We start from the raw sequence: 115,343 nt of genomic DNA, 5'->3' as shown, positions 1-115,343 counted from the left end.
GACTGATGTCCACGCCGGCCACACCCGGAAGATCGAACACGATGTAACGCAACGGTTGCTTCGAGCTTCCATCGATCACGCGCTGCAGTGCTGCGAAATCGCTGCGTCCTTCCTTGTCCAGAACCACCAGCTCGCCATCCAGGCGCGCATCGCGCACCGGCAGCGCCAGCACGGCCTGCGCGACCTCGGGAAAATCGGCCGTCCAGTCCAGGCCGTTGCGCGAGCGGAGTTTCACCTCGCCATTGTGCAGATCGGCCAGCAGACGATAGCCGTCCCACTTGATCTCGTGCAGCCAGCGCTCGCCGTCGGGGGCACTGTCGCGATGATCGGTCAACTGCGGTTTGAACCCAAGGGGAAAGGGCGTATCACGTGCGCCGTGCAGTTGCAGCGCGCGTGCATGCCAACGCGCATCGGCCTTGCGCGTGGTCGTGCGTGCGACGGGTGCAGCACGCGCCGCCTTCGCTGTGGAACGCTTCTTCGCCGCAGATGCTCGTTTCGGCGTGGGTGCCGTCAGCAGGTCATCCGCCTCCGCGTCGCGCGCTTCGCCGTCGTCGCGCTTCATCAGCAGCCACTGCACCTGGCGGCCTTTCATCGCGGTCCGCACCAGCTTCCAGCCACCGGCCAGACGTTGCCCGTGCAGCACGAAGTCGATCTTTCCAGCCGCCAGCGCCTGCAGTGGATCGCCTTCACAGGCCCAGGTGCCGTGATCGAAGACATCCACGTGGCCAGCGCCATAGTGGCCTTCAGGAATGTCTCCTTCGAAACCGGCGTAGGACAACGGGTGATCTTCCACCTCCACGGCCAGCCGCTTCTCACCAACGCGCAGCGAAGGCCCCTTGGGCACAGCCCAGCTCTTCAGTACGCCGTCCATTTCAAGGCGGAAGTCATAGTGACGCGAGCTTGCGTGATGCAGCTGGATGACGAAGGTCGGCCGCCGCTTCGGATCGCCGCGTGCGGGCGTGTCGTCAGGCTCCGGCGTCTGCCCGGCGCCACCACCCAGTCTGCGCTTGCGCCGGTACTGGTGCAGCGACATGGTTCAACCTGCCTTGCGCCGCGTGGTCTTCTTTATGTTTATGGCCCTTTTGGCGGCCTTCTTCGCAGCCTTCTTCGCCGGTGCCTTGCGCATTGCCGGCTTCTTCGCCGGCGTGCGCTTGTTGGCGTCCAGGCTCTTCTGAAGCAACGCCATGAAATCCACCACATTGGTGGTGGCATCTTCACGTGGTGCGGGCTCGTCTTCCACCCGGGTAGTGCCGCCCTTGGATTTGATGCGCTTGTTCAGTACCAGCTGCAGACGCTCGCGGAACTCATCGTGATAATCCGAAGGATCCCAGTCACCGGCCATTGACTCGATCAGCTGTTCGGCCATCGCCGTTTCCTTGCTGGTGATGCGATAGTCGGACAGTTTTCCGGTGGGCAGCTTGTAGTCCTCGGGATCCACCAGCTCCTGCGGATAGCGCAGGATCATCAACACCAGCGCGTCCTCATGCGGCATCACCGCGCACAGGTATTCGCGCGTGCGCACCACCACCCGCGCGATGCCCACCTTGCCGGTACTGCGCAGCGTTTCGCGCAGCAGCACATAGCCCTTTTCGGCCTTCTTGCCGGGCACCAGCAGATACGGTTTCTCGTAGTAGCGTGGGTCGATCTGCGCCGCATCCACGAACGATTCCACCTCCACCGCTTCGTGGCTTTCCGGCGCCGCCGAACGGATATCACCTTCCTCCAGCACGACATAACTGCCCTTGTCGTACTCATAGGCTTTGACGATGTCCTTCCAGGGCACTTCCTCACCGGTGTCGGCGTTGACCCGTTCGAAACGGATCGGCTTGCGATCGCGGGAGTCGAGCATGCGGAACTGCAGATCGACCTTGCGTTCGCCGGACATCAGTGACACCGGCACGTTGAGCAGGCCAAACGACAACGTGCCGGTCCAGATCGGGCGGGCCATGGGCGCACCTTTGGCGGGGCAGGGTGCCCAGCGTGGGCCGGAGGGCGTAAACCAGCCGTGTCCGTGCCGTGCACGTGGGTTCTACGGAAAGCGGTAGTGCCGGCCGCTGGCCGGCTGAGGCTCGCGGCCTGAAGTTTCCTGGGGTTGCCGGCCAGCGGCCGGCACTACTGCAGCAACGGCCTCACCGCCGCCGCCGGAATATGGTCCAGTGCGCGCCAGGCGTCCTCCACCACCGGCCTCGCCTGCGACCAGCTCAACCGCGACTGCCCGCGCATCTGCTCCCAATGCTCGGCCAGTTCCTCGCAGGTATCGGCGGCATCACCGCGCGGCCAGTCGGCAGCGTGGGTAGTCAGCGCGAAGGCATACACCGGGCACAGATCGCGCCAGTTGCGGTGGCTCTGGCCTCGGCGCTCTTCGTAGTCACTGAGCATGTACTGCAGGTAGTCCTGCGCCACCGCCTGCGGATCTTCCTGGCGGCGCGTGCGGCGCTGCGCGGTGCGCTGGCCGAGCGGATCGAGCAGGGCGTTGAACACGGACGGTGCGGGTCGTTCAAGACGGGGCATGGCCGGCTCCTGCAGCGGGGGCGGGTGGGCAGGAATACGCGCGGTGCCGTTACCGGGGGGTGAGCGAGATGTTCATGACGCCAGGTTCGCGGCGGCTTTACCTGCAGGGCGGTGTAGTGGGAGCCCCCGAGTGCAGGTACCAGACCATGAGCCGAGAGACCTCACGAGACCCGCTGCGCGAAAACCACCCGCCCATTCCCGGCGAGCAGCGCGGCAAGCGCGATGCCGACAATGCCGACTACCGCGGCACCGGTGCACCGTTCTTCGATGCCGAGCATGCCGGAGAGCATCTGCCGGTGAAGCACGAGTCTGAACAGGCCGCGCTGGACCGCAAGGACGGCGGCGACCGCCATCGTGGCGGCCAGGAAAGCCCGCTCAAGCGGCGTGAGCGCAAGCAGCGCGCCAGCGACAACCAGGATGAGGCGCTGGAGGAGACCTTCCCGGCCAGCGACCCGACCTCGCCGTTCGTGCCGGCCAAGGCCCCCGACTGACGGTAGTGCCGGCCGCTGGCCGGCAACCTCCTGACGTCCTGCACGGCGCGATTCTGGCCAGGGCCCCCGACTGACCGGTAGTGCCGGCCGCTGGCCGGCAACCTCCTGGCGCCCTGCACGGCGCGATGCCGGCCACGGCCTCCGATTTACGGGTAGTGCCGGCCGCTGGCCGGCAACCTCCTGACGTCCTGCACGGCGCGATGCCGGCCAGCGGCCGGCACTACCACTTCAACGCCACGACCACTGCAGGCCGACGTTGGCCCGCCGTCCCGGTCCCGGCTCGTAGAAGCGGCCATTGCCGTCATTGACGATCACCGAGCCGATGTAGGCCTGGTCCAGCACGTTCTCCAACCGTGCGAAGGCCCGCAGCTCGCCACCCGGCAGGTTCCAGCGACGCCCGCCTTCCAGATGCAGCAGGGCGAAACCGGGCGCACGTTCGGTCGCCACGTCGTTGACCACGGTATCGCTACTGGCGGACGCCTCCAGCGCCCATTGCCAGTCGGCGGGGGTCCACTGCAGCCTGGCGAATGCCTGCTGCTGCGGCACACCGGGCAGGCGGCTGCCCGCGGCGACCACGCTGTTCGAGGTCAGGTACGGCGAGCGCACCTGCGCCTGCAGCCATGTCCATGCCAGCTGCAGTTCCAGCTGCTCGGCCAGCGGCTGTCGGTACTGCAGTTCCACACCCTGGCGGCGGGTGCGGCCGATGTTGCGATAGGTGCTGCGCCCACCAGAGTTGCTCGCAACTGCCAGCTCATCGTCGGTATCTGCGCGGAACAGGCTGATATCAAGCTGGGTTCCGTCCTGTGCGTGCCATTTGCTGCCTATCTCCAGATTGCGGCTGCGCGCGGCCGCCAGATCCAGTGCCAATCCCGCGTGGCCGTCGGCGCGATACCCCAGCTCATTGAAGGTAGGCGTCTCGAAGCCCCGGCCCACGGCGGCGTGCAGCCGCCACTGCGGGCTGGCCTCGAAGCTGACACCTGCCACCGGCGTGGTTGCCTGATAGCGACGGTGGCCGCTGTCGTCCGGATTGCGCCCGGTGATGTAGCGGTCATTCGATTCGAATCGCACGGCGCTGTGGCGCAGCCCGGCCAGCAACGACCAGCGCGGGCTCCACTGCCACCAGGCCTGGGCGAACTGGTCCACGTTCTGCACGACGTCGATCTGGTCACGACGCAGGCGCCCACGCACGCCCAGGGTGCTGCCGATGAAGTTCTCGTAGCCGGTGCGATGCTGGCGCTGGCGGTCGGCGCTGAGCCCGGCCACAAGATCCAGCGGTCGGCCGGCGAGGTCGCCGTGCCAGCCCCAGCGCGCGTCCAGTCCGCCGTAGCCCGCGTCCAGATCGATCACGCCGCCCGCATGCAACGGGTTGGCCTGTGCGGTCGGCGGAATCGGCAGGTACTGGGTGACCTCACGCTGCCCGGCATAGCCCATCAGCTGCCAGCGCTGGGTGTCGGTTTCCCGGGTCCAACGCAACCCAGCCTGCTGCTGGCGCACCGATTTGCGGGTGTTGTACTGGTGAGCCACTGCCGTGGCCTGGCGCGGATCGGCCGCCACCTGGGAACGGCTCAGGCCCAGCGGATCCTGCGCATCGGGGGCATCGAGCGCGTTGAGCAGCAGCTCGAGCCGTCCACCGCCCAGATCACCACCAATACGTGCGTTGAGCGATTCACGGCGCGCGCGGCTATGGTCCCGCCAGCCATCGGTGCGGAAGTGATTGGCGGCGATGTTGTAGTCCAGCGCTTGGCCGGCACCCTTCAGTTGCGCGCCGACACTGAGCGTGTTGTCGGCGCCGGCGTTCACGCGCAGCCGCCACGGGTCGCCGGCCTGGCCCTGCGCGCTCCAGACCTGCAGCACGCCGCCGGAGGAATTGCCGTACAGCGCCGAGAACGGCCCGCGCAGCACCTCGATGCGTTCGGCGCCCAACAAGCTGGCGTGCGACAGCTGGCCCTGGCCATCGGGCATGGTCGCCGGCACCCCGTCGATCAGCACCCGCACCCCGCGCACACCGAAGGTCGAGCGCGCACCGAAGCCACGGATCGACAGCTGCGTATCCTGAGCGAAGTTCTGCCGGTCGCGTGCCAGTAGTCCCGGTACGCCGGCCAACGCCTCGGACAGCTGCGCGCCGGTGCCCGCGCGGCTGGCGTCGATCCAGACGGTGTCCAGGCTGGCCGGCAGCGCGAACGGGTCGATACCCGGCACCCGCGCCACCTGCACCTGCACGGCGGGCAGGGCGGTGGGCGCAGGCTCGGCCATGGCCGCCAGTGGCGACAGCAGCAGGGCGGACAGCGGCAGGCAACGGCGTCGTGCGGCAGGATTCATGATTCAGGTTGATGGATCGGGCGGCAACGCACGCCATGGTACGGGGCCGCGGATGACGATGGCGGCGGCCAGCCCCGGCAGGCTTTGTTACGATGGGCTGTTTCCGGCCGAAAAGCCGCAGACCGCGTGGCGCAATTCCTCCCCCTTTCCGTCTACCGAACGAGTACCGCCGTGTCCTTCTTTGCAAACGTGGAACTGGTCCCAGGCGACCCGATCCTGGGCCTGACCGAGGCGTACAACGCCGACAGCCGCCCGACCAAGGTCAACCTGGGTGTGGGCATCTACTACGACGAGAGCGGCCGCATTCCGCTACTGCGCGCCGTCAAGCAGATCGAGCAGCAGCTCGCCGCTGAAGCCAAACCGCGCGGCTACCTGCCGATCGATGGCCTGCCGGCGTACACGCAGGCCACGCGCGAGCTGGTGTTCGGCAAGGACTCGCCGCTGCTGGCCGCCGGCCGCGTCACCACCGCACAGACCGTCGGTGGCAGCGGTGCGCTGCGTGTCGGCGCCGATGTGCTGAAGAAGCTGCTGCCGCACGCCACCGTTGCACTGAGCAACCCGAGCTGGGAAAACCACCGCGCCGTGTTCAGCGCGGCCGGCTTCGAAGTGGTGGATTACACCTACTTCGACCCGACCACCCACGGCGTCAACTTCGACGGCCTGCTGGCCGACCTGGGCAAGCTGGAAGCCGGCACCGTGGTGCTGCTGCATGCCTGCTGCCACAACCCCACCGGCGCTGACCTCACGGTCACCCAGTGGAAGCAGGTCGCGCAGCTGCTGAAGGAAAAGCAGCTGTTCCCCTTCATCGACATGGCCTACCAGGGCTTCGACAAGGGCATCGAGCAGGACGGCGCCGCCGTGCGCATCATCGCCGAAGCCGGCATCGACAGCTTCATCGTCGCCAATTCGTACTCCAAGTCGTTCTCGCTGTACGGCGAGCGCGTGGGTGCGCTGTCGATGGTGGCGCCGACCGCCGCTGACGCCAAGGCCGTGCAGTCGCAGGTCAAGCGCGTGATCCGCACCATCTACTCCAGCCCGTCCACCCACGGTGCCGCGCTGGTGGCCGGCGTGCTGACCAACCCGGAACTGCGCGCGATGTGGGAGCAGGAGCTGACCGAGATGCGCGAGCGTATCCACGCACTGCGCCAGGGCCTGGTGGAGAAGCTGGCCGCTGCCGGTGCCCCGCAGTTCGGCTTCATCAACGAACAGGCCGGCATGTTCTCCTACTCCGGCCTGAGCCGTGAGCAGGTCGAGCGTCTGCGCGACGAGTTCGGCATCTACGCCGTCGGCACCGGCCGCATCTGCGTGGCCGCGCTGAACCAGAACAACCTGGAATACGTCGCCAAGGCCGTGGCCACCGTCGCCAAGGGCTGAAACAACGCTCCAGTGGTTTGAAGACAAAGGCGCCGAAAGGCGCCTTTGTTTTTTGCTTTTGCTCTTGCCTTTGCCATCCCCACCGCGCTCGCGGCGAACCCTGAAGCGCGTGGGAGGGGGAGGTGATGCAGGACCGTTGGCGCCATGGGCCCGAGGCATGCCTCGGGCGGGTTGGGCAGGACGCACCACCCCGGTCTTGCCGTGTGCGCAGGACAGCGCACACGAGCAAGGCGCCATCGAGCTTACATGGACGTACTTGCAGCGTGTCCTGCATCGCCTCCCCCTTCCACGCGCCTCGACAAAAGGAAGGCGCCACGAGCGCAACGCATCTGGAAACGATTACGCCTTCCCGCGCTCACGCACGGCCCCGCCATACGGGCGACAATAGGCGTTTTCCCGCTGCCGAGACCTGCCCGACCATGTCCCGTACTTCGTTGACCCGCTTCCTGATCCAGGAACAGCACGCCGGCCGCATCAATGCCGACCTGCGCCAGCTGATCGCGGTCGTCGCCCGCGCCTGCACCAGCATCTCCATCGCCGTCAGCAAGGGCGCCCTCGGTGGCGTGCTCGGCGACGCCGGTACCGGCAACGTGCAGGGCGAAGCGCAGAAGAAGCTGGATGTGATCAGCAACGAGATCCTGCTCGAAGCCAACGCCTGGGGCGGCCACCTCGCCGCCTGCGCCTCGGAGGAAATGGACCACAGCCAGCCGGTGCCGGACATTTATCCGCGCGGTGATTTCCTGCTGCTGTTCGATCCCCTCGATGGCAGCTCCAACATCGACGTCAACGTCTCCGTCGGCACCATCTTCTCGGTGCTGCGCTGCCCGACCAACGTCGAACTGCCGGGCGATGATGCCTTCCTGCAGCCGGGCAGCAAGCAGATCGCCGCCGGCTACTGCATCTACGGGCCCAGCACCCAGCTGGTGCTGACCGTCGGCCACGGTACCCATGCCTTCACCCTGGACCGCGAGAAGGGCGAGTTCGTGCTGACCGCCGAGAACATGCAGATTCCGGCGGCCACCCAGGAATTCGCCATCAACATGTCCAACCAGCGTCACTGGGAAGCGCCGATGCAGGCCTATGTTGGTGATCTGCTGGCGGGCAAGGAAGGCGCGCGCGGCAAGAACTTCAACATGCGCTGGATCGCCAGCATGGTCGCCGACGTGCATCGCATCCTGACCCGCGGCGGCATCTTCATCTACCCGTGGGACAAGAAGGATCCGTCCAAGGCCGGCAAGCTGCGCCTGATGTACGAAGCCAACCCGATGGGCCTGCTGGTCGAACAGGCCGGTGGCGCTGCCTGGACCGGCCGCGAGCGCATCCTCGACATCCAGCCCGACCAGCTGCACCAGCGCGTGCCGGTGTTCCTGGGTTCGCGCGAGGAAGTGGCTGAAGCCGTGCGCTACCACCACGCGCACGACGACGCGCAGGGCTGACGGCCTATCGCCTGACAGCGGTCATGGCAGTTCGGTGACATGACCGTGGGGTGACACCGAGGGCGGCAAACGGCACCATCAAGCCGTTGCCGCCTAAGGAATGCACGCATGCACGAGCAGGGCCCGGTCGATTTCATCGAAGTCATCCACAACGCCGTCCCCAGCGAGGTCTGCGCGGCCATCGTTGAGCGCCTGCGCGCTACGCGTGGCCTGCAGCCCGGTGCGGTGGGCAGTGGCGTGTTCCCGGAACTCAAGCACAGCAAGGATCTGCGCATCAGTGGCCTGGACGGCTGGCAGGATGTCGATCAGCAGCTGCAGATCGCGGTGTTCAATGGCCTGCTGACTTATCTACGCCGTTATCCACAGGCGTTGATCGCGCCGCTGATGTTGCAGATCCAGGACAGCAACGGCCAATCGCGACGCCTGTCTGCCGAGGACTTCCCTGACATGCCGCAGCAGCAGCTGGCCGATCTGGCCCGCACCTGCCTGCGCCCGGGTGCGATCAACCTGCAGTGGTATGCGGCAGGCGAGGGCGGCTACCCGTACTGGCATTGCGAGCTGTACCCGAAGGATGCGCAGGCCGAGACCCTGCACCGGCACGTGCTGTGGACGCTGTACCTCAACGACGACTTCGACGAAGGCGAGACCGAATTCCTGTTCCAGGGGCGGAAGATCGCGCCGCGCACCGGCAGCCTGCTGATTGCGCCGACTGCGTTTACTCATACCCATCGTGGCAATCGGCCACAGGGTGGGGACAAGTTCATCGCGACGAGTTGGATCCTGTTCCAGAGTGCGCAGAAGTTATTTGGGGGGTAATGCGGTGCAGCAGCACATGTAACAACAGACCGCTACTTCCCTCTCACTGGGTGGGCCTGATCAAACGGTGAGGCGTCCGGGTCAGCTTTTCCCGTCCAGGCATCCAGTTGCCCAATGTCCAGTTCCGTTGTTCTAAATCTCTCAGAAACACGAGCAGGAATGTCACACTCTCCCCGCCATTCCAACGGGCTCTTCTGATCGAAGAGAGCGTCGACCTGAATATCAACGCGGCCCGGACTAGACGATACAATCGTAATCGTTCCTGACGATGCAGCGCCATAGCATCCATTCTTGCCCGCGAACGCACTGGGCCCGGTGCTACGGAATGCCTTGGCTATGCCATCCGCTATTTTGTAGGAATCGCCAGACTTTAGCCCGTCTGGCAACTCGACAGTGAGCTTCATGAAACTCGATCTATCGCTCCTCCACGAGGAATAGAATGTTCTGATTCCGAACACCTTGCGGTCGCCAGGGACGATCTGATGGCAATCGAAAAGAAGACGCCGACTATCGACCCGCAAACAGTCCTGAGCATTCATCGCCGCCTTATCGACGAAGAATCGAACACTCTTTGCTGCAGCTGCGTCGCCGCTGGGAATGGAAAACAGAAATGCACAGGCTGTCAACGTTAGAAAATTATTCACAGCTTTCTGTAGCAAGCTTGATCTTGGTAGCATTTCGGCTCGTTCTCCGCGCGGCCTCATCGTAGATTTCCTTGTGGCGCCCAGTGTACTTATCTCCATTTCCCGAGAGCACGCCTCTATTGCGATGGAGAACTTCATGGACGATGGTGTCATATAGCTCTCTCTTCTGAGCATCAGAAAGGACCTCAAGATACTGCTTGTCTAAGTAGAGCCTTCTGGTTACGTGATTGTACTGCCCGGCCACATTTCCCATATCCCTTACAAATGGGTCACGTGCAGGGAAATCAAGATCCGTTTCCGTTGCCTTCGCGAGTGCGTATAGGCGATCAATGTCCTCCTGAGTCAAACCTAGTGGATCAATGAAGTTTATTGGATTCCCTGAGACGTACGCGTAGGTATTCAATCCCCCCGCCAAGCCAATCGGATCACTCTGCACATACCGGCCAATGCTCGCGTCATAGTCGCGGAAGCCGTTGTACCAGAGTCCGCTTTCCGCGTCGTAGTACTGGCCCGGGAAGCCAATGTTCAACCCGCCAATCTCATCCTTCTGGACGCTACGTCCGTAGGCGTAGTTGTACGCCTTCCAGACGGTCTGCTGGCTTGGGCTGGTGACGAACTCCGGGCGTCCCAAATGATCGGTATGCACGTAATTGTGCTGCCCGCTGCGAGCAAGCCCAACCAGTTCACCTTCAAACCAGAAGTAGTTGGTCCACACCCCGTTGTTCAGCTCAGTCATGAGCTGGTTCTGGCCGGCGTAGAAGTAGCGGCTGTTGGTGGTCTGGTTGATCTTTGCAACGCGCTGCCCCTGCGCATTGAGCACGTAGTCAGTCGCAATGCCACCGATGTTGCTGCGGCTCATGCGATTGAAGGCGTCATACTCGTAAGTGCTGATCCGGCTGCCTGCGGTCTCGCTGATGCGGTTTCCCAATGCGTCGTACTGGTACTGACGGCTGCCGTCCTGGTTGGTGTAGTTCAGCACCCGGTTGCTCCCCGGGTCGATGCTGTATTGGGTCAGCTGATTTCCTGCCTGGTAGCGGTCGTGATTGCCGCCGGCATCGTAGGAAAGATTGTTGATGACACCGAAGCGGGTCAGCTTGGTCATACGACTCAACGCGTCGTAGCCGATCAACTGGGTCATGTTCGGGTCGACAGCGTCGACAATGGCGGTGATTTCGCCATCGCCGCTGTACTGATAGTCCCAATAGCTGACCTTGCTGCCATTGGGTCCCCAGACCGACATTGCGGTCAGCCGCCCCTCCTGATCGTGGTTGTAGCCCCGGGCAAGCCCGTTGCCGTAGGCCAGCCACTCATGCGCTCCCGTGACCTTCCAGTTTGCCTGGGAAATGATTGAGCGCTGAGTCCCGTCGACCGTCGCCATCAACGCACTTGGTTTTCCTTGGGAGCCATATGTGTAGGTCGCCTTGTCACCGTTGGGATAGGTGATCTGGCTCAGGCGATTGATGCCGTCGTATCCATAGGTGGTGCTGTAGTCCGTCTTCTGACCAGACAGATCGGTGAAGTCGCGGCGTATCTGCAGCTGACCGTTCGGTGTATAGGCAAAATGGGTGGCGGTTCCGGGCCCTGAAGTGCCGCACAGTTGGCCTTTACCATTGCCGCACCAATCGTAGCTGTAACCCATTGTTCGGCCTTCTGCGCTCGCAGAAGTCATTCGTCCCAGACCGTCGTAGCCGAAGGAGACGACGCTGCCATCGGCCCGCGCCGTCGATGTCCGCAGACCTGCAGCATCGTACTGGTGCTGTGTCGTTCCCGTGTCCGGACTCACCTGTTTCCAAAGCTGGCCGAAACCATCGAATTCGTAGGTGGTAACGAGATTGCGGGGATCGCTCACACGGATCGGGCGATCTGCCAGATCGTAGGCAATCTGGGTCGTGCCCCCGGCGGCGTCGATTGATTTGATCAGGCGTCCACGCGGATCGTAACTCATACGGGTGACGCGATTCTGCGAATCGGTCACCTGGGTGACTCTCCCCTCTGCGTCGTAGACGTACCTTATGCTTCTTCCCTGCTCAGTGCTCTCGGATATCACACGCCCCAACTCGTCGTACTGATAGTTCACGGAAGAGACGATGGTATTTAGCCCCATCATGGCCAAGGCAATTGCGGACATGTCTTTTGGGCCTTCCTTAGCGTGGCTCTTCGCAGAATTTCGGGTTGCAGCTACCCTTGTCGTTTTCCGCCCTTACCGTCACCTGTGCCTGCGGCCCCCAAGAGGTGGGCCCAGATGCCAACTGGCCCATATACCCGAATTGCGCAACACCACTGCCGGTGTTCACGGGCGAGACGATCACGGTGAATGTGGCTACAGCGCCTGGTGCGACCGGAGACGAAAGCCCGATGGCCTCGCTGGTCCGCAACGTCCTCAGGACCATATAGGTATCGCTTGGATTCCAGATGACATTGCCAGTGTTCCGGAACTGGAATGTCACGCTGGATGACTGGCCATTGAAGATATGAGGCGCCGAGGTTGATGCGGAAACCAGCTCGGCGCTACGCACCACAGCAGGTACGGTAAAAGCACCTGAGCGATTGATGGTCAGGTTCGGACCGCCAACAGGCGAGATACCGTGCACGTATAGTGCTTTGCCTCCGTGATTCGATCGTACGTTGCCGTCAAGAGGAATCTTGAACCAATAGGCACTTCCGCGTGCCTGACACGCGTTGGCAACGTTTCCGTCGGTGGCCAAGTTGGCGCGGCTCGAAGCGACGAATGTACCGCCACCAGCTGCGCCACCGGCATAGACGTGTACGTCGATCGAGGCGTCCACGCCAGCTGAGCAGGCCCAGCCTTCAATGAAGAAGTTCCAGTTGCCGTCCTGGGTCACGCCGCCGATGTCACCAACGATGCTTGCAGTTGGAATCGCAAACACCCCTGAGTTCGCGAGCGGTCGATCCTGGCCGCGGCCCTGCGGAGATTGGCCGTAGACGGAGAATTTGCGACCGCCCAACTGTTGCCTCTGGGCTAGCGATATCGGCAACTGATACCTATAGGCACTACCTGATGCTTTGCAAGCCGCAGCAACACCTGGCTCGCTGGCAAGGTTTGCCTGAGTGCTACCCAGATAGACGTTGCCATCGGCGTAACCGTCCACCTGGATTGACCCAGCCGAGCCGGTGGAGCAGGCCCAGCCACGTACGAACCAGTTCCACTGCGCATCATGGGTGATTTCGTCAATCACGCCGCTCACCACCGAATCCAGCGGATAGTCGGTTTGTGAAACCTCGGTGCGCGTGCGATTGGAGGCGTTGTTGTAGCTATGACGGGTCCACGCCCACTTGCCGTCCCCCATCGAACGGACTTCCTGTGTCAGTCGGCGCCCTGCATCGTAGCCGTAGCGGACTGTTACGCCATCAGGCTGGGTAAGCGAGGCGATGTCACCTGCAGCGGTGTAGCCAAAGGCGGTCGTCGCCCAGCCGGTTCCCGAACTGGTTCTGTCGAATAGAACGCGGCCGCGGCCGTCGTACGTCAGCTCTCGCACACCACCGTTCGCGTTGACGATGCGCCCCGGCAGCCCAAGTCCGTTGTAGTTGGAATAGCTGATCGTATGACCGAGAGCGTTGGTGGTGCTGGTCAGATCGCCCTGGTTGTTGAAGGTCGAGGTGACGTCATCCTGCGGAAGCGGGCCATCGATTTTGATCGAGGCCTTCAATCCATTGGCGTGATAGCTATAGGTGGTGCGGGTTACCCGCGTCTGGCTGGGCACCCCACGTGCCGTCAGATTGCGCTCAGTCACGCTGGCCACGTTTCCGCGATCGTCATAGGTGTAGGCGACTTCAAGATCACCCACCACCGTTGTCTTGAGCAGCCGGTTACGCGCGGTATCCCACTCCTGCAACGTCGTACGTTCGGCCGTGCTGCCGACCGCTTCCACCCGCTTCAGCAGGTAACCCTGTGCGCTGTAGTCGAAGTTGGTCAGATTGTCCTGGAAATCATGGACCAGATCAGGGTACCCATTGGCGTCGTAGCTCTGCTCCTTGTAGCTGGCAGGGCAGTTCGGCGACGGATCACCCTTGGTCGACACCATCTTTCCGTCCTTGAACGTGTAGGTGGTGCTGCGGCCAAGAGGGTTGATCACAGTGACATCGATATCGACGGGCCGCGTAAGGCTCGGCGCAGCGGCGGCGGTCATGCCGAGAGCGCTCTCCATCGGCAGCGAATCGACAGGCAGCGAGCGCGGCTGGTAGCAGATGCGTGAGCCTCCGGGGCGCTGCTCGCACCATCCACGCTCTTCGTCGGCGCGGACACCGCCCGGTCGAGCCGGGGCGGGGGGCGGAAGCACCGGTTCGGTGCTGCGCACGGCGTAGTTGAAGCGGAATCGTTCGATGCCGCCATTGTGCTCGGTGCTGATGGCGCGCCGCTCCGCGTCGTAGGCAAACGTGGAATAGCGCACGCCGTCAAAGGACTTGCCGGTCAGGGCACCCGGGAAGCGGCCGTCTTCGTAGTGGTAGCTGATCGTCGTTGCAGGAGCGCCTGGCAATGTCGTGCTGGCGAGCCGCCCACGCCCATTCCCGAACACGTTGGGGGTATAGGTGTAGCGGTAGATGTTGCCGGCCGGGTCGGTTACCTGGGAGACCTGTCCATTGGTCCAGCCAAAGCTGATACTGCGTCCCGAGGAGTGGGTGACCTTCTGCAGGTAGCGATCGGTATAGGAGAACGTCCAGCTCACACCTTGCTCATTGCTGAGCCGGGTGATGTAGCCCTCGGCGTTGTAGATTTCCGTCCCGTTGTTTTCGTTTCGAAGCGTGAACGTGCCGTCTCCGTTCGCGGCGAGATACGCGATGGGCTGGGCCTTGTCCTCGTACCAGCGGCCGCTGGCTGGATCCTTGAGATACTTGATGCGGCGACCGTCGGGCCGTTGTACCCACGCCAGCTGGTTTGCATCGGTGAACGCGAGCGAATAGTCGAAGTTGCTCAGCCAGTGATTGCCGAACAGACCGGTCGCGCTCCAGTAATGATTGTAGTTGCGCTGCAGGAACAGGCCCATTTCGCCCTGGCTGGCGAAATCGAGTTCCGGCTCGACCTTGTTGCCGCTGTAGAGCACGACAGGATTGCCCTTGCGGCCATTACAGTCCTTCTCCTTGTCATCGGTCGGCTGTTCCTTCGCCGTTTCGGTCGGAATTGCACCGCCGCCACCGCCATTGTCCATCTGTGACTCGGACAGGTGGACACCACTGCCGCCACCAAATCCAAAACCGCCTGCACCGCCACCTCCAACAGGGAGCGTGGCGGTGACTTGAACGGTTTCGAGGGTGTTTGCCGCAGTTGCCAATGTCATCGGCAGGGAAAGCAGCGGCAGAAGAAGAAGTCGGGACTGCAAGGTGTTCCGTGTTGCAACGTGCGTCATGCGCTTGCCTAGCTCCTCATCCGAGACCGACTCATTCAGTCATCGGGAATTCATGTTTGTAACGAGTGTATGACGGCACGCTGCAACGGTGCAATGGAGGCACGTAATGTTTCTCGTGCATTGCCCATCAATGAGCTGGGCACAGCACAGCGCGACGAATCGCTGGTGCATACGCCAGCAGATGTACACACCTCAGAAGAGCGAACCCTGTGGCGAATCCTTCTTCGGCGGCAGCGGCTTCTGGAACCGGCTGCAATCCAGCTTCGGCCAATGGCTGTTCTGCGCATTGAAGCCCAGACGTTTGCGCGCCAGCTTGAAGCGGTTGTTCAACAGATCGGCATACACGCCCTGGCCCCGCATGCGCGTGCCGAACTGGCTGTCGTAGTCCTTGCCGCCGCGCAACTGCTGGATGGTACTCATCACATGTGCGGCGCGATCTGGATGATGGGTGTCCAGCCACTCGCGGAACAGCGGCGCCACTTCCAGAGGCAGGCGCAGCAGCACATAACCGGCGGTGCTCGCACCTGCGTCGTGTGCGGCCTCCAGCACCGCTTCCAGTTCGCTGTCGTTGATCCACGGAATCACCGGCGCCACCATCACGCCCACCGGAATGCCGGCGTCATGCAGGCGCTTCATCGCGCGCAGCCGTGCGTGCGGCGCCGATGCGCGCGGTTCCAGCTTCGCGGAGAGGTGCGGGTCCAGCGAGGTCACCGAGAAATGCACGCTGACCAGGTTCTCCGCCGCCAGCGGTGCAAGCAGGTCGATATCGCGCTCGACCAGTGCGTTCTTGGTGATCAGCGAGAAAGGATGCTTGGTCTCCAGCATCACTTCGATCAGTTGGCGGGTGAGTTTGAACTTGCGCTCGATCGGTTGGTACGCATCGGTGTTGATGCCCAGCGCGATCGGTTGCGGCACGTAGCCCGGTTTCGACAGTTCCTTGCGCAGCAGCTGGGGCGCATTGGTCTTGGCGAACAGCTTGGTTTCGAAATCCAGGCCCGGCGACAGGTTCAGATAGGCATGCGAGGGGCGTGCAAAGCAGTATGAGCATCAACACTATATGTGTTCGAGGAAAAGTGTTCAGCACTGCGTCCCCTACGGCGGCTTCCCTACAGACTACCTGCGGAGTTCCGTCCTCTTGTATTCCAGCCCAAGGCGGTAAAGGGTAGGTTAGCCGGGCATTGCGACTACCCCCAGACTTGAGGCTCTGCGAGCAGGCCAATTCAGGATGAATTCTTCCTGCTCCGCAGTCTCCACTGCACCAGGGCGCACCGAGCGCACCTTAGCGATCGCATCGATGCCGTCTGGAGCGCAGCCCGTGTCAATGAGAAGCATCGACGCCACGGTCCCCGCTCGCCCTAGGCCTCCTTTGCAGTGCACCACGATCCTGCTTCCGGACAAGAGCTCGGCTGCGAACTGGGGTCCTGTGGATTGCCATGGCAGAAGCAGCCGTGCATCAGGAGCCGCACCATCCTTAATCGGTAGGCCGTGCCACATCAAGCCATGCGCTTTGGCACGCTCTGCCAAGGAGGTAATTCGTAGCTCTTCGAACTCCCACGGCTCAATCAACGTGATCAGATGCTGTGCTCCCCACGCGACTATCGACGCCAGATCGATATCCAAGTCTCGGGCCCAAGACCCCGTCATTGCGACGTCCTGATATTTTCCCGGTGCAAAGGTAACGCCGATCGCACCGCCATTCACGCCGATAGGCAGCGTCGCAATCTGCAGTGGATGAGAATTACTTGTTCTGCTCACCTGCGCTCTCCGAAATCAATGGCCCTGTTGGGCGAGAAGCGAACGCTGCGCCCTTTTAACCTGAAAGTCCAACGGTGAGCCTAGTGGTACGGATATGGTCTTACTGAATCCCATAAGCAGCGCAGAATCGCCCAACGCCTGAGAGAGGGGCCAGGCCCCATTCGACGTTGGAACGAGCCTGGAGGACGCGGTTCCAGAGAGCAGTGAGGCCCAGTTCCAGCCTCTGGCCGGCACCATCCTTACTGGGCGGCCGCTATCGGCCAGAAGCGGCAGCAGGCGCGGCGATACCTGAGGCAATGCGATCTGATCGGAGTGGGCTTAAGCGACGCCCTCCCTCGAGCGCCAAGCCATAACTGGATCAGGGGGGGCTCCAACTCAGGGCTCTCGACAACTCAGCTTGACTGCCTCTATTCTTCCTTTCATGTCCGCCTTCTCGGCCCGCCACCGTCGACTCATCCGGTTCAGCCTTTTCGTGCTGATGCTGTTGAGCGTCGTTGTTCGGCCGATCGTGATCCAACAGGGCGAGCTCCATACTGCCGAGCACGACATCGCTGCAACGGCAGAGCACGGGCACTCACACGGTCCTGGAACTGGCGACAACGTAGATCCGAAGCATGCATCGGGCGTGCACAGCGTCCTTCACCAGGCCGATGTGAGCTTTGCCGGCATGCTGGTGTCTTCGAATCTGAACCTAGCAACTGTTCCGCCGGCATCTTTACTGCCCGGCCTGCACTCCGTCGATGAGCCCTCTGGTCATCGCGGCTCGCCATTCAGACCTCCGATCGTCTGACGACACCTGCCGCGCTGTAGCGGCCTGAGCGCGCTGTCCACCCAATGTTGGCCGGCAGCGCGTCGTCATGACCATCGTCGGAGATTTTCCGTGAAATTACGTAGTTTGTGGGCGCTCGCCATAGCCGGCGCCTACGGTGTGGCCGTGCCTGGCCATGCCGCTGAAGTGCTGCGCTTGGAGGATGTGGTCGCCCGCGCCCTCGGCACCCATCCCAGCGTCCAGGCAGACACCGCTCGACTGGAAGCTGTCAGAAGCCGGGCGGGCCGGGAGGCATTGCCTACGCCGCTCGTGCTGGGCGGCGAGCTTGAAAACGTGGCTGGCTCAGGCGGCCTGAGCGGCCTAGACGCCGCCGAATCCACCTTCCGCATCTCCAAGGTTCTAGAACTGGGTGGGAAGCGGGCTGCGCGCCAAGCGCTCGGCGGCGCCGAGGTGGACGCTGCCCGAAGCGAAGCGGACGTCACCCGTATCGCTATCGCAACTTTGGCCGCAGGGCGTTTCGTCGACGTGCTGGCCGCCCAGGAGCATGTCGAGCACGCCGAAGAGCGCATCAAAATGGCCAGCGCCATGCGCCGTGAAGTGGCCCGTTGGGTCGCGGCCGCCCGCAATCCCGACTCGGACCTGAGATCCGCCGAGATCGCCCTGCTCGATGCCGAGCTGAAGCGGGAGCAGGCATTGCAGGCTCTGGAAAGCGCGCGAATGTCGCTGGCTGCCACGTGGGGGGCGCCAAGTCCGGATTTCGGCTCGGTTGCAGGGGATACCGCGGTCCTTCCCCCTCTGGATGATTTTGATGATCTGAGCCGGCGCCTCGCCACGACACCACAACAGCGCGCCTTGGACGCTCAAGCCGGAGTTATAGATGCAAGGAGGGAGATCGCCCGCGCTAGCGCCAAGCCGGATGTCAGCGTTGGCCTCGGCATCCGCCGACTGGAAGCCACCAAGGACAGCGGCCTGGTGATGTCCGTCTCCGTCCCGTTGGGGAGCCGTCGGCGATCGGACTTCTCCGTGGCTGAAGCGGACTACGAACTCACCTCTCTCAAATACCGGCGCCAGGCGCAGATGCTGGAAATGCGTCAGGAGCTGTTTGGCATCTACCAACAGCTCAAGCAAGCGCAATCGGAAGTGGAGTCAGTGCGCCAGCGTCAGTTGCCAAAGGCCCAGCAGGCCTTTGATCAGAGCCGCAGGGGCTTTGAGGAAGGACGCTTCTCCTTCCTGGTACTCAGCCAGGCTCAGCAAAGGCTCTTCGATCTTCGCGAACGGGAAGTCGAAGCCGCCGCGCGCTATCTCCGTCTCCTGGTCGAGGCCGACCGCCTCACCGCTTCTGCCTTGGACATTCGCCCATGAACCGATACGTATTCCTGATCCTGCTTCCAATTGCCCTGGCTGCGTGCGGTGGCAACGAATCGTCGCAACGAGCAAAGCCAGAGGACACTGCTGCGACCGCAGGCGACTATGAGCGAGGGCCGCATCGCGGTCGCATGCTTCGCGACGGCGACTTCGCCCTTGAAGTAACTGTTTACGAAACCAATACCCCGCCTCATTTCCGGCTGTATGCCTATCGCAACGACAAACCGCTGGCACCTGGAGAAGTCAAAGCGACGATACAACTCAAGCGTCTGGACGGCGAAGTCAACAACTTCAGCTTTATTCCAGAGAAGGACTACCTGGTCGGCAGCGGGGAGGTGGTCGAGCCGCATTCCTTTGATGTCAAAGCCGATGCGGTGGTGGGTGGAAAGAACTACGCCTGGTCTTACGCCTCCTATGAAGGGCGCACCACGATAGATCCGAAAGCCGCTGCCGACGCAGGTGTCGTGGTCGAGTCCGCCGAACCGGGGACCATCCGGGACACCGTTTCCCTCATGGGCAACGTCGCGGTCGACACCGGCCGATTTGCTGCGGTCAAGGCACGCTTCCCTGGCGTGGTCCGCAGTGTGGCGGTCGAGATGGGACAACGCGTCTCGGCTGGTCAGACGTTGGCCACAGTCGAGGGCAATGACAGCATGCGGACCTACTCCGTCACGGCACCTTTCAGTGGAGTCGTACTCGCGCGCAGCACGTCGGTAGGCGATGTCGCTGCCGACAACACGCTGTTTGAAATTGCCGACCTTTCGGAGGTCTGGGTGGACCTGCGTGCGCTGGGAAGCGATGCCGAGCGACTGTCGCCAGGCCAGATGGTGACCATTCGCTCGGCAACAGGCGGTTTGGAAGCAACGGGAAAGCTGCAGGGCATCCTTCCGTTGGCCAGCGCTGGCCAGACCGTGGTGGCACGTGTGGCCCTTACCAACAGCGAGGGCAGGTGGCGACCAGGAATGGCCGTATCCGCCGAAGTCGTCATCGCGGAAACGGAGGTTCCATTAACAGTAAAGGAATCGGGCCTGCAGCGTTTTCGGGACTTCACCGTGGTATTCGCCCAAGTGGGCAACAGCTATGAGGTGCGGATGCTTGAACTGGGTAGGCGCGATGGCGATCGCGTGGAGGTACTGAAAGGGCTTAAGCCGGGAACCCGGTACGTTTCCGAGCAGAGCTACCTGATTCGTGCCGACATCGAAAAGTCCGGCGCAAGCCACGACCACTAAGGACGCACCATGCTAGAGCGAATCATTCGCGCGTCTATCGCGCACAGATGGCTTGTGCTCCTTCTGGTCCTGGCCCTCTCAGGCCTTGGGATCTGGAACTACAGCAAGCTTCCCATCGACGCCGTTCCTGACATTACCAATGTCCAGGTGCAGATCAACACCGAAGCTCCGGGCTACTCACCGCTGGAGGCCGAGCAACGGGTCACCTTCCCGGTCGAAACAGCGTTGGCCGGGTTGGCAAAGCTGGAATACACCCGTTCCATCTCACGCTACGGCCTGTCTCAGGTCACGGTCGTGTTTGAAGATGGCACAGATATCTACTTCGCCCGTCAGCAGGTCGCAGAGAGACTTCAGCAAGCGGGATCCCAATTGCCCGTGGGACTAAAGCCAAGCCTTGGACCGGTAGCGACGGGCCTGGGTGAGATCTTCATGTACACCGTGGAAGCGGAGTCCGGTGCTGAAGAGACGTGGACACCAATGGCGCTTCGTACGCTGCAGGACTGGGTGATCCGACCGCAGATGCGCCACTTGAAAGGCGTAACCGAGGTCAACACCGTCGGAGGCTATGTTCGCCAGTTTCACATCACGCCGGACCCGAAGAAGCTCCAAGCATACGGACTGACGCTGCAGGATGTGCTCGAAGCCGTGGCCCGCAGCAACACTAACGTGGGTGCCGGCTACATCGAGAAAAGCGGTGAGCAGTACTTGGTACGCGTGCCGGGCCAAGTGGCCGACATGGCGGGTTTGCGCAAGATCGTAGTGGCTAACCGTGATGGCATGCCATTGCGTGTTGGCGATCTGGCAGAAGTTGTAGAAGGCACCGAACTTCGTACAGGCGCGGCAACCAAGGATGGCAACGAAGTGGTCCTTGGTACGGCGTTCATGCTCATCGGCGAAAACAGCCGGGACGTGGCTCAGCGAACCGCGGCCAAGCTCAAGGACATCGACGCTACGCTGCCTGACGGCGTTCGGGCGCATCCTGTGTATGACAGAACCGAACTGGTGGATCGGACCATCGAGACGGTGAAGAAGAACCTCCTCGAAGGCGCCTTGCTCGTCATCGCGGTGCTCTTCCTGCTTTTGGGCAATCTTCGTGCGGCACTGATCACTGCGGCGGTCATTCCATTGACGATGCTGCTGACGATCACAGGCATGGTCCAGAATCGCGTCTCTGCGAATCTGATGAGCCTGGGCGCACTGGATTTTGGCTTGATCGTCGATGGGGCAGTCATCATCGTAGAGAACTGCCTGCGTCGCTTTGGCGAGCGGCAACACCTTCAGGGCCGTTTGTTGACTCGGGAAGAACGATTTTCCTTGGCGGCAAGTGCCAGTGCAGAGGTGATCAAGCCAAGCCTGTTCGGCCTTTTCATCATCGCGGCGGTCTACATCCCGATCTTTGCCCTCTCCGGCGTGGAAGGGAAGATGTTCCACCCGATGGCGCTTACCGTGGTCATCGCGCTTACCGGTGCCATGGCACTGTCCTTGACATTCGTACCTGCCGCTGTGGCTCAGTTCGTAACGGGAAAGGTTTCGGAGAAGGAAACCAAAGCCATGCGCCGAGTCACCAACGTGTATGGCCCGATGCTTGAGCGTGCCGTCAATGCACGCAAGGTAGTGGTGGCCTCTGCTGCGGTGCTCACCGTCCTGGCGGGCCTGCTTGCAAGTCGCCTCGGCACCGAGTTCATTCCGAACCTGGATGAGGGCGATATCGCCTTGCATGCGCTTCGAATTCCAGGGACCAGCTTGACCCAGGCGATCGGCATGCAACGTCAGCTGGAAGCGGCGATCAAACAGTTCCCCGAGGTAGATGAAGTCGTCGCAAAGATCGGCACTGCCGAGGTGGCCACCGATCCCATGCCCCCCTCCGTAGCCGACACCTTCATCATGCTCAAAGATCGGGACCAATGGCCTGATCCGCGCAAGCCGAAGGCACAGCTTGTTGCCGAGCTCGAGAAAGTGGTTCGCGCCATTCCTGGCAACAACTATGAGTTCACCCAGCCGGTGCAGATGCGGATGAACGAGCTCATTGCGGGCGTTCGGGCTGAGGTTGCTGTCAAGCTGTACGGCGACGACCTGGAGCAACTGGCAACCATCGGCAGCCAGGTAGAGAACGTTGCCAGTGAGATCCAGGGAGCGGCCGACGTGAAACTTGAGCAGATCACCGGTCTGCCATTGATGACGATCACGCCGGACCTGGATGCACTTGCACGATACGGCGTAGCCATTGACGACGTGCAGAAGACCATCTCGGTGGCGCTGGGAGGTGAATCGGTCGGCCAGGTGTTCGAAGGCGATCGGCGCTTCGATATCGTGGTTCGTCTGTCGGAGAACCTTCGCCAGGACGTCCGGACACTGGCGTCACTACCTGTGGCCGTCGCGCCCGGGGTGAGCACAGGCCAAGAGCGCAGCTTCGTGCCGCTGGGCCAGTTGGCCAAGGTCGAGATCGCGCCTGGTCCGAACCAGATCAGCCGTGAGAATGGTAAACGCAGGGTGGTGATCACAAGCAATGTGCGCGGGCGCGACTTAGGGTCCTTTGTCGAGGAGTTGCGCACCAAGGTCGGACAGGAGGTCCAGCTGCCGGAAGGGTACTGGATCGAGTACGGCGGCACGTTTGAGCAGTTGATCTCGGCAAGCAAGCGGCTGTCCGTCGTCGTGCCAGTGGTTCTGGTGATGATCTTCGGATTGTTGTTCATGGCATTCGGCTCAGGGAAGGACGCTGCGATCGTATTCAGTGGCGTGCCGCTTGCACTGACCGGGGGCGTGGTGGCGCTGTGGCTGCGCGACATTCCCATGTCCATCTCCGCAGGTGTGGGCTTCATCGCTCTTTCGGGCGTTGCCGTGCTCAATGGCCTGGTAATGATCAGCTTCATCAAGAACCTGCGGGAAGAAGGCGTCCCCCTGCACAAGGCTGTCACCGAAGGTGCTCTTACCCGCCTCCGGCCAGTCCTGATGACGGCCTTGGTGGCGAGTCTGGGCTTCCTTCCTATGGCCCTGAACGTCGGTGCTGGCGCGGAAGTTCAGCGTCCGCTCGCCACTGTTGTTATCGGCGGAATCATCTCTTCAACGCTGCTGACACTTCTCGTGCTGCCGGCGCTGTATCGATTGGTTCACCGCGAAGATTCTGTTCTGGAAAGTCGCTCCTCATGAACCACCCGTCCCCTTTCTGCACAAGGAACTTGTCTTTGACTTCTTCCAACAAGCTCTTTGCTTGGCTTTCGATGCTTGCCGCAGTCCTCCTGCCGTTTGCGGCGTTCGCGCACGGTGTAAGCGAGGGAGACCAGGCCTTCCTTGAAGAAAGCACCGGTAGGCAACTGATCGCGTTTACCTACCTTGGCGCCAAGCACATGGTGACTGGATACGACCACCTTCTATTTCTGTTCGGGGTGATCTTCTTCCTATACCGCATGCGGGACGTGAGCATCTACGTCACCTTGTTCGCCATTGGCCACAGCACGACGCTGCTGCTCGGCGTGCTCGGCGGCTTTCATGTCGACGCCTATCTGGTCGACGCGATCATCGGTCTCTCGGTGGTCTACAAGGCCTTGGACAACATGGGCGCGTTCAAGCGGTGGTTCGGCGTGCAACCCAACACCAAGATTGCAGTCCTTGTCTTCGGCTTCTTCCACGGCTTCGGCCTGGCCACGAAGCTTCAGGACTTCTCGCTATCGCCGGACGGGCTGGTCCCCAACATGCTTGCGTTCAACGTGGGCGTTGAGCTCGGCCAACTTCTGGCGCTTGCCGGCATCTTGATCGTGATGGGCTTCTGGCGTCGGCTGCCTTCCTTCAACCGCCAGGCCTACGGCGTGAACACCATCTTGATGACGGCCGGCTTCGTGCTCATCGGCATGCAGCTCACCGGCTACTTCGCTTCCTGATTTCTGACCGAGACCCATCATGTCAATCACTATCAATCAACCACTTCCCACGACTGGCCGCCTGCTGAAGTCGACCCTTGTCGCTGCCGCCATTGCCGGCGCGCTTCTCGTTACGGCCGTTCTGCCGGCGGAGTACGGCATTGATCCCACCGGGATCGGCCGAGCGCTGGGCCTGACTGCCCTGGCAGACGGCGGAAGCACCGCCGCAGACCCGGCTACGCCGACGTCCTCGACAGCATCGGACGCAGCGACCACCTTGGCGGAAAAGGCTGCGGCTGCGTTCGGGGCGAACAAGGGGCAATCGCTTGATCCAGCCGCGGTATCGCTCACCAACGGTGAGCTTCGCCAGGACGCGATGACGATCACGCTGGAGCCGGGGAAAGGCAAAGAGGTCAAATCCCACATGGCTGCTGGCGCGGGAATTCTGTTCAGCTGGAAGGCGACCGGTGATGTAGCAGTCGATATGCATGGTGAGCGGCCCGACGTGAAGGGTGCATGGACCAGCTACGCCGTCGAAGCTGCGCAGCGGGAGGCGCACGGCACCTTCGTCGCGCCATTTGAAGGAACTCATGGGTGGTACTGGCAGAACCGAAGCGACACGCCGGTGACCGTGAGCATCGAACTTGTGGGCTACCAAGCCGACATCTATCAGCCGTAACACCCGGCACTTCGCCGACCCAACCCGAGGAGAAACAACATGAAAACTCATAGCGCAGTAATTGCCGGCCTGCTTTTCAGCATGTCCCTTTTCACCACGGCATCCGCTCATGATCCTGCCCTCCATGCCGATCCGGCTCCCCCGGCTGCTCCCAAGGCCAAGCCGACGACTTGCGAACAGCTTGCCGACCGTTCGAAGTACAAGGTGGACCTCAAGGATGCCCAGACCAAGGCGCTGAAGGAACGTTGCGACGCACAGGCAGCTCCGAAGAAGAAGTAAATCCACTCGGATTTAGCCAACGACCCTGCCATTCCGGCGGGGTCGTCACCTCGACCCGAACAGTGGTGGGCGTACACTCCGCCTGTCTGCCGCCTCTGCCCTGAATCCGGGCAAAAGGGCGCACACGGGTTGGTGCCGTCAGAACGTTGCTACCAGGACAATCCCATGCTCGAAGTACTGAGTCACCCGGCGTTTCGGCGCCTGTTTGGTGCCCAGATAGTCGCCCTGGTCGGAACCGGCTTGGCGACTGTCGCCCTTGCCCTCCTGGCCTACGACCTCGCTGGCAGCCAGGCCGGAGCGGTGTTGGGCACCGCGCTGGCGATCAAGATGGTCGTGTACGTGACCTTGGCGCCCGTTTCAGGAGCGTTGGTCCCTGCACGGCTGCGCAAGCGGGTGCTGATCGCACTCGATCTGGTTCGTGCGGTTGTGGCGGTCTGCCTGCCCTTCGTCACCGAGATCTGGCAGGTGTATGTCCTCATCGCTGTGCTGCAGTCGGCATCGGCATGTTTCACGCCGCTGTTTCAATCCACCATCCCCGAAATTCTTCAAGAAGAGCGTGATTACACCCGTGCGCTCTCACTTTCCCGATTGGCATATGACCTTGAAAGCCTGCTGAGCCCGGCGCTTGCTGCCGCACTGCTGACGATCATTAGCTTCCACGGGCTGTTCGCTGGTACCTCGGTAGGTTTCATCCTCTCGGCGCTGCTCGTCGCGTCCACCACCTTCCCGGCCCTCGCTGCGGTCTCTTCCAAGGACGGTCCCTATGCCCGAGCCATCCGTGGAATGCGAATCTACCTCCGCACACCGCGATTGCAGGGCCTGCTCGCGTTGAACCTCTGCGCCGCAGCCGGCGGCGCGATGGTGTTCGTCAATACGGTGGTTATGGTCCGCACCGTTCTGGGCGGGGCGGAGGAGCAGGTTGCATGGGCGCTGGCGGCCTTCGGAGGCGGGTCCATGCTGGTCGCACTTCTTCTTCCGAAGGTTCTCGACCGCATTTCGGACCGGACAGTAATGTTGGCTGCAGGACTGTTCATGTCAGTTGTCCTGGTTACCTTCCTTGGCGTCTGGTTTGCCCTGAAGGGACATCCCGGGTGGACGGCGGTCATTCCGGCCTGGACGCTGCTGGGCATGGCGTATGCCGGCTTGGTTACCCCCGGCGGGCGGCTGCTGCGGCGTTCGGCTGAGTCCGCCGATCTACCATTCCTCTTCGCTGCCCAATTTTCCCTATCGCATGTTTGCTGGTTGATCGCCTATCCACTCGCCGGGTGGGTTGGTGCGCGCTACGGCTTGCATGTTGCCTTGGCCGCCTTGGGGATTCTGGCCACACTCGGTTTGGTCGCCGCGTGGCGCAGATGGCCGGCGCACGATCCAGAGGAGATAGCGCATAAGCACGAACATCTTGCTGAGGACGACCCGCACCTCTTGGCACACCGAGACGTGGATGGCACGCACCGTCACCGGTTTGTCATCGATCAACTTCACACACGCTGGCCAGGCTGACCAAGGCGCCAGGCGGGCGGCGAGCACGGAGCTACCTACTTGCGAGTTTGGTCGCAGACGTACAAGTCCATATCGACGTCATATCGACACGCGCGCCCACATTCGTAAGATCCCACTTCCTGCGCCCCTGGCAGTGGAGGGCTATTTCTCAGGGCGGCTATTGCAGCCGCCTGGCAATGCTCGAAGGTGTCGTAATCGCCATAAACAGCGTGACGGACTTCCTGAGTGGACGCGCCGGGCGGATAGACAAAGGCAGTCCAGCGCCCCTGGGACCCGCCGCAAGAAACCGCGACTATGGCGACGCCGACGGTTAAGGTTGTCCGACCGATGTCCATGGCCGAATCCTAGCACCGCCGCGCGCCGGGCGGACACCAGCTCAAGCCTATTCAGCTTCGCGAACCAATTTCCTTCGCTCAGGGAAGTCCGCTGTTGGCGATGAACGGACCTCCGTCGCCTGCAAGCGGGCAGGTGACCACGGAAGAAGCGACCTGGAACCGCTCTCTCAGTGTTGCCGCGTTACAGGTTAGGGAAGTTCGCGAAGCAGCTCGGCGTGGCGCCAAGTTCCACCAATGAGCCAATGACTGGCAGAACGCTTTAGGGCTAGGATTGCCTCAGGGGCGTAGTAGGAGTTGGTGTCAGTCTGCGTCCTACACGGACCGTTGACCAAGCCTCTTACAGGACGCCCCATGCCTCGAATTCGCCATTTGGCCATTCGGAACTTTCGATCCATCAAGGCGCTCGACTGGTCGCCCGCCCCGGGCATCAACTGTTTGATCGGTCCTGGCGATAGTGGCAAGTCCACCATCCTCGATGCCATCGACCTGTGCTTGGGTGCTCGACGAAGCATTTCCTTCGGCGACATGGACTTTTTTGACCTCGATGTCTCAGAGCCCATTCGTATTGCCGTGACATTCGGGGAACTGCCGGCATCGCTGATGGACATTGATGTCTATGGCGACTTCTTGCGAGGATTCGATTCGGTATTTGACACCCTAGAAGACGAACCCGCCGCGGGGTTGGAGACAGTGCTTACGCTGCTGCTTCAAGTCGGGGCGGACCTTGAGCCCAGCTGGACGCTGATCTCCGATAGGTCGCTTCAACAAGGCTTGGAACGAAGCCTGCCTTGGAAAGAACGCATCGTGTTAGCTCCGGCACGCATCGGCAGCTTTACAAGCTCCAACTTATCTTGGAGCCGCGGGTCGGTGCTCAACCGGCTAACAGACGAGCGCGCAGAATTGGGAGCCCAGCTCGCTCTAGCAGCGCGTCAGGCGCGCGCCAACTTTGGCGCTCAAGCATCGCCCCACCTGAGTCAGACACTCGGAATCGTCCGGACAACTGCCCAGAGCCTTGGAGTTGACGTCGGATCGATGCCGCAGGCCTTACTCGACTCGCACTCCGTCTCCATCGGCGAAGGCGCCATCGCGCTTCACAGCGAGGCAGGCATCCCCCTTCGGTCCCTTGGTACGGGTTCTTCTCGACTCTTGGTGACGGGACTTCAACGGGCCGCGGCGGAGTCAGCGCCGATTGCCTTGGTGGATGAGGTGGAATATGGGTTAGAGCCCCATCGGCTCATGCGGCTGCTGGATTCCTTGGGAGCCAAGGAGACGCCGCCGCCTCTCCAAGCGTTTCTCACAACACACTCCCCTGTGGCACTTCGTGAGCTTTCAGGTGAGCAGCTGCTTGTAGTTCGGCCACGACCGGCTGGCCATGTCGTCATTTCCGCTGGCTCGACCGACGAGATTCAAAGCACGCTGCGCACTGACCCGGAGGCCTTTCTGGCGAAGTCTGTGATTGTGTGCGAGGGAGCAAGCGAGGTAGGGTTTGTGCGTGGCCTCGATCTATGGGGGGTAGCCAGCAAAGAATCCTCTTTCTTGGCTTTAGGTGGTGCATACGTCAATGCAGGCGGAGGCACTCCGGACAACGCTTTTGCCCGAGCGACTGCGCTTATGGATCTGGGTTACCGAGTCCTCGTCTTCATAGACGCTGACAAACCTGCCGCTCCAGGTGTTGCAGAAGCATATCTTCAATCAGGCGGCAGCCTCGTGACTTGGCGGGCAGGAATGACGTTGGAGGACGAGCTGTTCCTCTGCCTTCCTGACACATCGATTGATGCCCTGCTCCTGAAGGCTAAAGAGCGTGTTGGCGAAGATCTTATGAACCAACAGCTGGTTGCCAAATCGAACGGTCTAACAACTTTGGCGTCCATCGAAGCGCTGAGGCCGAATTCACCCTATCCGCCTGATATTCGCGTACTGCTTGGCGAAGTCTCCCGTATCAAAAAGAATAGCTGGTTCAAGTCGCTTACGACTTACCAGTCAATCGTCCTGGATATCGTCTCTCGGGGCTACGCAAACGCGGACGCTAGCTTCAAGGCAGTAGTAGACCAACTCTGGGCCTTTACCCGTGCTGCCTGAAATCGATCTGCTAGCTATCCAACGCGGATCGATCACCGCCCCAGCAGGATGCGGCAAAACCCAGCTGATTGCCGAGGCGCTGGCATCCCACTCTGGGAACAGACCGATCCTTGTTCTGACTCACACAAATGCTGGCGTCACCGCGTTGAGGACACGCTTGAAACGCGCGGGGGTGCCCAGCTCTGCCTATCGGCTGTCGACGATTGATGGATTCGCTATGCGTCTCATCGCCAAGTTCCCGGCGCGCAGTGGCCATCATCCCCAACTCTTGGAGCTCAACAACGCGGGTAGCGACTACCCCGCGATCCGTGAATCATTCCGGCAACTCTTGGACTCGGGGCATATCGCTGCACCCATCGCAGCCACTTACGCCCGGCTTTTGGTTGACGAGTATCAGGATTGCAGCACCGTTCAGCACTCCATCGTGTCCACCCTCGCTGCGCTTTTGCCCACGTGCGTCCTCGGTGACCCTCTGCAGGCCATCTTCGGATTTGGCGGAAATCGGCTGGTTCACTGGGAACAAGACGTTCAATCGTCCTTCCCAGCAGCGGGTAGCCTTCGAACCCCTTGGCGCTGGCAAATTGCAGGTAATGAAGAGCTGGGCCAGTGGCTGCTATCCCAAAGGCATGCTCTTACGGCCGGCTTACCCATTGATCTAACTACGGCTCCGTCATCCGTTCGTTGGATCCAGCTGGTTGCCGGTAGTGAAGTGCAGCAAAGATTGACTGCGGCACGGACCAATGCGCCTGGTAGCCAAGGAACGGTTCTGGTAATTGGCGAGTCCATGAATGTTCAAGGCCGCCACCAACTCACCAGCCAAACGCCTGGGGCAATGGCGGTAGAAGCCGTGGACATGCGAGACCTCGTCAACTTCGCCAGGCAATTCAATCTTCAGGCTCCTAGTGCGCTGCAAGACTTGGCCACCTTCTCCGCTCTCATGATGACGGGCGTCGGCACGGCGAATCTAGTGACGCGTGTCGGTACCATTCGTAGAGGGAGAGCCAGGACACCTCCAACTCCTGTAGAAGCTGAGGCAGTCGCCTTTGAGTCCGAGCGGACCATGACGCGCGCCTTGCGGCTGGTGGACGCTTTGGCCGAACAGACAGGCACTCGGGTCTATCGGCCCGAGATTCTGCACTGCTGTCGATCAGCCATGCGAAGCGTTATCAACGGAGAGCAAGATCTATTAGGAGCCGCACTTCATGCCCGCGAGCGAAATCGTCACCTCAGCCGCCCCATTGCGCGCAGAGCAGTCGGCAGCACTCTCCTTCTGAAAGGTCTCGAGGCAGACATTGCCGTGGTCCTCTATCCGGAGAGCATGAGCGTGCAGAACCTCTATGTAGCCCTCACGCGTGGTGCGAAAGGGCTGGTGATCTGCTCCAGTACCCCAACGCTGACCCCGACCCCATAGCCTCAACCTAACCATTCTGCGCCCTATCAGGCACGAAGCTTTGCGGCGCTTCATCATTGCAATGGTCACAATGGACCTTGTCCCAAAGTCGTTGCTGAACATCTGGGTCTGAAGAACGTGGGTCTCGCCGGGCAGCGACTGCATCAGGATTGATTTCAAGGTTCTCCTTGTCCCACCTAGATGATTGGGCGGCGAAGGTGGCGTAGGCTATCTGCTTACCAATGATGCGTCAGCGGACAGCAGAATGAGCAGACCCAACTCAGTAGAGGATAAGGCATTGGCCGCTCTTGACCGCCTGGTGAAGCGACGCCCGACCAATGAACTGCTGAAGGCAAAGATGGCCGCAGGTCATCGGATCATCACGCCTACCGCGGTCGCGGCAGAGGCAGGAGTAAATAGAGGGAGCTTTGGATCAAGGCACGCTCGACTTGGGCACGTCTGGCTTAGAATTCAGGAGCTGGCTGAGGAGGAGAGGCGAGGCTCAGTAGCTGAAGAGCTCGCCAGGGTTAAGGCTGAGAACGCAAGGTTGAAGGCTCTGCTTTACAAGACCAACATCCACAACGCATCTCTCCAACTCGCAGTGTCCCGGCTTCAGAAGCAGAGTACCAAGAGAGACGATGGAGCAAATGTCGTCAACTTTCGCCGGAACGATCGGAAGCGTCCCCGGTAGCGTTGGATATCATCCTCAGCACTGCTCGACTCTGAACAACACGGCTCATAGCAATCTTGGAATACTGATCCCTAGAGTTGGTCCGCTCCATCTGGACAATGGCCTGATTTTTCAGGAGGCGATCCTCCCAAAAGTCCTTATGCTCTGGCAGGATGATGCAGCACTTGCACCCCGCGCACAGGCCGGGCGACCGTAGGCCGAAGTTCGGCGAGGCGCGGACAGTGAGGAGGCTTGCTTGTGGGTTGCAGCTGGAACGGTCAGGCAACATATCAATCAGGCAACTTGCGTAGGTCCCTGTCCATATCCGCAGGTCGGTGAGTTTCACGTATGCCACGGCCTTATCGATCGGCGTCTCTCCGTCCATCTTGGACAGTGCCTCGGTCATTGATTCGGCATGCTGCATGAGAAGACGCTGCGCCGGTCCACCTCCGATCGGCCTGCCGAGGGTGATTTGAACTAGGAACCGAGAGGTCTCCATGACTCTCTCTCCTTCCAAGTTCTCGAGCAGAGCCGCATCGTTTCCAATGTACCCTTGATCCGTGATCTGCTCGCTCATGTGACGGAAGTGCGTCCGTAGCGCTGGCATTAGTTCCGGCTTGGATCGGAACACATAGTGCGCAAAGGTGATCCTCCATCGCTGCGGGCGTAGGTACCTCACCTCGTAAACAGCTTGCGTCGTTTCGATGCCACGCTTCTTCGTGAGGGCTTCGACGGCAAACTCACGTTGCAGCAGAGAATTTCTGGATGCTGTCATTCGGCCGATTCCATCGGGACCCGATGGAAGGGACTTGGCGTGGGAGAAGCTGAGCATCAGTGACTTAGTGCCCGATAGTGCTCGCCAAGGCTCCATTAGCCGCACCAGCACCTCGACGGATTTCAGCACGATCGGCAGGTGATTCGTGCCCAACGGGCGCAGTCCGGCAGTCCACTCATGGCGAGTCGCTTCCCTTTTGGCGGAAATGCCACAGATGGAGAACACCTCCATTAGTCCGTCTAGCGACGTCACTGACTTGACCACACCGTGCTGTAGCGTCGGATCGTGGTCCAGGGAGAGGCCAATCAGCTCATGAGCTCGAATCCCGGTGCATCCCTGCAGCAAGACACTGCATGCGCTTTGAGTCATTAGTATTAGGCGTCTCAGGCCCTGAGTTCCGCTAATCTCGCGCTCGTCACCAGCGTCATCAATCCGATCTATGGTGGCCAATGGCTCATGCCAGGGTGTCAGTGTCCCTGGGATCGGGCTCATCTGGAACTCCTCGATGTGCCGTTTGATCTGACGAAAGCAGGCGATTCGTCTCGGTCCCGTAGCACTTCTTGCGTCGATCAGCATCGGGATGACCTCAGCCTGAAGTCTGATCACATCCTCCGAGCCGTACTCAATCCATTCACATGCGTAGGAAAGAATCGGTACCGAGATCTCGTCCGGGACAGGCATCAATCCACCCGTTCGAGCAAGCCCGAGCGGCTCTGTCACGACGTCGTAGGTCTTTCTTCCGTCAAACGGCGCTTCGCACGGTGCTTGTCCGCCTCTGGCGCGCAAGCTGTCCGCGATTTCGTAGATCTGTGTAAGTGGATGGATGAGTTTGTAGGCGGTCGCATGCGTCCACGCCCTGTCTCGACCGGCATCACTTCGGGCCGTCATGTACTGCTCTTCGAGACCTTCGACGTAGTCCCAGCTCATCGCCGTGGTGATATCGAAGAGGGAGTGGATCTCCCGCTCTCCCATGAACTTCACCAGCTCCCTCATGCCCATGTAAGTGCCAGGGATAGACCCAACCGTCATACGTACGGTGTCCTCAATGATGGCGGTCTTGAGGTAGCACTTCAGCTCAGAGAGCAGTCCTCTGTGCTTGTAGTCCGTGAGCAACTCTCCGCGTGCCACAGGGATTGCCCAGTCAACTGTGACAAACTCCTTCTGTTGGCCGACCGTGGTCTGGGCAAAGGTCCAGACATCACTGTCATAGTCAACTTGGAAGGAAGGATGCAGGGTCGCTGCCTGCGCTGTTTCGACCTTTCTTGCTGCGGGCATAGCCATATCTCTAGAATTGATTCGCTAGTGGCGGTACAGCCGGACTATTCAAGTCCAGGCAGGGGCGTCAGCATGATCATCATCGCTGATTGTCGATTCGCAGTTGTGCTCACTGCTGGGATCCATGAATCGCGGAGAGCGAGATAGGCATTCTCGAACTTTCGCCTCCAGATCTCGCTGCCGAGCTCTGCCCTGGCTTCTTCGTATAGCTCCTGCAGTTGAAGAAAGCGCGCGAGCGCGTAGGCTTCGTTTGGATCAGCTGCGGCGAGCGGGCATGCAGGACAGGAACCATAGCTGGTGCAGAGCTTTCCATGGCGCTGCCCTGGTTGAGGACTTTGGAATGGATCTGCACAGCAGAAGCCCTGCGTGGCTGCCGTTTGCTCACGATCACTTCGGGCGGAGCGTGTGTCGATCTTTCCATTTGAAGTCACCCAGCGCTCCTGTGCGGTCATGGCTCCTGCCAGCTGTTCCTTTTGCCGATGCTGCATCGTGGTTGTCTGGTAACTGTCTTGACCAGTTGACAGTAGCCGATGGCCTAGCATTGCTCGGAGCTCGAAGGCGTCGCCGTCGGTCAGCCCATCAACCGCTTCGGAGAACGCAAGCCTGTTTGCTTGAGAGCCAGAGTACTTAAGCCCCCTTCGTTTGCAGAACAACGTGATGTAACCGGTCACCCGCGTGGTCACGTCGTCGGTTCTGGCTGAGTAGGAGTCGATGTGCATTCCTCGGCGCTTGTGCCGCCCGCCTTCGGAAACTGCGTGGAGGAAGAAGTCATTGGCAAGCTCACCAGCAGCGTAGTCTCTGATTCGTTTGGTCCAAGCAATAACGAAACTGATCAATCTTTCAGGCGCTAGCGGGTGATCGCTAGCGGGGAAGGCTGCTCGCTGTGTCGCGCCCTGAGCGGAACTTCCAGCCCTGCGCTTGGAGGACTTGATCACCGTTCGCTTTTGTCCAAGCGGGTAGTGCTCCGATATGCCATTCAGGGTGAGTGTTCTAAGTGGCTGCTCGTTGAAGCCCGAGTGCATGGCTAGTACGAGAAAGAATGGGATCAGATCGCCGCCGATCGGGTGCGCTAGTCTCCTCAGACGGAAGTACTCGCTTTCGCTGATCTTTCCTACGCCTGGGAGCTTGTGAACCGCGCCTTGGCGAGGAAGATGACCGTCAAAGTTTGCCAATATTTGAGCAATTGCCTCTGCCGGATCGCTTAGCGATACAGCGTCGCCCTTTTTCTTCTGAGCGAGGGCACTGTGAACCCTATCTAGAAGCGGCCACACTTCGTCCATTGTCGATATGCATTCTTCGACCGCCGCCTTCATGACGTTGGCCCAAGCCGCACGGTCCAGCTCTTTCGGCTTGCTCTTCCGTGGCAGTCCTGCGAACGGCTTTGGCGGAATACGGATCACCTTCCACCGTGGATCCATCTCGTGCAGCGCAAGAACGACCTTCTTGAAGGTCCCGTAATAGTGGCGCTGGGTCTCCACCGAGAGAACTGTCGGGTGCGTGGTATCCCTACCTTTCAGATACGTTAGAAAGGACTCGCCGAGATCCATTGGAGTGTCGTCTGGGCCGCTTATCTTTACCCCTTTTACGGTTAGGTACTGCACCAGGCCACTCACGATGTTGTTAGCTGAAGAGGATCTAGTCGTCTCCCTGCTGTTCTTGTTAGCTCGGCAGAACGCCTCGGCGAAGAGCGGTGCCGCTGCACCTATGCCCTTCCACCGGCTGAGATTAACGATGTTGTCGCGCAGGTCTCCGGCGCGCCTGAACGCGACTTCTAGGCGACCAGCGCTCTCGCGGACATCCCATTTCTTTGTGTTGCCTACCTTTTCCTCAACTACTACGGCGTGCCGCAGCTGGGCGGATCTTCTTCCTGCCACGTAACGCTCCAATCCGTGTTCAATCTGATTTGATAAGGTGAGTCGGTCACATGCGAGGAGTAGTGCGTATGCTGGCCGTGGAGCCGTGTGAGCTCCAACTCGTCAGGCCTCGACGCCGATTCGCATAAAGGGTTGACCTTCAAGGTGCAGTCTGATCGATTCCCTGGTTTCGCTCTCGAATGCGTTCGCGCTTCGCAGGTAGATGGACTCAGTCGTATCCCTGAGACTGTGTCCCAGTACCGACTGAACATACTTGATCGCATCCATGTCACCGTTTGCGCGCTTCTCCATGTACGTGTACAAGGCGAAGGTGTGTCGAAGGGCGTGAATGGTTATTCGCTCGCGCTGCGTGGATTCGTAGCGAGCCAGGTCACGCTCTTTGGAGAGCCGTTTGAGCAGCCTGTCCTTGGCCTGGGCGAAATGCCGGTCGAAGATCTGCGGGGTTATCGGATTGCCCGCATGCTTGCGGTTGTTTGCGTCGAGGACGAATAGGACGCCGTGATCCTCGAGCTTGTGGTATCCCAGTCGGAGGTCAACGAGGCGCTGCCGAACACCTTTGGCATAGCGCTTCAACGCGTTGAGTAGCCAGACTGGAACGGGAACATTGCGCTTCTTGTTACCTTTCCCGAGCACGGGGATGGCGACTGCAGTGAGAGGATCGCGCCCTTCCGTACGGGCCTGAAGGATGGTTTTCGCTTTGAGATCGCACACTTCCGCCCGCCTCAGTCCTGCTTGATAGCAAAGCTCAGCCATCAATCGCTGCGCCGTGGTTGCGTATGCCAGTTCAACCAGACCGTTTCGCTCGAGCACAGGGTTTGGACCTAGTTCGTCAAGAATACCGACGACGGTCTCGGGATGGAGCGCAGTGATGAGTTCGTCAGCGTCGTTCAGCCCGGGAAGGTCGACGCCAACGTCGAGAACTTGAACAGTTCCTCGCTTCGTCTGCTTGCTCAGCAGCGCTGGTGCCTTCCTCAGGTATCCCCGTTTCACGCAGAATGCGATTAGCTTGGTCACGGTCGACCATCTTCGATGAATAGTCGCGGCGGCGAGCTTATCCAAGGTCACCGCAGAGTCCAGGTCAGTCAAGGTGTCCGCATAGGATCTGAGGAGATCCTCATCTACGTCGGAAACGAGCTTTTTTCTTGCGTCAAGAAAGTGATGGAAGTCGGTGAGGTCAGCCGCGATAGCTGCGGTTGTGTTCTTGCTGCAGGCAAGCTTTGGCTTTGGACCGATCGTTAGATGGGCATCTGCAAAGAATTCAAAAGCGGGCTGAACGATCGTTCCATCAGACCTGCTGACCAAAAAGCAGAAGCCTTCGGGTAAGGGTACGCCTTGCGCACACTTGATTCCTGTCGCTTCCGAAGCGATTGCACGTGCGGTGCATATTTCGACGTCATAGACCATGGCGCCGAAAGCTATCAGGTATACGGAAAGTTTTTTTTGCTGTGAGCCTTACGGTACGTTAACAACTGAAATGAGAATCATGCCTACTTTTTACTTCCATTGATTCATATATTTACGCGTGATCGTGACCCTACTGGTACGCTCGGTGTGAAGGAAGACCTGCTCGCTGGTACGGGGGAAGTGCGCAACAGAGAGGTGGGTTCGTTCGTCGCGCAGGCTAGATTTGCTCCTTCAGTACCAATGTTGGTGTCCGCTTGGCGCGGCAATCGGTAGCGCGCGGTCAATGGCTACCCAAGGCTGGCAGTGAGTTGACATCATCAATCGGGAGACGCCGCGGTTGCTACTGCGCGTTCTTTAGGGAAGCGTGTTGGCTGGGCAGTGGGTACGCCTGGAGCTACCGATTCAATTGCTGCCGGCAAAGGTAAGGTTGCCGCAACGCCACTGCACCACTTTTGATTGCTGGCAACCTTTGGTTGGCCGTCTCCGGGTTCTCCGGAGCGACGCTATCAAAGAGTTTCTCGAGTGCTGCCCGCGTGCTGATCCCTAACTGTGCCGAATGTGCGAGAGGACGGCCGCTGCATACGCGCTCTTTCAACGAGCCATCGAGACAACGCGCTGCTCAGCCATGATCGGCGATCATGTGGCCAAGGTCGGATGCACTCTGCAGTTCAATGATGCGATCGGTCAGGCGTTCAGCTGCGATCTGCAACCCGTCATCGTCTGACGAGTACGGGGAGCCGAACAGCGGGATCTCGACCCACAGTCTCTCCTGCCCATCATGCACATAGGGGCCATGGTCATCCAAGAGAAGGGCTTCACCCACGTGGGGGGAGACATAGGAAAGATCCTTTGTCCTTCCAGACCAGTGGATGTATCGAAGCTCGACAAACCATGCCGGAACACTGCCTTCCCTAGCCAGGAGTCCGGCAATTCTTCTTGCAAGTGCCTCGGGAACCGTAGTGAACAGTACAAGTTCCTCGAACTGCGATCGGACATCCTCTAGGAACCGGTGAAGCCCAGGGCGAGGAATCTGACTGACTGCGTTGGAGATGAGCGTGCCTTCGAGGTCCAGTGCCAGGATGGTTGGCTTCATTGGGAGTTCCTGTCTAAGCTTCTAAGCCTGAGTAAACGCATCGGTAGGTAGCTATCCATGGCGTGGGTCACAGGGTACCGGTTCGGGCTACGCCCCTCTGAAACTTTGCCCAACCACTTCACTTCCGTTGGATTGCTTCTGAGACCTCTACGGCCCAACGCGAGGTGTGGATGATCCTGGTCTCCTGCAGCTGCTCTTGAAGGATCTGGCGTTTGGTGAGCTGAGACACCGCCTCCCACTCGTTCCTGAAGATGTAAGTGGCATTGCCTGACTCGGGACTCTCGAACACGTATCGATTCCTTCCCGTGAACCCAAAAACGATGTACTCACTGAAACCGCCTAATCCGACTGCCATGAAGTCGGGCTCGTGACGAGTGATGGTCCGGATGCGCTGCTTAGCGACTGCGCGGTCGCTGTCGGTCAACTGCTTCAGATAACTATCCAATACCTGCATCGCTCTATCGAACGGGAACTTCCCCGGAGGGAGAATGCGCCAGTTGATCTTCTCGACCCTGACCGGCACCGCGAGGTCCGGGTCAACGATTTCGAAGTGTTGGAAGCATTCCAGGTAGATGTTGAGGAGGTTTGCAATGCTCTCTTCTGGCTCCGTCCGGTCAATGATCCTAGTAGCCATTGCGATACCACTGTCTGTATCTACAGCAGTGAGGAATTCACCAGGTGGTGCAACGTATTCCCTGGGATAGGTCTCATAGGATCTTGTCTGAGTACCGTGGTGAGTGTGTCCGTGCCAGTCCTTCCACGAGGTATTGATTGATCGAGACTTGGTGACCATCGGAAGGTCCTTTCGGATGATCTCTTTGCCTCGGGCATTGAATAACGTCGCGGGTCCTTCGGCGCTTGGCACAATGGAAGCGCCTGCGAGCGGAAGGTCGTCGAATCCCAGCATCGCCGCTTGGTGTTCTGTGAGTGGGCCGCTAAGAATGCGAAACTGTGGCAGCCGCTCAATCGTGCTTCGGTAGACTGATAAACCTCTCACTTGCTTGGGCATACGCTGGTCCTTTTCATGAGGAAGCGGGATAACCAAATATGTTTGGAAAGCCGTCTAAGCTTGCTGCGGAGGAGATGCTATTTCCTTTTCGGGGAGATGGTATCAGTACTCAGAAACCTAGGACGCTCTGTCCCTGTAGGCGCCGCTCGGACTGCATCCATAGCTTTGTACTGATGCTAGCCTCGTTTTCCGTTCGGCTAGAAAAGTTGCCCCTGTGGCGACTTGTCTTGGGGAGGTTGAAAAAGATGAGTGGCCAGCGCTGGCAGCCTAGTGAAACCGAGTTCACGATGCTTCTTTTCAAAGCGCTTCCGGATCAAGTCCGCTACAGGGCCAGTTCCGGACATCCTGGTGCCAAAGCTGGCGTCATACTCCTTTCCACCATGCATCTGTCGCATCAAGCTAAGCACGTGCGCAGCGCGGTCCGGATAGTGCAGCTCGAGCCATTCTCTCCAAATGTCCTTAATCTCGTTGGGTAGCCTGAGAAGCACGTAGCCTGCTGCCCGAGCGCCGTGTTCGTGAGCAGCCTCAAGGATGGCTTCTAGGTCATGGTCGGTGATCATGGGAATGACCGGCGCGATCAAAACCCCTACCGGTACTCCTGCCTCGTGCAGCTGATTCATTGCTCGCAGCCTTGCGTGGGGAGCAGCAGCTCGTGGTTCCAGTTTTGCAGATAGCTTCCTGTCGAGCGTGGTGACCGAGAAGTAGACCGTAACCAACCGATCCTTGGCCATCGACGCCAGCAGTTCGACGTCCCTGGTGATCAAGGCACTCTTGGTGACGAAGCTCACCGGATGCTTGGCATCAGCAAGCACCTCAAGGCATTGGCGTGTAATTTGGTAATTCCTTTCAATCGGCTGATAGCCGTCTGTGTTTATCCCCAACGCAATCGGGGTGCACTTGTAGTTCGACTTGCTAATTTCTGCTCTGAGGCGCTCCGGGGCATTTGTCTTTGCAAACAGGCGCGTCTCGAAGTCTAAGCCTGGTGAAAGGCTCAAGTAGGAGTGAGAAGGGCGAGCAAAACAGTAAACACAGCCATGCTCGCAGCCGCGGTACGGGTTGACCGACGCGCTAAAGCCAACGTCAGGGGATGAGTTGTGGCTGATCACTGTGCGCGCTCGCTCTTCCTGCACCTGAGTTCTCAGCGGTGGCGCGTCTTCCATCTCCTGGTAGACCGACTCCCAGCCGTCGTCGACTCCCACTGTTGCAGTGGTATCGAAACGGCTTGGGACACGCGATGCGGCCCCTCTGCCTTTGAGGGGAACTTGGGCCTTTCGAGCATCCTGTTCCATGGCGACAACTTGGGAAGGTCGGGCCGTTAGTATTATTGCTAACCACAGGCGCCGCAACACCGTGAAATTCAGCTAGCTGTAGGCCATACGGTCGTTTGGCGAGTAGGTTCTGCCCAGGCTTATCCACAGCTTCGGCTGGCAAGGCCTTTATCAGCTGCGTTGGCCATGGAGCGCTTTGGCTTCCGCCAAGAAGATCTGCATCAATGCCCGCGATCGACGTGTTGCTGCAGGCAGTGGAATGCCCAACTGTGCGCAGAGCGAAGTCGCATATGCCATCTGTGCACCCGTGGGCGGCTTGATGTCCCAATCCGTTAGCTGGGGGATGAGCTTTGAGAGCTCTTCTGCCAGGCGGTACTCAAAGCCTCTTGCTTGCCCTTCCTCTTCTTGCATTCGACGCATCTGCATAGCGACCTGCTCCCTGCCCATGGGAGAAAAGGGAAGCTCAAGAGTGAACTCCAGTTCCGGACATACGAGGTAAAAGTTCATGGGAGATGCAATTAGTACTTATAAGTAGACTACCTTTAGAGGCGTAGTCTTTAAAGTACTGGAACCACAAGCTGCTTCGTATGGTCGAGCATACGAACCAAGCGAAACTTGCAGATGTGATCCGCGCGCATCGCATTGATCTGGGTGTCAGCCAAGAAGCCTTTGCTGACCACATCCAGATGCACCGCGCCTACTACAGCAAGATCGAGCGTGGCGAAAAGAACCTCACTCTCGCTACCTTGGAGCGAGTTGCTAAAGGCATGGGTACCTCGATGTCGGCCCTGCTGCGCGCCGCAGGGCTCTAACACTCTTTGCAGACCACGAAGGTTGGCCAACCTCTCCAGGATGGGCGTGTTTGGCCGGCACTGCGCGGGGGATTGTGCCGATAGCAATGTGTTTACTGATTATTCTCTAACCTGTTGATCTATATGGATTTATCTAGTGAACAATCAGGGGGTATTGATACCATGCTCGCAGCCGCGATACGGATTGACCGACTGGCTGAAGCCGACGTCCGGCGAGTTGTTGCGGGTGATGATGCTGCGCGCGGTCTCGGCACGCACTTCGGTACGCAGGCGAGGGGCAAGGAACTCCTCGCTCTCGTCGACCGCCCAGCCGTCGTCCACCGCCTCGCTGACAGTGCTTTCAAAGCGCCCGGCAAGGTGGGACGTGGAACCTCGGCCCTTGATCGCAATACCCATTGCGGCAGGGTACGTCGTGGTTGTCTCAATGGCTGCGACGGCCGCCTGAAGGGTTCAGCGCCACCCTGGGTGGGAGCCGTGCTCGGCTCCCACCCAGGGTGGCCCAAGACCGAAGTCGAGCAGGGCTCGACGCTACAGGGGAGGGGTCAGAGCAGCGCCAGGTACCCGCGCACCGTGGCGTCCAGCCCGTCGTACAGCGCCTCACCGATCAGCGCGTGGCCGATCGACACCTCCAGCACGTCCGGCACGTTGGCCAGGAAATCGCGCAGGTTGTCCTGCGACAGATCGTGGCCGGCGTTCACGCCCAGGCCAACGGCCTGTGCACGGCGTGCGGCAGTGGCGAACAGCGCCAGCATCGCGTCAGCATCACCAGCCGCATGCGCCTCCGCATAGGGCCCGGTGTACAGCTCGATGCGGTCCGCACCCACTTCGGCCGCCTGCTCCAGCAGCGGGTTGCCCGCGTCGACGAACAGGCTGACCCGGCAACCCATCGCTTTCAGTTCGGCAATCAACGGGCGCAACCGCTCGGCATCGCGCTCGAAGTCGAAACCGTGGTCGGACGTGATCTGCCCATCGCCATCCGGCACCAGGGTGGCCTGCGCCGGACGGGTCTGTTCGCACAGCGGCAGCAGCCCCGGGTAACCCTCGCGCGGCGGCGCAAACGGGTTGCCTTCGATGTTGAATTCGACGCCACGCGCGCGGGTCAGCGTGGACAGGGCCAGCACGTCCTCGGCGGTGATATGGCGGCGGTCCGGTCGCGGATGCACGGTGATGCCATGCGCGCCGGCATCCAGGCAGGCCTGGGCGGCGCGTACCACGTCCGGTTCGGCACCGCCGCGCGAATTGCGCAGGACGGCGATCTTGTTGACGTTGACGCTGAGCTGGGTCATGGAACGAAACTACTTGGAAAGAGGGGATGGATCGTGATCGTTGGGGTCGTCACCGCGGCGGGCCTGGGCCTGTTCGCGCAGGCGGCGCAGTTCTTCGGCATCGACCAGTGTGGACGGATCGCGCTGTGGATCACCGAAACGGGCCACATAGCGGCCGCGTACCCAGGCCAGCAGGAAGGCGAGGGCGGCCAGCAGGCACAGGGTCATCAGCCCGGGGCTGGGGGTCTTCAGCGCGAAGGCGAAACAGCCCAGCGCCAGCAGCAGGTACAACCAGTACATAGTCGGGCTCCCCGGATGATCGGCGCAGTGTAGCGCTGCGTCAGAGCAGCGGCGAGGCCAGCCGGGCGAAGGCCTCGGGCAGGCGGTGCAGCCACAGCGAACGACCGGCCTGGTCGTGCACCCGCGTGGAACGGTCGAATTCGCCCTGCAGCAGTTCGGCCAGCGCAGCCACCCGGTCACGGTCGCTGATCATCATCGACAGCTCGAAGTTCAGCCGGAAGCTGCGGTGATCGAAGTTGGCACTGCCGACGATGCAGACGTCGTCATCGGCGATGAAGGCCTTGGTATGCAGCATGCGTGGGCCGTACTCGTAGATCTTCACCCCGGCATGCAGCAGCTCGTCGAAGTAGGAGCGGGCGGCCTGGGTGACGAACCAGGAATCGCTCATCTTCGGCACCAGCAGGCGCACGTCCAGCCCGCCCAGTGCCGCCGAAGTCAGTGCCATCCGCGCCGCTTCGCCCGGCACGAAGTAGGGCGTGACCAGCCAGACGCGCTCGTGCGCTTCCTGGATCGCCGCCACATGCAGGCGATGGATCGTTTCCCAGCCCGAGTCCGGGCCGGAGACCAGCACCTGGGCGTTGATCGCACCATCGCCGCGCAGCGGCATGTCAGCCGGCCACAGACGCGCGATGTCCATGCGCGAGGGATCCTGTCCACTGGCGTAGAGCCAGTCCTCGGCGAATACCAGCTGCAGGCTGCGCACCACGTGGCCGCGGATGCGCATGTGCAGGTCGCGGTAGGCATCCGCCCTGCGGCTTTCATCCTCGTCGTCGGTGATGTTGATGCCGCCGGTGAAGGCGAGGCGGCCGTCGACGATCACCAGCTTGCGGTGGGTACGCAGGTTCAACCACGGGCGCTTGAATGGCTTCAGCAGCTGCCGTGGGTGGAACCAGATCGCTTCGCCACCGGCGTCGAGCAGCGGCTGCAGGAAGCGGCGGGGCAGGGCAGACGAACCCACCGCGTCGAGCAGCAGGCGCACCTGCACACCCGCGCGGGCGCGCTCGACCAGGGCGTCGCGCAGCGCGGTGCCGGCATGGTCCGGGTTGAAGATGTAGTACTCCAGGTGCACGTGATCGCGGGCCTGCGCGATGGCGTCCAGCAGGGCCGCGTAGGTTGCCGCGCCATCCACCAGCCAGGTGACTTCGGTGGCGCTGCTCGGCGCGAGCCCGGTCGTGGCCTGTGCGACCTTGGCCAGCTCGGTGCAGTCGGCGTCGGGTGGGCAGACATCGCTGTAGTGCTCCATCCCCGAGCGGGCACGGCCACGGCGCAGGCGCTGCCGCTTCACCTTCTGCGGGCCCAGCAGGTAGTAGATGAAGAGACCCAGGTAGGGCAGCAGCGCCAGCGACAGGATCCAGCTCAGCGTGGCCACCGGCTCGCGCTTCTGCAGCATGATCCAGCCCGCCAGCGCGAACAGGTACAGCAGATAGGCGACCGCCAGGATCGTGCCAAGGTGGGCGATGCCGTCGAGCCAATGGCGCAGGGAGTCGAAGAGGGCGAGCATCCGCCGATCATAACGGTCCAGACCGTCAGGCATAAAAAAGACGCCCCTGTTTCCAGGGGCGTCTGCAGTCGCGTCATGACTGTTGTGTTGCGGTGTAGCGTTTACTGCTGCACAAAACCGATCTTCTTCATCTGAGCATTCTTCGCGGCGGCCAGAACCTTGGCCATCACGTCGTACTCGGAATCCGGGCTGGCGTCGATGCGCAGTTCCGGCTGGTTGGTCGGGTCACGCTGGACCTCCTGCTCCATCCGCTGCTGCAGCTCGCTGGTATTGATCGGGCTGTTGTTCCACGAGACCTGGTTGCTGGCGTCGATCTTGAGTTCGATCGGCGGCGGCGGTTCGACCAGCTGCGGCGGTGGGTTGAGCACGCGCTGCGGCAGGTCCACGGCGATCGGGTACGTCATGATCGGCGCGGTCACGATGAAGATGATCAGCAGAACCAGCATCACGTCCACGAGGGGCGTGACGTTGATGTCTGCCATGGGGCCCTTGCCACCACCACTACTGAATGCCATGGCTTATTGCCCCTTTTCTTTGGTCGCGACGAAGCCGACGTCCAGCATGCCCTGCTCCTGCGCGACCTTGGTCAGGTCGTTGATGACGCGCATCTTGGTGGTGCGGTCACCACGCAGGTTCAGCGGCGGCTGCGGGGTCTGCTGGGCGGCGGTCGCCAAGCGCGACTCGAGAGTCTGCTTGTTGATTTCTTCGTCGTTCCAGTAGATCGAGCCGTCTTCCTTGACTGCCAGGGTGATCGGTCCGGAACGCTTTTCAGCATCTTCCGGCTTCTGGATCAGGTTGGCTTCCGGCAGATCCACCTTGACCTTGTGGGACATCAGGGGCGCCGTGATGATGAAGATGATCAGCAGCACCAGCATCACGTCCACGAGGGGCGTAACGTTGATGTCGGCCATGGGGCCGCCGCTGTTACCACTACTGAAAGCCATAACGGGCTCCGTCTAGATCTTGGTGACTACTTACGTTCGTCGCTGGGTGACGCGCGCCGCAATTAGCGGACGCGCGAGCCGGTGGCGAAGAAGTCGTGCAGGTCGTGCGCGAAGGTATCGAACTTGCTGATGGTCGCGCTGTTGATCTTGCTGAAGAAGTTGAAGGCGAACACGGCCGGGATCGCGACGAACAGACCGATCGCGGTCATGATCAGCGCTTCACCCACCGGGCCTGCAACGGCGTCGATCGAAGCGGAGCCGGTGGCACCGATCTTGATCAGCGCGCCGTAGATGCCCCACACGGTACCCAGCAGACCGACGAACGGAGCGGTCGCGCCGACGGTGGCCAGCAGGGTCATGCCCGACTGCAGCTTGTTGCTTTCGCGGGTCACGGCCTGACGCAGAGCGCGGTCGACGAACTCCGAACGGCTCAGGTTCTCACCCACGCCGCCGGTGGCGCCGCCTTCAGCGCGCTGGTGGTGGGCAGCCGCCTGGGCAGCGTCCAGGGCGATCTTGGAGAACGGCTCGGAAGCCGGCTGTTCTTCCATCGCACGGATGGCGTCCTGCGCGTTCGGGGTATCCCAGAACAGGCTGACGACGCGATCAGCGGCGCTCTTCAGGCGGGTGGCGCGGAAGATGTTGATGACGGTCCAGTACCAGGACATGGCCGACATGACGACCAGGGTCAGCAGCACGACCCAGGAAACCGCGAAATCACCCGGCTTGGTGGTCATTTCGTGGATCAGGTGCTCGAAGCCCATCTGCGACAGGGCGTTGGACGGATTGCCCCCGGCAGCAGCGGCGATGAAAATTTCCTGCAGCATGACGCTTACCTTTGTTGTGTGTGGTGATAAAGGGTGTAGCTAAGCTAAACAATCGAACTGGGAGCGGGGGTGGCCAGGTGGCCACCCGGACGCATCAGTTCAGCGCAAAGTTGACCGGGACGCGAACGCGACCTGCCGCCTTCTTACCGCCAGATTCAGCGGCGTTGAAGCGCCACTTGCGAGCTGCTTCCATCGCAGCACGGTCCAGGTCGCGGTTACGGCTGGACTTTTCCACCGTGACATTGGTGACGTTGCCGTTGGCATCGACATCAATGATCAGGATCACTTCGCCCTGGATACCCGCGCGGAAGGCTGCCGGCGGGTAACGCGGCGGATTCATGGCCTTCGAGGAGATATCCACGCTGGCCTCGATCGAGGTCGGCGGAGCCGGCGGCGCGGGCGGCGACGGCGGGGTGACGATATCGTTCGGACGCGGTTCCGGCACGTCCACGACCGGCGCCTGCGGCGGCGGCGGGACCGGCGACGGCTTCGGCGGCGACAGATTCTTCACCGGCGGTGGCGGAGTATCCTGCGGCGGCGGCGGCGGCGGCGGCGGTGGGGGCGGCGGCGGCGCGTCGACGATGGTCACCATGACGTTGCGCTCCTTCTCAGCCACGGCCTTGGGAGCCACGGCGGGGATCAGGAGCATCATGAACGCGGCCAGATGCAGGGCAATTACAAACGCGATGCCGACGATGCGAGGCCAGCTCAGCCCCTTGTCATCGGGTTGTTCGTACCGGTGAACGACTAGTTGTTCCGTCATGCGCCAAGAGCTCAATAGTGGGGCCGGGATGCCGGGGGCGGAATCCCTGATCAGCGGTGCATGACACCGCAGGAACCTCCAAGCTTATACCAATCCTGAGCGCCTGCGCATCAACTGAGCAGGCATTCAGGCGTTATTCCTACTTACTTCAGGTTGATGATTTTTTTTGCATCAGCCTGGTTCTTCACACCCTTCGCCAGCGCCTGCTGGGCGGCCTGCTTGGCCTCCGGGATGCGACCTTCGGCATGCAGGACGCGTGCCAGGTTCAGGTAGGTCTCACCGTCCTTGGACAGCGGGGCAGCCTTCTGCCACGCATCGATCGCCTGCGGCACCTGGTCGGAGTAGTAGTAGGACTGGGCCAGCGCCAGGTAGACCTGGTAATCCGGCTTCAGGATGCCCTTCTGCAACCCTTCGTTGATGACCGCGATGACGTCCTTTTCCTTGTGTTCGGTGTTGGCATAGATCGAGTACAGCTGCTTGTACTCGCGCTCTTCGGTGAGCTGGCCGCTGCTGCGCAGCTTGTCCATCACCGCAGCCGCCTTGTCCATCTGGTCGGCCTGCATGTACATGCTGGCCAGGTTCAGCTGGGCCTTCTTGTCGTTCGGGTTCTTGGCAGCCAGGGCCTCGGCTTCCTTGACCGCTTCACCGGACTGGCCGGCTTCGGACAGAGCCGCCATCAGCAGCTGGTTCCAGTTGTCCTTCGGTTCGGTCGAACCGGCGATGGCCTGCTTCAGCACCGGGATCGCTTCCTGGTAGCGCTCCAGCTGGTACAGCGCCTGGCCCTTGGCGATCAGCTCTTCCGGCTTGGTCGACTTGCTCTCGGCGAAGTACTTGTCCAGGGTCGCCAGGCCTTCGGCGGTCTGGTCTTCCTGCAGCTGCAGCTGGCCCAGCATCAGCATCGACTGGAAGTGCCCGTTGTTGTCCAGGCCGTTGAACTGCAGGACCTGCTTCAGGTAGGCCACGGCAGCCGGGGTGTCGTCGGTCTGGTAGGCGGCCTGCGAGGCCAGCTGCGCGGCCAGCGACTTGTCGTACTCGTTCGCGGCGCTGTCAGCCAGGATCGCGTCGGCCTGCGTGCGCGTCTCCGGGAACTTTTCCTTGTTGTAGCTGTCGATCATCTTCTGCAGCTTGCTGCCCAGCTTGGCCGATGCCTTGACGGTCGGCTCCTCGCGGGTCGCGTTCGGGTACAGCGCTTCGGCCTTGGCCTGCTTGCCGCCGCGGTTGCCACGCTCGGAGGAACGCGAGGACTGCGCGAAGGCATCGGTGACCACGGCGCCGGTCAGGGCGGTCGCGACGAGGACGGAAAGCACAGCTTTGTGGTTACGGAAAATCATCGTTCACCTCGATCGAACCGCCGGATAGCGGCAAAGTCGGACTGTCAGAAAAATCTGAGCCGCCAAACGTATCAGAAACAGATGGCGTGAGAAATCGTTTTATGTGCTGCAATACAGCATAGAACTGCGCACTCATCCGCACTTTGGCCGCAGCCCGGCCGCCTGCGCCTGCTGATAGACCGGCGTCAGTCCCGGTGCATCGCGTCGCAGTTCCTGGATACGGTTGGCTGGATCGGGGTGGGTGGACAGCCATTGCGGGCTGCGGCCGCCACTGGCGGCCATCATGTTCTGCCACAGGTCGACCGCCTGCGCCGGGTTGAAACCGGCCTGGGCCATCAGTCGCTGGCCGATCACGTCGGCCTCGCTTTCCTGGGTGCGTGAACCGGGCAGCAGGAAGGCGGTCTGCGCGCCCATGCCCCCGAGCTGGTTGACGGTGCTGGCAGCGCCTTCTCCGTAGGCCGCGCCGGCCAGCGCACCAAGCACGGCCAGCCCGGTCTGCGCACCCATCTGCCGGGTGATGCGCTCTTCGTGGTGGCGGGCGATGACGTGGCCGATTTCATGGCCGATTACGGCAGCCAGCTGATCCTGGTTTTTGGCGACGGTGAAGATGCCGGTGTTCACGCCGACCTTGCCACCGGGCAGGGCGAAGGCGTTGGGCTCCTTGTCGACGAACACGGCCGTCTCCCACCGTACGCCACGGTATTGAGGCGGCAGCTGCGCGACCAGGGCGTTGACCACGCACTGCACGTAACCGTTCTGGCGGCCGTTGGTGCTGATCTTTTCCTTCTGCTTGGTTTCGGCGAACGCCTGTGCGCCGAGCTGGTCCAGCTGCGCCTGCGACACCCCGCCCACCATCTGCCGACGGCCGGTAGGAGAGGTCGTGGTCGCGCAGGCACTGACCAGGGTGGTGATGACAAGGGCCAGCAGCAGTTGTTTCATGGATCCACCCCCGTGTTCATATGCGCAGTGTGTAGCGTAGCGGCTTAATCTTTCGTCAAGCGGACACGGCGTTACGTTGCCCCGAAGAACACAAGCGCGGCAAGCGCCACGCCGTTGTTCAGCGCGTGCGCGGTGATCGCGGCCCAGAGTGTGCCGGTGCGCTGGTACAGCCAGCAGAACGCGGCACCCATGCCGCCATAGACCAGCCACAGCTGCGCGATCTCGGCCGGGCCGTTGGCACTGGTGCCAGGGATTTCATGGATCAGGGCGAAAGCAAGGCTGCTCAGTACCACGCCCAGCCACGGGCGCCCGGCCTTCCACAGGCGGCCAAACAGCACGCGGCGGAACAGCAGCTCCTCGTAGGCCGGTGCCAGTACCACCGCGAACAGCACCAGGAACAACGGGAAGCGCGCGATCGCACTCTGCATCAGCGCCAGATTGGTGGGAACCGGCTCGATGCCGAACTGCTTGGCCAGGAAGGCGATGCCATTGCTGCCGAGCACGATCAGGGTCGCCACCAGCAGGGTCCAGCCCCAGGTGGAGGGACGGCGCAGCGCCTGGCGCGACGCGTGGCGCTCGGCGGCATTGGCCGGCCGTCGCCAGAAGTACAGCAGCAGCGCGGCGCCGCCGGTGGCAAACAGCGCCATGAGAATCTGCGCAAGCGCGCCCGGCTGGCCCAGTGACGCCGCTACCGAACTGGCGTCGGGGGCACCAGCGCCGGCCTGCGCGTTCGCGTAACCGACCACCACGCCACGGTACAGGCCCCATAGCAGGCCGCTGATCAGGCTCAGGCCAAACAGGGTGACAGCGGCGATACCCAGGTCGATGAAAAACCCCGCCAACGGCGAAACGGCACGCGGCGCGGCAGAAGCCGGCGGAACCGGGGGCGGAGCGGAAACCGGGGCGGATGCGGACATCAGGTACCTGCGTTCAAGAGTCGAAGGCCGGCGCGCCTCCCCGCGCACCGGCCGTGTCCCGATTGTGTCAGATATCCAGGTTTGCGACCTTTAGCGCGTTGTCTTCGATGAAGTCGCGACGCGGTTCGACGACATCGCCCATCAGCGTGCTGAAAATCTGGTCGGCAGCGACAGCATCTTCGATGCGCACCTGCAGCAGTCGACGGGTTTCCGGATTCACCGTGGTGTCCCACAACTGCTCCGGATTCATTTCACCCAGACCCTTGAATCGCTGGATCTGGCGGCCGCGCTTGGCCTCCTCGAGCAGCCAGTTCTGTGCCTTGGCAAAGCTGTCGACTTCGATCGACTTGGCACCGCGGGAAATGGTCGCGCCTTCGCGGACCAGACCGTGCAGCAGCTTCGATGCCTGGTGGATCGCGCGCAGTTCGCCGCTTTCGAAGGCCGACATCGGCAGCACCTGGATGTGCTGTTCGCCCATGTGGCGACGGGTCACCAGCACAGCGGCCGGGCGCTCATCGTTGGCGTCCTGCAGTTCCAGCGTGAAACGCGGGCTGCCCAGGCTGCCCTGGTTGAGACGCTTGGCCAGTGCATCCAGGCCCTCGCCTTCGCCGGCAGCGCGCAGGCTTTCCAGGTCCATCGGGACGAAGTCGACCAGCGCTTCAAGCAGGTTGCGGTCGTAGCGGTGTGCGTTGCGCTCGATCGAATCCAGCGCCGCCGCGTAGGCCAGCAGCAGCTTCTCCAGCGCCAGGCCTTCGATGCCGGGCTCGCCGGTGGCCGGCACCAGTGCAGCGTTTTCCACTGCGCTGCTGGCCAGGTAGCTGTCCAGCGCCGGGTCGTCCTTCAGGTACAGCTCCTGCTTGCCCTGCTTGATCTTGTACAGCGGCGGCAGGCCGATGTAGACGTAACCGCGCTCGATCAGCTCCGGCATCTGACGGTAGAAGAACGTCAGCAGCAGGGTGCGGATGTGGGCGCCGTCGACGTCGGCGTCGGTCATGATGATGATCTTGTGGTAACGCAGCTTGTCCGGGTTGTACTCGTCACGGCCGATGCCGGTGCCCAGCGCGGTGATCAGCGTACCCACCTGGTCGGAGGACAGCATGCGATCGAAACGCGCGCGTTCCACGTTGAGGATCTTGCCGCGCAGCGGCAGCACCGCCTGGTTCTTGCGGTTGCGGCCCTGCTTGGCCGAACCACCTGCCGAGTCACCCTCGACGATGAACAGTTCGGACAGCGCCGGATCCTTTTCCTGGCAGTCGGCCAGCTTGCCCGGCAGGCCCGCGATGTCCAGCGCGCCCTTGCGGCGGGTCAGATCGCGGGCCTTGCGCGCGGCTTCACGTGCACGTGCGGCATCGACGATCTTGCCGGCGATCGCCTTGGCTTCGTTCGGGTTTTCCTGCAGGAACTCTTCCAGGCGCGCACCGAAGGCGTTTTCCACCGCCGGGCGCACGTCGGAGCTGACCAGCTTTTCCTTGGTCTGGCTGGAGAAGCTCGGGTCCGGCACCTTCACCGACAGCACTGCGATCATGCCTTCGCGCATGTCATCGCCGGTCAGGTTGATCTTGGCCTGCTTGGCGATGCCGTTCTGCTCGATGTAGTTGTTGAGCACACGGGTCAGCGCACCGCGGAAACCGGCCAGGTGGGTACCGCCGTCCTTCTGCGGAATGTTGTTGGTGAAGCAGTACATCGTCTCCTGGTAGGAGTCGGTCCACTGCAGCGCCACGTCCACGACGATGCCGTTGTGCTCGCCGGTGACTGAAATGACGTTCGGGTGCAGCGGGGTCTTCAGCTGGGCCAGATGCTCCACGAAGCTGCGGATGCCGCCTTCGTAGTGGAAGTCATCGCGACGGCCATCGCCACGCTCGTCGGCAAGGACGATCTTGACGCCGGAGTTCAGGAACGACAGCTCGCGCAGGCGGCGGGCCAGGATGTCGTAGTGGAATTCCACGTTGTCGTGGAAGGCGACGGTCGACGGCCAGAAGCGCACGGTGGTACCGCGCTTGGTGGTGGCTTCCAGCTTGGCCAGCGCAGTCACGGCTGCGCCGTTGCTGAATTCCTGCTGGTAGTGGGAGCCATTCTGGAACACGTCCACCAGCAGCTTCTGCGACAGCGCGTTGACCACGCTGACGCCGACGCCGTGCAGGCCGCCCGAAACCTTGTAGCTGTTGTCGTCGAACTTGCCGCCTGCGTGCAGGACGGTCATGACCACTTCGGCCGCAGACACTTCGCGACCGAGCTTGGCGCTCATCTGCTCGTGCTTGCCGGTCGGAATACCACGGCCGTTGTCGGACACCGAGACCGAGCCGTCGGCGTGGATCGTCACTGCAACGTGGTCGGCGTGGCCGGCCAACGCTTCGTCGATCGAGTTGTCGACGACCTCGAACACCATGTGGTGCAGACCGGTGCCGTCATGCACGTCGCCGATGTACATGCCGGGACGCTTGCGGACAGCCTCCAGGCCTTCCAGGGCGGTAATGCTGTTGGCGTCGTAATTGCCGTTGTTTGCCGGGGTGTTCTGTTCGTCGCTCATTGCGCTTGCCGTAGGCTCCGCAGGTCGGGCACCGCTTGGGGCGATGCGCCGAGAATGAAAGGATTCCAACCCGAATTATACCAGCCGGGGTCGAGCGGCCCTGGTGTGCCCACTATGGCACAGCCACGATCTGTGCATGTTCCACGTGGAACCGGGCGATGTAGGTCATTTCCTGCAGCGCCGCCGGGGTTTCGGTGGCGGTGATGAAGATCTGTGCCGGCCCATTGAGCAGGCGCTCCAGTACCCGCGCCTGATGGGTGCGATCCAGCTCCGAGGCCAGATCGTCCAATGCGATCACCGGCCATTCGCCTCGCTGTTCCGCATAGTCCTCCGCCTGTGCCAACAGGCACGCCAACGCCGTCAGCTTGGCCTGGCCGCGGGACAGCGCATCACGACCTGGAATGCTGTGGAAATCCACACTCCAGTCCGCGCGGTGCGGGCCCACCGAGGTATACCCGGCCTGCCGGTCACGTTCCCGGGCCAGAAGCAGGGCATCGGCCAAGGGAAGCTCGTGCCGCCGCCAACCGGGGCTCAGCTCCAATCCCTGGATACCGAGCTGTGGAGCGAGGCTGGCGGCCAAGGCGACCGTGCGCTGCTGCAGACGCTCCAGGTAGTGCTGGCGGCGGCTGGTCAGTGGTTCTCCTGCCTCGGCCAGCTCGTGATCCCAGGTATCGAGCATCCGCGATGGCCCGCCCTGCTTGAGCAGGGCATTGCGCTGCTTCAGCGCCCGGGAATAGCGACGCCACAGGGACAGAAAATCCGGTTCCACGTGGAACAAGCCCCAATCGAGGAAGCGGCGGCGGGGTTCACCACCACCACTGACCAGTGCATGGCTCCCGGGCTCGAACGTCACCACGGCCAGCGCTGCGCAGAGACTACCCAGCTGTGCGACATCCTCGCCGTCCAGTCGACCCTTCCAGTCCTGACCACTGTGGCGCAGGCCGGCTTTTCGGCGGTGGGGCGGGTGAAGGGCACGCTGTTCGTCCCATTCCACGAAGATTTCCAGCGCTTCCTGGCCCTGGCGTACCAGACCGTCGCGCACCCGGCCACGGAAGCTGCGGCCATAGGCCATCAAGTGCAGGGCTTCGAGCACGCTGGTCTTGCCGGCACCGTTGTCGCCGGTCAGCAGGTTCAATCCCGGCTGGGGCGACAGGTCCACCGCACTGAAGCGACGCAGTTGATGCAAGGCGAGGCGGCGGATCTGCATGGGGCGCGAAAGACCATCCGCACAAGGCGGTAGAGGGGCAGGGAATCCATCAGCTTACTGCATCGGTCAAGCCAGCCGTGCCGCGCCAGACATCGCCACTGTGCTGAAGCCTCTGTCTGGCAACCCTACGCGTGTTCCACGTGGTGGCGCTCCCTCACCTGGGCTCGCCTGGGTCTGGATGCGCCCGGGAATCCTTGAATTCTGAGCGGCGGCGCAGGGTACCGGACCTCAGATTTCAGCGATTTCAGCCTCATTCCGCGAGCATCGCCAGGTGCCCCGACGGTGGTTTGCGCGAACACCGCGCAGATTTCTTGAAATCTGCGATGCGATGCCCTGTAGGGTTCCACAGATTTCAAGGAATTCGAGCCCGCCGTTTCACGCTGTCCACAGCAGGTCTGTATGACTTATACACAATGTATGGGCAAGCTGTGGATAAAAAAGCCCTTTTGCCCGGCCTGCGAAACTATCCACAGGTTCCCCCCCAGCCTGAGGGGCCTCTATACAGGGGGTTTCAGTTGCATAAATCTTTTAAAAATCAATTAGATAATGAATTTTTCCACGAAATCTGGGCCTACCATCACCACCATGCTTTAGATTTATACCCAAATTTAGAAGCTAGGCCGACCCCGATCCGACCCCAACGAGACCTGTGGACAGTGGCGTCTGCAGATGAAGCAACCGCAGCGTTGCGACCCACGATCTGCTACACCCCTCCGGCAAGTTCGGGGAACGTGCATCAGGCTGAAGACCCAGAACGGCATACTCGATCGAAAGCGGCTGGACAGCGCCCAAGCTCACAACCTGGATTCCAATCGCTCAGCACCGATTGCATCAGAAGGGCAGCCAGGATCAATCGGCAACCAGCGATCTCAAGGAAGCCATTCACCCACACCTGGAGATCCGGCCATCGCGATGCTCCACGTGGAACCTGCAAAAAAAACGCCCGGGAAGATCCCGGGCGTCGTTCGGTTCCACGTGGAACAGGCTGCCGTCAGAGACGCAGCGGCATCACCACATGGCGCGACTTCTCGCTGCTGGATTCACGCACCAGCGCCGAGGAGTTGGAGTCGCGCAGCTGGATGATGACTTCCTCGTCGCGCAGGGCGGAAAGGGCATCCAGCAGGTAGTTCACGTTGAAGCCGATGGCCAGATCGCTGACCGTGGTGTCGGCTTCGATCTCTTCCTGGGCTTCTTCCTGCTCCGGGTTGTGCGCGCTGATCTTCAGGTTGCCCGGCGAGACTTCCACGCGGATGCCGCGGTACTTCTCGTTGGACAGGATCGCGGCACGCTGCAGCGAGGCACGCAGTGCTTCGCGATCAACCTTCACTTCGCGGTCGGCACCGATCGGAATCACCGCTTCGTAATCCGGGAAACGGCCGTCGATCAGCTTCGAGGTGAAGGTGACATCGTCGCGCTTGACGCGGACGTGGCTGCGGCCGACTTCCAGCTCGATCTCGCGATCGCCGCTCTCCAGCAGGCGCTGCAGTTCGGTCACGCCCTTGCGCGGCACGATGATCTGGCGCTTGGAACCACTGGGCTTGGCCAGGTCGGTTTCACACAGCGCCAGGCGGTGGCCGTCGGTGGCGACGGTACGCAGCGCATCGCCGCGCAGATCGAACAGCAGACCGTTGAGGTAGTAGCGCACGTCCTGCTGGGCCATCGCGAACGCGGTGCGTTCGATCAGTTCCTTCAGGGTCGCTTCGCCGATGGCCACGCGCTCGGTGGCTTCCACTTCGTCAACCGACGGGAAGTCGTTGGAGGGCAGGGTGGCCAGGGTGAAGCGGCTACGACCGGCCTGCACGGTGATCTTGTCACCGGTCTGCGAGACGGTGATCCGGCTGCCGTCGGGCAGGGCGCGGATGATCTCGAACAGCTTGCGGGCGGGGATGGTGGTTTCGCCGTCCTGGGCATCTTCAACCGCGATCCGCGACACCATCTCCACTTCCAGGTCGGTACCGGTCAGCGACAGCTGGCCGTTCTGCACCTGGACCAGGAAATTGGCCAGAACCGGAAGGGTCTGGCGGCGTTCGACCACGTTGACGACCTGTGCCAACGGCTTGAGAAAGGCTTCGCGCTGCAGTGTGAAACGCATGTGGTTCCGTGCCCCTATGCTTTAAAAAATGTGGAATAAATCAAAAGCTTGGTGGTGCTGGTAGAGACAGAATCGCTGGAAAACAACGCTAAGTCTTTGTAAATAAAAGGATTTCAGGCCTCGAAACCCTCTGTATTACCGACCCCCAGGGGGTGGGGAAAGCTGTGGATAAATTCGACGCGATTTCAGACGCCATTTTTATCCACAACGTGTCCCGCGCTTGCTACCGGATTCTGCACCGTTTTGTGCGATGACGCCTCATCGGCATCCGTGCATCATTCGCTCAACTTCCGGATCAGCTTGTCCCAGTCCTCGCGGAGCTTGCCGTCGGTTTCCATCAGGGTCCGGATCTGGCGGCAGGCATGCAGCACCGTGGTGTGGTCGCGACCGGCAAAGGCGTCGCCGATCTCGGGCAGGCTGTGCTCGGTCAGTTCCTTGGTCAGGGCCATGGCGACCTGGCGCGGGCGTGCCAGCGAGCGGGTCCGACGCTTCGACAGCAGATCCTTGATCTGCAGGCCGTAGTAGTCGGCAACGGTTTTCTGGATGTTGGGAATGCTGATCGCCTGCTGCTGGGCGCGCAGCAGGTCGCGCAGGGTTTCCTGGGCGAATTCGGTGGTGATCGCGCGGCCGGTGAAATTGGCGCGGGCGGTCAGGGTATTGAGCGCGCCTTCGAGGTCGCGCACGTTGGAGCGCATCTTCTTGGCGATCAGGAACGCAACATCATCGGGAATCTCGGCACCGCGTTCGCGTGCCTTGGCCAGCACGATCGCGGCGCGGGTCTCGAAGTCCGGCGGTTCGATCGCGACCGACAGGCCCCAGGCAAGCCGCGACTTCAGGCGCGCTTCCAGGCCCTCGACTTCGCGCGGATAGCGGTCGCAGGTCAGGATGATCTGCTGCTTGCCATCGAACAACGCGTTGAAGGTGTGGAAAAACTCTTCCTGGGTGCGGTCCTTGCCGGCGAAGAACTGGATGTCATCGATCAGCAGCGCGTCCACCTGCTGGAACTGGCGCTTGAACTGATCCATGGTCTTTTCCTGCAGGGCCCGGATCATCGCGCTGAAGAACTGTTCCGAACGCAGGTACAGCACCTTCGCGCCCGGATTGGCCTGGCGCATGGCGTTGCCGGCGGCGAACATCAGGTGGGTCTTGCCCAGGCCGGTGCCCCCGTACAGCAGCAGCGGGTTGTGCGCGCGGTCGCCCGGCTTCTGCGCCGCCTGGAAGGCGGCGGCCAGGCCCAGCTGGTTGCTGCGGCCTTCGACGAAGTTGGCGAACGTGTAGTGGTTGTCCAGGTTGCCGGCGAACGGCACCTGCGGTTCGCTGGACACATGCGCCGACGGCGTGGAAACCGGCGCGTTCTGCGCCTCCACGGGACGCGGGCGCGAGCCGATTTCAAGAAAAACGTCGCTGAAACCGGCGAAATGGGCCAGCAGTTCGCGGATCCGGGCCAGGTACAGCTCGCGGACCTGGTCGACGATGAAGGCATTCGGTGCATACAGCACCAGGCTGTCCACGCGCAGATCGGCCTGCAGCGGCTTCAACCAGGTATGAACGTCTTCCGGCGGGAACTCCGCTTCGAGGCGCTCGAGACTACGGGACCAGGCATCCATCAGCAATAATCGTCCGGTGGCCGGGGCATGGACGCGACAAGGCGCCCAAACACAGGCCGGAAAGGGGGGAAATGGATGGCTCAGACTACCACCGAGCGCCCGCCTTCGGAATGCTTGTCCCCTACTTATTCACAAAAACATCCACAGCTATTGCACAGCCCAGTGAATTCGCGTAGCTGCCAGGGGTTGACTTGGGGCGGGGTACCTCTCTAGAATTTCCGGTTCTTTCCGTCCCATTCATACGAGAGGCCCCCAATGGCCACGAAGCGCACCTACCAGCCCAGCAACCTCAAGCGTAAGCGCGACCACGGCTTCCGTGCCCGTATGAAGACCGCTGACGGCCGCAAGATCCTGTCGCGTCGCCGCGCCAAGGGCCGCAAAGTCCTGAGCGCCTGATTGCCATGCCGCACATCGCGGCAGACGCAATCCCTTCGACAGTGAATACTGCAGACCCGCGCAAGCGATTCCCTCGCTCTGCGCGGGTTCGCACGCGTGCCGAATACTCAACGGTCTTCAACGGCGCCCGCCGTGTGTCCGATCCGCTGATGACCCTGCACTGGCTGCCGGCTGACCGGCCGGCCAGGCTGGGTCTGGCGGTTTCCCGCAAGGTTGATCCGAACGCCGTCGGGCGTAACCGGATCAAGCGCGTCCTGCGCGACATCCTGCGTCAGACACGTACCGACATCCAGCCAGGCGACTTTGTCGTCGTGGCTCGAAGTGCTGCGCGTTCCGCCAGCAACGACGAGATCCGCCAGGCCTTCCTGCGCCTGCTGCGTCGCCTGCGTGCATTGCCCACGCCGGGCGTGGACGGCACAATGCCGCCGCCTGATGGCATCGCAACTCCTTCTTTGACCGAGCCGGCATCGCGTCCCGGCCCCGCCGAGCCTGTCCGCTGATGAACCAGACCCGCGTATTCCTCATTTTTGCCTGGCTGATGGTGGCCGTGCTGCTGTGGATGGAGTGGAGCCGTGAAAAGGCTGCTCCGACCCCGGCACCGACGACCACGTCGGCCCCGGCCGCCGCACAGAGCGTTCCGGGCGCAACCCCGGGCGCCATCCCCAGCGCCCAGGTGCCGGGTGCCCCCGGCCAGGCCGCCGTGCAGGCCCAGGCCAGCGCCACCCCGGCCAGCCAGCGCGTGACCGTCACCACCGACGTGCTGCGCCTGGTGCTCGACGGCGGCCGCGTGCTGGATGCCGAGCTGCTGCAGTTCCCGCAGACCAAGGACGAAGGCAGCCCGCCGGTCCGCCTGCTGACCGAAGACCCCGCGCACCCGTACAGCGCGATCAGTGGCTGGGCCAGCGAAGACAAGAACACCCCGGTCCCCGGCGCCGACGGCTTCAAGCTGGTCGGTGACACCAAGGACTTCGTGCTGGCCAAGGGCCAGAACGAGCTGCAGATCCCGTTCGTGTGGACCGCCGACAACGGCGTGACCATCAAGCGCACGCTGACCGTCTCGCGCAACGAGTATGCCGTGCGCTTCAAGGATGAAGTCAGCAACGCCGGCGCCGCGCCGTGGAACGGCTACGTCTACCGCACCCTGGACCGCACCCCGACCATCCTGTCGCGGAGCATGACCAACCCGGATTCCTTCAGCTTCAACGGTGCCACCTGGTACGACAACGACAAGAAGTACCAGCGTCGTGCGTTCAAGGACTACCTGGAAGACGGCACGCTGAACCAGAACATCACCGGCGGCTGGCTGGCGATGCTGCAGCACCACTTCTTCACCGCCTGGATCCCGCAGAAGGACCAGACCGCACACTACGTGCTGTCGCAGGTGGCCGGTCGTGACCTGATCGAAGCGCGTGGTCCGGCCTTCACTGTGGCCCCGGGCCAGTCCACCAGCACCGAAGCCCGCCTGTGGGTCGGCCCGAAGCTGGTCAACCTGATTGCCAAGGAAGACGTGCCGGGCCTGGACCGCGTGGTCGACTACAGCCGCTTCTCGATGATGGCGGTGATCGGCCAGGGCCTGTTCTGGGTGCTGAACCAGGTGCACAAGCTGGTCGGCAACTGGGGCTGGGCGATCGTCGGCCTGGTGGTGCTGCTGAAGCTGGTGCTGTACCCGCTGTCGGCGACCCAGTACAAGAGCGGCGCCAAGATGCGTCGTTTCCAGCCGCGCATCGCGCAGCTGAAGGAACGCTATGGCGATGACCGCCAGAAGTTCCAGACCGCGATGATGGAGCTGTACAAGAAAGAAAAGATCAATCCGATGGGCGGCTGCCTGCCGATCCTCATCCAGATGCCGATCTTCTTCGCCCTGTACTGGGTGCTGGTGGAATCGGTCGAACTGCGCCAGGCGCCCTGGTTCGGCTGGATCCAGGACCTGACCGCACGCGACCCGTACTTCATCCTGCCGGTGATCAACGTGGCGGTGATGTGGTTCACCCAGAAGCTGACCCCGGCACCGGGCATGGACCCGATGCAGCAGAAGATGATGCAGTTCATGCCGCTGGTGTTCGGCGTCATGATGGCCTTCATGCCGTCCGGCCTGGTTCTGTACTGGGTGGTCAACGGCGGCCTGGGCCTGCTGCAGCAGTGGTGGATGACCAAGCGCCATGGCGGCGAGCCGGTCCCGGCCACCACCGCCCCGGCCCCGGTCAAAAAGAAGTAATCCGACCGGCAGGTCGCCGGCTTTGTAGAGTCGACCTTGGTCGACTGCCATTGAGCCCCGACCGACCCGCAGAAGCCCGCCGCAAGGCGGGCTTTTCGCATGCGGCGTTAGAATCGCCGGCACACCGTTCCTCCATCCATCGAGTCCGCCATGCCGCGTGCGTCGTCGTTCCGCCTGTTCCTGCCCTCGCTGTTGTTGACCCTGGTCGTTGCCGGCTGTGGCGACAAGGACGCGAAGGCACCGGTAACCGGCGTGACCCAGCCCAGCGCGCAGGCCGCGGCCGCCGCCGACCCGGCCGCCGCGCCGTTGCTGGCTGCGCTGCAGAAGCAGCTCGACGGTTACCGTCGGATCATCGTGCTGCTGGCCGACGAAGAACAGCAGTCGGCCGCCGACCGCGGCACCTCCACGCGTGTGGGCCAGCAGCTGTTCCATGATGGCCTGGAGCAACGTACGGCCATCGCCGCGCAGTTCGACACCCTGCTGCGCGGTTCCAGTCCGCAGCGCTTCGCCACCCTGGGTACCGTGCTGGACTACATCGAGTCCGCGCCGGAACTGTTCGATGCCGACCGCCTGGCCTTCCGCGAAGTGCTGCGTGATCTGCATGAGCGGGTCGGTACCGATTCGTCGCTGCCGGCGGTGAAGCTGCACCAGCGCATCGGCGAGGACCTGGAGGCGCTCGACGAGATCGAACGCAACTACAACCAGGAACTGACCCGCATCTTCAGCCGCTTCGAGCGCACCCGCGCCATCGAGCTGAAGCGCGAGAAGTGGGACGATTACATCGCGCACCTGCACAAGGACTACAGCCGCGAAGCGATCCTGCGCGACTACGGGGTGATCGAGCCGTACCCGATGTCCATGAAGGACAGCGACCGCGAAATCTTCGGCCGCGACCTGCCGGCCAAGACCGTGGTGCTGACCTTCGACGATGGCCCGCACAAGGCCTACACCGATGAAGTGGTGGCCATCCTCAAGCGCTACGACGTGCCGGGCGTGTTCTTCGAAGTGGGCCGAAACCTGGGCAAGGTCGAGGCCGATGGCAAGGTCAGCCTGGGCCCGATGGCGAAGATCAGCCGCAACCTGATGGAAGAGGGCTATGCGGTCGGCAACCACAGCCTGACCCACGCCCAGCTGTCGCGCACCACCGGGGATGCGCTGCGCCAACAGGTACTCGACACCGACACGCTGCTGAAGGACGTGGACAGCAAGCGCGCGCCGCTGTTCCGCTTCCCGTACGGCGCGCGCAACGCCGAAGGCCTGCAGCTGCTCAACGAGGCCGGGCTGAAGTCGATCATGTGGAACATCGACTCGATGGACTGGGCCGACCCGGTACCGGAGTCGATCGTGCAGCGCGTGCTCGACCAGGTGAACAAGGAACAGCGCGGCATCATCCTGTTCCACGACATCCACGATCGTGCGGTGAAGGCGCTGCCGCAGATCCTCGACCGGCTGATCGCCGATGGCTACCAGTTCGCCGGCTGGAATGGCCGCGACTTCACCGTCGCCCGTGCGCGAAAGGGCGACGCCGGTGCCGCCACCGTCACCACCGGCTACGAGAAGTCGTGGGCGATCGTGGTCGGCATCGACACCTACGCCAAGTGGCCGAAGCTGGAATACGCCAGCCATGATGCTCAGGCAGTGGCCGATACCTTGACCGGGCAGTTCGGCTTCCCGTCCTCGCAGGTGATCGTGCTGAAGAACGAGCAGGCCACCCGCAACAACATCCTGGCCGCCTTCCACGACCGCCTGGCCGATGACCGCACCGGCAAGAACGACCGCGTGTTCGTGTTCTTCGCCGGCCATGGCGCGACCCGCCAGCTCGCCTCCGGGCGCGACCTCGGCTACATCATTCCGGTCGATTCGGATCCGAAGGAATTTGCCACCGACGCGATCGCGATGACCGACATCCAGAACATCGCCGAAAGCATGCAGGCCAAGCATGTGATGTTCGTGATGGATGCCTGCTACAGCGGCCTGGGCCTGACCCGTGGCGGTCCCTCGTCGTCGTCGTTCCTGCGCGAGAACGCGCGACGCAGCGCGCGGCAGATGCTGACCGCCGGTGGTGCCGACCAGCAGGTGGCCGATGCCGGCCCGAACGGCCATTCGGTGTTCACCTGGGTGCTGCTGCAGGCGTTGGCCGGCAAGGGCGACCTCAACGGCGACGGCCTGATCACCGGTACCGAACTGGCCGCCTACGTGGCGCCGGCGGTCTCGGCGGTCTCGCACCAGACCCCGGCCTTCGGCAGCCTGCCCGGTTCGCAGGGCGGCGAGTTCGTGTTCCAGGTGCCGGACAGCCAGGAATTCCTCAACGCCGATACGCGCCAGCTGACAGCCGATGCGATCGCGCTGAACAACAAGGTGGATGCGGCCAGCGAGGCCAAGGGCAGCCAGGTACCGGTGACCGTGGCCGACCTGCAGGGTGGCAAGGCCAAGCTGGTGGTGCCCACCGCCGGCCCGGCGTCCGACCGCCAGCGCGCGCAGCAGGCCAATGACCGTGGCCTGCAGCTGTACCGCGAGAAGCAGTACGACGAAGCGGTAGCCCAGTTCACCGAGGCGCTGAAGCTGCGCCCGGACTTCGCCCAGGCCGCCAACAACCTCGGCTTCGTCTACTACCGCCAGCAGCGCTATGCCGAAGCGGCGCGCTGGCTGGAGAACACACTGAAGATCGACCCCTCGCGCGCCGTGGCCTATCTCAACCTGGGCGACGCCTACTTCAACGCCGGCGACAAGGCCAAGGCCAAACAGGCCTACACCACCTACCTGGCGCTGCAGCCGCAGGGCAGCGGCGCGGCCCAGGCGCGTGCGCAGCTGGAGAAACTCTGAGCCATGAACGACGCGATCCGCACCGACACCATCGTGGCCATAGCCAGTGCGCCCGGCGCCGGCGGTGTCGGCCTGCTGCGCCTGTCCGGCCCGCGCGCTGCAGCGATTGCCAATGCGCTGGGTGCACCTGCACTGCGTCCGCGCCACGCGCACTACGCGCGCCTGCGTGATGCCGACGGCGAGGTCATCGACGATGGCATCGTGCTGTGGTTCCCGGCACCGAACAGCTTCACCGGCGAAGAGGTGGTGGAGCTGCAGGGCCATGGCAGCCCGGTGCTGCTGCAGCAACTGGTCGCGCGCTGCATCGCGCTCGGTGCGCGCCAGGCGCGCCCGGGTGAGTTCAGCGAACGGGCGTTCCTCAACGGCAAGCTCGACCTGGCCCAGGCCGAGGCCATCGCCGACCTGATCGCCGCGGGCGACAACCGTGCCGCGCGCGCTGCGCGCCGTTCGCTGGATGGTGTGTTCTCGCGCCGCATCGACGCCGTGGTCGAGCAGCTGGTGCTGCTGCGCATCCACGTGGAAGCGGCCATCGACTTCGCCGACGAACCGCTGGACACGCTCGGCGGCGCGCAGGTGCGGCGTGGGCTGGAACAGGCGCGCGCTGATCTTGCCCTGCTGCGTCGTGATGCCGAGCGCGGCCGTCGCCTGCGCGATGGCCTGCATGCGGTGCTGATCGGGCCGCCGAATGCCGGCAAGAGTTCATTGCTCAATGCGCTGGCCGGCAGCGAACGCGCCATCGTCACCGACATCGCCGGCACCACCCGCGACACCCTGCGCGAGACCATCCGCCTGGACGGCCTGGAGCTGACCCTGGTCGACACCGCGGGCCTGCGCGACGGTGGCGACGCCATCGAACGCGAAGGCATGCGCCGCGCGCATGTGGAAATCGAACGCACCGACCTGGCGCTGATCGTGCTGGATGCGCGCGATCCGGCTGCGGGTGAAGCGGCGCTGGGCGATGCCGTGGCGGCGGTGCCGCACAAGGTCTACATCCACAACAAGTCAGACCTGCTGACGGCGCTGCCGACACTGGACGATCCGGATCGGGTGTTCGTTTCGGCGGCCACCGGCGCCGGACTCGAAGATCTGCATGCGCGCCTGCGTTCGATTGCCTCGGCCGGGGCAGGCGAGCAGGTGGACGGCGAGTTCTCCGCACGCACCCGCCACGTCGATGCGATCGAGCGCGCGCAGGAACACGCGCAGCGCGCCGATGGCGAGCTGGCGCATGAGCACCTGGAACTGGCCGCCGAGGAACTGCGGCTGGCGCATGACGCGCTGGGTGAGATCACCGGGCAGATGAGTGCCGATGACCTGCTGGGAAGGATCTTCTCCAGCTTCTGCATCGGCAAGTAAGGTCGGGGCCAGATCCCCGAAGGGATCTCTGACCCCGTCATCGATCAATCGCTCGGCTCATGCTCTGGCAGGCGCCAACCTTCGCCCTGGCAGGTGCCAACCTTCGCTCTGGTAGGTGCCAACCTTGGTTGGCACAGGGCGTCCGGGGTCATGGACGCCGGCTGGCAGAGCGCCGACCAAGGTCGGCGACTACCGGATCCATGAGGTCCCCCGCCTGTCACATTGCCGCCGCATACTGGCGCCCATCACATACCGCTTGGGGAAGTCGCAGTGAAGTCGTGGGGTTGTGCGTTGCTGTTGTCGCTGGCCGTGGCACCATCGGTGGCCATGAGTGCTGAATCCTCCACCCCGGCCGCGCACAAGGTGTCGGTCTATGGCCATCGCGGGGCGAGCGCGTTGCTGCCCGAGCACACCCTGGCCGCCTATGCGCAGGCGATCGCCGATGGCGCCGACTACATCGAGCCGGACCTGGTGATGACCAGGGACGGAGTGATGGTCGCCCGCCACGAGAACGAGATCAGCGGCACCACTGATGTGGCCTCGCATCCCGAATTCGCCAGCCGCCGCACCAGCAAGGTCATCGACGGGCAGAAGGTGGACGGCTGGTTCACCGAAGACTTCACCCTGGCCGAGCTGAAGACGCTGTACGCGCGCGAGCGCCTGCCGGAACTGCGCAGCACCGCCTATGACGGCCAGTTCCGCATCGCCAGCCTGGACGAGATCCTCGCATTCCTTGTCCAGCAGGCCGGGCGTGCCAACCGTGGCATCGGCCTGGTGCCGGAGATCAAGCACCCGACCTACTTCCAGTCGATCGGCCTGCCGATGGAAGACAAGCTCCTGACCGCGCTGCGTGGCAATGCCTATACCAACGTCGGCCCGGTCACCATCCAGTCGTTCGAGACCGCCAACCTGCGCTACCTGCGCGGCAAGATCCCGCGCGGCAGCAACATCCGCCTGCTGCAACTGCTGTGGAAGGGCGACACCCAGCCGGCCGACATCGCCAAGGCCGGTGGCAAGCTGACCTACGCGCAGATGATGACGCCGGCAGGACTGAAGGACATCGCCAGCTACGCCGACAGCATCGGCCCGGAACTGCGCTCGATCATTCCGCTGGACGCCAAGGGCGCGCTGAGCACTCCGACCACGCTGGTACAGGACGCACAAGCAGTGGGCCTGATGGTGATTCCGTATACCTTCCGCCCGGAGAACCATTTCCAGGCCAGCAACCTGCGCAAGGGCGCCGACAACGCGCGCAATGCCGAGGGGTCGGTTGCCGAGATGCGCGCCTATCTGGCCACCGGCATCGATGCCTTCTTCACCGACGACCCGGCACTGGGCCGGCAGGCGGTGGATGGCATGGGCGCGGCGGGGAATGCGGCGAACTGACCGGCCAATGCCGCCGGGCATGGCCCGGCGCTACCGGATGTGACGGAATGCTCTGGTAGTTGCCAACCTTGGTTGGCATGCAGCGGGAGCGCCGACCAAGGTCGGCCACTACCGGTTCATGAGGTTGCCGGCCAGCGGCCGGCACTACCGGGGCGTTTTCTTCAGCCGCGCGGGTCTTCCGGGAATGCGGCGAACTGACGGGCTCTGGTAGATGCCAACCTTGGTTGGCATGCAGCGGGAGCGCCGACCAAGGTCGGCCACTACCGGGTCATGAGGTTGCCGGCCAGCGGCCGGCACTACCATCGCTCAACCGCGCGGCTCGTCCGGCCGGCGGAACGGGATCACCACGTAGTCCTGGCCCTCGCGCGGCTGCCACAGCACCGGCACGCGCTGCGGTGACGGCGGTTCCAGCTCGTCGTCGGCCAGCGGTTCGGCCTCGTCTTCTTCGTCTTCCCAGCTGTAACGCGGGCGCGGCGGCAGCGGGTCGGCATTGCGGAACAGCAGCGCGGCGATGATGCCGGCGAAGGCGCCGCCCATGTGCGACTGCCAGGACACGCCGTCGGCGTGCGGCAGGATGGTCATCAGCATGCCGCCGTAGAACAGCATGCCGATCAGGCCGGTGGCGATCGCCGCACGGTCACGGCGCAGCAGGCCGAGGCTGGCCAGCAGGAACATCAGGCCATGGGTGACGCCACTGGCGCCCAGGTGCACGCTGCCCGGATTGCCCAGCATCCACGCGCCGATGCCCGAGCCCAGCCACAGCAGGGGCAGGGCGCGCACGGTGGCTTTTGGGTAGACGCTGCCGGCCAGCGTGCCGAGGATCAGGATCGCGATGCTGTTGGCGGCGATGTGCTCGACCGAGGCATGCAGCATCGGGCCGCCGATCAGGCCGAGCAGGCCCTTGGCTTCCAGCGGCGCGACCGCCCACGGTCGCCAGTCGAAGGTGCCCTGCAGGGCGAACACGGCCACCAGCACCAGCACGGCGGCCAGGCTGACATTGAACGCCCGCAGGATGCGTGAGCGGTCATTGCGGAGCGCCGGCGCGTCGCCAGCGGGCAGGGGCGCGTTGTTGTTCATACCTCAGCAATGGCGGTGGTTGGCGCGAAACCAAGGCCACCGCGGCGGGAGAGTGGAAACGGCCGGCGGGACAATCCCACCGGCCGCGCCATCCAGCGGGTCAGGCTCAGGCCTGGCCTTCGCCTTCCTTCGGCGGGTACTTCAGGCTCAACACCACGGTAGCGGCGATGATCACCGCCACCACGCCCAGCGAGATCGGGGTCGGGATCTTGAACAGGTCGATGATCATCATCTTGATGCCGATGAAGCCCAGCACCAGCGCCAGGCCGTACGGCAGCAGGTGGAAGCGGTCGGCCATGCCGGCCAGCAGGAAGAACATCGCACGCAGGCCCAGCACAGCGAACACGTTGGAGGTGAGCACGATGAACGGGTCGGTGGTGATCGCGAAGATCGCCGGGATGCTGTCCACCGCGAAGATCACGTCGGTGACCGCGATCAGGATCAGTACCGCGAACAGCGGGGTGAACCAGCGCACGCCGCCGCGCTTCACGCTCAGCGCATTGCCCGCGTAGTCCGGCAGCAGGCGCAGGTGCTTGCGCATCCAGCGCAGGGCCGGGTTGGCTTCCAGATCGGGCTTCTGGCCGGCGGCGAACCACATCTTCCAGCCGGTGAACAGCAGGAAGGCGCCGAACACGTAGAGCAGCCAATGGAACTGGGTGATCAGCACGCTGCCGGCGAAGATCATGATCGTACGAAGCACGATCGCGCCCAGGATGCCGATGATCAGCACCTTCTGGCGCTGCTCCTCCGGCACCGCGAAGTAGCTCATGATCATCAGGAAGACAAAGATGTTGTCGACCGCCAGCGCCTTCTCGACCAGGTAGCCGGTCAGGAATTCGAGGCCGACCTTGTTGGCCACCACCTGGCCCGCAGTCTCATTCAGGTAGTACCAGAGGCCCGCATTGAACAGCAGGGCCAGCGCGACCCAGCCGATGGACCACCACAGGGCCTCCTTGAAGGTGACCTTGTGCGGCCCACCATGGCGCATCAACACGAGGTCGACCAGCAGGGCGATGACCACCACCGCTGCGAAGCCGCCCCACAACCACACGTTACCGATCGTCTGCATTGGGAATGTCCGTTGGAAAGATGAATGCCAGGCCGGACGGCGAGGATCTGCAACGGAGGATCGGGAGGGGGATCCAGGGACAGAGCTTCGCCAGTACGGCGAAGGTCTCGCTCGCAGTTCCAGTCGGCTGGAACTGCCGTTGCACCGGAGCCTGCGGGCTCGAAATGACGGCGACAACGTCTGGGAGCTACTCCCCTTCTGGCGCCGATTCTGCGGCCTGGCCGGGCTGCCGTCAAATGCCGGGCGGCCGGGGTCCCCGCTCTGGTAGATGCCAACCTTGGTTGGCACGCCGGCCGGCCCGCCCTGGTAGGTGCCAACCTTGGTTGGCACGCCTTGCCCGGGCCGTTCAGCAACGCCCGTCGAGCCAGTTCGACTCTACGAAAGCGCCCCCCGGCTACAATAGGTGGATGAATACCCCCCTTCCGATTGTCCGCCTCAAGAACGCGTGGCGTTCCAGCCACCCGTGGATCTTCCAGAAACTGGTCGAGAAGCCGACCGTCCGGCCCAAGCCCGGTTCCATCGTCGACGTGGTCGGCATCGATGGCGAGTTCATTGGCCGCGGGTTCTACAACGGGCACTCGCGCATCGCCGTGCGCATCCTCGAAACCGACCAGAACGTGCCGGTCGATGCCGGCTGGTTCTCGCGCAAGATCGCCCAGGCGGTGTCGCTGCGCCGTGAGGTGCTGAAGCTCGACGCGGTCTCCGACGCCTGGCGCGTGGTGCACAGCGAAGGCGACGGCCTGTCCGGCCTGGTGGTGGATCGCTACGGCGACCTGGTGGTGGTCGAGTTCTTCGCCGCCGGCATGTTCCGCCACCGCGAATGGATCTACGACGCCCTGCGCGAGCAGTTCCCGGGCTGCCGTTTCCACAGCTTCGCCGACGAACACGTGCAGAAGCAGGAGAGCTTCGACTTCCACGGCAACACCACCACCGAAGCGTCGGTGATCACCGAGTACGGCATCAAGTTCCGCGCCGACCCGGCCGGCGCGCACAAGACCGGTTTCTTCGCCGACCAGCGCGAGAACCGCGAGTGGCTGAGCCAGCAGGTGGAAGGCAAGAGCGTGCTGGACCTGTGCTGCAACACCGGCGGTTTTGCCGTGTATGCCGCTGCGCGTGGCGCTTCGGAAGTGGTCGGCATCGACATCGATGAGGACGTCATCCAGATCGCCAAGGGCAATTCGCGCCTGAACAACGTGCGCCCGAAGTTCATCCAGTCCGACATCTTCCCGTGGCTGCGCGACGCCGCCAACCGCGGCGAGCAGTACGACGTGGTGATCCTGGATCCGGCGAAGATGACCCGCGACCGCGACCAGGTCATCACCGCGCTGAAGAAGTATCTGGACATGAACAAGCTGGCGCTGGGCGTGGTCAAGCCGGGCGGCCTGTTCGCCACGTTCTCCTGCACCGGCCTGGTGGCCGAGGACCAGTTCCTCGACATGCTGCGCCGCGCGGCCTATTTCTCCGGCCGCACGATCCAGATCCTGAAGGTCGCTGGTGCGGGTCCGGACCATCCGTTCATGGCCCACGTGCAGGAATCGCGTTACCTGAAGGCCGTGTTCTGCCGCGTGGTCGATTGACCGCGGGACGATGTAGAGGCGTGCCGCGCCACCTGATCCTGGGGGCGCCATTGTTTCGAACGCATCGCAATGCGCGGGAAGCTGGCCGCTGGGCCGTGAATACGATTCATGCTCGACTCGCGGTGCCTGGCAGCCGAGCGTGAGCCCGACTCTACAAATCTGCTGGCTGCAGCGCTATGGTCGGGCTCTTCCCATTGCCGGTGAGAGCCCATGCCATCGTTGCGCCACCTGTCCGTCGTGCTTGCCCTGGCGCTGTGTGCGCCGCTGTCGGCTCATGCCATCGAGTTCAGCGCACAGGAACTGGCCCGCGCCAAGGCGCTGCAGCAGCGCCTGGTCACGCTCGACAGCCACCTGGATACGCCGGCCAATTTCGGCCGGACCGGCTTCGACATCGAGCAGCGTCACGACCGCAACGCGCTTTCGCAGGTCGACTACCCGCGCATGGTCGAGGGCGCGCTGGACGGCGGCTTCTGGGCGATCTACACCGATCAGGGCGACCGCAGCCCCGCCGCGCACCTCGCCGAGCGTGACCATGGCCTGCAGCGGCTGCTGGAGATCCGCGAAATGCTGGCGGCCAACCCCGAGCGCTTCGCGCTGGCATTGAGCGCCGATGACGCGGCGCGGATCAAGGCCGCCGGCAAGCGCGTGGTCTACATCAGCATGGAAAACGCCAGCCCGCTGGTGGAAGACCCGAGCCTGCTGTCGTTCTACCACCGCGCCGGCCTGCGCCTGCTCAGCACCGTGCACTTCGCCAACAACGAGTTCGCCGATTCGGCCACCGATCCCAAGGGTGCGGAGTGGAAAGGCCTGAGCCCGGCGGGCAAGGATCTGGTGCGGCAAGCAGTGAAGCTGGGCATCGTGATCGACCAGTCGCATGCGTCCGACGCGGTGTTCGACGACCTGCTGGCGATGATGCCGGTGCCGTTCGTGCTCTCGCACAGCTCGGCCAAGGCGGTCTACGACCACCCGCGCAATCTGGATGACGCGCGCCTGCGCAAGCTGGCCAAGGCCGGCGGTGTGATCCAGGTGAACGCCTATGGTGGCTACCTGATCGACACCGCAAAGACGCCCGAGCGCAAGCAGGCCGAGGAAGCGCTGAGCAAGCAGCTGGGTGGCTGGGAAGGCATGGGCATCGAACAGGGCGTTGCCCTGCTGAAGGCCGAGCAGGCGCTGGACCACGAGCACCCGGTGCGCCATGCCAGCCTCGACGACTTCTTCGCCCACTTCGAGCACATCCTCAAGGTGGTGGGCCCCGAGCACGTGGGCATCGGCCTGGACTGGGATGGCGGCGGTGGCCTGAGCGACCTGCCCGATGTCAGCCAGCTGCCGAAGATCACCGCGTGGCTGCTGCGCAAGGGCTATACCGAGCAGCAGATTGCCGGCATCTGGGGCGGCAACCTGCTGCGGGTGATGCGCCAGGCGCAGGACTACGCGGCAAAGCAGGGCGGTTGACCGCCCTGCGGTAGTGCCGGCCGTTGGCCGGCATTGCCCGTATCAACAGGATGAGAGGTGCCGGCCGCTGGCCGGCACGACCGGTGATCCGTTTACTTCGCGATCAGTGCGTGGCGGCGGCTGTACAGGAAGTACAGCACCAGGCCGGCCAGGTTCCACAGCAGGAAGTACAGCTGGGTGCTGTGCGGCAGGCTGAGGAACAGATAGATGCAGCCCAGCGCGGCCAGCGGACCAACCACGAAGGCCAGCGGGGTACGGAAGGTACGTTCGCGGTTCGGCTCGCGCAGGCGCAGCACCACCAGGCAGATGCCCACGGCGGTGAACGCGGCCAGGGTGCCGGCATTGGCCAGCGCCGACACCACCACCGCGGTGAACAGCGTGGTCGCCACCGGCGTGCCGGTACGTGCGTTGACCTTGGACAGGCCACGCGGCAGCAGGCCATCGCGGCTCATCACGAAGAAGATGCGGCTCTGGCCGTACAGGAAGGCCAGCAGCACCGTCGGCAGCGCGATGATCGCGATCACGCCGATCACCATCGCCGCGGTCGGATGGCCCAGCTGGCGCATGATCAGGGCCAGCGGCTCGGCGCTGTGGCCGAACACCGCGTAGCTCATCGCACCGACCGCGGCCAGCGCGACCAGCACGTAGACGATGGTGCAGCCGATCATCGAACCGATGATGCCGATCGACAGGTCGCGGCCTGGGTTCTTGGTTTCTTCGGCGGCGGTGGAGATCGCATCGAAGCCGTAGAAGGCGAAGAAGATGATCGCTGCCGCCGCCATTACGCCGTGTTCGACGCCATCAGGGCCCATCGACTTGGCAAAGCCATACGGCATGAACGGCTGCAGGTTGGCGCTGTCGAAGGCGGGCAGGGCCACGGCCACGAAGATGGCCAGCGCGATCAGCTTGAACACCACCAGGATGGCATTGAGGGTGGCGCTTTCCTTGGTGCCGGCCATCAGCATGCCGGCCACCAGCCAGGTGATGATGATCGCCGGGAGGTTGATCATGCCGCCTTCCACGTGCGGGCCGGCTGCGAGCCACGCTGGCAGGTGCACGTTCCAGCCGAACTGGGTGTGGACCCATTCGAGGAAGCCGACGAAGTAGCCGGACCAGCCCACCGCCACCGTACTCACCACCAGTGAGTACTCCAGGATCAGGCTCCAGCCCACCACCCAGGCGAACACCTCGCCCAGCGCGCTGTAGCTGTAGGTGTAGGCACTGCCGGCGGCCGGCATCATCGTCGACAGCTCGGCGTAGGACAGTGCCGCGCAGGCGCAGACCGCACCGGCGATGGCGAAGGAGATCAGCACGGCCGGGCCGGCCAGGTTGGCACCGACGCCGATCAGCGTGTAGATGCCGGTACCGACGATGGCGCCAATACCCAGCGCGATCAGGTGCGGCCAGCTGAGCGTCGGGATCAGGCGCCTGCCGGCTTCGTGGACGGTGACGGAATCTAGGGACTTGCGCCGGAACAGGGACATGCAGGCCTCGGAAGGGGTGACTAAGAACGACAAGTTCCCGAGTGTGACCGAACGCAGCGCAGCATTACCACTGACGGGGGTCATGCGAGTGTCAGATGCGTCACCGGCGCGGCTGTACTCCGAGCATTCTGCCGGAATCGGCACAAATGCCGGCAGGATTCGAAATGATTCGATCCCTCAAGGCGAGCCGGGAGGCGCTTGAAGCGTGGGAGCAGGGGCCAGATCGATGCTGACCCGCTGCGGATCGACCACCGGCGCCGCACCTTGGGTTCTCAACTGGGCCACCAGCACTTCGAAGCCCTGGGCGCGGCCGAACGCATGCTCGTCCAGGGTCAATGGCAGCAGCTGCAGGAAGTCGAATCGTCCCGATGGCAGTTGCTGGGGTCCAGGAAAATGCAGTGACGGAACGAAGACGGCCGCCTGCAGCATGCTCCCTGCGTGATCCACCGGCCCCCCCAGCTTCAGCCGGTCCCATGGCGCCAACGGATTGCCGGGCATGCGTGAGTGGCACAGCAGCAGGTGGTACGCGGTGAACCAGCGCAAGGTGGTCAGTGCCCAGGTCGCTTCTTCCTGCGTCTCAAGCATCAGTTCGATGCCCAACCCCGAATCGCCATCTTCGTGCCGCCCTTCCCAGGGGTTGGACAGGCCGGAGCTGACATAGATCCAGTGCCTTCGATCACCGTGCGGAGGGCAGGCATTGACGCCGACATGCAGCCAGCGCGGGTCGATCTGGTCCTGCTTGAAGACGTTGCGCAGCAGATCCATGTCGATTGGATAGATCCCCGGCCCGGTATCGCCGAACAACCGCCGGTACAGCGTCTCCTCCCGATATTCCCAGCTGCGCTCCAGCAGGGTGTCGTCGTCCATGGTGCTCACTCGGCCACCTTGCCGGGCCAGCGGCAGCCGTCTTCCTGCCAGGCCTCGACGTCATCGTGGAAGGTGGTGCGACGTCCGTCGCGGCTACGCTCGTAGCTCAGGTCCAGCACCAGCGCGCCCTGCGTGCTCAGCAGGTAGCGGCCGTTGAGGCGCCCGTTGATGCGCTCTTCCCAGACGCTGTCGAACTGGTAGGGGCGGTCTTCGGCCAGCACCGTGGTCTCCATTGAAACCCGGCGCAGCAGCAGGCGTTCGCGCTGCCCGGCATAGCGAACGTCGGCCTGGCCGTCATCCAGCCAACGCCATTCCAGATGGATGCCGTCATTGCGGCCGCCGCTCAGGCAGCGATGGTCCTGTGCGGTGGCCGCCGGGGCGGTCGTGTTGGCCAGAAGCAGCAGGGCGCCCATCGCCGTCGGCCAGGGTTTCATCCGTTCAGCCCCAACCGGATGCCGAACCCCACCAGGAACAGGCCGGCCACGCGGCGCAGCGCATCGCTGATTCGCGGGTGCTGGATCAGGCGGCGGCGGGCCAGGTTGCCCACGCCGATCAACATCGAGCAGTAGGCGATGCTGACCACCAGGATGATGCCCGCCAGCGCAGCGAAGGTGGCGATGCCCTGGTGTGCCTTCGGATCGATGAACAACGGCAGGAAGGCCATGTAGAACAGGATCGCCTTCGGATTGAGCAGGCTGACCAGGATCGCCTGCTGGAAGTAGCGGCCCGGCTGCATGCGGATCGGACCGGCGTCGCCGCCCTCGTGCTTCGGCGTGCGCAGCAGGCTGATGCCGACCCACACCAGGTAGGCCGCACCCAGGTACTGCACCGCGTGGAACACCAGCGGGTTGGCCTTGAGCAGCGCCGCCACGCCCGCCAACGCCAGCCACATCAGGATCTGGTCGCCGACCAGCAGGCCGGCCAGCGCGGTGTAGCCGCCGCGCACGCCGCCACGGCCGGTGGCGGTCAGCAGGGTGAAGGTGCCGGGGCCGGGCAGGGCAAGAAACACCAGCACAGCGACCAGAAACGTCCACAGGTCCTGGATGCCCATCCACGGCATGGCGGCGTTCTCTTGTTACGGGGGGCCGCCATTGTCGGCCAGTGCCGCCGTTGGCGACAGGGGGCGGGTGAGGCCAGTGGGCATGCCAGACAGCAGCGGTTGCAGGTGCTGGCGCAGCTGCGCATGCAGTTGCCGTACCGCTGGCGAGAACTGCTTGCGGTGCGGGCATACCAGCTGCAGCGGGATGCTGCTGCCAACACCATCTAGCAGCAGCTGCAGGCGCCTGGCCAGCACGTCCTCGCGCAGGTCCAGCCAGGACTTGTAAGTGATGCCTTCGCCGGCCACGGCCCAGCGTCGCACTACATCGGCGTCGTCGCAGACCAGCGGACCGCGCACCGGAATCACGCTGCGACGCCCGTCGACCTCGAATGACCAGCGATCGTAGGCGCGGCCGTTGAGTTGATAGACCAGGCAGTCGTGCTCGCGCAGATCCTCCAGGCGGGTGGGCGTGCCACGCCGCTGCAGGTAGCCGGGCGAGGCGGCCAGCACGCGTCGATTGCCTTCCAGCAGCGGCAGGGCGACGTAGTTGGCGTCGTCGAAGTGGCCGATGCGGATGGCCACGTCGACCGGGTCGCGGAATACATCGGCCACCTCGTCGGACAGGCGCAGGTGCAGGCGCAGCCGCGGGTGCGCAGCTCGGAAGGCGCTCAGCCAGGGCAGCAGCAGGTTGCGGCCGAGGTCCGAGGGCGCCGACAGCTGCAGGGTGCCGTGCAGCTCGGTGTCCTCGCCCTGCACGCGCGCCTGTCCCTCGCGCAGGGTGGCCAGTACCTCCTGCGCATACGGCAGGTACAGCGCACCCTCGCCGGTGAGGCGCAGGCTGCGGGTGGTGCGCACGAACAGGCGCAGGTCCAGCTCGCGTTCCAGCCGCGCCACCGCCGCGGCGACCTGCCCGGGCAGCAGGTCGGCCTCGCGCGCCGCCTGCGAGAAGCTGCCCAGTGCGGCAGTGCGGACGAACAGCTGCAGATCGTCGAAGCGGATCATCTTCATTGCCAGAGTGAAAGTGCTGCCCGATTCTGCGCCTTTCTGCGGGAGCGCGTGCGGCGCAACCTGTCGCCTCCTTCCCCACTGGACCGCTGCCATGCGCGCCATTGCCTACACCCAAGCCGGCCTGCCGATCGATGATGCCCAGGCCCTGATCGACATCGAACTGGAGCTGCCGCAGCCTGGCCCGCGTGACCTGCGCGTGGCGGTGCGCGCGGTGGCGGTGAACCCGGTCGACACCAAGGTCCGTCGCGGCGTGGCCACCGATGGCCCACGTGTGCTGGGCTGGGATGCGGTCGGCATCGTCGACGCGGTGGGCAGCGAGGTGACCCTGTTCCAGCCCGGCGATGCGGTCTACTACGCCGGCGTCATCGATCGCCCGGGCAGCAATGCCGAGTACCAGCTGGTGGACGAGCGCAGCGTCGGCCGCAAGCCGGCCAGCCTCGACGATGCCGCCGCCGCCGCGCTGCCACTGACCGCGATCACCGCCTGGGAGCTGTTGTTCGACCGCCTGAGAATTCCCGAGGGCGGCGGCGAAGGCCAGACCCTGCTGGTGATCGGCGCTGCCGGCGGTGTCGGTTCGATCCTGGTGCAGTTGGCGCGGAAGCTGACGAAACTGACGGTGATCGGCACCGCCTCGCGTCCGGATACCCAGGACTGGGCGTACGCAATGGGCGCACACCATGTGATCGACCACAGCCTGCCGCTGGCCGAGGGCCTGGCGCGGCTCGGCATCAGCGAGGTGCAGCATGTGGCCAGCCTGACCCACTCCGACCAGCACTACGCGCAGATCGTGGAACTGCTGGCGCCGCAGGGCCAGCTGGGGCTGATCGATGATCCCGGCCAGGTCGACGTGATGGCGCTCAAGCGCAAGGCGTTGTCACTGCACTGGGAGTCGATGTTTACCCGGCCGCTCTACAAGACCGCCGACATGCAGCGCCAGCATGACCTGTTGAACCGGGTGGCCGAGCTGATCGACACAGGCGTGCTGCAGACCACCCTGGGCGAGCATTTCGGGCGCATCGACGCGGCCAACCTGCGGCGTGCCCACGCGCTGCTGGAGAGCCACCGCGCCAAGGGCAAGATCGTGCTGGAAGGCTGGTAAGGCCCGGTTTTTCCTGTGGAGCCGAGCCTGCGCCCGGCTCTACAGCGCTTCATCCACGCATGGCGTGGATCAGCCGTGTCGACCAAGGTCGACACCTGCCAACAGCTGCGGAAGCCACTGCTCAGGCCACACCGTTGTCGACGTACTCGGCGAAACCGGGCTGCTGGCGCAGGCGTTCGAACCAGGCATCTACGTGTGCCAGTACCGGCTTGCTGCCCGGCGTGCTGCGCCAGCGTTGGGTCGACAGCCCGAGCACGATGTCGGCCAGAGTGAAGGTGTTGCCCGCCACGTAGCCGTCGGTAGTGGCGAGCTGTGCATCAAGGACGCCCATCAGCCGGTTCCACTGCGCCAGGCTGGCCTCGGCACGGGCGTCATCCGGATAGTCCGGATGCTGGCGCACGCGCGCCATGAACACATGGCGCCATGCGCTGTTGAGGTCGCTGGCCTGCCAGTCCATCCACTGCTCCACCCGGGCCCGGTCCTTTGCTGCATGTGGCAGCAGATCCTCGCGACCGGCGCGTGCGGCCAGGTAGCGGCAGATGCTGTTGGATTCCCACAGCACGAAGTCGCCATCACGCAGCACCGGCACCTGCCGGTTGGGGTTCAGCGTGGCCAGCAGGTCCGGCGAGGGGGCCGGTTCGTGGTGCAGGGGCAGATCCAGCCCCGCGCACAGCCACAGCACTTTACGCACATTGATGGAGGTGGGCTTTCCGTAGAGGACGACCATGGTCCTGACGCAGCAGTTGAGACTCGGCCAGCCTACACTTGCCCCATGCAAACCGAATATCTGCTCATTGGCGGCCTTCTATTGGCCGTGCTCATCCTGCAGCTGGTCGCCCTGCTGCGCCGCCCGCCGCATGACCGCCTGGAACAGGCGGTGCGCGAGGAGGCGCGGGCCGGGCGCAGCGAGCTGCGCGAACAGCTCGATGGCTTCGCCCGCGCGCTGACCGATCTGTCCACCCGCACCGACCAGCGCCTGGACCTGCTGCGCGAAGCGCTGGGCGAAGATGCCCGCAAGGCGCGCGCCGAAGCGGCCGAGAGCCAGCAGCGCGGCGCGGCGTTGATGGGACAGCGGCTGCAGGAGCTGCGCGGCCAGCTGGAGACCTTCGGCCAGCAGCAGGAAGCCCGCATCCATGCGTTTGGCCAGCAGCTGCAGGAGCTCACCGGGCGTACCGATACCCAGCTCGGCGCGCTGCGGCAGACCCTGGTGGACGATGCACGCAAGGGCCGCGAGGAGGGCGCGCAGTCGCAGCAGCGCCTGACTGAAAGCCTTGGCCTGCGCCTGCAGGAACTGACCCAGCGCAACGAGCAGCGCATCGCCGAGATGCGCACAACGCTGGAAGAGCAGCTGCGCGCGCTGCAGAGCGACAATGCGCAGAAGCTGGAACAGATGCGCGTGACGGTGGATGAGAAGTTGCAGTCCACCCTGGAAACACGCCTTGGCCAGTCCTTCAAACTGGTCTCGGAGCGCCTGGAACAGGTGCAGCGCGGCCTCGGCGAGATGCAGCAGCTGGCCACCGGCGTCGGTGACCTCAAGCGCGTGCTGACCAACGTCAAGACGCGCGGCAGCTGGGGTGAAGTACAGCTGGAGAACATCCTCGAGCAGACCCTGATCCAGGAGCAGTACGCGCGCGGGGTGAAGGTACGCCCGGATAGTGGCGAAATGGTCGACATCGCCGTGCGCCTGCCGGGCCGCAGCAGCGATGACACGCCGGTGTGGCTGCCGATCGACTCCAAGTTCCCACGCGAAGACTACGAGCGCCTGCTGGACGCACAGGAGCAGGGTGATGCCGAACTGGTACGCGTGCAGGGTGCGCAGCTGGAGCGTGCGGTGAAGGTGCAGGCCAAGTCGATCTGCGAGAAGTACATCGTGCCGCCGCACACCACCGACTTCGCGGTGATGTTCCTGCCTACCGAAGGCCTGTATGCCGAGGTGATCCGGCGCCCCGGCCTGGTCGATCTGCTGCAGCGCGACCACCGCGTGGTGGTCGCCGGGCCGACCACGATCACCGCACTGCTCAACAGCCTGCAGATGGGCTTCCGCACGCTGGCCATCGAGAAGCGGTCCAGCGAGGTGTGGAGCCTGCTGGGTGCGGTGAAGACCGAGTTCGGCAAGTTCGGCGATGTGCTGGACAACGTGAAGGCCAAGCTGGACCAGGCCAGCAAGCAGATCGACCAGACCGGGGTGCGCACCCGCGCGATCGCCCGCAAGCTGAGGGATGTCGAGTCGCTGCCGGTTGAGCAGAGCCGCCAGTTGCTGCCGGACGCGCTGCCAGCAGAGGAAGGCAGTGACGGCGACGAGGCCTGAGCCACGCTGACACGCCGCCTGCATCGCCGATGCGTATGCTGGCGGCCTGTCCGCCTCGATCAGGTATCGTCATGCGCCTGCGCCGCTTCACCAGCCTTGTCCTGACCGCGCTGCTTGCCGCCTGCAGCAGCGCACCACCGGCTGCCGATACGACCGCGGCACCTGCCGCAGCCACCAGCCCTGAAGCGGCCGAGGCGTATCGCGAAGCGCGCGACGTTGGCTGCCAGGCCGCCGGCGGCAGCCTGCAACGGCTGGGCCGGCTGCAACGCGAGCAGTGCGTGATTCCCTATGCCGATGCCGGCAAGGCCTGCAGCCGCAAAAGCGACTGCACGGGCCAGTGCCTGGCCGGTCCCGAGGTGGGCGCTGGCAGCGCCGCTACCGGTACCTGCCAGCGCGATGTGCGCCAGAACTTCGGCTGCCGCCAGCGCATTGATGACGGCAAGGCGCAGGGCACGATCTGCGTGGACTGATCGTAGTGCCGGCCGCTGGCCGGCAACCGCATGAACCCTTGCGAACGGTCGCACGACTGCCGGCCAGCGGCCGGCACTACCGCCATCGCGCGGCGCTATGCTGGTGGGCCATTCCCCGCTGTTGCCGGAGCCCCCGCGTGAGCACCCCGATCCAGGACATTTCCCTCACCACCATCGACGGCCAGCCGTCCTCGCTTGCCGACTACCAGGGCAAGGTACTGCTGCTGGTCAACGTCGCCTCCAAGTGCGGCCTGACACCGCAGTACGAAGGCCTGCAGGCGCTGTATGCGGAAAAGCACGCGCAGGGTCTGGAAGTACTGGGCTTCCCCGCCAACAACTTCCTCGGCCAGGAGCCGGGCAGCGAGGCGGAGATCCAGCAGTTCTGCCAGCTCACCTACGACGTCAGCTTCCCGATGTTCTCCAAGATCAGCGTGGCCGGTGACGATACCCATCCGCTGTACCAGCAGCTGACCGCCGCCCAGCCGCAGTCGATCGGCGAAGGCCCGCTGCGTGAGCGCCTGGCCAGCAAGGAGATCCCGATCCACGCAGCACCGGCGGTGCTGTGGAACTTCGAGAAGTTCCTGGTTGGCCGCGACGGCAAGGTCATCGCGCGTTTCGCCCCGGACGTGGCTGCCGATGACGCGCGCCTGCGCGAGGCCATCGAGGCAGCGCTGGCAGCCTGAGGAAAGCGTGCCAACCAAGGTTGGCACCTACCGGAAAAGAAAAACCCCGCCGAGGCGGGGTTTTTCATGCGCTGCAGACCGGACTCAGTGCGTCCACTGCGGCATCGGCATCGCATCGACCGGGATCGGCGAATTGGCATCGTCGTGGCCACGGTCGCGCTTGCTGCGCAGATCGTTCTCGATCTGGTAGTTGCGGCGCTGCATCCACGCATCGCGTACCAGCGAGTACTCGTCCACGGCGGTGTCACGCAGGTCGTCGATTGCCAGCAGCTGCGCGCGGGTATCGACCAGCTGCATGCCCTGCAGGCCGATGCGGATCTTGTCCTCTTCGATGCGGCGGATCGGCGACAGCGGAATGTCACCGGCCAGGCCGAACACATCGCGCACGGTGCGAGGGCCGAAGAACGGCAGTTCCACGTAACGCGAACGACGCCAGCCCCAGGCCCCCAGGGTCTGCCCGAAGTCCTCATTGCGACGCGGCACCATCGCCTTGCTGGCCGGATCGAACAGGCCGCCGATACCCAGCGTGCTGTTCATCAGGAAGCGGCCGAGGCTGTCCCACGCATCGGCACCACGGCCCTGCAGCAGCTGGTTGGTGATGGTCACCGGTGCGCGCAGGTTGCTGAAGAAGTTGCTGACGCCGGTGCGGGCGAAGCGCGGCACCACGTGGGTGTAGGCCGTGGCCAGCGGGCGGGCGATGCCACGGTCAACCGCGTTGTTGAACGTGTGCACCTTGCGGTTGAACGGTTCCCACGGATCGTAGGCTGCCGCGCTGCCAGTGTTGCCGGCACCGCCGTAGAGGGCATCGAAGTCGTCGTCACCACCGGGGGCGGTCGCCGCCGCGGCCCTGGCCGCATCGGTGTCGGCGCTGCGGGCCGGTGCGGATGGCGGCGTGGCCGGCGCAGGTGCGGCAACCACGGCTGTTGCCGGTGCGGCATCGACCGTAGCGGTATCGGCGGTGGGGGCAGAGGCCTCGGCGATGGTGCTGGCCGGGACCACGGTGCTGGCTGCGGGCGCATCGCTGCGTGCGGGCTTGCCGGCGCAGGCGGTCAGGGCGGTGGCCAGGACGATCAGGGGGAAAGTGCGTACGACGTTCATGTCAGCTCGCAGCAGAAGTAGCGTTGAAATCCAGGTCGGGCGACAGCCGGTAGGCTGCGCTCAGCTCGTTGTAGCCGGCCGGCGCGCCGGAGACTGCCAGCGGGTGACCGCTCTTGCGCGCACGTGCGGCCAGCTCGGCCAGCAGCGCCAGGCCGGCGCTGTCCACGCGTTCGACCTCACTCAGCTCCAGCCGTGACAGCTTTGCCGGCAGGGCCTGCAGCTGCGGCCACAGCGCGATCACCGCGGCACGGTCGAGCACCCCGCGCAGGCGCAGGGTGTCGCCTTCCAGCAGCGCCAGTGCGTTACTTGCCATTGCCCGCGGGCCCGGCCTGCATGCTGCCGCTGTGCAGTTCGTTGGCCACCTGCTTGATGCCCTTCTGGCGCAGCGGGGTGTCGAACTGGTTGCGGAAGGTCTGCACGTAGGAAATGCCTTCGATGTTGACGTCGAAGATCTTCCACTGGCCGTTCACGTTGCGCATCCAGTACTCGACCGGGGTCGGTTCGTTGCCGGCGCGCACCAGTTCGGTGCTCACGCGCACGCCACGATTGCCCGGCAGCGGGCTTTCACCCTTCAGGCGGAAGCTCGGCTTGCCCTGGATGTTGAGCAGGGTGGAGCCGTAGCGCTGCATCAGGCTGTCGGCCATGGCATCGGCGAACAGCTTGATGTCGGCGTCGGAGGCGCCGCGGGCGTGCGGGCCCAGCACCAGGCGCGCGGCGTAGTCGCGGTCGAAGGTGCGGGTCAGCTCGCTGTCGATGTAGCTGCGCAGGCTGGCCGGGTTGCTGGTGAACTCGCTCTTGCGCTGCTGCAGCGTGGACAGGATGCGGCTGCTGGCATCGATCACCACCTTGCCGGCCTGGCTTTGCGTTGCGGCAGCGGCAGGCGCAGCGGCCTGGGCCTGGGCCAGGAACGGGGTGGCCGCCAGCAGCGCCGAGGCGAGCAGGGCCGGGATCAGTTTCATCTTCATGGTTGCGGTTCCGTTGCAGGCGCCTGCGCGCCATCGTTGGGCTTCTGAGCAGCGCCGCCACCGGCACCGCCACTGAACATGTACTTGCCGACCAGCTGGATCAGGTCCACCGCCGGCTGGGTGAAGACGATCTCGTCACCGGCCTTCAGCACGTCCGGATCACCGCCCGGCTGCAGACCGATATAGCTCTCGCCGAGCAAACCGCTGGTGAAGATGCCGGCCGAGGTGTCCGCCGGCAGGTCCTTGACCTTGCTGTCCATGCGCAGGGTGACGATCGATTCGAACTTCACCGGGTCCAGGTCGATCGAAGCGACCTGGCCGACAGTGACGCCGCCGATCTTCACCGGCGCCTGCTTGCGCAGCTGGCCGACCTGGGAGAAGCGTGCCTTCAGGTCGTAGCCTTCGCTGCCCCAGCTCCAGCGCTGGTTGGTCGAGGCCACCGCCAGCACCATCAGCGAGGCCAGGGCCAGCAGCAGGAAGGCGCCGACGGAAAATTCGAGTCTGGGACCGCGGATGGCCATGTGGATTACCTGATCGAGTCGTTGTGGCCGCGCGCGCCTGCGCACCGCCGGTGGAGGGGTTAGGTGAACAACATTGCCGACAGCACGAAGTTGAACATCAGCACCAGCAGTGAAGCGTTGACCACCGCACGGGTGGTCGCCACCGAAGTGCCTTCAATGGTCGGCTCGGCGTGGAAACCCACATAGGCGGCAACCAGCGCGGCAGTGCCGCCGAAGATCGCCGACTTCAGCATTGCCACGCCGAAGTCGTCCCAGAAGTCCACGCTGTTGCGCAGCGCCGACCAGAACACGCCATTGTCCAGGCCCAGCACGTGCACCGCTTCGAAGTAGCTGGCACTGATTGCAAGCGAACAGAAGATGCCGGTCAGCAGCGGCACGGTCAGCACCGCCGCCCAGAAGCGCGGCGCCACCGCCTTGGCCACCGGGTCGATCGCCATCAGCTCCAGCGCCTTGATCTGGTCGGTGGCACGCATCAGGCCCAGCTCGGCGGCGATCGAGCTGCCAGCGCGGCCAATGAACAGCAGCGCGGTCAGCACCGGTGCCAGCTCGCGGTACAGCGACAGCCCGAGCAGGGTCGACAGTGCGTCGGCCGCACCGAAGGTGGTCAGCGTGCGGTAGCCCTGCAGGGTCAGCACCAGGCCGACGAAGGCACCGCCGACGGCGATGATCGGCAGCGAGCGCGCACCGATCTTGTAGATCTCGCGGGTCAACTCGGCCAGGAAATCACGGGTCGGCAGCGAACCGCGCAGCACGGTCAGCGAGAACAGGCCGGCACGACCCAGCGAGCGGGTGGCTTGAACGAACGGCATCAGGCGACCCTCGCGCGCGGCGCGGCATCGAACGGGATGGGGCCATCGGGCTGGCCGTGCAGGAACTGCCGCAGCAGCGGGTCCTGGCTGGACTGCAGTGCCTCGGGCGTGCCCTGGAACACGATGCCGCCATTGGCGATCGCGATCACCTGGTCGCAGATCGGCAGGGTCTCGTGCACGTGGTGGCTGACGATGATGCTGGTCAGGCCCAGGCTGTGGTTGAGGCGCTGGATCAGGCTCATGATCACCCCCGAGGCGATCGGGTCCAGCCCGGTCAGCGGCTCGTCGTAGATCATCAGCGGCGGGTCCAGCGCCAGTGCACGGGCCAGCGCCACGCGGCGCGCCATGCCACCTGACAGCTCGCGCGGCCAGGCATCGGCGGCGGCCAGCAGGCCCACCGAATGCAGCTTCATCTGCACCAGCCGGCGCAGCACGGCGGTCGGCAGGCGGGTGTGCGTACGCAGCGGCAGCGCCACGTTTTCCGCCACGGTCAGGTCGGTCAGCAGGCCGTTGCCCTGCAGCAGCACGCCCACGCTCTTGCGCATTTCCAGCAGCGCGCCGCTGTCATGCGGAATCGGCTTGCCGAACAGGGTGACCTCGCCGGCGACCGGGCGCAGTTCGCCGGTCAGCGCCGCCAGCAGGGTCGACTTGCCGCTGCCGGACGGACCCAGAACGGCGGTGATGCTGCCCTTGGGCACCTGCAGCGACACGTCGCGCAGGATCGTGCGTCCGCTCCGGTCGATGCGGACGTTGGATAACTGCACCAGACTGGAGGTGGAAGCCGACATGGGCACCATTAACGTTTTTTAGACATCGAAGGATCGGGCCCGTCGGCTGAACATAAGCAGACTGGACGGTGCAGTATTGTTGCACGACAAGCCTCGGCGGAGGCCGGGACAATCGCCTGGCGTCCCGGAACAATCCGTACCGCTCGCGGCCCAACCATTGAATACTGCCTGCTGTCCTGCACACTGTGCATGATGAGTGACCCAGGCAGCGATTTCCGCCTCTACCATTCCAACTCCCTGGACGTGCTGGCCGCGCTGCTGGCGCGCAATGTGCGTGCGCCCGTTCCTGGCCAGCCGCTGCTGGCACCGGAAGTGGTGCTGATCCCGCAGGTAGCAATGCGGCGTTGGCTGCAAGCGACACTGGCCGCCGAGTTCGGTGTGGCTGCGAACCTCGAATTCCTCACCCCGGGTGAGTTCGTGGCGCGCGCGCTGAAGGCCAACGTCAGCGGCGAGCAGGACGACCTGGACGCGGCCGGCCTGCACTGGAAGCTGTACCAGGCACTGCGTGACCCGGTACTGCTGGCGCAGCCCCCGATGCGCGCGCTGCAGTCCTATCTTGCCGGCGATGACGCATTGAAGCCGTGGGCGCTGGCTGGCGAGCTGGCCTCGGTGTTCGAGAAGTACCAGGCGTGGCGCCGCGACTGGCTGCTGCGCTGGGCGGCCGGTGCCGATCCGTCCGATCCGCAGGCGATCCTGTGGCGCACCATCACCCACGGCCACGACTACCGCGCGCGCCGCATCCAGGAATACCTGGACCGCTTCGAAGGGGCCGGCCAACCCTTGCCGAAGGGCTTGCCACCGCGCATGTCTGCGTTCGCGACGCTCAACATCTCGCCCGATGTGCTGCGGGTGATGGCCACCCAGGCACGTGTTGGCGAGCTGCATTTCTATATGCCCACCCCGGTGCAGTCGTACTGGGGCGATCTGCAGACCCTGGCCGAGCGCCTGCGCAGCGGCGCGCCCGATCCCTTCGGCGAAGCAGCCGGCGAAAACCGCCTGCTGGAAGCCTGGGGCGCGGCCGGGCGCGACTTCATGGCGGTGCTGGGCAGTTACGAGGTGGTGCACCCGGCCGGCGAAATCGCCGCCTATTCCGATCCGGAGGACGACACCCGGCCGACCCTGGACGAAGGCGGCCTGTCCGACAGCCTGCTGCATCGCCTGCAGCGCGATCTGTTCCACCGCCGCGCGCTGCCCTCGGGCGAGCTGCGCGACGGCCTGCGCAGCGACGACCCCAGCCTGCAGGTGCACGCCTGCCACACCCGCCTGCGCGAGTTGCAGGTGCTGCACGACCAGCTGCGCAGCCTGCTGCAGGACCCGCGCTTCGACCCGCCGCTGCAGGCGCGCGAGATCGCGGTGCTGGCGCCGGACATCGATCCCTACGTGCCGTACCTGGAAGCGGTGTTCGGCGGCCGTGGTGGCGAGGAGGAGCACATCCCCTATGCGCTGGCCGACAGCAGCCCGCTGGCCGGTGAACCGCTGGCTGATGTGTTCGTGCACCTGCTGGGCCTGCCGGTCTCGCGCTTTGGCCTGAATGAAGTGCTGGACCTGCTGGCCAGCGCGCCGCTGGCCGAAGCGGCCGGGCTGGAAGCGGTGGACTTCGACCGCCTGCATGGCTGGCTGCAGCAGGCCGGTGCACGCTGGGGCCTGGATGCGAAGCACCGCCACCAGCACCAGGCGCCGGCGGACGACGCCTACACCTGGCAGTTCGCACTGGACCGCCTGGTGCTCGGCCATGCCACCGGCAGCGAGGCCGACCTGGCCGGTGTCGCACCGTGGATCGAACTGGAAGGTGGTGCACTGGACGCGCTGGACCGGCTGCTGCGCCTGTTGCGCGTGCTGGCGGTCTATCAGCGTCGCCTCGGTGAGCTGCTGACCCCGGCGCAGTGGCGACAGCGCCTGCTGTCGTTGCTGGATGCACTGCTGCCCACCGCGCCGAGTTCACCCAACAGCCAGCGTGCCCTGGAGCGCCTGCGCAAGCTGCTCAACCAGTTCGCCGAGGATGCTGCCAAGGCCGGCTTCGCGGAAGGCGTGCCGCCGGAGGTGGTACGTGCGCACTTCGCCGGCGCGCTGGGCGAGGCCGATACGCGCGCACCGCTGCTGACCGGTGGCATCAGTTTCGGCCGCATGGTGCCGATGCGACTGCTGCCATTCCGGGTGATCTGCGTGCTGGGCCTCAATGATGGCGATTTCCCGCGCCGTGACCCGGCGGCCGGTCTCAACCAGCTCACCGCCGAACTGGACACGCCGCGCCGCCGGCCGGGCGACCGCTCCACCCGCGAGGACGACCGTTTCCTGTTCCTGCAGCTGTTCGCCGCCGCGCAGGAGGTGTTCTACCTCAGCTACCTCGGTGCCGATCCGCGCGATGGCAGCGTGCGCGAGCCGTCGGTGCTGGTCAGTGAACTGATCGATGCCGCCGCTGCGTATCACCTCGATCGGCCTGCGGCGGTCCGCGACTTCACCGTGCGCCACGCACTGCAGCCGTTCTCACCGGCGGCGTTTGGTGATGGCGATCCGCGTCGCTTCAGCTATCGCCGCCAGTGGCATCCGGCGGCCGGTCGCCTCACTGGCCAGCGCGGTGGACTGCAGCCGTGGTTCGACGCACCGCTGCCACCGCCGCTCGACGATGCGGTGGAGGACGACGTCGCACTCGATACCCTGCGCCGTTTCCTGTGCGATCCGGCCGGGCAGTTCCTCGCGCAGTCGCTGGGCCTGCGCCTGGCCGACGATATCGAGGAGGTCGATGACCTGGAACCGCTGGTGCTGTCATCGCGCGGCCCGGAGAAGCGCAGCGTACAGGCGGCGGTGGTGCGCGCCACGCTCAGCGGCGATACCGAGCCGTTGTACCCGCGGCTGCGCGCGCGTGGCCTGCTGCCGTCGGGCCCATTGGGCGAGCGCCAGTTCGAGGTGGAGCAGTTGAAGACCCGTCCGTATGCCAGTGCGTTGCTGGGCTGGATGCAGGGCGAACCGCTGGAAAGCCGTCGCTACGAAGTGGACATCGACGGCGTGCGCCTGCACGGCCGCGTGGCTGATCGGCATCCCGAAGGGCTGGTGCGCCTGCGGGCCGGCACGCTCAATGGCAATGCAGTGATCCGCCAGGGCCTGGACTGGCTGCTGGCCAACGCCGCCGGCGATGCGTTGCCGCTGGTGCAGTTCCACGATGGCGGTGACGCCGGTCCCGGCCCGCATGTGCTGCCAGCACTGAGCGCCCCCGCTGCACGCGCCGCGCTGCGTGCGCTGCTGCAATTGCGCCAGCGCGGCCTGCGTGAGCCGCTGCGCTTTGCCCCGTATACCGGCTGGGTGCTGTACAACGCACCGGCAGAAAAACAGCGCAGCGAAGGCTGGAAGCAGTGGCATGGCAGTGACCGCAGTTGGGGCGAATCCAGCAGCGACGCCTGGCAGCTGCTGCTGCGCGGTGCCGACCCGTTCGCCACCGATGCCAGCTATGCCGAGCTGCTGCGCAACAGCCAGGTGGTCTTCAGCGCGGTGCGCGAAGGCCGCACTCTCGGTACCGAAGCACGCCAGGAGGGCAACGCATGAACACCGCCATCGCCGATCAGGAAACCCAGCGTATGGCGGGCGATCCTTACCTGGCCCTGCCGCTGGACGGCATCCGCCTGATTGAAGCCAGCGCAGGCACCGGCAAGACCTTCACCCTGGCCACGTTGTTCACCCGACTGGTGGTGGAGCAGGGCCTGCGTATCGGCCAGATCCTGGCGGTGACCTTCACCGATGCGGCCACCCAGGAACTGCGCAAGCGCATCCGTGAGCGCCTGGCGCTGGCCGCGCGCCTGGTCGATCTGGAACCGGCCGAGGGTGAAGCACCCGACGCGAGATTGACCCGCGACGTGCTGCAGCGTCATCTACAGGGCGGAACCGAGAGCGCGGTCGCACTGAAACGCCGCCTGCAGGTGGCTGCCGACGAGATCGACCTGGCATCCATCTTCACCATCCACGGCTTCTGCACCCGCGTGCTGCGCGAGCATGCGCTGGAAAGCGGCCACACCTTTGATCCGCCGGAACTGCTGGCCAGCGATCGTGAACTGCTGGAGGAGCTGGCCGCTGATCTATGGCGCGTGCATGCCAATGACCCGGCCACGCTGGAACCGCTGACCTGGCTGTGGTCCAACCCGGATGCATTGGCCGCTGATCTGCGCGCGCTGCTGGGCACGCCGCCACTGCACCCGTTGCCACAGCCGGTGGCACTGGCCGATCCACACCCGGCCCTGCACAGTGCGGCGGAAGCACTGTCCGCAAGCGTGCGCGAGCATGGCGAGCAGTTCTTCATCGATCTCTGCGATGCGGTCGACAACAAGTGGCTCAACGGCGTGTCCTACAAGCTGGGCTGGCTGCATCCGCTGGGCCGGCAGATGCTGGCCTGGGCCGAGCGCGGCGACCCGCGCGAGCTGCTGGTCAGCGAGCGCCTGCCGGCACTGCTGCCGGAGGTGCTGGCCGACAAGACCAACAAGAAATTCCCCGACCGCACGCCATCGTCGCCATTGCAGGCGCCGTTGGCGCGCTATGTCGCGCTGCTGGCCGAACGCGATGCCTGGTTGCGTGGTACCGCGTTGAACTTCCTGCACGCGCTTCGCGCCGAAGCCATGCAACGCCTGCAGGCGCTGAAGCGCACGCGCCGGGTACAGACCTACGACGATCTGATCGATGGCGTGGCGGTGGCGCTGGAAGGCCCGCAACGGCTGACACTGGTGAAACAACTGCGTGCGCAGTACCGCATCGCGCTGGTCGATGAGTTCCAGGACACCGACGATCGCCAGTGGGGCATCTTCCACACCGTGTTCGGCGATTCGCCGGAGGTGCGCGAACTCGGCCTGGCGCCGGCACTGTTCCTGATCGGCGACCCCAAGCAGGCGATCTACGGTTTCCGCGGCGGTGACATCCACACCTACCTGAAGGCCAAGCAGGTGGCGCAGCAGGCGCCGGTGCTGGACCAGAACTTCCGCTCGCGACCGGCTGTGTTGCGCGCGTTGCAGGCGCTGTACGACAACGGTGGCGAAGACGCCTTCCTCGAACGCGACATCCAGTTCGAGCCGGTGCGGCCCGGTGGCGTGCGCATCGACGAGGACTACCAGCGTGATGGCCATGCCGCCGCGGCACTCACCCTACGCGTGCTGCGCAGTGGCGGTGACAAGGCGATGAGTGCGGACGCCTCGCGTGATGCCGCGACCCAGGCCTGCGTGGCTGCGATTCACCAGATCCTGGTCGAGGCGCGTGCGGGCAATGCCGTGTTGCGTGGGCGCCCGGTGCAGCCCGGTGACATCGCGGTGCTGGTGCGCTCGCATCGCGAGGCGACGCTGGTGCAGCGCGCGCTGGCCGCGGTCGGCATTCCCGCCGTGGCGGCCGGCAAGCAGAGCCTGTTCGCCACCCCCGAAGCGCGTGATCTGCGCGCGCTGCTGCTGGCGCTGCTGCAACCGGCCGACGAAGGCCGCCTGCGTGCGGTGCTGGCCACCGTGCTGCTTGGCCAGCGGGCCAGTGCGATCGCCGCGATGGAGCGCGAGGGCGACCTGCAACGCGAGTTCCAGGCACAGCTGCTGAACTGGCGTGAGCGCTGGCAGCGCGGCGGACCGTTCGCAGTGATCGCCGACGTCTGTGCTGCACAGGGCGAACGCTTGCTGGCGCTGATCGATGGCGAGCGCCGCCTGACCAATTACCTGCAGCTGGGTGAACTGCTGCAGGAAGCCTCGGCGCAGGCGCTGGGCATGCATGGCCTGCTGGACTGGCTGCAGGGGCAGATGGCCAGCGCCGACCAGGATGACGAGCAGCAGCTGCTGCGCCTGGAATCGGATGCGCGCCGCGTGCAGATCATCACCCTGCACAAGAGCAAGGGCCTGGAGTACCCGCTGGTGTTCCTGCCGTTCGTCGGCATCGACGGCGGCGCGCCGAACACGGCGTCGCACTGCACGGTGCATGTGGATGGCCAGCGCCAGCTGCACTGGAAGCTGGACAAGGACGAAGCCTGGGAAGCGGCCAGTGCCCAGCGCGAGCGCGAGCAGCGCGCCGAGGATGCACGCCTGCTGTATGTGGGACTGACCCGTGCCGAGCATGCGCTGTGGATCGCCGTGGGTGATCTGGCCGGGCTCGGCAAGACGCGGCTGGCGCCGCTGCTGGGTGACCTGCAGGCGCTGCGCGCGCGCGCCGATGTGCACATCGATGACAGTGAGGCAGCGGCCGCGCTGCCGCAGCTGGCGGCCGAAGTGGAAGGCGACCTTCCGGCGGTGCGTGCCCTGACCCGGCGCGTCCCGCACGACTGGTGGGTGTACAGCTTCACCCAGCTGGCCCACGCCGATGCCGGCGCGGGCAGTGATATCGAAGCCGCCGCCACCGAGCTGCCGGCGCCCGCTGCCGACGAACCCGCTGGCCCGGAACTGCCACTGGAACCGGCGTTGCCGGAACCCGCCGCGGCGGCCGAAGACAGCACACCGATCGACCCGCGCTTCATGGGCAGTCGCTTCGGCAATGTGCTGCACGAGGCGATGGAGAACGTCGACTTCGCCGCATGGGGTGACTGGCAGCCAGGTCTGCAAGCCCCTGAGGGACAGGCCGAGGTACTGCGCAAGGCGCTGCACGACGAAGGCTATGCCGACGTCGACCTGGATGATGGCGTGGCGGTGCTGGTGCCGCTGGTCGGCCACACGCTCACCGTGCCGCTGCCCGAAGGCGGCGCGCTGCACAGCCTGGGTGAAGGCGAGCGCCGCGCGGAAATCGACTTCCATTTCGCCATCGAGCCGACCACGGTGCCGGCGCTGCTGCAGGTGCTGCATGCGCACGGTGTTTCCAGCACGCGACGCGGCTTCGGCCAGCGCCGCCGCCTGGAAGGGTTGATGACCGGCATGATCGACCTGACCTACGTGCGCGACGGGCGCTGGTACGTGCTCGACTACAAGTCCAACCGCCTGCCTGGTTACAGCCCGGACCTGCTGGCCATTGCCATGCGCCACAGCGAGTACGACCTGCAGGCGCTGATCTACACCGTGGCCCTGCATCGCTGGCTGCGTTTCCGCCTGGGTGCGGCCTACGACTACGAGCGCGACATGGGCGGCATCCGCTACCTGTTCTGCCGTGGCCTGGATGCCGCCGGCAACGGTGTGCATGTGGACCGCTTCCCGTTGGCGCTGGTGGATGCCCTGGATGCGTTGTTCGCCGGTGGCGAACAGGCCCAGGCCGAACTGGCTGCGCGTGCCCGTGGAGCCAGTGCATGAGCCTGCTGAAGGAACTGCACCAGAAGGGCCTGCTGCGCACCCTCGACCATGCACTGGCGACCAGCCTGCAGCGGCTGCGCGACGACACGCCCGAGAGCGTGGCGCTGGCGGCTGCGCTTGCGTCGCTGGCGGTATCGCAAGGCCACGCTGCATTCGATCCGGCACAACCGCAACGGTTGCTGGAAGGCGTACCCGAGTGGCCTGCCGCACAGGACTGGCTGGCACAGCTGCGTGCATCGCCATGGGTAGCGACGCCGGAGCAGGCCGACGCCATCGCCGAGGATGCGCCGCTGGTGTTGGAGAACGGCCTGCTCTACCTGCGCCGCTATCGCGAGTACGAGCGTCAGCTGGCGGCTGGGCTGCAGCGCATCGGCCGGCATCCGCTGCCGGCGCCGGATATGGCCGCGCTGGCACCGTTGTTCGCGCAGCTGTTCCCGCAGGCATCGGGCAGCGAGGATCACCAGGCACGCGCTGCCGGCGTGACCCTGCGCCATCCGCTGGCGCTGGTCACCGGCGGTCCCGGCACCGGCAAGACCACCACCATCGCGCGCCTGTTGCTGCTGCTGGCCGCACAGGCCCGGCACGCTGGCCAGCCGCTGCCCGAGGTGGCGTTGGCCGCTCCCACCGGGCGTGCCGCCGAGCGCATGGCCGAGAGCCTTCGCGTCGCCGTGCAACGGCTGCAGGAACAAGGACTGGACCCGGCGTTGTGCACGGCGCTGCCCAGTACCGGCACCACTCTGCATCGCCTGCTCGGCGTGATTCCCGATTCACCGCGCTTCCGCCACCACGCCGACAATCCGCTGCCGGTGGATGTGGTCGTGGTCGACGAAGCCTCGATGATCGATCTGCCGATGATGGCCAAGCTGGTCGACGCAATCGCCAGCGGCACCCGGTTGATCCTGCTCGGCGATCCCGATCAGCTGCCGTCGGTCGAGGCCGGTGATGTGCTCAGCGCGATCCTGCGTGCCAGCGGTGATGGCATCGGCACCCGCGCCGATGACGCGCAGGCACTGCATGATCTGCTGCTTCCGGCCACGCTGCAGCCGCAGGCGGCACCACGCGCCTTCGCCGGGCGCCGCGTGCAGCTGCAGCGCGGCTACCGGCAGAGCGATGCGCTGGACCTGGCACCGCTGGCCCATGCCGTGCGCGAGGGCGACAGCAGCACCGCGCTGCAGCTGCTGCGCAGTGGTGAACTGGCCGGCGTGCATTTCCACGAAGGCGAAGCCGATCCGCTGCGTGGCCAGCGCGAGCACCTGCTGAGCCACTGGCGTGCACTGGCCGACGCGGCCGATCCAGTGCTTGCCCTGCAGCAGGCCGGGCGCCTGCGCGTGCTGACCGCACTGCGCGAAGGCCCGCAGGGCGCGCGCGGGCTCAACAGCCGCATCGAACAGCTGCTGGCCGGCAACACCCCCGGCTACTTCCAGGGTCGCCTGCTGCTGGTCACCGAGAACAGCTACCGTCATCGCCTGTTCAACGGCGATATCGGTATCTGCCTGCGCGATGGCAGCGGCGCGATGGTGGCCTGGTTCCCCGGAGACAGCATCGACCAGCCACGCGCCTTCCACCCGGCCGCACTGCCCGCGCACGAAAGCGCCTTCGCGATGACCGTGCACAAGGCACAGGGCTCGGAGTTCGATGAAGTGTGGTTGCAGCTGCCGCGCCAGGACAGCCGCGTGCTGTCACGCGAACTGGTCTATACCGGCCTGACCCGCGCCCGCCAGGTGCTGCATGTGGCCGGCAGCGCCGACGTGCTGCAGGCGGCGTTGAAGCGCCATGCCAGCCGGTTGGGTGGTCTGGCCTGGCGGCTGGGTGTGGAAGAAGTGGCCGAAGCACCGGCGCGTATTGAACAGCCCACGGTGCAGGGCACGTTGTTCTGAAACGGGCGCGATGCGCCCCTGTAGAGTCGAGCCATGCTCGACTGCGCCGCAATAATGTAGAGCCGAGCCATGCTCGGCTGATGGGCCATGGAGTCGAGCATGGCTCGACTCTACAAAAGAGCGTCCTGATCGCTTCGGGGTTCATCCACGCATTGCGTGGATCTACGCGATCAGTACCAGGCCATCGGGGAAAACGATCGCCGCTTCATCAGCGCTCACGTCGAAGAAGCCCACACCGTGCTTCTCGGCCAGGTCCTGCACGCGGCCGTGCGCACGTTCGGCCACCGAATAGGCGAACGCGCCGTAGATCACCTGACTACCGATGCTGTACTCGGTCACCTCGGCACGTTCGTCATCGTCGTTGCTCAATGGGCCGTTCAACGGCGGGAATTCCTGCGCCATCTCCGCAAACCACGCCTGCAGCGCCGGGCTGCTCACCGCCGGGTCGTCGTACTCGTGGCGCTCGTTCCACTGCGTCTGCTTCTCGAACCAGGCAATGAAGGCCGCCGCCTCACGTGGAGCGGTGCTGGCCTCGAACACCATCATGTCGTAACTCATTGGAGCTTCCTGTGCAGAGCGGGGGGCAGAGCCTTCGCCCGGGGCGAAGGATCCGACCCCGGCGTGGGGCCTGTGGACGCACAGGGTATCGCGCTACAGCTGTGCGTCCGCACTCATCGCCAACCCCGGCGCCAATGCCTTCGCCTCCGGGAACAGCGCGAAGCGCAGGCCGATCAGGCCCATCAGGGCTTCATCGCGGGCCTTGCAGGCGGCCACACTGCCGACCCGGCCCAGCGAGGTATCCAGCCGCTCGCGCAGCGCCTCGGCCGCCACAATCGGTTTGCGCGCGGCGATCTGACGGCGGTAATGCACGGCGATTTCTTCCAGGATGTGCTCGACCGCTTCGCGGCTGCGCTCGGGCAGTTCCAGCCGTGCGCGACGCAACTGCAGGATGTTCAGGCCGATGCGCGCCTCGTTGAGCATGTCCACCGAGGCGATGTCGCTGCCCTCGGGCGTCGCTGCCAGGCGCGGTGCGAGCAGGCCCAGCAGGTCGAGCATGCGTGCGGCGAAGCGCTGGCGGTCCTGCTGGCCACGGCCTTCGGCGGCCTCGGCCAGCGTGGTCCAGCCCTGCCGCACCAGGCGGCGTGCGGTCCACTCGGCACCCACCGAACGGAACAGGCGGGTCATCACCACCGCAAAGCCAATGCCGATGAACATCGCAATCGACGAGTTGAGGAAGGTCTGGATGTTGGCGCTGTAGGTGTTCTGCAGGCTCAGCAGCGCGGCCAGGTTCACCGTCAACGGCAACGCGAACAATGCGCTCTTGGGGTGGTGCAGCATCAAGCCCAGCGGCAGGAACGCCACCGCCAGCACCAATGCCAGCAGGCCGAAGTCGTGCACCGCCGGGAACACGCCGAACAGGTACACGCCAGCCACCACCGAGGCGACCATCGCCCACACCAGGAACGACACCATGCTCGGTGCCGGGTCGTCCTGTGCAGCGAAGAATGCAGCGGTCACCGCGGCCATCATCGCGCCGTTGCCACCACCTTCCCAACCCAGCGCGATCCACAGCACGCAGTAGCTCATCAGCGCCACGCCGGCACTGAGCGCGGAGAACAGCGCCATGCCGTAGTCGACGTGCTTGTCGGCGGCCACGCGTTCGGTGCGGATGCGGTAGTGCGCGCGGTCCAGCGGCGCGGTGCCGTGGTCGATCGCGTGCTGCAGGGTGCGGCAGTCCTGCCACAGGTCCACCAGTTCCTCCAGGCGCAGCAGCAGGCTGGCCAGCTGCAGGTGCTGCAGGTCGCGGTCCACCTGCGGCTTCAGCGCGCTGATGCGCGCGCGCAGGCGGGCGTACTCGCTGGCGTTGGTCGGCCCGTCCAGCCAGTCATGGATATCGTCGACCAGTGCCGGCAGTCCTTCCGGCAGGGCCTGGCCATCGCTGCGCAGCGCGCTCAGGCGGTCGGCAATCGAGGACAGCACTGGCAACAGCAGCAGCATGCGCTCGCGCAGGCGCTCCATCGACACCGCCGAACCGGCATGGCGTGGATCATCGCGGCGCAGGAACTCGATCAGCGCCTCGAACTGCACCAGGTCGGCGGCCAGCCGGTTGCGCGGCGCATGCGCGCGGCCACGTTCAAGGATCTGCCGGCACCACTGCGCAGCGTCCTCCATCCAGTTGCCGATGCGCGCGCGCAGCATCGGACGTACCGAGGCCGGGAACAGCAGCGACGCGAACAGCACCGCCACCACCGTGCCGAGGATGATCTCCTCGCTGCGTGCCACCACCGTGTCGAAGATGGTTTCCGGCGAGGTCACCGCCGGGAAGCCGATGAAGGCGGTGGTGTAGCCGGCCAGCAGGAACGCGTAGCCGCGCGGCCCGCGGTTGAGCAGGGCCATGAACAGGCAGCCGGCCAGCCAGATCGACATTGCCGCGCTCAGCACCAGCGGCGTCTCCACCAGAGCCGGCAGCACCAGCAGGGTGGCCAGGCCGGCCACCAGGGTGCCGACGATGCGGTACACGCCCTTGGCCCGGGTTGGGCCCAGCAGCGGCTGGCTGACGATGTACACCGTGCCCATCGCCCAGTACGGGCGCGACAGGTTGCCGGCCATGGCGATGTACAGCGCGGCCACCGCGGCCAGGTAGGTCTTGATCGAGAACAGCCAGGCCTGGCGGTCGGTCAGCGCGTTCATGGCTTACTTCGCTGCGGTCGAGGCGTTGGGCGCGGCGGCGCTGGCCTGCCAACCGCCACCCAGCACCAGGAACAGGTGGATCTGGTCGCGCGAGACCTGCGCTTCGGCGGCGGCCAGGGTGGCGTCGCTGGTGGCCAGGCTGCGGTCGGCATCCAGGCTGGACAGGTACGGCGTGCGGCCGCCCTGGTACAGCCGGCGGTTCTGCTCGGCGGCCAGCGCGGCCTGCTCCTGCGCGATCCGCAGCGACTGCAGGCGGCGCAGGTCCTGTGCGTAGCGGTCCAGTGCGGTCTGGGTCTCGCGCAGCGCCTGCAGCACGGTGTGGTCGAACTCGGCCAGTGCGGCATCGGCGCCGGCCTCTGCGGCATGGATGCGCGCATGGGTGCCCGACGACGGCAACGTCCACGAGATCAGCGGGCCGATCGACCACTGCTGGGTCATCGGCGTGCCGAAGTCCTCCAGCAGGCCGGCGGCACCGAGCGAGGCACCCAGGCGGATGTCCGGGTACAGCTCGGCGGTGGCGACACCAATCCGCGCCGTGGCCGAGGCCAGCTTGCGCTCGGCCTGGCGCACGTCCGGGCGGCGCTGCAGCAGCGCGCGGCCATCACCGACCGGCAGCGGCTGCGCCAGGCTGGGGGCATGTGCACAGTCGATCACACCGGCCGGCAGCTGGCCCGGGGTCTGCCCCAGCAGCGCGGCCAGCGAATAGGCGGCGGCCGAGCGCTGCGCCTGCAGCGGCGGGAGTGCAGCTTCCAGCAGCGCCACCTGGGCATTGGCGCGGGCCAGTTCCGGCGGCGTGCCACGGCCGGCCGCGATCAGGCGCTCGGTGACCGTGCGGCTGCGCTGCTGCAGCTGCAGCGAATGCTCGGCCACGTGCAGTTCGTGGTTGGCGTGGCAGATTTCCAGGTAGCTGTCGGCCACCTGCGCGACCACGCTGACCTGGGCCAGGTCGCGCGCCGCAGCGACCGACTGCTCGTCGGCACGCGCCGCTTCGGCGCCGCGCTTGAGCTTGCCGAACAGGTCGAACTGGTAGCTGACCGCGAACTTGCCATCGGCCAGGTTGATCACCGGCAGCTCGTGTTCCTGCAGGAACGATTCGGCCGACAGCTGCGCGCGGCTGACGCCGGCCTCGGCCTCGTACTCGAAGCCACCGGCGTCCAGCGCCTGTTCGTACACCGCCGCCGCACGACGCAGGTGCGCATCGGCGGCTTTCAGTTCAACGTTGTCGCGCAGCGCCTGGGTGATCAGGCCATCCAGCATCGGGTCGTTGTACAGCGACCACCAGCGGTCGGGCAGCGCCTGGTTGGCGGCGATCTGCGGGTTCTGGGTATCGATGAAGGCCGCATTGGCCTGCGGGCGCTTGAACGCCGAGCCCTCCGGCAATGCATAGTCCGGGCCGACGGTCCTGCAGGCCGCCAGGCTGGCCAGCGCAACGATCAGACCGAGACGGGGCAGGGCGGCGTTCACAGGCCCGCCTGTGTCGGCGCAGTGCCGGCCTTGTCGTTGTGCGGATGGCGGCCGGTGTCCACGGTCACCGTGGCGGTGCGGCCGGCGATCAGTTCCACGCCCTTGGGTACTTCGTCGATGGCGATGCGCACCGGAATGCGCTGTGCCAGCCGCACCCAGTCGAAGGCCGGGGTCACGTTCGGCAGCAGGGTGCTGCCGTTGCTGCGGTAGCGGTCCTCGATGCCGGCGGCGATGCTTTCCACGTGGCCACGCAGCGGGGCCGACTCGCCCATCAGGCGGATGTCCACGCTCTGCCCCGGAGCTACGCCGCGCAGGCGGGTTTCCTCGAAGTAGCCATCGATGCGGAACGAGCCGGTATCCAGCAGCGCCAGCACCGGCTTGCCGGCCACCACGTAGTCGCCCACGCGCAGGGTGCGGTCGTTGACCCGGCCATCGGCCGGCGCGCGCACCTCGGTGCGGTCCAGGTTGAGCTCGGCCAGGTCGACCGCCGCCTGTGCGGTGGCCAGCGCGGCCTGTGCGGCCTGCAGCTTGGCGCGGCGTACTTCGGCGTCCTCGGCGGCGACCAGGTCCTGCAGGCTGCGGTCACGGCCGATCTCGCGGCGCAGCTGTGCCACCGAGGCCTGGCGCTCGCCCAGGCTGGCCTTGGCCTGTTCCAGCGCGATGCGGTAACGGGCACGGTCGACCACGAACAGCAGGTCGCCCTTCTTCACCGCCTGGTTGTCGGCCACCAGCACCGTTTCCACCAGCCCGGATACGTCCGGCGCCACCTGCACCACGTCGGCGCCGACATGGGCATCGCGGGTCCACGGCTCATCCATGTAATAGACCCACAGCTGGCGCAGCACCAGCAGGGCGACGATCACGGCTGCGCTGGTGAGCAGCACCGGCAGGGTCTTCTTCACGATCTTGTTCACGATTGCATCCAACGCAGGAGGTGGAACAGCAGGCCAAGCACGATCCCGTACAGCGCCAGGTTGAACAGCGCCGGGTGCCATACATGGCGATAGGCGCCGACACGCTGCAGCAGCGCGTGCAGGCCGCTGTTGACCAGATAGGCCAACAACATCAACCCGAGCAGGGTCGGGACGAACACTCCGTGGAGACTGAATTCACCGGGCATCGGTAGGGGCGGGGGCGAGGTGGGGGAGGGGAGGAACAACGAAACAACAGCAACGGGCAAAAGCCGCTGGCGTGTGCACGGCAGCGGCGGTATTCGGGGGCAGCGCTCTTACGTGATGCGGTCGGCGGCCTCGGCCAGCAGGCGCCATGCCTTCAGCACGGCGTGCAGTTCATCCATGGAAAGCTCGCCGAACACGTCCTGGCGCAGGCCGATCAACTGGTCTTCCAGCTCGCTGACCAGCGCGTGTCCCGCGTCGGTCAGCCACAGCAGGTTGGCGCGGCGGTCGCTGGCGTCGCTCTCGCGGCGGACCAGGTCGCTGGCGCACAGCTTGTCCAGCAGGCGCACCAGGGAAGGACCCTCCATGCCCAGCTGCTGGGCCAGCGCCACCTGGCGGATGCCACCGCCGGAGCGACCGATCATCAGCAGCGGCATGGTGCAGGCGGTGGAGATGCCGTAGCTGCCGAGCCGGCTGTCGGCCAGGCGCTGCCACTGCCGCCCTGCGTAAAGCAGGCCGGAGCTGAGCTGCATCTGCAGCACGGTGCGTTCGTCGAGGGGTCGGTCCATAAGAGATAGATAGGATACTACTAATTTCATTCCTATCAATTGGTTTTTCTGAATGGGCGGGGTGTAGTGAGGAAAGCGTTGCGCCACGTTGCTACGGGTAGGGCAGCGGGGGCCGGGCGGGGCAGGACGCGCCGTGAACCCATCCTTGGGAGCTCGGCCGCGGCTTGCTCGTGTGCGCGTCCTGCGCACACGGCAAGACCGGCGTTGGGCGTCCTGCCCAACCCGCCCGAGGCATGCCTCGGGCCCATGCCGCGGACGGTCCTGCCCCGCCCGACCCCCGCTGCCCGCCCATCACCCCGCGGGCGCGGTGGGTTGGCTCTTTAAAGACAAGGGCAGAAGCAGTGCGGACCAACGGTCCGCACCCACCAGGGCAGCGGCGCGAGCCGTTTCCGAAGCCATGAACCCCAGCTTTTGACCCCGCTTTCGGGCGGTCCGGCCGCGCCCGCAGGAAACCGTCAGGGAGGGGGAGAGGGGGCTGCGCAGGACCGTTGGCGCCATGGATGGCGCCATCGAGCCCCCATGGGTGAGGGCGCTTTGCCTGCGAGGCATGCCTCGCAAGCGCTCGAACGCACAGCCGCCAGCGGCTGGGCCGGACCCCGGAGGGGGGTTTACGGCGTGTCCTGCGCAGCCCCCTCTCCCCCTCCAGACCGATAGCAAGCACGCGCCGGAAGAACCCCCCGATGAACCGTCCCAACAGGACGACCCACCCCCCGGTCGGGTACGATGCTCGCCCCCCGTTCGGGACGCTGTACGCAATGAGCAAGAACAACGAAAAGGCCGCCCCGCAGGGCGACGTGACCCAGGACCAGGCCGAGGATGCCGTGCGCACCCTGCTGCGCTGGGCCGGTGAGGACCCGTCCCGTGAAGGCCTGCTGGATACCCCCCGCCGTGTCGCCGAAGCCTATGGCGACTGGTTCAGCGGCTACCGCGACGACCCGCGCGCCTACATGGAGCGGACCTTCGAGGAGGTGGCCGGCTATGACGAGCTGATCGTCCTGCGTGACATCGAGTACGAAAGCCACTGCGAACACCACATGGCGCCGATCATCGGCCGCGTGCACGTCGGCTACCTGCCGGCCGGCAAGGTGGTGGGCATCAGCAAGCTGGCCCGCGTCGTCGAAGCCTACGCCCGCCGTTTCCAGGTGCAGGAGAAGATGACCGCGCAGATCGCCCAGTGCATCCAGGATGTACTGCAGCCGATCGGTGTCGGCGTGGTCGTCGAAGGCGCCCACGAATGCATGACCACCCGCGGCATCCACAAGCGCGGCGTCAGCATGGTTACCTCCAAGATGCTGGGCAGCTTCCGCGACGACGCGCGTACCCGCGCCGAGTTCCTGCGCTTCATCGAAGTGGGCGGCAAGCGCTGAGCCGCTTGCCCGCACTCCGCCGGCCCCTGCGGGCCGGCATGCCCACGGCTGCCCGCGCGGCCGCCGTGCGTGGCTGCTCGTCCCCGCCAGCCCTCATGACTCCTTTCGCTGCATGAAGCATCGCGAACGCATCTCCCGTTACCGCCATCTGCGCGAACAGCCTCAATGGAAGCTGCTCGCCGCCGACCACGCTCCGGAAATCATCGGCCTGCTGCAGGGGCTGCTGATGGACGGCGAGCGCACGCTGTCGTCGTCGGTGCTCAACGAGCGCCTGCAACGTGCGCTGGACCAGCTCAACGGCGACGAACTGTCGCGCGACCTGCCGCGTACAGCGCAGGCCTACATCGCGCACTGGCTGGCCCAGGGTTGGCTGGAACGCCGCCTGCCCGAAGGTGCCGACCAGGAGCAGTACGAGCTGTCGACCGCGGCACTGCAGGCGATCCGCTTCGCCGATGGCCTCGAGCAGGCCCGCGTGGCCGCCACTGAAAGCCGCCTGGCGCTGGTCATCGAACAGCTCTCGCAGCTGGCCGCGCAGACCGAATCCGATCCGGACGCGCGCCTGTCGGCGCTGCGCGACGAGCGCGACCGCATCGACGCCGAGATCGCCCGCGTTGGTGCCGGCCGTGTGATCGCACTGGACGGCAAGCGCGCGCTGGAACGTGCGCGCCAGATCATCGGCCTGGCCGACGAGCTGACCGAGGACTTCCGCCGCGTGCGCGACGACTTCGAGCAGCTCAACCGCGATTTCCGCGAACGCATCATCGACGACGAGGGCGAGCGCGGCGATGTGCTGTCGCAGCTGTTCGAAGGCGTGGACGTGATCGGCGAGAGCGATGCCGGCCGCAGCTTCCAGGCGTTCTGGCGACTGCTCAACGACGCCGAACAGAGCGCCCAGCTCGATGCTGCGCTGGAAGCGGTGCTGGCGCGTGGTTTCGCGCGCCGCCTGGACCGCAACGAGCGCAACTTCCTGCGCGGCTTTACCAGCTCCATGCTCGAGCGCGGTGGCCAGGTGCACGATGTGCTGCAGAACTTCGCGCGCAGCCTGCGTGGCTTCGTGCAGAGCCGTGGCTACCTGGAACAGCGCCGCCTCAACCAGCTGCTGAAGCAGGCGCAGTCCGAAGCACTGGCCCTGCGCGACGAGTTCCCCGCGCAACGCGGCATCGGCCGTGACCTGCAGCTGACCACCAGCCGCCTGCGCTCCTGGTCGCAGTGGAGGCTGCACGATCCACGCAGTGCCCAGGTCGATGGCAACGTCGAATACAACGACGCGGCCGCGATCAGCCTGGAGAGCGTCGGCGATCTGGTCGCTTCATCCGAAATCGACTTCCGCACCCTGCGCCGCGACCTGCACGACCTGCTCGATGCACAGCCGCGGCTCAGCATCGCCCAGGCCCTGTCGCAGCGCGAGGCGCCGCAGGGTCTTGGCAGCGTCATCGGCTATCTGTCGCTGGGCACGCGCTTCGGCAACGTGGTCGCCGGCGAGCAGGAGCTTGCCGAATGGCGTGGTGGCGACGGCCAGATCCGTCGCGCCCGCATCCCGCTGGTTTGGTTCACCCAGGAGAGACGCCATGAGCTGGCATGAAGATCCCATCGACGCAGCGCAGGCCGACGTGGCGGAAGACGCCTACGAAGCCGAGCCGGTGGCGGCCGTGGCGCAGCCCCGCCGTGGCAACGACGTGTACTACCTCGGCGATACCGGGCGCCTGCCGCTGGATGCGCGCCGTGCGCTGTGCCAGCTGCTGATCGGCCCCAGCATCGACCAGCTGCGCCACGCCAAGCTGTGGCCGGCGCTGATCCGCAGCGAGGCGGCCATCCGCTCGTCGCTGGCGGACCTGTTCCTGGAACTGGTGCTCGACCGTGACAGCGGCGTGGCGTTCACCCGCCAGGCCGATACCGAAGACGTGGATGCGCCGGTGCTGCTGCGCACCTCGCCGCTGACCTTCATCGATTCGGTGCTGCTGCTGTACCTGCGCCAGCAGCTGGCCGAGGCCGATGCGCGCGGCAACCGCGCGGTGGTCGCCGACGCCGAGATGGCCGAAGCGCTGGCCATCTACGAGAAGAACCTGTCCACCGACCGCGCCGGCTTCAACCGCCGCGTCGCCTCGGCGGTGCAGAAGATGAAGGACAACCACATCCTGACCCGCCTCAGCGGCCAGGAAGACCGCCACGAAGTCTCGCCGGCGCTGAAGCTGCTGTTCTCCGCCGAAGACGTGTCCCAGCTTTCGGCGGTGTACCGCCAGCTGCGCGAAACCCCGGCCGCCGAGGCCTGAGAGACCCGACCATCGCATGGCTATCTCCAAGCACACTCCCGCACTGTTCAACGAAGGCCTGCCGGACCCGCGCCTGCAGCAGTTCCGCATGCGCCGCCTGCAGGTGCACAACTGGGGCACCTTCAACGGCCTGACCGAAGTGCCGATCGCCGAGCGCGGCTTCCTGTTCGTCGGCCGTTCCGGCTCGGGCAAGTCGACCCTGCTCGATGCCATGTCCGCGCTGCTGACGCCGCCGGCCATCGTCGACTTCAACGCCGCCGCGCGTGAAGCCGAGCGCAGCGGCCGCGACCGCAACCTGGTGTCCTACGTGCGTGGCGCGTGGGCCGACCAGCAGGACAGCGGCACCGGCGAAATCGCCACCCAGTACCTGCGCAAGGGCGCGACCTGGACCGCACTGGTGCTGGAATACCGCGCCGGCGATGGCCGCGTGGTCAGCCTGGTGCGCCTGCTGTGGATCTCCGGCAACGGCACCTCGGCCGGTGACGTGCGCAAGCACTACATGATTGCCGAGCGCCCGTTCGACATCGCCAAGGATCTTGGCGGTTTCGACCTGGACCTGCGCAAGCTCAAGCAGAAGCTGTCCGACCTGCATCACTTCGACACCTTCTCCGGCTATGCCGAGCGCTTCCGCGACCTGCTCGGCATCGACAACGAAATGGCGCTGCGCCTGCTGCACAAGACGCAGTCGGCGAAGAACCTGGGCGACCTCAACGTCTTCCTGCGCGACTTCATGCTCGACACGCCGAAGACCTTCGACGCCGCCGAGCGCCTGGTCAGCGACTTCGCCGAGCTCGATGGCGCGCACCAGGCCGTGGTCACCGCGCGCCGTCAGGTGGAAACCCTGCTGCCGGCACGCGCCTACTACAACGATCTGAAAGAGATGCACCGTCAGCGCGGCGACGACGAAGCACTGAAGCTCGGCGTCGACAGCTTCCGCGAAAGCCGCCGCCAGGCGCTGATCGAGGCGCGCCTGCGCGAGATGGACGTGCGTGACCGTGGCCTGCTCGGCGAAGAGGCCCAGCGCCGCGCCGCGCTCGACAACCACACCGAGCGCCTGGCCGAACTGGAACTGCAGCGCCGCCAGCAGGGCGGTGAGCGCATCGAGGAACTGGAACGCGAGCAGGGCCGCGCCGAAGCCGAGCGCGACCGGCGCAAGGCCAAGCGTGACCAGGCCCAGGAAGCTGCACAGCAGCTGCAGGCCGAACTGCCCGACGATGCCCATGGTTTCGCCGAGCTGGTCGAGCGCGCGCAGAACGAACTGCAGGACCGCCAGCGTGCCTCGGCGGCACTGGACGACGCGATCAGCGATCGCCTCGGCGGCAAGCGCGATGACGAGCGCCGCTTCGGTGAAGTGCGCAGCGAACTTGAAGCGATGCAGCGCACCCCCTCCAACATCCCGGCGCCGATGCAGAAGCTGCGCGCGCGCCTGGCCGAGGAAACCGGCATCGCCGAAGCGGCGCTGCCGTTTGTCGGCGAGCTGATCCAGGTCCGCTCGGAAGAGCAGGGTTGGCAGGGCGCCATCGAGCGTGTGCTGGGTGGCTTCGCGCTGTCACTGCTGGTCGACGACAAGCATTACAACGACGTCGCTGAGTGGGTGAACCGCACCCACCTGGGCATGCGATTCACCTACTACCGCGTGCGCCGCAACGACGATGCGTTCGCCCGCGAGCCGTCGGCGAAGTCGCTGCTGCACAAGCTGGAACTGCGCGAGCACGTGTTCGAAAGCTGGCTGCGGCGTGAGCTTGGCAAGCGCTTCGATTACGAGTGCGTGGATGCCAAGCAGCTGCGCAACGTCGACCGCGGCATCACCCGCGAAGGCCAGGTCAAGCATCCGGGCGACCGTTTCGAGAAGGACGACCGCAGTGCGGTGGGCGACCGCCGCCGCTGGATCCTCGGCTTCAACAACCACGACAAGGTGGGCGCCTTCGAGCGCGAAGCACAGGAACTGGCCAAGCGGATCGCCAGCTGCGAGACCGACATCGCGCGCCTGCGCGGCCAGCGTGACCGCGACAACGAACGCCGCCTGGCCTGCCACGAGCTGGTCAGCATCAGCTGGAACGAGATCGACATCGCTGCCCCGCAGCAGCGCCTGAGCGATATCGAAGCGACTCTGCGCGACCTGCGTGAAGGCAACGCCGACCTCGCCAAGCTGGCCAAGCAGATCGACGCCGTGCGCGCCGACATCGAACAATCCCGCCGCACCTATGAAGACGTCCGTGTCGAGCGTGGCCAGCTGGTCAAGGAGCGCGATCGCCTCGACCGCGCCCGCCAGCAGAGCCGTGCGCTGGTGCTGCCGAGCCTGGCCCAGGAGCAGGAAGCCGGGCTGGCCGAGCGCCTGCAGGAGCAGGGCCCGCTCAGCCTGGAAACGCTGGAAGCGCACATGCGCCAGGTCAGCAACGCGCTGAACGAGCAGCTGTCGTCCTCGCAGCAGGACCTCAACCGCATCGAGAACCAGCTGATCGGCTGCTTCCGTCGCTTCATCCAGCAGTGGCCGGAGGAATCGGGCGACTTCACCGTCTCGGTGGCCTCGGCCGAGGACTTCCTCGCCCGCCTCGAACGCCTGGAGCGCGACGGCCTGCCGCAGCACGAAGAGCGCTTCTTCGACCTGCTGCAGAACCAGAGCAAGAACAACCTGCTGGCCCTGCAGCGCCACAGTGCAGAGGCCCGCAAGTCGATCGGCCAGCGCCTGGACGAGGTGAACGCCAGCCTGGAACAGGTGCCGTTCAACCGTGGCACGCTGCTGACCATTGAACTGAGCGACCGCCGCCTGCCGGAAGTCGGTGAGTTCCACCTGCAGCTGCGCGAGGTGCTGTCGCAGCAGCAGACCGAGCAGCGCGAGCTGGCCGAATCGCAGTTCACCGTGCTGCGCCAGCTGGTCAACCGCCTGGGTTCACAGGAAGGCGAAGACAAGCGCTGGCGCGAACTGGTGCTGGACGTGCGCATGCACGTGGAGTTCATCGGCGTCGAGCTGGATGCGGAAACGCGCCAGCAGGTCGAGATCTACCGCAGCGGCGCCGGCAAGTCCGGCGGCCAGCGCCAGAAGCTGGCTACCACCTGCCTGGCGGCAGCGCTGCGCTACCAGCTCGGCGGTGCCGACAGCCAGCTGCCCAGTTACGCCGCGGTCGTGCTTGACGAAGCCTTCGACAAGGCCGACAACGAGTTCACCGCGCTGGCGATGAACATCTTCGACAACTTCGGCTTCCAGATGGTGGTGGCCACCCCGCTGAAGTCGGTGATGACGCTGGAGCCGTTCATCGGTGGCGCCTGCTTCGTCGAAATCAGCGGCCGCCACGACTCCGGCGTGCTGCTGATCGAGTACGACGAAGAAGGCAAGCGCCTGAAGCTGCCCGAGCGCAGCCGCCAGCAGGCCAACGAACCGGAAGAAGCCGAGGCCTGACCCGGCCGATTGAATGGGAATGCCGGCCAGCGGCCGGCACTACCCATGGGCGGGGTTCATGACCCGGTAGTGCCGGCCGCTGGCCGGCAACCGCACTCACGCTCCGCGCTACGTATCCCACGCCATCCGCGCGATCAGCACCACCACCAGCCCCACGAACAGCTTGCGGATGAACGGCGTGCCGCCCTTCAGCGCCAACCGCGTGCCCACCACCGAACCGATGATGTTGGCCGCCGCCATCGGCAGCGCGAACAGCCACAGGATGTTGCCGGTCGGCACGAAGAAGGAGATCGCTGCAACATTCGTCGCCAGGTTCACCACCTTCGACGCGGCAGACGCGCGCAGGAAATCCAGGCCGAAGAAGCGCACGAACAGGAAGATCAGGAAGCTGCCGGTGCCCGGCCCGAAGAAACCATCGTAGAAGCCGATCGCCGCACCGATCGCCAGCGCGATCACCAGCTCGCGGCGGCCGACTTCCTGCGGCCGGTGCAGCGCGCCGAAGTCCTTTTTCCACAACGTGTAGGCCAGCATCGCGATCAGCAGCACCAGCACCAGTGGGCGCACCGCGTCCTTGGGCAGCAGGCTCACCGCGGTGGCCCCGGCGAAGGAGAAGATGAAGGCGGTGCCGGCCGCGAACAGCACCGGCTTCCACGGGAAGCGCACGTTGCGCGCATAGCGCCAGGCAGCCGCACCGGTGCCGAACATCGAACTGAACTTGTTGGTACCGAACAGCATCGCCGGCGTCTGCTGCGGCAGCACCGTGAACAGGCCGGGCAGCTGCACCAGGCCACCGCCACCCACGGCGGCATCCACAAGGCCGGCGATGAAGGCGATCACCACCAGCCACCACAACTCAGGGGGAACCAGTTCCAGCACGGCGATCAATCAAGGTGGGGGCGCGACAGCATACGCCTGTCCTGCTTCAGCTGGCCCGTGCCGCGCGTGGATCAATCCGCGCAACCCGGCGACAATGCCGGCATGAGCCGAAAGCCCGCCGATCCCTGTCCCTGTGGCCTGCCCGCCGACTATGCCGCCTGCTGCGGCCGTTTCCACGCCGGTGAACCCGCGCCCGATGCCGAGCGCCTGATGCGTTCGCGCTATAGCGCCTACGTGCGCGGTCTGGCTGACTACCTGCGCCAGAGCTGGCATCCGGACACGCGTCCGGCCGAGTTGTCGCTGGATGATGCGCCCGGCCAGCGTACCCATTGGCTGGGCCTGACCGTGCACGAGCACACCGTCACCGGTGCTGACAGCGCCGATGTCCGCTTCACCGCGCGCTATCGCATCGGCGGCGGTAGTGCGGTCAAGATGACCGAACACAGCCGCTTCCAGCGCATCGACGGCCGCTGGTACTACCTCGACGCGGTCTGAGCCTCAGCCGCCACGCACGGCCAGCACGCGCTGACCGCCGTGCGCGTGCACCTGGTTGCGCCCCCCGTCCTTGGCCACGTACAGCGCCTGGTCGGCGGCCTTGACCACTGCCATCGGGCGCGGATCCACATGGCTGTCGGCCAGGCCGATGCTCACCGTCACCTGTACCACCTGGCCGCTGCCACCGCGTCCGCGCTGCTGGCGGCCGGCTTCGTCATCGCGGCTGCGGGTGCTGCGGTCGCGCAGCTGCATGCGGGTCTCCTCGATGCTCTGCCGCAGCGCCTCCACGGCATCCATGCAGGCCGCCGCAGGGCGGTCCAGGAACACCACCGCGAACTCCTCACCGCCATAGCGGAATGCACGGCCACCGTCGCCCACCCGCGCCAGCCGCGAGGCCACCAGGCGCAGTACATCGTCTCCGGTGTCGTGGCCATGGGTGTCGTTGAATGATTTGAAGTGGTCCACGTCCACCATCGCGATGCTGTAGGTGCCGCGTGCCCGCTGCAGGGTCTCGTTGAATGCCCGGCGTCCGGGCAGGCCGGTCAGCTCATCGCGGAAGGCCATGTGGAAGGACTCCTGCAGCATCGCACCCAGCATCAGCAGCAGGGCGGCACTGCTCAGCGCCGGTAGCAGCACCGGGTGCAGGAACACCCGTGGCAGCATCCACCACAGGCACAGCAGGGCCAGCAGCATCGCCGTATGCAGTGGGCGCGGGTGCCGCCACGCCTGCCAGCCCAACGCTGCGGTCGCCAGCAGGAACAGCAGCGCCGGCAGCTGCGCCAGCGCGTTCCAGTCGGCGGGAATCCAGGCCCAGTGACGGTTCGACAGCAGATCGTGCATGCCGCGCGGCTGCTGTGTGGCTAGCAGCAGGAAGATCATCACCGCGGTGCCGATGGCAATACCGCGCAGCAGCAGGTCCTGGCGCCGCCGTCCGCGCTCCGGCCACAACGCAAGGCCGGCAGACAACAGCGGCAACCAGGCCGAGATGGCGTGGAAGCGCAGCGGTGTCAGCGTGGTGACATGGCCATTGCGCAGGTAGCCAGCGACGTCCTGGTGCAGCAGCGCGAACATCACCGCCACAACCATCAGCAGGCACAACGTGCGCACCTGGTGGTAGAGCAGGGCCAGGCCGGCACCGAGGCAGGCCAGCAGCCAGGGCAGGATGCGCTGCGCCGGGCTGGCTACGTCTGCGGTATCCAATGCGGTCCACACCACCACGGCAACCAGCACGGCAGGCAGCACGAACAGGTAATGCGCAGGCTGGCGGAGCGGATGCAGGGGCAAGCAGGAATTCCAGCGCGGTGACGACGCGGCCGCAGCATTGCCGTTAGCGGCGTTCGTGGTGGCTTCTTGAATGCGGCAGGCTCATCCATGTGAACGAAGTGACGCCGAACCATGACGTCGCACTCACCGTCCAGCGCCGATGCTGCCCACATGGACAGCGTACCCGCCGCCGTCGCTGCCCCGCAGCACGATCTCGCCCGCCAGTTCGCCCATGTACGGACGCGCAGCCTGCAGCTGGCCGCGCCGCTCAGCGCCGAGGACGCCATGCTGCAGAGCATGGCTGACGCCAGCCCGAGCAAATGGCACCTGGCTCACACCACCTGGTTCTTCGAACGCTTCGTGCTGGCCGGCTTCCCACCTGCACCGGCGCATGACCCTGCCTGGGACTACCTGTTCAACAGCTACTACAAGAGCATCGGCCCGGCGCATGCGCGGCCACAGCGCGGGTTGCTGTCGCGGCCCTCGCTGCAGCAGGTGCGCGACTACCGCCAGCAGGTCGATGCGCAGGTGCAATCGCGGTTGGCGGCGGGCGATCTCGATGAACAGGCACTGCAACATCTGCAGCTGGGCCTGCAGCACGAGCAGCAGCACCAGGAGCTGCTGCTCACCGACATCAAGCATGCGTTCTGGTGCAACCCGCTGCAGCCCACCTACCGCGAGGACCTGCAGCCTGCCACCAGCGCTGCCAGTGCGCAGGGCTGGATCGAATCACCCGAGCGCATCGTCACCGTCGGCGCCGCGGCATGGCCGCAGCAGGCCGCGTTCGCCTACGACAACGAATCGCCAGCGCACCGCGTGCTGCTCCCCGCGCACGCATTGGCCGAGCGTCCCGTCAGCAATGCCGAGTATCGGGCCTTCATCGACGCCGGCGGCTACCGTGAACCGCGCTGGTGGCTCAGCGAAGGCTGGGCGCTGCGCGAAGCCGAGGGCTGGCAGCACCCGCTGTACTGGGATGACGCCCTGCAGCGCGAGTACACCCTGGGCGGTTGGCGCGAACTGGATCCGCACGCGCCGGTCTGCCACCTCAGCTACTACGAGGCCGATGCCTGCGCCCGCTGGTCCGGCGCGCGCCTGCCCAGCGAGTACGAATGGGAAGCCGCCGCTGCGTCGCAGCCGCTGCGCGGCCATTTCGCTGACGACGACCGGCTGCACCCGCTGGCAGCGCAGGGCAGTGGAATGCGGCAGCTGTTCGGCGATGTCTGGGAGTGGACCCACAGCGCGTATGGCGCCTATCCGGGCTTCCGTCCCTTCGCCGGCAACCTCGGTGAGTACAACGGCAAGTTCATGTGCGGGCAGTGGGTGCTGCGTGGCGGCAGCTGCGCGACACCCCGCGGCCATGTGCGCGCCAGCTACCGCAACTTCTTCATGCCGCCGGCGCGCTGGCAGTTCTCCGGGCTGCGCCTGGCCAGGGACCTCACATGAGCACCGTGCATGACGCGCTGCAGGCATTGACCGATCTCACCCCCGGGCGGCAGCAGATCCTCTCCGACGTGGTGGCCGGGCTCTCACGTACGCCGCGGCAGCTGCCGTCCAAGTACTTCTACGATGCGCGTGGCTCGCGCCTGTTCGAGCAGATCACGCAGACCCCCGAGTACTACCCCACGCGCACCGAGCTGGCCCTGCTGAAGCGTGTGCTGCCGGACATCGCCCGCAGCGTTGGCCCGCGTCTGCACGTGGTGGAGCTGGGCAGCGGCAGCGGACGCAAGACCGCGCTGCTGCTGGCCGCACTTCACGACCCGGTGGCCTATACGCCGATCGAGATCTCGCGGGCCGCGCTGCTGTCCAGCATCGATCATCTGGCGCCGGCGTTGCCGGAGGTGGAGATGCTGCCGGTCTGTGCCGACTTCACCCGCCCCGTCGCCGTTCCCATGCCCGAGCGCGAACCCGCGCGACGGCTGCTGTTCTTCCCCGGTTCCACGCTGGGCAACTTTGAAGGCGAAGACGCGGTCGCACTGCTGCGGGCGATGCGCCAGACGATGGGCCGCGACGGCCTGGCCCTGGTCGGCATCGATCTGCACAAGGACCCGGCGCTGATCGAAGCGGCCTACAACGATGCGCAGGGCGTCACTGCCGCATTCACCCTCAACCTGCTGGCCCGGCTCAACCGCGAGATCGGCAGCGACTTCGACCTCGACGGCTTCCACCACCGTGCCTGCTACAGCACCGCGCGGCTGCGCATCGAAACCGATCTGGTCAGCCGCTGGGCGCAGGATGTGCATCTGGATGGCCGCAGCTTCCACGTTGCCGCCGACGAACCGATCCGCGTGGAGTACAGCCACAAGTACACCGACGGCAGCTTCGAAGCGCTGCTGCAGCAGGCGGGCCTGCAGGTCATGCAGCGCTGGGACGCCGACAGTCCCGCCTATGGCCTGCGCCTGCTGCGCACCGTCTAGGGCGGACGGCCAGCGGGTGCCGCTTCAGGTTCAGCGACGCCGGTGCCCCTAAGATGGCCGTGCAACGGCAACACGGAGGACGCCATGCCCATTCTGACCACGCTCGGCCTGGCGGCCGCTCTCGCCTCGCCCCCCGCGTTGCCTGCAGCACCGGATGCCAGCGTCGATCCGGCCTTCAGCCGCTGCCTGACGGGCCTGCAGGCCACGGCCGCCAGCCAGGGCATCAGTGCCGATCGCTTCAATGAAATCACCGCCGGGCTCACCCCGGACCCCAGTGTGCTTGGCCTGCTCGATGCGCAGCCGGAATTCACCACGCCGATCTGGGACTACCTGGCCGCGCTGGTCGATCGCCAGCGCGTGGCTGATGGTCGCGCCATGCTGGAGCAGCATCGCGACCTGCTCGATCGGGTGTCGGCGCAGTACGGTGTCGATGCCGCCACCATCGTCGCGGTCTGGGGCGTGGAGAGCGACTACGGCCGCGTGTTCGGCAAGCGCCCCCTGCTGCAGTCACTGGCCACGCTGTCCTGCGCCGGCCGTCGCCAACCCTTCTTCCGCGGTGAATTGCTGGCACTGCTCAAGCTGATCGACCGCGGCGACCTGCAGGCACAGGGCCTCACCGGTTCCTGGGCCGGTGCCTTCGGGCATACGCAGTTCATGCCCAGCACCTACGCACGCATCGCCGTGGACGGTGATGGCGATGGCCGCCGCGATCTGGTCGGCAGCATTCCCGATGCGCTGGCCTCCACTGCCAACTACCTCAAGCGCGCCGGCTGGCGCAGTGGCGAGCCGTGGAGCATGGAAGTTCTTGTTCCCGCTGGCTTCAACGCCAGCCAGGCCGGACGTACCCAGCGTCGCGCCCTGGCCGACTGGCGTGCGCAGGGCCTGACCGCGCTGGATGGCAGTGTGCTGGCTCCGGCCAACCTGCCGGCGGATGCGCGCGCCGCCCTGCTGCTGCCGGCAGGGATCAAGGGTCCGGCGCTGCTGGTGTTCCGCAACTATGACGCGATCTACAGCTACAACGCCGCCGAAAGCTATGCGCTGGCGATCGCCACGCTGGCCGACCAGCTGCGTGGCGGCAACGGGCTGGCTACCGCCTGGCCGACGGATGATCCCGGCATCGGCCGTGATGAACGCCGTCAGCTGCAGACCCTGCTGCTGGCGCGTGGCCACGACATCGGTACCGCCGACGGCATGATCGGTACCGCCACCCGTCGCGCGATCCAGTCCGAGCAGCAGCGCCTGGGCTGGGCCAACGCCGATGGGCGTGCCGGCCAGCGCATCCTGCGCGCGCTGCAGGAAGAGGCGGCCGCCATCGCACCCGCTGCGCAGAAGGCCTTGCCCCAGGCACGCTGACCGCGACATCATCGCCGCGGTCTTCAAGGAGCGTCATCGCATGCAGTCGGATCCGGACATCAGCAGCGGCCTGTATCACGGGCTGGAGGCCTGGCACGTGCGCACCCCCAGCGCGACGGCGGTCATCAGCGTGTTCGGCGGACAGCTGCTGTCGTTCATTCCCGATGGGCAGCCCGATGTACTGTGGCTTTCGCCCACGCGCGCCGAGCTGCCCACGCCCATCCGCGGTGGCGTCCCGGTGTGCTGGCCGTGGTTCGGCCGCCAGGGCCAGAACAATGATGTGCCCGCGCATGGCCTGGTGCGCACCGCGCGTTGGGAGCTTCTGCAGGCCAGCCAGAGCGATGACGGTGAGGTCGAGCTGCAGTTGGCACCTGCACCCTGCGCCGATCCCGGCCTGCGCCTGCAGATGCAGTTGCGCATCGGCCGCCAGCTGCGTCAGCAGCTCGTCACCGAAAACACCGGAACCTCGCCGGTGACCTTCACCCAGGCCCTGCACAGCTATTTCCGGGTGGGCGATGCCAACCAGATCGAGGTCGAGGGCCTTGACGGCCTGCAGTACCTGGACAAGTACGAGGACTATGCGCAGCTTCGCCTGCAACAGGGACCGTGGTCATTGCGCGATCCGCGTGACCCCGGTCGCAGCGATCGCATCTATACCGGTGCCGGCGGCCATTACGTGCTGCGTGATCCCGTACTGCAGAGGCGGATCGAGATCCGCAGCGAAGGCAGCCAGACGCTGGTGGCCTGGAATCCCGGTGCGGAGGCGGCAGCGAAAATGGCCGATGTCGGCGAGGGCTGGCGCGATTACGTATGCCTGGAAGTGGCCAACGCAGGCCCGGAGCAGATTACGCTTGCGCCGGGTGCGCGCCATCAGCTGGTGCAGACCCTGGGCAGTACCGCGCTGTAGGCGCGGGCAACGATTTCAGTTTGTCGATGCAGGTAGCAAGGACGGAAAACATGCAGGAAGCACAATGGTGGTACGCCAATGGCAGGCAGAGCAGTGGGCCGGTGGATCTGGCCGGTCTTCGCCAGCTGCAGCAGGAAGGGACGGTTACGGCGCACACCCTGCTCTGGTGCGAAGGTATGCCCTCATGGCGGCCGTTGGCGGAACTGGAGCAGGCTTCCACCCCCGTCGAGGTGGTTCCGGCCCTGGATATCGACGCAGCCCCTGCGGTTGAGGGCATCGCGCCGGATGTCGGCGACCCGTCCGATCCCTATCGTGCACCGGTCGCTGCACCGGACAGGGCTGCGGCTGCCGGGCTGGAGGGCGAGATGGCCTTGTACGCCAGCGTGGTCGGCGGCAACTTCCCGATCTATCGCCAGCGCTGGCGGCTGGATCAGGGCGTTGCCACGGGCAGTGGCACCTGGCATTGGCCGGCCTTCCTGCTCGGCCTGATCTGGATGATGTACCGCAGGATGTACCGCCTGGCGGCGATGTGGGCTGGCCTGCTGCTGCTGATCAGCGTGGTGGAGACCTGGCTGGATGTGCCGGATGGCCTGTCGCTGGTCATCACCTTCGCGCTCAGCATCACCACCGGCATCTTTGGCAACAGCTGGTACCTGGCGCACTGCCAGCGCCTGATCGCCCAGGCCCGTGCCGTCACCGGCGACGATGATGCACGGCTGCGCAGCGAGCTGACAGCGCGTGGCGGCACCAGCGTGGTCGCCACACTGATCGCCATCGTCATCGCGGTGGTGCTGAGCACCGTCGGCGCCGCACTGGCGGGATAGGGCAGGTCAGCGGCCCTGACGGGGCCGCAGCACCAGCAGGCACAGCGCACCGGCCACCAGGCCCCAGAACGCCGAGCCGATGCCGGCCAGTGAGACGCCCGAGGCGGTGACCAGGAAGGTGACCAGTGCCGCCTCGCGGTCCCGCTCTACCGCCAGCGCACTGGCCAGGCTGTTGGCGATGGTGCCGAACAGCGCGATACCGGCCACGCAGGCCACCAGCTCCTTGGGGAAGGCAGCGAACAGTGCGGCCACGGTGGCACCGAACAGTCCGATGACGATGTAGAAGGCACCTGCCGCCATGGCGGCGGTATAGCGTCGTGCCGGGTCCTCATGGGCATCACGGCCCATGCAGATCGCGGCGGTGATTGCCGCCAGGTTCAGCGCGTACGCACCGAACGGCGCCAGTAGTGTATTGACCACACCGATCCAGCCGATCAGCGGCGACACCGGGGCGTCGTAGCCGGATGCCCGCATCACCGCCACGCCCGGAATGTTCTGCGAGGCCATGGTGACCACGAACAGGGGCAGGCCGATGCCGGCCACCGCGGTCCAGGACAGGGATGGGGTCACCCATTGCGGTACCGCCAGTTGCAGCTGCACCTGCTGTGCGTGCAGCAGGCCACGGCTGGCCGCAACCGCGATGCCGACCAGCAGGGTGGCGATGACCGCATAGCGCGGGAACAGGCGGCGTCCGGCCAGCCACGTGGCGAACATGGCCAGCGCCAGTACCAGCTGGGTGTTCATGGCCACGAACACGTCCAGACCGAAGCGCAGCAGCACCCCGGCCAGCATGCCGGCGGCCAGCGCCATCGGTACCCGTTGCATCAACCGGGCGAAGATGCCGGAGAAGCCAGCCAGCATGCCCAGAACCGCAGCGAGCAGGAATGCACCGGTGGCCTCGGAAAGAGATGCGCCGCCGGCACCGACCACCAGCATCGCCGCGCCCGGTGTCGACCATGCGGTCACCACCGGTACCCGATAGCGCAGTGACAGCCCGATGCAGGTGACACCCATGCCCAGTCCCAGTGCCCACATCCATGAAGCGATCTGCGCCTGATTGGCACCGACAGCTTGTGCAGCCTGAAACACGATGACGGCCGAACTGGCGAAGCCGACCAGCACAGTAATGAAGCCGGCAACGAGGGCCGGTACTGAAAGGTCGCGCCACCACGCTTGCCGCACCTGCATGTTCATTGCCGTCTCTCCACTTTGCATCCGTGCATTGATAGCCCTTGTGGCGTTGACCGCGCAACGCGCGGTCAACGCCACAGTGATCTTCGAGCGTATGCCATGCGTGACGTCGCCTTGGTTCTGTCATCACCCTGCAAAAAAATGCTTGACGAAATCTGCAGGATCTCTAGAATTCGCTCCCTTGCTGCAGCGCACCGCTTCTTCGGAAACGGCACGCAGACAGCAACGCCACCACCGACGAACGAGATGATCGAACGAAGGTGTTGACGGACTCGAAAAGTCCGGCATAATAGGCGGCTCGCAACGACGAAAGACCTTCGGGTCCAACGACGAAGCGGCATCGACAACAACGTCCACCCCGGTGAGACGGCCTTGAAAAAAGGTGTTGACGAAGCGGAAAGGCCGGCTATAATGGGCGGCTCGCTACGAAGGAAACTTCGCAGCACACGGGAACGGCGCTGAGGCCACTTCCCTCGATCTTTGAAAGTATGCGCAGGTATCTTGTGAAGGCGCCTGCAGGAAGGATGATTGTCCATCTTGCAGACGTTTGATCAAGCAACTATTAATTGTTTTAAAGCAAGCGATACGTTGCCAGAATCAATCATCTGCAGCTTTAAATTTTGATCTTCGGATCATGTAGTTTTAAGTGAAGAGTTTGATCCTGGCTCAGAGTGAACGCTGGCGGTAGGCCTAACACATGCAAGTCGAACGGCAGCACAGGAGAGCTTGCTCCTTGGGTGGCGAGTGGCGGACGGGTGAGGAATACATCGGAATCTACTCTGTCGTGGGGGATAACGTAGGGAAACTTACGCTAATACCGCATACGACCTACGGGTGAAAGCAGGGGACCTTCGGGCCTTGCGCGATTGAATGAGCCGATGTCGGATTAGCTAGTTGGCGGGGTAAAGGCCCACCAAGGCGACGATCCGTAGCTGGTCTGAGAGGATGATCAGCCACACTGGAACTGAGACACGGTCCAGACTC

General features: G+C 64.6%; 92 protein-coding genes, 1 rRNA gene and 2 pseudogenes (1 of these 95 running past the window's edge). 42 read left to right on the top strand and 53 right to left on the bottom strand.

The genetic code is table 11. From position 1 onward, the window contains the following. The 3 genes from ligD to ACX9OT_RS07105 form a co-directional block, all read right to left on the bottom strand. Positions 1-1,033: the start of a DNA ligase D gene (gene ligD / locus ACX9OT_RS07115; RefSeq protein WP_277779114.1), read on the bottom strand. 1,454 nt of this gene lie to the left of the window's left edge; 1,033 of the gene's 2,487 nt are visible here — the first part of the coding sequence; the start codon lies at positions 1,031-1,033; its stop codon lies beyond the left edge, outside the window. 3 nt (positions 1,034-1,036) lie between these two features. After that, entirely contained in the window at positions 1,037-1,948 is a 912-nt protein-coding gene (gene ku, locus ACX9OT_RS07110; protein ID WP_277779115.1) for a non-homologous end joining protein Ku, read from the bottom strand. 164 nt (positions 1,949-2,112) lie between these two features. Continuing rightward, a complete protein-coding gene (locus ACX9OT_RS07105) occupies positions 2,113-2,511 on the bottom strand; it encodes a hypothetical protein (protein ID WP_010487387.1) in 399 nt (132 codons plus the stop codon). A 146-nt stretch (positions 2,512-2,657) separates the two neighbouring features. Between ACX9OT_RS07105 and ACX9OT_RS07100 the strand changes: the two genes are divergently transcribed. After that, positions 2,658-3,002 carry a hypothetical protein gene (locus ACX9OT_RS07100; RefSeq protein ID WP_032129273.1) on the top strand — a complete coding sequence of 115 codons (345 nt, stop codon included), beginning with the start codon at positions 2,658-2,660 and terminating at the stop codon, positions 3,000-3,002. 228 nt (positions 3,003-3,230) lie between these two features. Here the strand turns inward: ACX9OT_RS07100 and ACX9OT_RS07095 are convergent, their stop codons facing one another. Further along, positions 3,231-5,321, bottom strand: coding sequence for a TonB-dependent receptor family protein (locus tag ACX9OT_RS07095; protein ID WP_049462447.1), 2,091 nt, complete (start codon positions 5,319-5,321; stop codon positions 3,231-3,233). A gap of 171 nt (positions 5,322-5,492) precedes the next feature. Here ACX9OT_RS07095 and ACX9OT_RS07090 point away from each other — a divergent pair, with 171 nt between their 5' ends. From ACX9OT_RS07090 to ACX9OT_RS07080, 3 genes are all read left to right on the top strand, one after another. Continuing rightward, on the top strand, positions 5,493-6,695 hold the full coding sequence (locus tag ACX9OT_RS07090) for an amino acid aminotransferase (protein WP_049462449.1): 1,203 nt from the start codon (positions 5,493-5,495) through the stop codon (positions 6,693-6,695). Positions 6,696-7,114: 419 nt separating this feature from the next. Beyond that, the gene (locus tag ACX9OT_RS07085) at positions 7,115-8,131 is read left to right on the top strand and encodes a class 1 fructose-bisphosphatase (protein ID WP_459001548.1); all 1,017 of its coding nucleotides are present in this window, start codon (positions 7,115-7,117) and stop codon (positions 8,129-8,131) included. Positions 8,132-8,239: 108 nt separating this feature from the next. Beyond that, positions 8,240-8,947: a 2OG-Fe(II) oxygenase gene (locus ACX9OT_RS07080; RefSeq protein WP_134950649.1), complete on the top strand. Its 708-nt coding sequence runs from the start codon at positions 8,240-8,242 to the stop codon at positions 8,945-8,947. 636 nt (positions 8,948-9,583) lie between these two features. Here the strand turns inward: ACX9OT_RS07080 and ACX9OT_RS07075 are convergent. The 4 genes and pseudogenes from ACX9OT_RS07075 to ACX9OT_RS07060 form a co-directional block, all read right to left on the bottom strand. Further along, positions 9,584-11,719 (bottom strand): RHS repeat-associated core domain-containing protein, encoded by a 2,136-nt coding sequence (locus ACX9OT_RS07075; RefSeq protein ID WP_277779116.1) that lies wholly within the window; start codon positions 11,717-11,719, stop codon positions 9,584-9,586. 16 nt (positions 11,720-11,735) lie between these two features. Then, positions 11,736-14,954 carry a DUF6531 domain-containing protein gene (locus tag ACX9OT_RS07070; protein WP_277779117.1) on the bottom strand — a complete coding sequence of 1,073 codons (3,219 nt, stop codon included), beginning with the start codon at positions 14,952-14,954 and terminating at the stop codon, positions 11,736-11,738. Between the two features lie 192 nt (positions 14,955-15,146). Further along, positions 15,147-16,001, bottom strand: a pseudogene (locus tag ACX9OT_RS07065) (PA0069 family radical SAM protein); the annotation flags it as partial. A 120-nt stretch (positions 16,002-16,121) separates the two neighbouring features. Further along, entirely contained in the window at positions 16,122-16,709 is a 588-nt protein-coding gene (locus tag ACX9OT_RS07060; RefSeq protein ID WP_012478648.1) for a cyclin-dependent kinase inhibitor 3 family protein, read from the bottom strand. Between the two features lie 397 nt (positions 16,710-17,106). Here ACX9OT_RS07060 and ACX9OT_RS07055 point away from each other — a divergent pair, with 397 nt between their 5' ends. The 11 genes from ACX9OT_RS07055 to ACX9OT_RS07005 all read left to right on the top strand — a co-directional run bounded on the left by ACX9OT_RS07055 (position 17,107) and on the right by ACX9OT_RS07005 (position 30,879). Beyond that, on the top strand, positions 17,107-17,499 hold the full coding sequence (locus ACX9OT_RS07055; protein ID WP_229298500.1) for a hypothetical protein: 393 nt from the start codon (positions 17,107-17,109) through the stop codon (positions 17,497-17,499). A gap of 90 nt (positions 17,500-17,589) precedes the next feature. Next, on the top strand, positions 17,590-18,840 hold the full coding sequence (locus tag ACX9OT_RS07050) for a TolC family protein (protein WP_012478646.1): 1,251 nt from the start codon (positions 17,590-17,592) through the stop codon (positions 18,838-18,840). Continuing rightward, positions 18,837-20,072: an efflux RND transporter periplasmic adaptor subunit gene (locus ACX9OT_RS07045; protein WP_005411786.1), complete on the top strand. Its 1,236-nt coding sequence runs from the start codon at positions 18,837-18,839 to the stop codon at positions 20,070-20,072. The genes ACX9OT_RS07050 and ACX9OT_RS07045 overlap by 4 nt, the downstream gene beginning before the upstream one ends. A 9-nt stretch (positions 20,073-20,081) precedes the next feature. Continuing rightward, positions 20,082-23,219 carry an efflux RND transporter permease subunit gene (locus ACX9OT_RS07040; RefSeq protein WP_012478645.1) on the top strand — a complete coding sequence of 1,046 codons (3,138 nt, stop codon included), beginning with the start codon at positions 20,082-20,084 and terminating at the stop codon, positions 23,217-23,219. Next, a complete protein-coding gene (locus ACX9OT_RS07035) occupies positions 23,216-23,947 on the top strand; it encodes a HupE/UreJ family protein (protein WP_012478644.1) in 732 nt (243 codons plus the stop codon). Before ACX9OT_RS07040 ends, ACX9OT_RS07035 begins: the two co-directional genes overlap by 4 nt. Before the next feature lie 19 nt (positions 23,948-23,966). Next, the gene (locus tag ACX9OT_RS07030) at positions 23,967-24,605 is read left to right on the top strand and encodes a hypothetical protein (protein ID WP_012478643.1); all 639 of its coding nucleotides are present in this window, start codon (positions 23,967-23,969) and stop codon (positions 24,603-24,605) included. A gap of 81 nt (positions 24,606-24,686) precedes the next feature. Then, on the top strand, positions 24,687-24,884 hold the full coding sequence (locus ACX9OT_RS07025; protein ID WP_238558867.1) for a hypothetical protein: 198 nt from the start codon (positions 24,687-24,689) through the stop codon (positions 24,882-24,884). Positions 24,885-25,049: 165 nt separating this feature from the next. Then, a complete protein-coding gene (locus ACX9OT_RS07020) occupies positions 25,050-26,384 on the top strand; it encodes an MFS transporter (RefSeq protein WP_005414984.1) in 1,335 nt (444 codons plus the stop codon). A gap of 686 nt (positions 26,385-27,070) precedes the next feature. Next, positions 27,071-28,798 (top strand): ATP-dependent nuclease, encoded by a 1,728-nt coding sequence (locus ACX9OT_RS07015; protein ID WP_005414983.1) that lies wholly within the window; start codon positions 27,071-27,073, stop codon positions 28,796-28,798. Then, positions 28,788-30,209 (top strand): UvrD-helicase domain-containing protein, encoded by a 1,422-nt coding sequence (locus ACX9OT_RS07010; RefSeq protein ID WP_012478642.1) that lies wholly within the window; start codon positions 28,788-28,790, stop codon positions 30,207-30,209. Before ACX9OT_RS07015 ends, ACX9OT_RS07010 begins: the two co-directional genes overlap by 11 nt. Before the next feature lie 244 nt (positions 30,210-30,453). Continuing rightward, positions 30,454-30,879, top strand: coding sequence for a hypothetical protein (locus ACX9OT_RS07005; protein WP_146033496.1), 426 nt, complete (start codon positions 30,454-30,456; stop codon positions 30,877-30,879). On the opposite strand, the gene ACX9OT_RS07000 is transcribed toward ACX9OT_RS07005, so the two are convergent. The 7 genes from ACX9OT_RS07000 to ACX9OT_RS06970 all read right to left on the bottom strand — a co-directional run bounded on the left by ACX9OT_RS07000 (position 30,842) and on the right by ACX9OT_RS06970 (position 40,063). Further along, positions 30,842-32,908 (bottom strand): integrase, encoded by a 2,067-nt coding sequence (locus ACX9OT_RS07000; RefSeq protein WP_229302253.1) that lies wholly within the window; start codon positions 32,906-32,908, stop codon positions 30,842-30,844. The genes ACX9OT_RS07005 and ACX9OT_RS07000 overlap by 38 nt on opposite strands. Positions 32,909-32,952: 44 nt before the next feature. After that, positions 32,953-34,794, bottom strand: a complete 1,842-nt coding sequence (locus ACX9OT_RS06995; RefSeq protein WP_021204602.1) for a hypothetical protein — start codon at positions 34,792-34,794, stop codon at positions 32,953-32,955. Positions 34,795-34,884: 90 nt separating this feature from the next. Then, the gene (locus ACX9OT_RS06990) at positions 34,885-36,186 is read right to left on the bottom strand and encodes a tyrosine-type recombinase/integrase (protein WP_012478638.1); all 1,302 of its coding nucleotides are present in this window, start codon (positions 36,184-36,186) and stop codon (positions 34,885-34,887) included. A 619-nt stretch (positions 36,187-36,805) separates the two neighbouring features. Further along, a complete protein-coding gene (locus tag ACX9OT_RS06985; RefSeq protein WP_021204601.1) occupies positions 36,806-37,279 on the bottom strand; it encodes an NIF family HAD-type phosphatase in 474 nt (157 codons plus the stop codon). A 118-nt stretch (positions 37,280-37,397) separates the two neighbouring features. Further along, positions 37,398-38,072, bottom strand: coding sequence for a hypothetical protein (locus ACX9OT_RS06980; protein WP_229298499.1), 675 nt, complete (start codon positions 38,070-38,072; stop codon positions 37,398-37,400). Between the two features lie 413 nt (positions 38,073-38,485). After that, positions 38,486-39,577: a PA0069 family radical SAM protein gene (locus ACX9OT_RS06975; protein ID WP_021204599.1), complete on the bottom strand. Its 1,092-nt coding sequence runs from the start codon at positions 39,575-39,577 to the stop codon at positions 38,486-38,488. A 150-nt stretch (positions 39,578-39,727) separates the two neighbouring features. Next, positions 39,728-40,063, bottom strand: a complete 336-nt coding sequence (locus tag ACX9OT_RS06970; RefSeq protein WP_012478634.1) for a hypothetical protein — start codon at positions 40,061-40,063, stop codon at positions 39,728-39,730. 80 nt (positions 40,064-40,143) lie between these two features. Here ACX9OT_RS06970 and ACX9OT_RS06965 point away from each other — a divergent pair, with 80 nt between their 5' ends. Continuing rightward, positions 40,144-40,368: a helix-turn-helix domain-containing protein gene (locus tag ACX9OT_RS06965; protein ID WP_012478633.1), complete on the top strand. Its 225-nt coding sequence runs from the start codon at positions 40,144-40,146 to the stop codon at positions 40,366-40,368. Positions 40,369-40,527: 159 nt separating this feature from the next. Here ACX9OT_RS06965 and ACX9OT_RS06960 read toward each other — a convergent pair. From ACX9OT_RS06960 to dnaA, 15 genes and pseudogenes are all read right to left on the bottom strand, one after another. Next, positions 40,528-40,764: pseudogene (locus ACX9OT_RS06960) on the bottom strand (PA0069 family radical SAM protein); the annotation flags it as partial. Positions 40,765-40,910: 146 nt separating this feature from the next. Beyond that, positions 40,911-41,654, bottom strand: coding sequence for a pyridoxine 5'-phosphate synthase (locus ACX9OT_RS06955; protein WP_277779118.1), 744 nt, complete (start codon positions 41,652-41,654; stop codon positions 40,911-40,913). Positions 41,655-41,663: 9 nt separating this feature from the next. Next, positions 41,664-41,933, bottom strand: coding sequence for a hypothetical protein (locus ACX9OT_RS06950; protein WP_032129280.1), 270 nt, complete (start codon positions 41,931-41,933; stop codon positions 41,664-41,666). Positions 41,934-41,973: 40 nt separating this feature from the next. Further along, on the bottom strand, positions 41,974-43,434 hold the full coding sequence (cls, locus tag ACX9OT_RS06945) for a cardiolipin synthase (RefSeq protein ID WP_032129285.1): 1,461 nt from the start codon (positions 43,432-43,434) through the stop codon (positions 41,974-41,976). Between the two features lie 101 nt (positions 43,435-43,535). Further along, positions 43,536-43,949, bottom strand: a complete 414-nt coding sequence (locus ACX9OT_RS06940) for an ExbD/TolR family protein (RefSeq protein ID WP_005411740.1) — start codon at positions 43,947-43,949, stop codon at positions 43,536-43,538. A 3-nt stretch (positions 43,950-43,952) separates the two neighbouring features. Beyond that, on the bottom strand, positions 43,953-44,378 hold the full coding sequence (locus tag ACX9OT_RS06935; RefSeq protein WP_005411739.1) for an ExbD/TolR family protein: 426 nt from the start codon (positions 44,376-44,378) through the stop codon (positions 43,953-43,955). A 62-nt stretch (positions 44,379-44,440) separates the two neighbouring features. Continuing rightward, positions 44,441-45,202, bottom strand: a complete 762-nt coding sequence (gene exbB / locus ACX9OT_RS06930) for a TonB-system energizer ExbB (RefSeq protein WP_004132614.1) — start codon at positions 45,200-45,202, stop codon at positions 44,441-44,443. 94 nt (positions 45,203-45,296) lie between these two features. Further along, positions 45,297-45,965 (bottom strand): energy transducer TonB, encoded by a 669-nt coding sequence (locus ACX9OT_RS06925; protein ID WP_049420917.1) that lies wholly within the window; start codon positions 45,963-45,965, stop codon positions 45,297-45,299. 143 nt (positions 45,966-46,108) lie between these two features. Then, positions 46,109-47,296 carry a tetratricopeptide repeat protein gene (locus ACX9OT_RS06920; RefSeq protein WP_049462891.1) on the bottom strand — a complete coding sequence of 396 codons (1,188 nt, stop codon included), beginning with the start codon at positions 47,294-47,296 and terminating at the stop codon, positions 46,109-46,111. 132 nt (positions 47,297-47,428) lie between these two features. Continuing rightward, entirely contained in the window at positions 47,429-48,235 is an 807-nt protein-coding gene (locus tag ACX9OT_RS06915; protein WP_277779119.1) for a M48 family metallopeptidase, read from the bottom strand. Between the two features lie 71 nt (positions 48,236-48,306). After that, on the bottom strand, positions 48,307-49,152 hold the full coding sequence (locus ACX9OT_RS06910) for a CPBP family intramembrane glutamic endopeptidase (RefSeq protein ID WP_049399023.1): 846 nt from the start codon (positions 49,150-49,152) through the stop codon (positions 48,307-48,309). Between the two features lie 67 nt (positions 49,153-49,219). Then, entirely contained in the window at positions 49,220-51,679 is a 2,460-nt protein-coding gene (gene gyrB / locus ACX9OT_RS06905; protein ID WP_032128508.1) for a DNA topoisomerase (ATP-hydrolyzing) subunit B, read from the bottom strand. Between the two features lie 112 nt (positions 51,680-51,791). Further along, on the bottom strand, positions 51,792-52,886 hold the full coding sequence (recF, locus tag ACX9OT_RS06900; RefSeq protein WP_277779120.1) for a DNA replication/repair protein RecF: 1,095 nt from the start codon (positions 52,884-52,886) through the stop codon (positions 51,792-51,794). A 991-nt stretch (positions 52,887-53,877) separates the two neighbouring features. Continuing rightward, on the bottom strand, positions 53,878-54,978 hold the full coding sequence (gene dnaN / locus ACX9OT_RS06895) for a DNA polymerase III subunit beta (RefSeq protein ID WP_005411731.1): 1,101 nt from the start codon (positions 54,976-54,978) through the stop codon (positions 53,878-53,880). A 275-nt stretch (positions 54,979-55,253) separates the two neighbouring features. Then, on the bottom strand, positions 55,254-56,585 hold the full coding sequence (dnaA, locus tag ACX9OT_RS06890) for a chromosomal replication initiator protein DnaA (protein WP_005411730.1): 1,332 nt from the start codon (positions 56,583-56,585) through the stop codon (positions 55,254-55,256). Positions 56,586-56,840: 255 nt separating this feature from the next. Here dnaA and rpmH point away from each other — a divergent pair, with 255 nt between their 5' ends. The 6 genes from rpmH to ACX9OT_RS06860 all read left to right on the top strand — a co-directional run bounded on the left by rpmH (position 56,841) and on the right by ACX9OT_RS06860 (position 64,758). Beyond that, complete coding sequence (gene rpmH / locus ACX9OT_RS06885) at positions 56,841-56,981, top strand: 50S ribosomal protein L34 (protein WP_005411729.1); 141 nt, start codon at positions 56,841-56,843, stop codon at positions 56,979-56,981. Positions 56,982-56,986: 5 nt separating this feature from the next. Beyond that, on the top strand, positions 56,987-57,481 hold the full coding sequence (gene rnpA / locus ACX9OT_RS06880; protein ID WP_021203275.1) for a ribonuclease P protein component: 495 nt from the start codon (positions 56,987-56,989) through the stop codon (positions 57,479-57,481). Continuing rightward, entirely contained in the window at positions 57,481-59,196 is a 1,716-nt protein-coding gene (gene yidC, locus ACX9OT_RS06875) for a membrane protein insertase YidC (RefSeq protein WP_049399025.1), read from the top strand. Before rnpA ends, yidC begins: the two co-directional genes overlap by 1 nt. 150 nt (positions 59,197-59,346) lie before the next feature. Continuing rightward, positions 59,347-62,019, top strand: a complete 2,673-nt coding sequence (locus ACX9OT_RS06870; protein ID WP_277779122.1) for a polysaccharide deacetylase family protein — start codon at positions 59,347-59,349, stop codon at positions 62,017-62,019. 3 nt (positions 62,020-62,022) lie between these two features. After that, positions 62,023-63,372 carry a tRNA uridine-5-carboxymethylaminomethyl(34) synthesis GTPase MnmE gene (gene mnmE, locus ACX9OT_RS06865; protein WP_277779123.1) on the top strand — a complete coding sequence of 450 codons (1,350 nt, stop codon included), beginning with the start codon at positions 62,023-62,025 and terminating at the stop codon, positions 63,370-63,372. Positions 63,373-63,642: 270 nt separating this feature from the next. Beyond that, positions 63,643-64,758 carry a glycerophosphodiester phosphodiesterase gene (locus ACX9OT_RS06860; RefSeq protein WP_277779124.1) on the top strand — a complete coding sequence of 372 codons (1,116 nt, stop codon included), beginning with the start codon at positions 63,643-63,645 and terminating at the stop codon, positions 64,756-64,758. Positions 64,759-65,064: 306 nt separating this feature from the next. On the opposite strand, the gene ACX9OT_RS06855 is transcribed toward ACX9OT_RS06860, so the two are convergent. Together ACX9OT_RS06855 and ACX9OT_RS06850 are read right to left on the bottom strand one after the other, a co-directional pair. After that, positions 65,065-65,835, bottom strand: coding sequence for a rhomboid family intramembrane serine protease (locus tag ACX9OT_RS06855; protein WP_049462900.1), 771 nt, complete (start codon positions 65,833-65,835; stop codon positions 65,065-65,067). 106 nt (positions 65,836-65,941) lie between these two features. Beyond that, complete coding sequence (locus ACX9OT_RS06850; protein ID WP_459001530.1) at positions 65,942-66,904, bottom strand: TerC family protein; 963 nt, start codon at positions 66,902-66,904, stop codon at positions 65,942-65,944. A gap of 407 nt (positions 66,905-67,311) precedes the next feature. On the opposite strand from ACX9OT_RS06850, the gene ACX9OT_RS06845 reads away from it, so the two are divergent. Both ACX9OT_RS06845 and ACX9OT_RS06840 read left to right on the top strand, forming a co-directional pair. Next, positions 67,312-68,481 (top strand): class I SAM-dependent rRNA methyltransferase, encoded by a 1,170-nt coding sequence (locus tag ACX9OT_RS06845; protein ID WP_005411721.1) that lies wholly within the window; start codon positions 67,312-67,314, stop codon positions 68,479-68,481. A gap of 210 nt (positions 68,482-68,691) precedes the next feature. Then, on the top strand, positions 68,692-69,933 hold the full coding sequence (locus ACX9OT_RS06840) for a dipeptidase (protein ID WP_049462902.1): 1,242 nt from the start codon (positions 68,692-68,694) through the stop codon (positions 69,931-69,933). A 92-nt stretch (positions 69,934-70,025) separates the two neighbouring features. Here ACX9OT_RS06840 and ACX9OT_RS06835 read toward each other — a convergent pair whose 3' ends face one another. The 5 genes from ACX9OT_RS06835 to ACX9OT_RS06815 all read right to left on the bottom strand — a co-directional run bounded on the left by ACX9OT_RS06835 (position 70,026) and on the right by ACX9OT_RS06815 (position 74,331). Further along, positions 70,026-71,417 (bottom strand): amino acid permease, encoded by a 1,392-nt coding sequence (locus ACX9OT_RS06835; protein ID WP_459001527.1) that lies wholly within the window; start codon positions 71,415-71,417, stop codon positions 70,026-70,028. A 177-nt stretch (positions 71,418-71,594) separates the two neighbouring features. Continuing rightward, the gene (locus ACX9OT_RS06830) at positions 71,595-72,284 is read right to left on the bottom strand and encodes a suppressor of fused domain protein (RefSeq protein WP_219631213.1); all 690 of its coding nucleotides are present in this window, start codon (positions 72,282-72,284) and stop codon (positions 71,595-71,597) included. Positions 72,285-72,289: 5 nt separating this feature from the next. Next, complete coding sequence (locus ACX9OT_RS06825) at positions 72,290-72,718, bottom strand: hypothetical protein (RefSeq protein ID WP_049420929.1); 429 nt, start codon at positions 72,716-72,718, stop codon at positions 72,290-72,292. Next, on the bottom strand, positions 72,715-73,344 hold the full coding sequence (leuE, locus tag ACX9OT_RS06820; protein WP_005411716.1) for a leucine efflux protein LeuE: 630 nt from the start codon (positions 73,342-73,344) through the stop codon (positions 72,715-72,717). Before leuE ends, ACX9OT_RS06825 begins: the two co-directional genes overlap by 4 nt. A 15-nt stretch (positions 73,345-73,359) precedes the next feature. Next, positions 73,360-74,331, bottom strand: coding sequence for a LysR family transcriptional regulator (locus tag ACX9OT_RS06815; protein ID WP_049462904.1), 972 nt, complete (start codon positions 74,329-74,331; stop codon positions 73,360-73,362). Positions 74,332-74,422: 91 nt separating this feature from the next. On the opposite strand from ACX9OT_RS06815, the gene ACX9OT_RS06810 reads away from it, so the two are divergent. Next, positions 74,423-75,430, top strand: coding sequence for a zinc-binding alcohol dehydrogenase family protein (locus tag ACX9OT_RS06810; RefSeq protein ID WP_049420932.1), 1,008 nt, complete (start codon positions 74,423-74,425; stop codon positions 75,428-75,430). Positions 75,431-75,551: 121 nt separating this feature from the next. Here ACX9OT_RS06810 and ACX9OT_RS06805 read toward each other — a convergent pair whose 3' ends face one another. Further along, positions 75,552-76,157 carry a glutathione S-transferase family protein gene (locus ACX9OT_RS06805; protein ID WP_049462905.1) on the bottom strand — a complete coding sequence of 202 codons (606 nt, stop codon included), beginning with the start codon at positions 76,155-76,157 and terminating at the stop codon, positions 75,552-75,554. Positions 76,158-76,202: 45 nt separating this feature from the next. Between ACX9OT_RS06805 and ACX9OT_RS06800 the strand changes: the two genes are divergently transcribed. The 3 genes from ACX9OT_RS06800 (at position 76,203) to ACX9OT_RS06790 (ending at position 78,891) form a co-directional block, all read left to right on the top strand. Further along, positions 76,203-77,738 (top strand): DNA recombination protein RmuC, encoded by a 1,536-nt coding sequence (locus tag ACX9OT_RS06800; RefSeq protein ID WP_049400349.1) that lies wholly within the window; start codon positions 76,203-76,205, stop codon positions 77,736-77,738. Positions 77,739-77,809: 71 nt separating this feature from the next. Further along, positions 77,810-78,208 carry a hypothetical protein gene (locus ACX9OT_RS06795; protein WP_459001523.1) on the top strand — a complete coding sequence of 133 codons (399 nt, stop codon included), beginning with the start codon at positions 77,810-77,812 and terminating at the stop codon, positions 78,206-78,208. 137 nt (positions 78,209-78,345) lie between these two features. Continuing rightward, positions 78,346-78,891: a glutathione peroxidase gene (locus tag ACX9OT_RS06790; protein WP_010487473.1), complete on the top strand. Its 546-nt coding sequence runs from the start codon at positions 78,346-78,348 to the stop codon at positions 78,889-78,891. A gap of 84 nt (positions 78,892-78,975) precedes the next feature. Here ACX9OT_RS06790 and ACX9OT_RS06785 read toward each other — a convergent pair whose 3' ends face one another. Genes ACX9OT_RS06785 through ACX9OT_RS06760 form a run of 6 tightly spaced genes read right to left on the bottom strand, consistent with a single transcriptional unit; the run spans position 78,976 to position 83,072 of the window. Continuing rightward, positions 78,976-79,989 carry an MlaA family lipoprotein gene (locus ACX9OT_RS06785; protein ID WP_032128489.1) on the bottom strand — a complete coding sequence of 338 codons (1,014 nt, stop codon included), beginning with the start codon at positions 79,987-79,989 and terminating at the stop codon, positions 78,976-78,978. Between the two features lies 1 nt (position 79,990). After that, entirely contained in the window at positions 79,991-80,302 is a 312-nt protein-coding gene (locus tag ACX9OT_RS06780; protein ID WP_049462907.1) for an STAS domain-containing protein, read from the bottom strand. Further along, entirely contained in the window at positions 80,292-80,954 is a 663-nt protein-coding gene (locus ACX9OT_RS06775; protein ID WP_010487479.1) for an MlaC/ttg2D family ABC transporter substrate-binding protein, read from the bottom strand. The genes ACX9OT_RS06780 and ACX9OT_RS06775 overlap by 11 nt, the downstream gene beginning before the upstream one ends. Then, positions 80,951-81,475, bottom strand: a complete 525-nt coding sequence (gene mlaD, locus ACX9OT_RS06770; RefSeq protein ID WP_010487482.1) for an outer membrane lipid asymmetry maintenance protein MlaD — start codon at positions 81,473-81,475, stop codon at positions 80,951-80,953. Before mlaD ends, ACX9OT_RS06775 begins: the two co-directional genes overlap by 4 nt. A gap of 59 nt (positions 81,476-81,534) precedes the next feature. After that, a complete protein-coding gene (locus ACX9OT_RS06765; RefSeq protein WP_005414955.1) occupies positions 81,535-82,284 on the bottom strand; it encodes an MlaE family lipid ABC transporter permease subunit in 750 nt (249 codons plus the stop codon). After that, entirely contained in the window at positions 82,284-83,072 is a 789-nt protein-coding gene (locus ACX9OT_RS06760) for an ABC transporter ATP-binding protein (RefSeq protein WP_049462908.1), read from the bottom strand. Before ACX9OT_RS06760 ends, ACX9OT_RS06765 begins: the two co-directional genes overlap by 1 nt. 189 nt (positions 83,073-83,261) lie before the next feature. Between ACX9OT_RS06760 and recC the strand changes: the two genes are divergently transcribed. The 3 genes from recC to recD are packed head-to-tail and all read left to right on the top strand — an operon-like array spanning position 83,262 to position 92,163. Beyond that, entirely contained in the window at positions 83,262-86,609 is a 3,348-nt protein-coding gene (gene recC, locus ACX9OT_RS06755; RefSeq protein WP_134951907.1) for an exodeoxyribonuclease V subunit gamma, read from the top strand. Then, positions 86,606-90,286 (top strand): exodeoxyribonuclease V subunit beta, encoded by a 3,681-nt coding sequence (gene recB / locus ACX9OT_RS06750; protein ID WP_049462910.1) that lies wholly within the window; start codon positions 86,606-86,608, stop codon positions 90,284-90,286. Before recC ends, recB begins: the two co-directional genes overlap by 4 nt. Then, positions 90,283-92,163, top strand: coding sequence for an exodeoxyribonuclease V subunit alpha (recD, locus tag ACX9OT_RS06745; RefSeq protein WP_049462911.1), 1,881 nt, complete (start codon positions 90,283-90,285; stop codon positions 92,161-92,163). Before recB ends, recD begins: the two co-directional genes overlap by 4 nt. A gap of 162 nt (positions 92,164-92,325) precedes the next feature. Here recD and ACX9OT_RS06740 read toward each other — a convergent pair whose 3' ends face one another. The 6 genes from ACX9OT_RS06740 to ACX9OT_RS06715 all read right to left on the bottom strand — a co-directional run bounded on the left by ACX9OT_RS06740 (position 92,326) and on the right by ACX9OT_RS06715 (position 98,002). Continuing rightward, entirely contained in the window at positions 92,326-92,721 is a 396-nt protein-coding gene (locus ACX9OT_RS06740) for a hypothetical protein (RefSeq protein ID WP_049462912.1), read from the bottom strand. A gap of 93 nt (positions 92,722-92,814) precedes the next feature. After that, a complete protein-coding gene (locus tag ACX9OT_RS06735) occupies positions 92,815-94,854 on the bottom strand; it encodes an FUSC family protein (RefSeq protein ID WP_134952134.1) in 2,040 nt (679 codons plus the stop codon). Positions 94,855-94,857: 3 nt separating this feature from the next. Continuing rightward, positions 94,858-96,318, bottom strand: coding sequence for an efflux transporter outer membrane subunit (locus ACX9OT_RS06730; RefSeq protein WP_197655744.1), 1,461 nt, complete (start codon positions 96,316-96,318; stop codon positions 94,858-94,860). Further along, the gene (locus ACX9OT_RS06725) at positions 96,315-97,232 is read right to left on the bottom strand and encodes an efflux RND transporter periplasmic adaptor subunit (RefSeq protein ID WP_197655745.1); all 918 of its coding nucleotides are present in this window, start codon (positions 97,230-97,232) and stop codon (positions 96,315-96,317) included. Before ACX9OT_RS06725 ends, ACX9OT_RS06730 begins: the two co-directional genes overlap by 4 nt. Beyond that, positions 97,229-97,438 carry a DUF1656 domain-containing protein gene (locus ACX9OT_RS06720; RefSeq protein WP_109814706.1) on the bottom strand — a complete coding sequence of 70 codons (210 nt, stop codon included), beginning with the start codon at positions 97,436-97,438 and terminating at the stop codon, positions 97,229-97,231. Before ACX9OT_RS06720 ends, ACX9OT_RS06725 begins: the two co-directional genes overlap by 4 nt. 108 nt (positions 97,439-97,546) lie before the next feature. Next, a complete protein-coding gene (locus tag ACX9OT_RS06715; RefSeq protein ID WP_012481667.1) occupies positions 97,547-98,002 on the bottom strand; it encodes a MarR family winged helix-turn-helix transcriptional regulator in 456 nt (151 codons plus the stop codon). A gap of 755 nt (positions 98,003-98,757) precedes the next feature. On the opposite strand from ACX9OT_RS06715, the gene folE reads away from it, so the two are divergent. From folE to ACX9OT_RS06695, 4 genes are all read left to right on the top strand, one after another. After that, a complete protein-coding gene (folE, locus tag ACX9OT_RS06710; RefSeq protein WP_004141296.1) occupies positions 98,758-99,369 on the top strand; it encodes a GTP cyclohydrolase I FolE in 612 nt (203 codons plus the stop codon). A gap of 112 nt (positions 99,370-99,481) precedes the next feature. After that, positions 99,482-100,951 (top strand): DUF3375 domain-containing protein, encoded by a 1,470-nt coding sequence (locus ACX9OT_RS06705; protein ID WP_197655747.1) that lies wholly within the window; start codon positions 99,482-99,484, stop codon positions 100,949-100,951. Next, positions 100,938-101,639, top strand: a complete 702-nt coding sequence (locus ACX9OT_RS06700; protein ID WP_005411692.1) for a DUF4194 domain-containing protein — start codon at positions 100,938-100,940, stop codon at positions 101,637-101,639. Before ACX9OT_RS06705 ends, ACX9OT_RS06700 begins: the two co-directional genes overlap by 14 nt. Positions 101,640-101,655: 16 nt before the next feature. Further along, positions 101,656-105,036 carry an ATP-binding protein gene (locus ACX9OT_RS06695; protein WP_049446864.1) on the top strand — a complete coding sequence of 1,127 codons (3,381 nt, stop codon included), beginning with the start codon at positions 101,656-101,658 and terminating at the stop codon, positions 105,034-105,036. 108 nt (positions 105,037-105,144) lie between these two features. Here the strand turns inward: ACX9OT_RS06695 and ACX9OT_RS06690 are convergent, their stop codons facing one another. Then, complete coding sequence (locus tag ACX9OT_RS06690; protein WP_134951630.1) at positions 105,145-105,912, bottom strand: sulfite exporter TauE/SafE family protein; 768 nt, start codon at positions 105,910-105,912, stop codon at positions 105,145-105,147. A gap of 102 nt (positions 105,913-106,014) precedes the next feature. Here ACX9OT_RS06690 and ACX9OT_RS06685 point away from each other — a divergent pair, with 102 nt between their 5' ends. Next, complete coding sequence (locus ACX9OT_RS06685) at positions 106,015-106,407, top strand: YchJ family protein (RefSeq protein ID WP_049460684.1); 393 nt, start codon at positions 106,015-106,017, stop codon at positions 106,405-106,407. Positions 106,408-106,410: 3 nt separating this feature from the next. Here the strand turns inward: ACX9OT_RS06685 and ACX9OT_RS06680 are convergent, their stop codons facing one another. Further along, entirely contained in the window at positions 106,411-107,691 is a 1,281-nt protein-coding gene (locus ACX9OT_RS06680; RefSeq protein ID WP_049460682.1) for a GGDEF domain-containing protein, read from the bottom strand. 150 nt (positions 107,692-107,841) lie between these two features. Here ACX9OT_RS06680 and egtB point away from each other — a divergent pair, with 150 nt between their 5' ends. The 5 genes from egtB (at position 107,842) to ACX9OT_RS06655 (ending at position 113,168) form a co-directional block, all read left to right on the top strand. Then, on the top strand, positions 107,842-109,113 hold the full coding sequence (gene egtB / locus ACX9OT_RS06675) for an ergothioneine biosynthesis protein EgtB (RefSeq protein ID WP_049460680.1): 1,272 nt from the start codon (positions 107,842-107,844) through the stop codon (positions 109,111-109,113). Further along, positions 109,110-110,084 carry an L-histidine N(alpha)-methyltransferase gene (gene egtD / locus ACX9OT_RS06670; protein ID WP_277779457.1) on the top strand — a complete coding sequence of 325 codons (975 nt, stop codon included), beginning with the start codon at positions 109,110-109,112 and terminating at the stop codon, positions 110,082-110,084. The genes egtB and egtD overlap by 4 nt, the downstream gene beginning before the upstream one ends. An 84-nt stretch (positions 110,085-110,168) precedes the next feature. After that, on the top strand, positions 110,169-111,437 hold the full coding sequence (locus ACX9OT_RS06665) for a lytic murein transglycosylase (RefSeq protein ID WP_049460676.1): 1,269 nt from the start codon (positions 110,169-110,171) through the stop codon (positions 111,435-111,437). 40 nt (positions 111,438-111,477) lie between these two features. Beyond that, entirely contained in the window at positions 111,478-112,344 is an 867-nt protein-coding gene (locus tag ACX9OT_RS06660; RefSeq protein ID WP_049460674.1) for a D-hexose-6-phosphate mutarotase, read from the top strand. A 50-nt stretch (positions 112,345-112,394) separates the two neighbouring features. Then, positions 112,395-113,168, top strand: a complete 774-nt coding sequence (locus tag ACX9OT_RS06655) for a DUF2628 domain-containing protein (protein ID WP_277779459.1) — start codon at positions 112,395-112,397, stop codon at positions 113,166-113,168. A gap of 6 nt (positions 113,169-113,174) precedes the next feature. Here the strand turns inward: ACX9OT_RS06655 and ACX9OT_RS06650 are convergent, their stop codons facing one another. Then, the gene (locus tag ACX9OT_RS06650) at positions 113,175-114,362 is read right to left on the bottom strand and encodes a benzoate/H(+) symporter BenE family transporter (RefSeq protein WP_049460671.1); all 1,188 of its coding nucleotides are present in this window, start codon (positions 114,360-114,362) and stop codon (positions 113,175-113,177) included. A gap of 640 nt (positions 114,363-115,002) precedes the next feature. On the opposite strand from ACX9OT_RS06650, the gene ACX9OT_RS06645 reads away from it, so the two are divergent. Next, a 16S ribosomal RNA gene (locus ACX9OT_RS06645) occupies positions 115,003-115,343 on the top strand; the annotation flags it as partial.

Source organism: Stenotrophomonas genospecies 3, from assembly GCF_054473855.1.
Note: the sequence above shows the minus strand (reverse complement) of the source record. Positions and strands in the feature narration are given on the sequence as shown.

Excerpts from the sequence above, each read along its gene's own strand:
- ku (WP_277779115.1), bottom strand. The coding sequence starts at position 1,948 with ATGGCCCGCCCGATCTGGACCGGCACGTTGTCGTTTGGCCTGCTCAAC.
- ACX9OT_RS07105 (WP_010487387.1), bottom strand. The coding sequence starts at position 2,511 with ATGCCCCGTCTTGAACGACCCGCACCGTCCGTGTTCAACGCCCTGCTC.
- ACX9OT_RS07100 (WP_032129273.1), top strand. The coding sequence starts at position 2,658 with ATGAGCCGAGAGACCTCACGAGACCCGCTGCGCGAAAACCACCCGCCC.
- ACX9OT_RS07095 (WP_049462447.1), bottom strand. The coding sequence starts at position 5,321 with ATGAATCCTGCCGCACGACGCCGTTGCCTGCCGCTGTCCGCCCTGCTG.
- ACX9OT_RS07085 (WP_459001548.1), top strand. The coding sequence starts at position 7,115 with ATGTCCCGTACTTCGTTGACCCGCTTCCTGATCCAGGAACAGCACGCC.
- ACX9OT_RS07080 (WP_134950649.1), top strand. The coding sequence starts at position 8,240 with ATGCACGAGCAGGGCCCGGTCGATTTCATCGAAGTCATCCACAACGCC.
- ACX9OT_RS07075 (WP_277779116.1), bottom strand. The coding sequence starts at position 11,719 with ATGTCCGCAATTGCCTTGGCCATGATGGGGCTAAATACCATCGTCTCT.
- ACX9OT_RS07070 (WP_277779117.1), bottom strand. The coding sequence starts at position 14,954 with ATGACGCACGTTGCAACACGGAACACCTTGCAGTCCCGACTTCTTCTT.
- ACX9OT_RS07045 (WP_005411786.1), top strand. The coding sequence starts at position 18,837 with ATGAACCGATACGTATTCCTGATCCTGCTTCCAATTGCCCTGGCTGCG.
- ACX9OT_RS07040 (WP_012478645.1), top strand. The coding sequence starts at position 20,082 with ATGCTAGAGCGAATCATTCGCGCGTCTATCGCGCACAGATGGCTTGTG.
- ACX9OT_RS07035 (WP_012478644.1), top strand. The coding sequence starts at position 23,216 with ATGAACCACCCGTCCCCTTTCTGCACAAGGAACTTGTCTTTGACTTCT.
- ACX9OT_RS07030 (WP_012478643.1), top strand. The coding sequence starts at position 23,967 with ATGTCAATCACTATCAATCAACCACTTCCCACGACTGGCCGCCTGCTG.
- ACX9OT_RS07025 (WP_238558867.1), top strand. The coding sequence starts at position 24,687 with ATGTCCCTTTTCACCACGGCATCCGCTCATGATCCTGCCCTCCATGCC.
- ACX9OT_RS07020 (WP_005414984.1), top strand. The coding sequence starts at position 25,050 with ATGCTCGAAGTACTGAGTCACCCGGCGTTTCGGCGCCTGTTTGGTGCC.
- ACX9OT_RS07015 (WP_005414983.1), top strand. The coding sequence starts at position 27,071 with ATGCCTCGAATTCGCCATTTGGCCATTCGGAACTTTCGATCCATCAAG.
- ACX9OT_RS07005 (WP_146033496.1), top strand. The coding sequence starts at position 30,454 with ATGAGCAGACCCAACTCAGTAGAGGATAAGGCATTGGCCGCTCTTGAC.
- ACX9OT_RS07000 (WP_229302253.1), bottom strand. The coding sequence starts at position 32,908 with ATGCCCGCAGCAAGAAAGGTCGAAACAGCGCAGGCAGCGACCCTGCAT.
- ACX9OT_RS06990 (WP_012478638.1), bottom strand. The coding sequence starts at position 36,186 with ATGGTCTATGACGTCGAAATATGCACCGCACGTGCAATCGCTTCGGAA.
- ACX9OT_RS06985 (WP_021204601.1), bottom strand. The coding sequence starts at position 37,279 with ATGAAGCCAACCATCCTGGCACTGGACCTCGAAGGCACGCTCATCTCC.
- ACX9OT_RS06980 (WP_229298499.1), bottom strand. The coding sequence starts at position 38,072 with ATGGTCACCAAGTCTCGATCAATCAATACCTCGTGGAAGGACTGGCAC.
- ACX9OT_RS06975 (WP_021204599.1), bottom strand. The coding sequence starts at position 39,577 with ATGGAACAGGATGCTCGAAAGGCCCAAGTTCCCCTCAAAGGCAGAGGG.
- ACX9OT_RS06970 (WP_012478634.1), bottom strand. The coding sequence starts at position 40,063 with ATGAACTTTTACCTCGTATGTCCGGAACTGGAGTTCACTCTTGAGCTT.
- ACX9OT_RS06965 (WP_012478633.1), top strand. The coding sequence starts at position 40,144 with ATGGTCGAGCATACGAACCAAGCGAAACTTGCAGATGTGATCCGCGCG.
- ACX9OT_RS06955 (WP_277779118.1), bottom strand. The coding sequence starts at position 41,654 with ATGACCCAGCTCAGCGTCAACGTCAACAAGATCGCCGTCCTGCGCAAT.
- ACX9OT_RS06950 (WP_032129280.1), bottom strand. The coding sequence starts at position 41,933 with ATGTACTGGTTGTACCTGCTGCTGGCGCTGGGCTGTTTCGCCTTCGCG.
- cls (WP_032129285.1), bottom strand. The coding sequence starts at position 43,434 with ATGCTCGCCCTCTTCGACTCCCTGCGCCATTGGCTCGACGGCATCGCC.
- ACX9OT_RS06940 (WP_005411740.1), bottom strand. The coding sequence starts at position 43,949 with ATGGCATTCAGTAGTGGTGGTGGCAAGGGCCCCATGGCAGACATCAAC.
- ACX9OT_RS06935 (WP_005411739.1), bottom strand. The coding sequence starts at position 44,378 with ATGGCTTTCAGTAGTGGTAACAGCGGCGGCCCCATGGCCGACATCAAC.
- exbB (WP_004132614.1), bottom strand. The coding sequence starts at position 45,202 with ATGCTGCAGGAAATTTTCATCGCCGCTGCTGCCGGGGGCAATCCGTCC.
- ACX9OT_RS06925 (WP_049420917.1), bottom strand. The coding sequence starts at position 45,965 with ATGACGGAACAACTAGTCGTTCACCGGTACGAACAACCCGATGACAAG.
- ACX9OT_RS06920 (WP_049462891.1), bottom strand. The coding sequence starts at position 47,296 with ATGATTTTCCGTAACCACAAAGCTGTGCTTTCCGTCCTCGTCGCGACC.
- ACX9OT_RS06915 (WP_277779119.1), bottom strand. The coding sequence starts at position 48,235 with ATGAAACAACTGCTGCTGGCCCTTGTCATCACCACCCTGGTCAGTGCC.
- ACX9OT_RS06910 (WP_049399023.1), bottom strand. The coding sequence starts at position 49,152 with ATGTCCGCATCCGCCCCGGTTTCCGCTCCGCCCCCGGTTCCGCCGGCT.
- gyrB (WP_032128508.1), bottom strand. The coding sequence starts at position 51,679 with ATGAGCGACGAACAGAACACCCCGGCAAACAACGGCAATTACGACGCC.
- recF (WP_277779120.1), bottom strand. The coding sequence starts at position 52,886 with ATGCAGATCCGCCGCCTCGCCTTGCATCAACTGCGTCGCTTCAGTGCG.
- dnaN (WP_005411731.1), bottom strand. The coding sequence starts at position 54,978 with ATGCGTTTCACACTGCAGCGCGAAGCCTTTCTCAAGCCGTTGGCACAG.
- dnaA (WP_005411730.1), bottom strand. The coding sequence starts at position 56,585 with ATGGATGCCTGGTCCCGTAGTCTCGAGCGCCTCGAAGCGGAGTTCCCG.
- rpmH (WP_005411729.1), top strand. The coding sequence starts at position 56,841 with ATGGCCACGAAGCGCACCTACCAGCCCAGCAACCTCAAGCGTAAGCGC.
- rnpA (WP_021203275.1), top strand. The coding sequence starts at position 56,987 with ATGCCGCACATCGCGGCAGACGCAATCCCTTCGACAGTGAATACTGCA.
- yidC (WP_049399025.1), top strand. The coding sequence starts at position 57,481 with ATGAACCAGACCCGCGTATTCCTCATTTTTGCCTGGCTGATGGTGGCC.
- ACX9OT_RS06870 (WP_277779122.1), top strand. The coding sequence starts at position 59,347 with ATGCCGCGTGCGTCGTCGTTCCGCCTGTTCCTGCCCTCGCTGTTGTTG.
- mnmE (WP_277779123.1), top strand. The coding sequence starts at position 62,023 with ATGAACGACGCGATCCGCACCGACACCATCGTGGCCATAGCCAGTGCG.
- ACX9OT_RS06855 (WP_049462900.1), bottom strand. The coding sequence starts at position 65,835 with ATGAACAACAACGCGCCCCTGCCCGCTGGCGACGCGCCGGCGCTCCGC.
- ACX9OT_RS06850 (WP_459001530.1), bottom strand. The coding sequence starts at position 66,904 with ATGCAGACGATCGGTAACGTGTGGTTGTGGGGCGGCTTCGCAGCGGTG.
- ACX9OT_RS06845 (WP_005411721.1), top strand. The coding sequence starts at position 67,312 with ATGAATACCCCCCTTCCGATTGTCCGCCTCAAGAACGCGTGGCGTTCC.
- ACX9OT_RS06840 (WP_049462902.1), top strand. The coding sequence starts at position 68,692 with ATGCCATCGTTGCGCCACCTGTCCGTCGTGCTTGCCCTGGCGCTGTGT.
- ACX9OT_RS06835 (WP_459001527.1), bottom strand. The coding sequence starts at position 71,417 with ATGTCCCTGTTCCGGCGCAAGTCCCTAGATTCCGTCACCGTCCACGAA.
- ACX9OT_RS06830 (WP_219631213.1), bottom strand. The coding sequence starts at position 72,284 with ATGGACGACGACACCCTGCTGGAGCGCAGCTGGGAATATCGGGAGGAG.
- ACX9OT_RS06825 (WP_049420929.1), bottom strand. The coding sequence starts at position 72,718 with ATGAAACCCTGGCCGACGGCGATGGGCGCCCTGCTGCTTCTGGCCAAC.
- leuE (WP_005411716.1), bottom strand. The coding sequence starts at position 73,344 with ATGCCGTGGATGGGCATCCAGGACCTGTGGACGTTTCTGGTCGCTGTG.
- ACX9OT_RS06815 (WP_049462904.1), bottom strand. The coding sequence starts at position 74,331 with ATGAAGATGATCCGCTTCGACGATCTGCAGCTGTTCGTCCGCACTGCC.
- ACX9OT_RS06810 (WP_049420932.1), top strand. The coding sequence starts at position 74,423 with ATGCGCGCCATTGCCTACACCCAAGCCGGCCTGCCGATCGATGATGCC.
- ACX9OT_RS06805 (WP_049462905.1), bottom strand. The coding sequence starts at position 76,157 with ATGGTCGTCCTCTACGGAAAGCCCACCTCCATCAATGTGCGTAAAGTG.
- ACX9OT_RS06800 (WP_049400349.1), top strand. The coding sequence starts at position 76,203 with ATGCAAACCGAATATCTGCTCATTGGCGGCCTTCTATTGGCCGTGCTC.
- ACX9OT_RS06795 (WP_459001523.1), top strand. The coding sequence starts at position 77,810 with ATGCGCCTGCGCCGCTTCACCAGCCTTGTCCTGACCGCGCTGCTTGCC.
- ACX9OT_RS06785 (WP_032128489.1), bottom strand. The coding sequence starts at position 79,989 with ATGAACGTCGTACGCACTTTCCCCCTGATCGTCCTGGCCACCGCCCTG.
- ACX9OT_RS06780 (WP_049462907.1), bottom strand. The coding sequence starts at position 80,302 with ATGGCAAGTAACGCACTGGCGCTGCTGGAAGGCGACACCCTGCGCCTG.
- ACX9OT_RS06775 (WP_010487479.1), bottom strand. The coding sequence starts at position 80,954 with ATGAAGATGAAACTGATCCCGGCCCTGCTCGCCTCGGCGCTGCTGGCG.
- mlaD (WP_010487482.1), bottom strand. The coding sequence starts at position 81,475 with ATGGCCATCCGCGGTCCCAGACTCGAATTTTCCGTCGGCGCCTTCCTG.
- ACX9OT_RS06765 (WP_005414955.1), bottom strand. The coding sequence starts at position 82,284 with ATGCCGTTCGTTCAAGCCACCCGCTCGCTGGGTCGTGCCGGCCTGTTC.
- ACX9OT_RS06760 (WP_049462908.1), bottom strand. The coding sequence starts at position 83,072 with ATGTCGGCTTCCACCTCCAGTCTGGTGCAGTTATCCAACGTCCGCATC.
- recC (WP_134951907.1), top strand. The coding sequence starts at position 83,262 with ATGATGAGTGACCCAGGCAGCGATTTCCGCCTCTACCATTCCAACTCC.
- recB (WP_049462910.1), top strand. The coding sequence starts at position 86,606 with ATGAACACCGCCATCGCCGATCAGGAAACCCAGCGTATGGCGGGCGAT.
- recD (WP_049462911.1), top strand. The coding sequence starts at position 90,283 with ATGAGCCTGCTGAAGGAACTGCACCAGAAGGGCCTGCTGCGCACCCTC.
- ACX9OT_RS06740 (WP_049462912.1), bottom strand. The coding sequence starts at position 92,721 with ATGAGTTACGACATGATGGTGTTCGAGGCCAGCACCGCTCCACGTGAG.
- ACX9OT_RS06735 (WP_134952134.1), bottom strand. The coding sequence starts at position 94,854 with ATGAACGCGCTGACCGACCGCCAGGCCTGGCTGTTCTCGATCAAGACC.
- ACX9OT_RS06720 (WP_109814706.1), bottom strand. The coding sequence starts at position 97,438 with ATGCCCGGTGAATTCAGTCTCCACGGAGTGTTCGTCCCGACCCTGCTC.
- ACX9OT_RS06715 (WP_012481667.1), bottom strand. The coding sequence starts at position 98,002 with ATGGACCGACCCCTCGACGAACGCACCGTGCTGCAGATGCAGCTCAGC.
- folE (WP_004141296.1), top strand. The coding sequence starts at position 98,758 with ATGAGCAAGAACAACGAAAAGGCCGCCCCGCAGGGCGACGTGACCCAG.
- ACX9OT_RS06705 (WP_197655747.1), top strand. The coding sequence starts at position 99,482 with ATGAAGCATCGCGAACGCATCTCCCGTTACCGCCATCTGCGCGAACAG.
- ACX9OT_RS06700 (WP_005411692.1), top strand. The coding sequence starts at position 100,938 with ATGAGCTGGCATGAAGATCCCATCGACGCAGCGCAGGCCGACGTGGCG.
- ACX9OT_RS06695 (WP_049446864.1), top strand. The coding sequence starts at position 101,656 with ATGGCTATCTCCAAGCACACTCCCGCACTGTTCAACGAAGGCCTGCCG.
- ACX9OT_RS06685 (WP_049460684.1), top strand. The coding sequence starts at position 106,015 with ATGAGCCGAAAGCCCGCCGATCCCTGTCCCTGTGGCCTGCCCGCCGAC.
- egtB (WP_049460680.1), top strand. The coding sequence starts at position 107,842 with ATGGACAGCGTACCCGCCGCCGTCGCTGCCCCGCAGCACGATCTCGCC.
- egtD (WP_277779457.1), top strand. The coding sequence starts at position 109,110 with ATGAGCACCGTGCATGACGCGCTGCAGGCATTGACCGATCTCACCCCC.
- ACX9OT_RS06665 (WP_049460676.1), top strand. The coding sequence starts at position 110,169 with ATGCCCATTCTGACCACGCTCGGCCTGGCGGCCGCTCTCGCCTCGCCC.
- ACX9OT_RS06660 (WP_049460674.1), top strand. The coding sequence starts at position 111,478 with ATGCAGTCGGATCCGGACATCAGCAGCGGCCTGTATCACGGGCTGGAG.
- ACX9OT_RS06655 (WP_277779459.1), top strand. The coding sequence starts at position 112,395 with ATGCAGGAAGCACAATGGTGGTACGCCAATGGCAGGCAGAGCAGTGGG.
- ACX9OT_RS06650 (WP_049460671.1), bottom strand. The coding sequence starts at position 114,362 with ATGAACATGCAGGTGCGGCAAGCGTGGTGGCGCGACCTTTCAGTACCG.